The organism is Microbacterium sp. SL62 (assembly GCF_026672635.1).
In the GTDB taxonomy this organism is placed as follows: domain Bacteria; phylum Actinomycetota; class Actinomycetes; order Actinomycetales; family Microbacteriaceae; genus Microbacterium; species Microbacterium testaceum_A.
In genome coordinates this window covers 1,872,818-1,986,264 of sequence record NZ_JAPPRM010000001.1, presented here as the reverse complement: position 1 = coordinate 1,986,264, position 113,447 = coordinate 1,872,818, and the positions used below count along the sequence as shown (strand labels likewise).

Sequence of the window (113,447 nt, the reverse complement as noted above, 5' to 3'; positions counted from 1 at the left end):
ACGGCTACACCGAGACGATCTTCGGTCGGCGCCGGCCGTTCCCCGACCTCACGAGCATGAACCGCGTGCTGCGCGAGAACGCCGAGCGCGCCGCCCTCAACGCGCCGATTCAGGGTAGCGCCGCCGACATCATGAAGGTCGCGCTGTTCCACATCCAGCGCGATCTCGCCGACGCCGAGCTGCGCTCGCGCGTGCTGCTGCAGATCCACGATGAGCTCGTCGTCGAGGTCGCGGCAGGGGAGTGGGATGACGTCGAGAAGATCGTGCGCGCGCGCATGGCCGACGCCGCCGACCTTTCGGTTCCGCTCGACGTGCAGATCGGCCGCGGCGGGGACTGGGACGAGGCCGGGCACTAGCACCCGCGTCGCCGCGCCCCGACACGAAGCCCGGGGCGCGGCATCCGGAACCGCCGATGCCGCGGGTCATGGTTGCTCACAGTCGCGCTGGGGCACGGCATCCCGAACCACCCGTTGGAGGGGCGTGCGCGGGCGCCGCGCCTTCCCTAGGCTCGGAGGATGACTGACGCACAACGCACCCCCACGCCGATCGACACGATCGCGGACGCGTGGGTCGACACCCTGGCGGAGAAGGACCCGACGCTCGCGACCTACATCGGCCGCTTCGAGCACAACGGCCGCTTCGGCGACTACAGCCCTGCAGGCGCAGAAGCCCTCGTGTCGGAGGCGCGCTCGACGAAGTCCGCGCTCGAGGCGGCCGAGGCGACCGACGCGATCGACACGGTCACCAAGATGGACCTCGTGCGCGAGCTCGACCTCATGATCGAGCAGCACGAGGCCAAGACCAACCTGCGCGACCTGAACGTCATCGCCTCGCCCGCGCAGGACATCCGCTCGACCTTCGACCTCATGCCCACCGCGACGGTCGACGACTGGTCGACGATCTCCGACCGCATGAAGGCGCTGCCGGCGGCCATCGACGGCTACGTCGCGACGCTGCGCCAAGGCATCGCCGAGGGCGTCGTTCCCGCGCGCCGCCAGGTGAGCGAGGTCGTGACCCAGATCGCTCGCTACACCTCCGACACCGGCTTCTTCGCCGAGTTCGTCGGAGACGCCGCCCCCGAAGAGGGGCAGCTGCCGGCCTCGCTCGCTCGCGACCTCGCCACGAACTCGAACGCGGCGCGGGTGGCCTACGACGGCCTCGCGTCGTTCCTGTCGAAAGAGCTCGCGCCGGCCGCGGGAGAGGTCGACGCCGTCGGTCGCGAGGTGTACGCCCTGCAGTCGCGCCACTTCCTCGGCGCGGAGGTCGACCTCGACGAGACGTACGAGTGGGGCGTCGAAGAACTCGCCCGCATGGTCGCCGAGCAGGAGGCCATCGCGAACGAGATCCTGCCGGGCTCCAGCGTGGAGGAGGCCGTGGCGTTCCTCGAGAAGGACGAGTCGCGCAAGCTCCGCGGCACCAAGGCTCTGCAGGAGTGGATGCAGCGCACGAGCGACAAGGCCGTCGAAGAGCTCGGCCGCACGCACTTCGACATCGCCGAGCCGATCCGCCACCTCGAGTGCATGATCGCCCCGACCAACGAGGGCGGCATCTACTACACCGGCCCCACCGACGACTTCTCGCGCCCGGGTCGCATGTGGTGGTCGGTGCCCGAGGGCGTCGACACGTTCGACACCTGGCGCGAGCTGACGACGGTCTACCACGAGGGCGTTCCGGGCCACCACCTGCAGATCGCCCAGGCCGTGCACAACCGCGCCGAGCTCAACTCGTGGCGCCGCCTGCTGGCCGGCACGAGCGGGCACGCCGAGGGCTGGGCACTGTACGCCGAGCGCCTGATGGAGCAGCTCGGCTACCTCGACGACCCGGCCGACCGCCTGGGTATGCTCGACGGCCAGCGCATGCGCGCCGCTCGCGTGGTGCTCGACATCGGCGTGCACCTGCAGAAGCCCCGTCTCGACGGCACCGGCACGTGGGACCACGACTACGCGCTCGCGTTCATGCTGAAGAACGTCAACATGAGCGAGGAGTTCGTGCGCTTCGAGGTCAACCGCTACCTCGGCTGGCCGGGACAGGCCCCGTCGTACAAGGTGGGCCAGCGCATCTGGGAGCAGGTGCGCGACGAGGAGCAGCAGCGCCGCGGCGCCGACTTCTCGATGAAGCAGTTCCACACGCGGGCGCTCGACATCGGCGGCGTGGGTCTCGACACGCTGCGCGCGGCTCTGGCCTCCGCCTGATCTCCCCGAGGGGCGTCGCTTCGGCGGCGCCCCTCGGCGATGCGGGGGAATACTCCGCCGTCGCGTAAAGTTCATTCATCCGAATGCAAGGAGATCCCATGGACGCCCGCCCCCTCGAGCTCGGACTCGACACCTTCGGAGACATCTCGCGCGGCCCCGACGGGTCGCTACTGTCGGACGCGCAGACCATCCGCAACGTCGTCGACCAGGCGGTGCTCGCCGACCAGGTGGGCCTGTCGTTCTTCGGGGTGGGGGAGCACCACCGTAAGGACTTCGCCGTCACCAGCCCCGAGATTGTGCTGGCCGCCGCGGCCGCCCGCACGAACAACATCCACCTCGGAAGCGCGGTGACCGTCCTGTCGAGCGACGACCCGGTGCGCGTGTACGAGCGGTTCGCGACGCTGGATGCCGTCTCGAACGGCCGCGCCGAGGTCATCCTCGGGCGCGGGTCGTTCATCGAGTCGTTCCCGCTGTTCGGCTACGACCTCGCCGACTACGAGCAGCTGTTCGAGGAGAAGCTCGAGCTGTTCTCGCACCTGCTCACCGAGAAGCCCGTCACCTGGTCGGGCCGCACGCGCGCCGCGCTGCAAAATGCCGATGTGTACCCCAAGACCGAGACGGGCCTGACCGCGTGGGTCGGGGTCGGCGGTTCTCCCGAGTCGGTGGTGCGCACGGCCCGCTACGGCTACGGTCTGGTCCTCGCGATCATCGGCGGGTCCGCCGCTCGGTTCCGCCCGTACGCCGACCTCTACCGTCGGTCGCTTCAGGAAGTCGGCAAGCCGCAGATGCCCATCTCGGTGCACTCGCCCGGCCACGTCGCCGAGACCGACGAGCAGGCCTGGGACGAGGCGTTCGAGGGCGTCGCCGAGCTGAACAACACGATCGGACGCGAGCGCGGCTGGCCCGAGTACAACCGCATGCGGTTCCAGCACGATGTCGGACCCGAGGGCTCGATGTACGTCGGCTCGCCCGAGACGGTCGCCCGGAAGATCGCTGCGACCGTACGGGCGCTGGGCAACTCCCGCTTCCAGATGAAGATCGCGAGCGGGTCGATCTCGCACGATCGCCTGATGTCGAGCATCGAACTCTACGGAACGCGCGTGCGCCCCCTCGTCGAGGAGATGCTCGCCGAAACCTCCACGCCGGTCGACGCTCCCGGCATCCGGTGACCACGACCACCGACACCATCCGGGTGTCCGAACGCCTCGACGCTCTGCCGTTCACCCGCCGCCACGGGCGGATCCTCGGCGGATCGGGCCTGGGGTGGGCTCTGGATGCCATGGACGTCGGCCTCATCTCGTTCGTCATCGCCGCTCTCAGCGTGCAGTGGCAGCTGGCGCCGACCGAGGCGTCGTGGATCGCGTCGGCGGGCTTCGCCGGCATGGCGATCGGAGCAAGCGTGGGAGGGCTGCTGGCAGACCGGTTCGGGCGCCGACACGTCTTCGCGCTGACGCTGCTGGTGTACGGCGTCGCCACCGGGGCGAGCGCGCTGGTGGGTGGTCTCGCAGCCCTGCTCGTCCTGCGCTTCGTCGTGGGTCTCGGGCTCGGGGCGGAGTTGCCGGTGGCATCGACCTACGTCAGCGAGTTCGCGCCCGCCCGCATGCGGGGTCGACTCATCGTGTTCCTCGAGGCGTTCTGGGCCGTCGGATGGACGGCCGCGGCGCTCATCGGCTACCTCGTGGTGCCGTCGTCCGCCGATGGCTGGCGATGGGCCTTCGCCCTCGGCGCCATTCCTGCCGTCTACGCGCTCATCGTGCGGTGGGGTCTTCCCGAGTCGCCGCGGTGGCTGGCGTCTCGCGGCCGCAACGCCGAGGCGATCGTCATCGTGCGCGATCTCGAGGCCGCAGCCGGTCGGATCGCACTCGAAGCGTCGACGGAGGGGGGCTCGGCATCCGCTCCCGCCGGCCGTCCCCGGGTCCGCGCCCTGTGGGCACCGGCACTGCGGGCACGCACGGCGAGCCTGTGGGTGCTGTGGTTCTGCGTGAACTTCTCGTACTACGGGGCGTTCATCTGGATTCCGACCATCCTCGTCGCGCAGGGCTACGACCTCGTGCGCTCGTTCGGCTTCACGCTCATCATCACGCTCGCGCAGCTGCCGGGGTACGCCGTCGCCGCGTGGCTCATCGAGGCCTGGGGCCGGCGCGCGACCCTCGCGACCTTCCTCGCCGGTTCCGCCGTCGCCGCGGTGCTGTTCGGCACGGCGACCGGAGAGGTGGCGGTCATCGCCGCCGGCATGGCCCTGTCGTTCTTCAATCTCGGCGCGTGGGGCGCCCTGTACGCCGCGACCCCCGAGACCTACCCGACCGCGCTGCGCGCGACGGGGTCGGGCTGGGCCGCGGGCGTCGGACGCATCGCCTCGATCCTGGCGCCCCTCGCCGTGCCTCCGCTGCTCGGCGTCGGGGGAGCGCCGCTGCTGTTCGTGGTGTTCGCGGCGTTCTTCGCCGTGGCTGTGGTCGCGGCGCTGTTCCTGCGCGAGCAGCGCGGGCGATCCCTGGCCTAGCCCCTCCGCGCGCCCGCGTAGGCTCGTGCCATGGCATCCGTCCGCTACGTCGCGATCGGCGACTCGTTCACCGAAGGCGTCGGCGATGAGCTGCCCGACGGCACCGTCCGAGGGTGGGCCGACCTCGCCGCACAGGGATGGGCGGATGCCGCGGGGGAGCCCATCGAATACGCGAACCTCGCGATCCGCGGCAAGCTCATCGAGCCCATCGTCGCTCAACAACTCGAGCCGGCGCTGGCGCTCAAGCCGACGCACCTGTCGTTCAACGGCGGCGGCAACGACATGCTGCGTCCGCGCACGGGCATCGACCGCATCGTCGACCTGTTCGACCACGTCGTGCGCCGGTGCGACGAAGAGGGGGTGCGTCTGATCGTGCTCTCGGGGGCGAACCCGTCGGCGGGGCTCCCGCTCGGCAAGCTCATCGAGGCGCGCGGCGACCGCCTGTCGCACGCCGTCGAGAAGCGTCTCGAAGCGCGCCCCGCCGTGCTCACCGCCTACAACTGGTTCGACCGCGAGCTGGCGGGCGGGGAGTTCTGGTCCGTCGACCGGCTGCACATGAACGCGCGCGGCCACCACCGCGTCGCCGCCCGGGTGATCGAGTCGGTCGGGCTCACACCGCCCGCCGAGTGGTGGCATCTGCGCGAGATCCCCGAGACCGAGCGGCTGAAGGGCACCGCCTACTACCGCGAGCACGTGGCACCGTGGGTGCGTCGCCGGCTCACCGGCACCTCGTCGGGCGACAACCGTCAGGCGAAGTTCGGCGGCGGCTGGGTGGAACTCACGCCGGGAGGCTGAGGGCGGTCGGAGCGACGCGGGTCGGGGACGTACCCGGCAGCGTGGACCATGGCCGATCTCTCGGCGTTTCCTTCTGGTCTCGGATTCCCCCCGACGGACACAGCTCTGTGAGACTGCTCGTTCTGATCAGGGCGCGCGACAGTCCGCCGTCAGCGAGAAATGCATGAGCCCGTCAAGGCTCGAGCGATCGCGGGCCGACAGGCGTACCACGCCGTTGTACCGCAGGTCTTCCTGCATGGCGCGGTCCCTCGAGTAGCCCTCGGCGCTCCACGCATCGAGGATCGCCGCGTACGAAGAGGTGTTGTCATCGGTGCGGACGGTCATATCGTGGCTGGTCGTTCCGTCACACGGCAGGTCGGATGCCGCCGGCGCGGTCACCGGTACTCCCTCGGCATCCGACATCGGCGTCCCTGCCGCTTCGATGGTCAGCTGCGCCATGCGCGCAATCTCATCGCGGGAGTCGGACACCGGAGCCGGCGCGGGGCCCTCGTCGACCGTGGCGACCGGGGAAGGGGATGCGGAAGGGCGAGCGGCTACCACTCCGCCGGCAAGGCCGCACCCGGTCTCATCGACCAGCCGTGGGAGGACGAAGGCCGGTTCGGTCGAGGTGCTGAGGCGCTCCCACGCGTTGTCGAACGTGTTCCAGATTCGGAGCGTGTCGCCGCTGGTCACGGCGATGTAGGACTGCTCCTGGAACGGCTTGTGCCCGTCGTCGACGGACGTGCTGCCGACGGAGGTGCCGATCACCCCCTCCACGCGGCGCACCTCGCCCGCGGCGAGGAAGAGGAAGCTGCGCTCGGTCACGACGTAACCTGTTTCGCATCCGTTCGCCACGATGGGGGTCACCGACTCGTCCGTGAGGGTGAAGCCGAAAGCGGCCACCACTGCCGCCGCCGCGACGATCGCCCGGAGCGGACCGAGCAGCACCCACCACCACCTGCGCGCGGGGACGGCGAAGACGATCACGCTCAGCGTCACTGTGGATGCCATGAGGCACGCAGCGACCAGCACGCCGCCCGTCCACGGCCCGACGACCACCTCGCGCCCGCCCGCACTGTCCACCGAGATGGGCATGACCACGAGGATCACCCCCGCGAACACCAGGTACGCCAGGCTCGCCACGACCGCTGTCCGGCGGCGCCCCGCGCTCACACCCCGCTCGGCGACCGGGGCCCCCACGTCCACTGTCACATCGCCACTCTGGCAGCGATCCCTGGACGCCCCCCGCACACCGCGCCCATGGGTTCGAGGAGCAGACTGAGCACATGACTCTCGCACTCGTCACCGGAACCACCAGCGGCATCGGCCTGCACACCGCCATCCAACTCGCGCAGCAGGGGGTGACGGTCATCGCCACGGTCCGCGACACCGCGCGCGCCGACGCCCTGCGCTCGGCGGCATCCGAGGCGGGTGTCGAGCTCGACATCCGGGCCTTGGACGTGACGGATGCCGCGGCATCCCGTGCCCTGATCGAGGCGGCTGGTCCGATCGACATCCTCGTGAACAACGCCGGACGTGGCGCTGTGGGCACCCTCGAGCAGATGAGCGACGAGGACCTGCAGGAGCAGTTGGAGACCAACTACCTCTCGGTCGCGCGCCTGACCCGTCTCGTCCTGCCCGGCATGCGCGAGCGGGGGAGCGGACGCATCGTCACGGTCACCAGCGTCGGGGGAGCGGTGGGCCAACCGTTCTCGGACGCGTACTGCGCCGCCAAGTTCGCCGTCGAGGGGCTCATGCAGTCGCTCGCCCCGGTCGTCGCCCCCTTCGGCATCGACGTGTCGATCGTCGAGCCCGCCGCCGTCGCGTCGTCGTTCGTCGACTCCGTCCACCGCGCCGCCCCCGGGCCCTACGCCGAGCAGCAGCAGGCGTACCTCGACCGCGCGGCGACCTCGTTCGCGTCCGCGCAATCTGCGGAGGATGCCGCGAAGACGGTCGTCGAGGCCTCGACGACGTCCGCGCCGCGCTTCCGCTGGCAGACCTCCGATGCGGCGACCCAGTTCGCCGGCCTGTCTCTGGCGGACCTCGACGGATCGCGAGTGCTGGGCATGACCTCCGGCTGGGTGCGGCGCGACTGAACCACGCCCGCGCCCCGGTTACCGTGGGATCCATGACGCGCGTGTGGCTGGATGCGATGGAGTGGGCGTGTTGCGGTGATCCGTTCAGCGTCGGCGACGACGTGGACTTCGTGATCGAACACCGGACGCCCTTCGACGGTTTCATCCGTCAGCTGGGTGTCGAGCTGGCCGCGACGGTGGACGCCTTCGAGGCACGGCATCCCCAGGGCTCCACCGACGATCGAGTGCTCGGACGGGTCACGCGCGTACAGATCGTCGTGCAGGAGACGATCGAGCGCTTCGCCCTCCGTCGACCCGGACACGGTGCCCCTCCCGATGCCGAGATACCCGCCGAAGGGGAACTCTGGCCGCTTTCGGGCCGGGACCTCGGGAACGGGTTCTTCATCGGCAACCGCCCCTCGCGGTGGATGCGGGTGTCCGCGCCCGTGCCGGAGGCGGTCGAGCTCGTGCCCAGCGACAGCGTCCCGGGGGAGCGGCCGGAATCGGACGATCGGGTCACGGAAGACGATCTCAACGGACCCGAGCCCTCCGAACGTCGTCTGCGGATCCGCAGAGGGTGGCTCGTCGACATCGAAGAGACGAACCTCTAGGACGGCTTCACCGAGGGCTCCCACGAGCACACGGCATCCATCAGCTCCTTCACCGTCGACCGACTGTCGAGACGCAGGACGGGCTTGCCGATCGTCGCCAACCACCGGTCGTGTTCGGCGCGACTGCGGCCGTCGAAGGCCGGGTCGTCGTACCCCTCGGCCCAGGTCTTGAACTCGTGCCAGGCGTCGTCGTCATGCGGCAGGCCCCCGCGTCGGACGACCTCGCGGGCTTCGAGGCGGCGGAGCCTCTCCGCAGGGTCGAGCGCGACGAAGACGATCGCGTCGCACTCCGCGACGACCGACTCTCCCCACCCGAGCATCGAGCCCGAGAGCACCCACGCGGGGCGGCCGACGAAGATCTCGCGCATCAGCGCCACACGTTCCGCGTCGCCTCTCTTCCGCGTGAACGGGGGAGTGGTCGGCATCCAGAAATAGTCGTCGGCGTCGGCATGCGGCACCGCCCAGTGCGCGGCCAACGCGTGGCCCAGCGTCGTCGTTCCGCTGCCGCTGCCACCCAGGATGTGGACGCGTGATGGACGCATCGTGCCCCTTTTCGTTCGAGCCGACGTGACGATCATCCATCAGAATCGTGTGCCCACCGCGTCGTCTCGGTGCGGAGAGCCGAGCGCTTCTCCGCACAGGCGGGGGAGCGGATGCCAAGTGGTTTCGGCAGCGCGAACCAGCGACGTCGTCACTTCTCGGTGGACGACGTTCCCGACTGCCCCGACCAGACGGCGCGCGCACCGCTGTCTCCGACCTGGACGGCCGACACGGTGGTGCCGACCGACACGCCGATGGCCACCACGGCGATGGCGATCGTCGACACGCGGGCGGCCGTCGAACGCGTGTCCCCGGAGGGCTTCCGGGCCCGCATCCGGAACCACACCCATTGCCCCGCGGCCACCACGAACAAGCCGATGGCCCAGGGGAGGAGCTGATCGCCGAGTTCCGTGTGGACCTCCAGCGCCGCGAATTCGGGGACCTGCCGCTCGAGGGCTTCGCCCGCCTCTTTCGCGAGGGGAACGAAAACGAGCGCCACCGCCGCCACCAGCGGAGTGAGCACACCGAGCTTTCGGCGAGCGGCGGGCCACACGCTGCCCACGATCACCATGCGAGCCGCGAGCGGGATGAGAACGACGACAGCATGAACCAGAAGAGACACCAGCAGAAGCCGGTCAACGACCCGCCGTCCGCGTTGGTGGGACGGAGAGGGCGCGGGGAGTGACGCCGGAACTAAAACTGACATAATGTGCATTATCGGCTCCGCCGCAATCACCCGAGACCACGGCCAACCGCAGGGCACCGACACACGGCGTCACCGGTCGCCGCACCAGAAGCTGAGCCCTCAAGACGACACCGCGTCAGTAGGGCCAACGCCGCGAGCCGCGGCACCGAACACGTCAGCGCCGCGTCAGGTTACCTTCGGCCCACTCGCCGAGCTGACCCAGGATCGGAACCAGGCGGCATCCGGCATCCGTCAGCGCGTACGTCACGGCGACCGGCGGCCCGGCGTCGACGCGGCGATCGACCAGGCCGGTGTCGGCGAGTTCGGTGAGGCGGTCCGACAGCATGGCGTCACTGATGCCGCCCACGGCTCGCCGCAGCCCCGAGAACGACAACTCCCCCTGGCCGAGCACGTCGAGGATCATGCCGTTCCACCGCTTACCGAGGACCGAGAACGCGTGCGAGACAGCAGCGTCGCACTGTCGCGCGTCGTGTTCTTCGGTCATGACCCCATCCTACGTGTGCTAGCTTTCCGAAAGCCACTTTGTTTTTCATAGTCACTCTGATCGGAGAAGCGCATGACCCTGTTCCGTCTCGATGCCAGCATCCTGCCCGCCACCTCTGCCAGCCGCGAGCTCGGCGACCTCGTCGAGGCCGAATGGCTCGCCGCGCACCCGTCGTCGACGGTCGTCCGCCGTGACGTCGCCGCCGACCCGATGCCCGCCACGGCCTGGCGCGACGCCGTGACGTCGGGCTTCGCCCCCGCCGATCAGCACACCGACGGTCAGCGCGAGGCCATCGCGCTGCGCACGCGCCTCGCCGACGAGCTGATCGACGCCGACGCCCTGCTCTTCACCGTTCCGCTGTACAACTACGGCGTCTCGCAGCACGTGAAGACCTGGTTCGACCTCGCGTACACCGACCCGCGCATCGACCCGCAGGGCACGGCGCTGCGCGGCAAGCCCGCCACGCTCGTCACCGTCCTCGGCGGCAACTACGAGCCCGGAAGCCCCAGGGAGGGCTGGGACCACTCGACCGGCTGGCTCCGCCGCGTCTTCGCAGACGTGTGGGGCCTCGACCTCACCGTCGTGCACCGCCCCTTCACGCTCGTCGGTGTGAATCCCGCGCTCGACGCCTTCGCCGACGTGGCGGCAGGACTGAAGACGGATGCCGAGCAGGCCGCCGTGACCGCCGGACGCACCCTCGCCGCGTCCCGCGCCTGACGCCCGCAACACCCGACTCGCCCGCCACGGACCGCACAGGCGAACCGTGGCGGGCAAATCCGGTCACACCCGGGGTTCGAACACCTCTGCCAGGAACGCCTTCATCGCGGCCCAACTGCGCCGCTCGGCGGTCGCCTGGAACTGCGCGCCCTGCTCGGGGGCATCGGCATCCGGAAGCGTGAAGGCGTGCATCGCATTCGCGTACGACACCAGCTGCCAGTCGACCGACGGCGCCGTGCGCAGGTCGTTCTCGAACGCGAGCATCGCGTCATCCGGCGCGACGGGGTCGGCGGCGCCGTGCAGCACGAGCAGCTTGGCGGTGATCCGCTCCACCTCGCCCTCGGGCCCGGTGAGCAGCCCGCCGTGGAAGCTGACGACCGCGTCGACGTCGGCGCCCGTGCGGGCGAGCTCGAGCACCGACGAGCCGCCGAAGCAGTATCCGATCGCACCGGTCCGGTCGGCGTCGACCGACGGCTGCTCGCGCAGGTACGCGAAGGCCTCGGTCAGGCGCTTCCTCCACAGCGGGCGATCCTGGTAGAAGCCGCCGGCCACACCGGCCGCGTCCTCGGGCGCCGGGCGCACGTCGGCGCCGTAGACGTCCGCCGCGAAGGCCGTGTAGCCGAGGCGGGCGAGCATGTCGCAGCGCATGCGCACGTAGTCGGTCACGCCGAGCCAGTCGTGCACGACCATGATCCCCGGGTGACGCCCCTCCCCCGCCGGGTGCGCCAGGTATCCGCGGTAGGCGACGCCGTCGGCTTCGTAGTCGACGTCACCCGATTCGATCCCGGATGCCGGAAGGGGTTCGCGATCGAGGATCTCGGTGAGGTTCGGGGCGTAGGTGTTCATTCCCGCGACGGTAGACCTCGCGCCTAAGGACCAGCCGGGTCTTGTGGACGAGGTGCCGATGCCTGGCGGCCTACACTCGGCCCTGACGGCGACCGCCGTCGACCTCGGCCGGAGAGGAGCGCCAGGTGCGCGAACGGGTGATGGATCTCGTGTTCCTCATCGGCGTCGCCCTGAAGGGCCTCGACGGCCTGGTCGAACTCGTCGGTGCGATCGTGCTGCTCGTCACGACCCCCGGCCAGCTCCTGCACGTCGCCCAGCGGCTCACGGCTCACGAGCTGGCGCGGGAGCCGAACGACTTCCTCGCGAACGCGCTGCTGCACAGCATCAAACAGCTCGGGTCGGGCACGGTCGTCTTCCTCGCCGTGTACCTCCTGCTGCACGGCGTCGTGAAGCTCGCGATCGTCATCGCCCTGATGCTCGGCACCCGACGGGTGTACCCGTGGGCGATCGCCGCGATCGGCGCCTTCCTCGTCTACCAGGTGTACGAACTGTTCGTCTCACCGAGCATCGGTCTCGTACTGCTGACGGTGTTCGACCTGATCATCCTGCTGCTCACCTGCCGCGAGTGGCGACGCGGCCGACCCCTGCGCCAGACCTGGCATTCGACGCTGGATTGGGTCCTGCGCCGGCCGCAGCCGCAGCACTGACCTCTCCCCCAAAGCCCGCGTCAGCGGCGGCACGCGAAGAACAGTCGCGGTGCCTCGTCGTCGACGGGACGATCGCGGCCGCCGCTCACCTCGACCCGGGTGAATCCCGCGTCCGTCAGCATGCGGCGGACGTCGGTCAACGCGGCACCGTACTCGGCGATCGTCTCGTCGATCGGATCGTGGTCGCCCTCGATGCGCACGTGCCAGTCGTAGCGGTCGTCGCCCTCGTCGCTGATCGCGATCGTGACCGTCGCTCCCCCGGCGACCGTCGTCTCGGACCGCCCCGCGCCGTCGCGCAGGCGCCCGAGCGTGTTCATGTCGAAGAGGAAGATCCCGTCGGCTTCGAGATGACCGGATGCCACGGCGAACACCCGCGGCCAGTCCGAGACCGGCACGTGGTTGACGGTGTCGTAGACGCACGCGACGACATCGAACCGACGATCCAGGGCGACGTCGCGAATGTCCGCCTCGATCAGGGCGGCATCCACCCCCTTGATCCGGGCGATCTCGAGCATGTCGGGTGACACGTCGATGCCGACCTTCGCCCACGCGGCGGGTAGGAGGTCGAGCACGGCCCCGGTGCCGCACCCGAGCTCGAGGATCGACTCCACCTCGCGCCCGAGCTCGGCGGTGCGTCTCTCGAACGGTTCGGGGGTCCCGCCCTGCAGGACGTCGTAGAAGCGCGCGAATCCGGAGTACATGCGGCTCATCCCATCACGGCGTCACGGAGCGAGCCAAGCGTCCCGCTACGCTCGAACCGATGACTCCCCCGTGCGCCCCTCTCCCCCGGTCCGGCGCGTGAGCGGCGTCTTCACCGGCTTCGCGGTCGTCGGTCTCGCGGTCGTGGTGGGCTACACCATCGCCCACATCGATCTGCTCGGGCCGCACGCGCGCCCCGTGCTGAGCCGCCTGACGTTCTTCGTCCTGTCGCCGTTCCTGCTTTTCACGGTGCTCGCGAAGGCCGACGTCGCCACGCTGTTCTCGGCGCTGCTGCCCGTGTCGATGATCACGGCGGCGGTCGTCATCGGGGTCTACGCCCTGATTTCGGCGCTGATCCTGCGCCGCAGCGTGGGCGAGACGGTGATCGGCGCGCTGTCGGCCGGCCAGGTGAACAGCAACAACATCGGCATCCCGATCTCGCTCTACATGCTCGGGAACGCGGCGTACTCGGCTCCGGTGATCCTGTTCCAGTTGCTGGTCCTCATGCCGATCGCCCTCTCGATCCTGGATGCCGCCACCTCGGGCTCGCGCAACGTCGGGCGTATCCTGTTGCAGACGGCGAAGAACCCGATGCTCATTGGTTCCGCCCTGGGTGTGCTGGTCGCGCTCCTCGACATCGATCTGCCGCCGATCGTCTTCGATCCCCTGCAGTTGATCGCCGGCGCGTGCGTTCCCGTGCTGCTGATGTCGTACGGCATGTCGCTGTACGGCCAGCGCGTGCTGACCGAGCCGGGTCGCCGCGTCGACGTGGTGATCGCCTCGGCCCTGAAGCTCGTGGTGATGCCCGCGCTGGCGTGGCTCGTGGCGACGCTCTTCGCGCTGCCCGCCGACCAGGTGTTCGTCGTCGTGGTGCTCGCGGCGCTCCCGACGGCACAGAACGTCTTCAACTTCGCGCAGCGGTACGAGGTGGGTGAGATCCTGTCGCGCGACGTGGTCTTCATCTCGACGCTCGGGTGCCTGCCGGTGCTGTTCACCGTCGCGCTGTTGCTGGAGCACTCCCCCGCGTGAGGGTCCTCGCGCGCGGTGAACCGTCGGGTCTAGGGTGAGAGTCGTTCCCAGCTTTCACTCAGGAAGGCGCGCCGTGCCGACCTCCACGACCAACCCCGCCGTCGGGGCCGTGCGCACCGCGCTCGGCGTCAGCGGAGCCCTCTCCCTCGTCATCGGTCTGCTCATCCTCATCTGGCCGGGACGCACCGCCGAGGTCGCCGTCGGCATCATCTCGATCTACGTGATCATCGCCGGTCTCGTGAACATCGCCATCGGCCTGTTCTGGCGCTCGGGATGGGCGCGCCTCGGCTACCTCGTGCTCGGCGTGCTGTTCATCGTCGCGGGCATCTTCTCGTTCGCCAACCTCTCGGCCACGACCGCGTGGTTCGCGGTCTTCATCGGCACCCTGGTCGGCATCCTCTGGATCATCGAGGGGGTCGTCTCGCTCACGACGGCCGGTCACCGGTCGAAGGCGCGGGCCTGGACGATCTTCTTCGCGATCGTCAGCATCCTCGCCGGCATCGTGCTGCTCTTCTCGCCGTTGCTCGGCGCGGTGACCCTGTTCCTGCTCATCGGCATCTCGCTCGTGATCCTGGGCGTGTTCCAGATCGTGCGGGCGATCCAGTTCGGCAAAGCCGTCTGATCTCGAACGAACAGGGCCCGGATGTCATCGCATCCGGGCCCTGTTCATGTCTCACCCCACCGGCAGGTGGCGGCTCCACCACTCGAGGACGGCGTCGAAACGCTGCACCCGGTGCTGCGGGCGCCCGGCGCGCGTGAGCTCGTGATCCTCGCCCGGGAAGACGAGCATCTCGGCCTCGACGCCGTTGCGCTTGAGCGCCGCGTAGTACCGCGTCGCCTGATCGAGCGGGCAGCGGTAGTCGAGTTCGGAGTGCAGCACGAGCGTGGGTGTGGCGACCTGGTCGACGACGGCCATGGGACTCTGCGCGGCCACGAGCACCGGGTCGGTGCCGACGTACTCGTCGCCGAAGAACGAGCCGATGTCGCTCGAGCCCGGGAAGGCGGCGGGGTCGAGGAATCCGCGCTCGACGATCGCTGCGGCGAAGCGGTGCTCGTGCGCGATGATCCACGCGGTCATGTACCCGCCGTACGAGCCGCCCATGACACCCACGCGATCCGCGTCGAGCCGCGGGTCGACGCCGACGACGCCGTCGAAGAAGTCCATGACGTCGAAGAAGTCGAGGGTGCCCATGCGGCGGCGGATCGAGCGACCGTGTGAGCGGCCGTAACCGGCGCTCCCCCGCGGGTTGCTGTAGACGACCGCGTATCCGGCGTCGACGAGCACCTGCGTCTCGTCGAACAGGTGCACGCCGTACGAGGCGTAGGGGCCGCCGTGGATCTGCAGGATGACCGGGAACGGTCCCTCGCCCTCGGGCACGGCCACCCAGCCGTGCACGGGATAACCGTCTCGACCGACGATCTCGTGCTCGACCGGGACGACGACCCCCGCCGCGCGAGCGGCCTGGCCGAACGCGGTGAGCGCCCGCACCTCCGGCCCCTCGATCACGACGAGCTCGCCGGAGGACTCGGGAGAGGCGACGGATGCCACGACCCGGCCCTGCGCGACGGCATGGCCGTTCACCTCGAGGTCGCCGCCGAGCACTTGCTCCACCCGCCCGTCGCGGGTCACACGCAAAAGCCGCAGGCGACCGCGCGTGCGGTCCTGCACGAGGATCTCGTCGCCGTCGAACGAGAGGTGACTGCCGACCTCGCCGAGGTCGACCGTCTCGGGGTCGGTGAGCGGACGCGGTCCGTCGGCCTCGAGGACGAAGAGCGCGACACCGGGCGCGACGAAGTCGATCCCCTCGTCGCCCACGTCGTTCGCGAGCACGAAGACCGCGCCGTCGGGCGCGACGTCGACCGTCGCCACCGAGAGGTTCTCGGACGAGCTCAGCACCTCGCGCTGCTCGCCGCTGTCTACCGCGACCGCGACCACCCGGTCGCGCAGGTCGCGCCGTGCGGTCTCGATCACGTCGGGGACGCTCAGCAACTCCGCGCCGTCGGCGGCCCAGACGACGCCGTTCCAGCTCGTCTCCCCGTGGGTGAGCTGCGTCGCGGGCTCGGCCACGACGCGTTTCTCGGGCGTCTCGAGGGACGGCGCCGGCGCGTAGAACGGCTCCACGTCGGTCGCGGGCACGTCGATGACGAACAGCTGCGCCGGCCGGTCGAGGTAGCCGAGCCCGTTGGCGTGCCAGCGAATGCCGGTGATCCGGCGCGGCGGCTCGGCGGCGGCATCCCGCCCTCGACCGTGCCGTAGCGGCCGGGTTCGGGCACGCGCGCCGTGAAGGCGAGCCGACCGCCGTCGGGCGAGAACGCCAGGGCGGTCACTCCCCCGGGCTGGTCGGTGACCTGCACGGGCTCACCCCCGGACGAGGCAACGACGAAGACCTGCGCGTGTCCCTTGTCGTCGGCGCGGAGGAACGCGATCGTCGCGTCGTCGGGAGACAGGTGGGGCGCCCGATCGGCGACCCCCCGCGTGAGGCGCCGGGGCGAGCCGGCGGGCACCTCGACCCGCCAGAGCTGCCCGACCGCGCGGTCGGCGGCAAGATCGGGGCGAGAGGTCGCGAAGACGGCGAACGCCCCCGAAGCGGCGATCGCGGGCCGACCGACCCCGATCAGTGTCTCGATGTCGGTCGGCCGCATGCTCACTCGCCTCCGAACGAACCCGTGTCTCCGACGAGGCGGGTGTTGTCGGCGGGCACCGGGTCGACCGCGGCGCGGGCCACCTCGGCGGCGAACTCCGACACGTTGTAGAGCTTGCCGGCGTCTTCGCGACGGGCCGAGATGGCACCGGGGTTCGCGCGCTCGAGCAGGGTCGCCGTGATGGTGCCCTCGATCATGTCGCCCGAGACGACGGTGAAGCCGATGCCGCGCTCCTCGAGAGCCGGGATCTTCTCGCGCAGGGCGTCCTCGCCGGCGCGCTTCGACAGGGCGACCGGCTCGTACTCGGGCATGGTCGGGGTGGTGCGGATGAAGTGCGCCTGGTGGCTGGTCACGAAGACGACGCGCGCGTCGTCCGTGAGCAGCGGCAGGGCGGTGTCGAGCACGTTGACCTGCGCGTCGCGGTTGAGCAGCAGCGCGTAGTCCTCGGCCATGCCCGACTCCATGCCGCCCGAGGCGTTGAGCACGAGGATGTCGAGACCGCCGAAGGTGCGCTCGACCTCGTCGAACATTGCCTTCACCGATTCGGGGTCGGTGAGGTCGGCGCCGACGACGAGGGCCTCGACGCCGAGCTCGCGCAGCTGCGTGGCGAGCTTCTCGGCGCGGGGCGCCTTGTTGCGGAAGTTGATGACGACGTTCGCGCCGGCCTCGGCGAAGTAGCGGACAGTGTCGGCACCGATGCCGCGCGACGAACCGGTGACGAGGGCGGTCTTGCCGCTCAGCGAGCCGGACGGGAGGGTCTGGGACACGGGAGTTCTCCTGACGATTCTGGATCAGCCCCCAGCCTATCGAGCGGGATGCCGCGACCTCGGGGCGACGGCGCCTGTGGGGAGGATGAGAACCGGCCCCGGTGTCGGTGCCCAGTGCTACGTTCGGGCCAGGAGGCACGAAATGGACGTTCTCTCCATCGTCGAGATGTGGGCCTGGATCGGCTGGATCCTGCTCATCCTCGTCTTCCTCGTGTGCGAGATGCTCACCGGCGAGTTGACGTTCCTGATGGTCGCGGTGGGGAGCCTCGTCGGCCTCGTCTCCGACCTGCTGGGCGCACCGCTCTGGCTGCAGATCATCGTCGCGGCCGTCGCTTCGGTCGCGCTCCTGCTGTTCGTACGTCCGCCCCTGCTGCAACGACTGCACCGCGACGCAGACCCCCGACCCTCCAATGTCGAGGCGCTACTGGGTCTCGAGGGCCTGGTCCTGTCGCGGATGTCGGCGTCGGTCCCCGGGCAGGTCAAGCTCTCGAACGGCGACGTGTGGACCGCGCGCGCCGAGACCGACACCCGGATCGACCCCGCCACGCGCATCGAGGTCGTCCGTATCGACGGCGCCACCGCCGTCGTCCGCGCGCGAAGCCAGGAGGCGACATCATGAACGATCTGATCCCCGTCACGATCGGGTGGGTCCTCGCGGCCGTGGTGGTGATCTTCGTCGTCGTGGTGCTGTTCCGCGCGATCCGGATCATCCCGCAGGCCCGCGCCGGGGTGGTCGAGCGACTCGGCCGCTACCACAAGACGCTCAGCCCGGGCCTGAACCTCGTCGTTCCCCTCGTCGACCGCGTGCGACCCCTGATCGACATGCGCGAGCAGGTCGTGTCGTTCCCCCCTCAGCCGGTCATCACCGAGGACAACCTGGTCGTCTCGATCGACACGGTCGTGTACTTCCAGGTCACCGACGCCCGGGCCGCGACCTACGAGATCGCCAACTACCTCGGCGCCGTCGAGCAACTGACGACCACGACCCTGCGCAACGTCGTGGGCGGCCTCAACCTCGAGCAGGCGCTCACCAGCCGGGACAACATCAACGGCCAATTGCGCGTCGTCCTCGACGAGGCCACGGGAAAATGGGGCATTCGGGTGGGACGCGTCGAGCTCAAGGCGATCGATCCGCCCCTCTCGATCCAGGACTCGATGGAGAAGCAGATGAGAGCCGAACGCGATCGCCGCGCCGCGATCCTGACCGCCGAGGGGTCCAAGCAGTCGCAGATCCTCGAGGCCGAGGGGCGCCGTCAGGCGGCGATCCTCGAGGCTGAGGGCGACAAGCAGGCGGCAGTTCTGCGCGCGCAGGGTGAGGCCGAGGCGATCCACTCGGTGTTCACGGCGATCCACGAGGGCCGGCCCGACGACAAGCTCCTCGCGTACCAGTACCTTCAGACGCTGCCGAAGATCAGCGACAGCTCGTCGAGCAAGCTGTGGATCATCCCGAGCGAGTTCACCGAGGCGCTGAAGGGCATCTCCGGCGCGTTCGTCTCGCGCTCGGGCGACGACTCCCCCGCCGCGGCGTCCCCGCCGAGCTCGGCTCCGTGATGACGCGGCATCCCTACCTCTCCCCGGACGCCCCGCGTGTGCTCGCCCACCGCGGTCTGGTGACGGCGGATGCCGCCGCGCACGGGGTGGCCGAGAACTCCTTCGCCGCGGTGGCCGAGGCGCACGCCGCCGGAGCCGACTACGTCGAGTCGGACTGCCACCTCACCGCCGACGGTGAGGTCGTGCTGTTCCACGACGACGACCTGCGGCGGGTCGCCGATGATCCGCGGGCCATCGCCGACGTCCGCCTGCACGAGATCGAAGAGCTGATGTCGGAGCGCGGGGGGCTCATCACGCTGGTCCAGGCCCTCGAGTCCTTCCCCGACGTGCGCTTCAACCTCGATGTGAAGGCCGCGGCCGCAGCGGGCGAGGTCGGCCGCCTCGTCGCCCCGCATGCCGAGCGCGTCCTGGTCACGAGTTTCTCCGACGAGCGTCGGCGCGATGCCCTCGCCGCCGCGCGGGCCGCGGGGGCGAGAATGCGTCCGGCCACCTCGCCCGGGTCGGCGACGATCGTCCGCCTTCTCGCCGCTCGCGCGCTGCACCGGACCCGCCTGGTCCGTTCTCTCCTGAGCGAGGTCGACGCCCTGCAGATCCCCGAGCGCCAGGGGCCGATCCCCGTGATCACGCACGGGTTGCTGCGAGACGCGCACGCCGCCGGTGTCGAGGTGCACGTGTGGACCGTGAACGACGAAGACGACATGTCCCGGCTGCTCGACCTCGGCGTGGACGGCCTCGTCACCGACCGCGCCGACGCGGCCATCGCGCTGGTGAACACACGGGGAACAGCGGCTGTCTGAGCATCCACTGTGAAACTCGTCAGGACGCGCGGAGTTCGAATAAAGCGCACAGGTGCGAACGTTATACATGGGGACCGACGAGAGGACCACAAAATGGCAGACCGCAGTCTCCGCGGCATCCGACTCGGCGCCCAAAGCCTCCAGAGCGAAGACGGCGTCGTGTTCCACGACCGTGCACAACACACCTACTCCTGCAGCACCTGCGGACGCGACACCGTCCTGACCTTCGCTGCTGACGCCGAGGTTCCCGACGCTTGGGAGTGCCGCACCTGCGGTGCCGAGGCGCTTCTTCGCATCGGCGACGGCACGGCGACCGTCGACCACAGCGCCGACAAGGCCGCACGTACGCACTGGGACATGCTTCTGGAGCGTCGCACCATCCCCGAGCTCGAGGAACTCCTCGAGGAGCGCCTCGCGTTCGTCCGCGCTCGTCGCGGCGCGGGGAACGAGAAGCTCAGCGCCTGACGCTGACCCGCTGATTCAGACGCCGGCCCCCTCGGGGGTCGGCGTCTTCTTCGTGCGTCCCGCCCGGGTCCCGGCGATCAGGCCGGCGGCGAGGAGAGCCGCGATGCCGCCCCATCCGAGGACGATCTTCACGGCCGGCCCGATCACGACCGCGGGGGTGAGCCCGGTGCGCAGCGGCACGTCGGTGAGCATGTGCCCGGCGGTGTCGGGCGGCAGGGAGTCGAGCGTCGACCCGTCCGGAGCGATCACCTGACTCGTGCCGACGGTCGACAGGTTGACCACCGCGCGGCCCGTCTCGATCGCGCGCATCTGCGCGAACGCGAGTTGCTGAAGGTTCTCGTCGGTGCCCCGGAAGTCCGCATTGTTCGTCTGGAACATGTAGACCTCGGCGCCTTCGTCAGCGCCGTCCCAGACGACGTCGTCGTAGATGACGTCGAAGCAGATCGCCAGGCCCACGCCGACCCCGTTGAGGTCTATCAGCGGAGGGGCGGTTCCGGGGGTGTACTCGCGGCCGATGAGACCGATGAGGTCGGGGGCGAACGGCTCCCAGAAGGACCGGTCGGGAACGTACTCGCCGAAGGGCACGGGATGCCGCTTGTCGTACGTCGTCCCCTCTTGCCCGGCCGCCGTCCACAGCAGCGACGAGTTGAACAACTCGGAGCCGCGCTCGGTGACCGCCGAGATCAGCAGCGGGGCGTCCATCCGCCGGGAGAGTTCGCCGAGCGCCGCCGCCGTCGCGGGGTTCGAGGTGGGGTCGGAGTCGACGCCGCCCTCGGGCCAGAGCAGCACGTCCATCCTCTGGCCGAACAGCGGGGCGGATGCCGCGAGCTGCGCGTTCAATACCGCGTTGCGCGTGCGCTGGTCGAAGTACCCCGCCGGACCGTTGCCCTGCACCGCGCCCACGCGGATCGAACCCGCGTCGGTGGTGGGGAACGCGGGCAACGCCACCAGCACGACGAGCACCGCCGCCGCGGGGACCGCGCCGGTCACACGACGGATGCGACCACGGCGCACGAACTCGACGGCCATCGCGCAGAAGAGCACGACGAGGAACGATAGCCCCGACATGCCCACCCACGACGCCACCTCGGCGAAGGGGCCGTTCACCTGCGAGACGCCGATGCGTCCCCACGGGAAGCCGCCGTAGGGCCACGAGCCGACGACCTGCTCGCGCAGGGTCCACAGCGCCGCGACGAGCGCGGGGAGCAACAGGAGCCTCCCCACGCGCCCCGGCGCGACGCGCGGCATCCACCGATAGGCCAGGGCGATCGGTGCCGCCAGAACGGCTGTCAGCAACGCCTCGAGGACGAACAGGGCCGCCCACGGGATGGGTCCGAGGTATCGAGCGGTGAAGAGCAGGTTGACCGAGAAGAACGCCACCCCGAAGAGGAACCCGATCAGCACGGCCGACCAGAACCGGCGGCCGATGAGGGTCACCAGGGCGAGCGCGACGGCGGGGAACGCCATCGGCCACCAGGCGAGCGCGGGGAACGCGGTGACGAGCAGCAGCCCCGCCACCACGGCGAGGGGCGCCGCGAAAGCGAGGCGCAGCGGAGGAGTCCCCGGCCCCGGGGGCGTCGTCACCGCGCTCATGCCGATGTGTAGGCCACGATGCCGCGGCGCACCGAGTCGAGCGCCGTCCGCGCGGTCTTGGCGAGCGGCGGTTCGGCGACCAGCGAGATCTGATCGAGCAGGTCGATCGTCTGCTTCGCCCAGCGCACGAAGTCACCGGCGGCCATGTCGGCGAGGGTCAGCACGCTGTCGAGCGGCAGGCCCTTCGCCCACGCGTGCATCGCCGGCGCGAGGCCCGAGGCGGGCGACTCCGAGCCCGGCAGCCGGTGATCGCGTTCGAGGTCGTCGAGCTCCTGCCAGAGCGTCTGCGTGGCGTCGAGGGCCCCGCGGAAGGCACCGCGGGGCAGACCGCGCTCCCCCGGGCCCGCTTCGTCGCGACGCGGTTCGTACACGAGGCAGCAAGCGAGGGCCGCAAGCGAGGGGGCGTCCAACCCCTCCCACAGTCCCTGACGGAGCGACTCGGCCACGAGCAGGTCGCGTTCGCCGTAGATGCGGCGCATCGTGCGCCCGGCACGCGTCAGCACCGTGGCACCGTCGTCTTCGATCGCGACGTACTCCAGCGCCGCGAGCACCTCGACCACGCGGTCGAAGACGCGCGCGACGGTGCCGGTGCGCTGGTCGATCTGATGGCGGGTCTTGTCGGTACTGCGCTTGAGCTTCCAGTAGCGCTCCGCCCAGCGGGCGTGGGCCTCGCGATCGGGGCACGACTGGCACGGGTGGCGCTGCATGCGCTTGCGCAGCGACTGGATCTGCTGCTGCCGCTCATCGCGCAGACGGCGGGGGGCCGTGGCATCCCGACGATTGATCTTCTCGAGATCGCTCAGCTCGCGGCGGATCGTGGAGTACTCGCGGAAGTCGCCGCGGTCGCACGTCATCGCCTTCTCGTAGCCGGCGAGCGACTCCTCGGCCTCTTTCACCTGACGGGCGAGGCCCACCACCGAACGGTCGGCCTGGAACTGCGCGAACGACGACTCGAGGATCTCGCGGGCGCGCGCCCGACCGAACTGGTCGATGAGGTTCACGGCCATGTTGTACGTGGGCCGGAAGCTCGAGTTCAGCGGGTAGGTGCGGCGCGAGGCGAGGGCTGCGACCGACTGCGGGTCGAGGCCCTCGGTGAACTGTACGACCGCGTGGCCTTCGACGTCGATGCCGCGACGACCGGCGCGACCGGTCAGCTGCGTGTACTCCCCCGACGTGATCGCGACGCGGGCCTCGCCGTTGAACTTCTCGAGCTTTTCGAGCACGACGGTCCGCGCCGGCATGTTGATGCCGAGGGCGAGCGTCTCGGTCGCGAACACGACCTTGACGAGCTTGCGGCGGAACAGCTCTTCGACGACCTCTTTGAACGCCGGCAGGAGACCCGCGTGGTGCGAAGCCATTCCGCGTTCGAGGTTGTCGCGCCACTCCCAGAAGTGGAGGACGGCGAGGTCTTCGTCCTTGAGGGTGAAGGTCAGCTCGTCGACGATCTGACGGATCTCGACGCGCTCCTCGGCGGAGGTCAGCCGCACGTTCGCGCGGCGCAGCTGCTGCACCGCGGCATCGCACCCGGCCCGGCTGAAGATGAAGAAGATCGCGGGCAGCAGGTGGTTGCGCTGCAGCAGCTCGACGACCTCGGGCCGGTCGATGCGCTCGATGCGCGGGCCCTGCTGGGCGCGCAGCGGCTTGTGACCGACGCGCCGCTGGTGAGCGTGGCGGGGGCCGCCCGCGTGACGCTGGGAGCGGTACTCCTGCGCGCGCCGGTTGTTCTCGTATCCCCCGGCGTTGCCGCCGCGGATGCGCAGCAGCTCCTGATTGACCTGCGCGGTGGCGACTCCGGCCCGGTCGTCGAACAGGGGCAGCAGATCGCCGCGTACGAGCACGTGCTGTTCGAGGGGAACCGGCCGGGTCTCCGACACGATCACCTCGGTGTCACCGCGCACGGTGTCGAGCCAGTCGCCGAACTCCTCGGCGTTCGACACGGTCGCCGACAGCGAGACGAGCTTCACCGACGGCGGAAGGTGGATGATCACTTCCTCCCACACCGCGCCGCGGAAGCGGTCGGCGAGGTAGTGCACCTCGTCCATCACGACGAATCGCAGACCGCGCAGGGCCGACGAGTCGGCGTACAGCATGTTGCGCAGCACCTCGGTGGTCATCACGACGATGCGCGCCGAGGAGTTGATGTTGGTGTCGCCCGTCAGCAGGCCGACCTCGTCGTCGCCGTACACCTCTTGCAGCTCGTGGAACTTCTGATTCGACAGCGCCTTGATGGGCGTGGTGTAGAACGCCTTGTCGCCGGGCTCGAGCATGGCGAGGTGGATCGCGAACTCGCCGACGATCGTCTTTCCGGCACCGGTGGGCGCGGCCACCAGCACGCTGCGGCCGTCCTCGAGGGCGTGGCATCCCGCGATCTGGAAGTCGTCGAGCTCGAAACGCTGCATCTCGGCGAAGTCCGCCGTGTGCGGGTGCGTGGAGCGGGCGGCGGCGCGAGCGAAACGCTCGGCCGGACTCGGTGAACTCACGCCGTGGGCCCCGACGGCATCTCGGCCGCGGCGAGACGACGGGCCTTGCGCCGGTCGAACAGCATCGAGACCCCGGCCGCCGCGAAGAACAGCACGGTGAGGATGCCGGCGAGCATCAGCATGCTGATGATGTCAGCCGCGGGGGTGGCCAGAGCCGAGAACAGGGTGGCGATGAGGATTGCCACGCGCCAGCCCTTGAGGATCGCCTTGCCGCTCATGATGCCCGCCACGTTGAGCGCGACGAGGAACACCGGCAGCACGAAGGCGACGCCGACGACGATCATCAGCTTGAAGACGAAGTCGTAGTAGTCGACCGCGTTGTAGAAGTTGACGCCGCCCTCGGGCGTGAAGCCCCACATCAGCTCGATCACGTGCGGGACGATCAGCAGGCCCACCCAGCAGCCCACGAAGAAGAGCGGGACGGCGGATGCCACGAACCCGACCGTGTAACGGATCTCTTTGCGCGTGAGCCCGGGCATGATGAACGCCCAGATCTGCCACAGCCACACCGGTGCCGAGAGGAAGATGCCGATCGAGAACGCGATGCGCATGCGCAGGTCGAACGCCGAGGTCACCGAGGTGAAGTTCAGCGCCGAGAAGTCGTCTCCGCGCCGCTCCGCGATGACGCGGATGGGCTCGGTGATGAGGTGGATGATCGGGTCGGTGATGATGAACGCGATCACCATGCCCACCACGAGGGCGAGCGCCGCGATCATGAGCCGCTTGCGCAGCTCGACCAGGTGCGCCCCGATCGACATGCGCTTGTCGCGCCGCGGCCCCTCGGGCACGTCGATGCGCGGCGGTCCTGCCGTCGCCACGGGTTAGACGGTGGGGTCGGTCGACCTGCGCGGCTCGGGAGCGACGGTCGGCGTGGTGCCGATGTCGGTGGCGCGCGGGGCTTCGGATGCGGCAGCGACCTCGTCGTCGCGCTTCATCTCCTTCATCTCACTCTTGAAGACTCGAGCCGACTGTCCCATGCTCTTGGCGAGCGCGGGGAGCTTGGCGGCACCGAAAAGAAGAAGGATGACAGCGAGAACGATGAGCAGGTGCCATCCGGTCAAACCCTGGAACATGAGGACTCCTCGTCTCGTTCGTGCGGTATCTCAGTCTAACCCTGGCGCTCGTCGTGCGCTCCGACGCGCGGGAACCCGGCGGGAACGGTCAGGATTCATGCGCGTACTGCGCGAGACCCGCGGCCGCCCACGCGGCGGCGGCCCGGCGGGCTCCGGCGGGTTCGACGAGCTCGACCTCTCCCCCGCGGCGCGCCGCGAGGCGCTTGAGACTTTGCTCGTCGGCGAGCCGGAGGGATGCCACGGCCCGGCCGTCGTCGGCGTCTTCGATCTCGGCGCGCTCGAGATAGTCGGCCAGCAGGGGCGCCACCTCTCGGGGGAAGCGGAAGCGCGCGACGACCTCGTCGTCCGCCGGGGCGAACAGCTCGGGCACGGGGTCGGCACCGTGCGCGGCCGGGATGTCGGTGACACGGGCGTCGCCGACGCGGTCGAGGTGGAAGGTGCGCACGGCCTGGCGCAGGTGATCCCAGCCCTGCAGGTACCACTGCCCGTTCGCGATGTGGACCTTGATGGGGTCGACCGTCCGGCTGATCGGCTCGGCACCCGGGGCGCGGTAGGTGAACGTGACCGCGACGCGCGAGCGCAGGGCCTGGTCGACCACGTCCCGGACGCCGTCGACCGGCCCGGGGGCGACGATCACCGCGGCCGGCGCGGTCGATGCGCCCCGCGCGAGCTTCGAGAGGAGCCCGGTAACGAGCTCGCTGTCACCGAAGCCGGGGAGACTGCGGGCCAGCTGCAGCCCGGCCAGAAGAGCGGCCGCCTCCCGCGCGGTCAGGCGCGGGGAGCGCTCGAGCCCCACGGTGTTCGTGATGGCGATGACGTCGTCGCGGTCGAGAAGGTCCCAGTCGATGTCGAAGAGGTCGTGCGGCAGCTGCCAGTACCCCTGCTCGCCGGGAAGGCCGATCACCGTGAGACGCTCGACCATCGCGCGCATCTGATCGGGGGCGACCTCGAACTCCGCGGCGGCCTCGGCCACCGACACCTCGCCCTTACCGAGCAGGTACGGCACGAGTTGGAGCAGGAGCGCGGCGCGATCCAGTGCGGCGACGGGGCGATCGGTGCTCACGCGACACCTCCGTGCAGGGCGAGGGTCGCCTCGAGCCGTCGGATGACCTCGGCGCGCAGGTCGGCGGGTTCGACCACCCGCACCTCGGGGCCGTACGAGGCGAGCTCGTCGGCGAAGACGTGGAGGTCGACGTAGGGCACACGGATTCCCTGGGGCGCCTGTTCGGCGCGGCGGTCCAGACGCAGGGCCGCCTCGGTGCCGGGGTGCACCTCGAGGAGGGCGCGCTGGCGTGTGGCGACGGCGCGTAGGCCCTCGAGGGCCCGTTCCCCGGCTCCTTCCCGCAGTTCCGCGGGAAAACCCTTGCGCGTGAGCGTCACCTCGCCGACGATCCGCGAGAGCAGGAACGTGCGGTCGGCGTCGACGTTCAGGTCGTAGCCGTAGACGTGCCACCGTGCCTCGTACTCGACGAGCGCGAGGGGCTGCACGCGGCGCTCGCGCGGTCGCGCCTCGCCGGGGCGCAGGTAGGTGAAGGTCACGACGCGGCACTGCTCGATCGCCCTCTGGAGAGCGGCGAACGACGCATCGCGGACGCGGATGCGCGGGGCGTAGCCGATGATCGGCTCGTCGACGGCGATGCCGAGTGCGCGGATCTTGCGCAGACCGCTGCGTGCGTCGGCGGAGAGTGACTCGCTCCCCCACACGCCGCCCGCGATGTTCAGCAGCGCCACCTCGGCGGGGCTGAAGGTGATGTCCTCGGGCAGCGCGTACTCGGCGGTCGGCACGCGATAGCGCGCCTCGCGGAGGTCGTCGGGGTCCGCGCGATTGCCGATCGTCTCGATCGGGACACCGAGGCCGCGCAGGCTCTCTTTGTCGCGTTCGAACATCTTCTCGAGCGCGTCCTTCGACGCACCCGCCTCGAGCTGCTCCCGGTAGCCGGCCACGGACGACAGGATCGTGTCCTTCGTCAGCCCCTGCTCGGTCGCCATCAGGGCGACGACGAGGTTCACCAGACGCTCCTCGGGAGCGCTGCGGGACACGGTGGCGGGCACCCGCCCATCCTAGGCGTCGAGCGACCGGCCGGAACGGCACGGGGCGCCACGCGACCCCCGAGAGCCCGCTCCGCGCGGACCGATCGGGGGATGCCGATCAGCCGACGGTGCCGAGGACGTCGATGACGTAGACCAGTGCCGAGTTCGCGGGAGCCTTGAGCACCTGCTGGTCCTGGGCGGTCTGGTCCGCGGGGACGACGATCAGCACCTGCGATCCGACCGTCGCGCCCTCGAGGGCCGAGGCGATCGCCGGCGGGAGCTGAGACACGGTCGCCTGGCCGGGCGCGCCGTTCTTCCAGGTCGAGGCGAAAGTGGTCGTGGCACCCCACGCGACGCCCTGGACGTGGATGACGACCGAGGAGTCGGCGGTCAGCACCTCGCCGTCGCCCTTCTTGATGGTCTGCGAACGCTGCTGCGTGGGAGCGTCGCCGGCGGGCATGACCACACCGGGCGTGCCGTCCGGAGCGCGGACGACCGAGGGCATGCCCGAGTCGGCGTTGTACTGGTCGGCACCGTCGGCCGCGGGGAGGAAGACCTTGCGCACGTCGAAGACGAAGACCGCTCCGTCGCCCTCGTTCACGCCGAGCGCCTGAGCGCCCTGGGCGCCGAGGTCGGAACCGGGGATGGCGACCGCGACACGCGAGCCCTCGGCCACGCAGTGCAGCAGCGGAGCGACGGCGGGGATGGCCTGCGTCAGGCGGGGCAGCGGCGTCGCCGACTTCACGTCGGACCCGTACGTGGTCGCCACGAGCTGCGAGCCGGTGGCGGCGTCGAGCACCGTCACGTCGACGAGCGAGAGCTGGTCGTCGCTCGTGATGCGCTGCCCGTCGCCCTCGATGAGGGTCTGGGTCCCGGCCGCCTCGGGCACGAAAGGAGAACGCACCGAGACCGTGGGGGCGGTGCCGAAATCACCGCTGGCGTCGACCACCGAGGCGATCGCACTGTCGGTGGGCGTCGGGCACGACGAGGCGGCGGATGCCGAGCACCCGACGAGGCCGAATCCGGCCAGGGCGGTCACGGCAACGAGAGCGGGGAGTCTGCGCACCGGATCAGTTTAGGCGGTCGAACGGGGCTCTTCCGACGAGGCGCCCGCGACGGACTGACGGACCCCCTCGGCGGACTTCTGCGCCTCGCGCACGCGCTTGCGCAGGTTCTTGTCGGTGATCTGGCGGTCGCCGACGGCACCGGGAGTCCACAGTTCGACGTCCTCGTCGCCGTAACTCGACTTCGAGGCGCGGCGCTTGACCTCGGGCGGGACGGCCCCCGGGGCGAGGCGGCGCGCGGTGATGAGGAAGCCCGTGTGAGCGACCATGCGGTGATCGGGGCGGACCGCGAGCCCTTCGACGTGCCACCCGCGGACCATGGTCTCGCTGGCATCCGGCTCGGTGAACAGTCCGGTGGCGCGGATGTACTCGGCGACACGGCTGAGCTGGGTGGCGGTGGCGATGTAGCAGAGCACCACGCCGCCGGGGGTCAGCGCGTCGGCCGCGGCGTCGATGCACTCCCAGGGCGCGAGCATGTCGAGCACGATGCGGTCGACCGAGGCCGGGGCCACGGCATCCGGGAGGCTCTCGACCAGATCGCCGACGACGACCTCCCACGTCGCGGGCATCTCGCCGTGGAACGTCTCGACGTTGGCGCGGGCGACGTCGGCGAACTCCTCGCGGCGCTCGAACGACAGCAGGCGACCGGCCGGACCGATCGCGCGCAGCAGCCACAGCGACAGCGCTCCGGAGCCGACACCGGCCTCCACGACCGTGGCCCCCGGGAAGATGTCGGCCTGCGCGAGGATCTGCGCGGCGTCCTTGGGGTAGACGATCGCGGCGCCGCGCGGCATCGACATGACGAAGTCGCGCAGCAGCGGGCGCACGGCCAGGTAGTCGTGACCGGAGCTGTTGGTCACCACGCTGCCGTCGGGCTGGCCGACCAGCAGCTCGTGCTTCAGCACGCCGTTGTGGGTGTGCAGTTCGCCCGCCTCGCGCAGGGTGATGGTGTGCATGCGGCCCTTGGGGCCGGTCAGCTGCACCCGGTCGCCGACCCGGAAGGGGCCGCTCAGGTGGGGGGTCTCGCTCATCGGGTGACTCGTGTCTCTTCGGGGTGGATCGGGGTGTGGGCGGCGTGGAGCGCCCGCAGGTCGGAGGTCGTGCGGCCCTCGAGGCTCGGCCACAGCGCGTGCGCCCCGAGCCCCTCGAGGGGCACCATGAGGGGCACGCCCAGCGACACGGCACCGCTCGCGAGGGCGGAGCGCAGACCGTTCGGCGAGTCCTCGATCGCCACGGTGTCGCGGATGTCGACGCCGAGCGCCGCGGCCGCCTGCAGGTACGGGTCGGGGTACGGCTTCGGGCGTTCGACGTCGTCGCCGGCGACCACGAGGTCGAAGGCCGGGAAGTCGACGAGCTCCACCACCGACAGCGCCATACGGCGCATCGACATCGTGACGAGGGCGGTCTTGACGCCCGAGGCGCGCAGATCGGCGAGGAGCTCGCGGGCACCGGGGCGGAACGGCACACCCGTCACGGCGAGCTGGCGCTGCACCTCGTCGGTCAGGTACGAGATGATCTCGTCGACGCCCCAGGGCACGCCCGCGTTCTGCAGCAGCCGGGCGGAGTCCTCGAGGGCCAGGCCGACCATCCCGAGCGCCTGCTCGTGCGACCAGGTCCCCCCGAAGCGCTCCACGAGCGGGGTCTCCGCGGCCATCCAGTACGGCTCGGTGTCAACGAGCGTGCCGTCCATGTCCCAGAGGACGGCGGCGGGAGCGGGGGAAGTCATCGCTCCATCCTATTGAGGGCCCGGAGCGCACCCGTCCGGCCCCCGTGCCGTTCGCCGGGCGGGACCGGCTCGCTCTCCGCGGGTGCGCCTATCCTGGAAGCCAGCCCCGACGGGGCAGAGGAGGTTGCGTGGACGCACTGGGTCGCCGGATCATCGTCGCCGCTTTCGACGGGTGGAACGATGCCGGAGAAGCCGCATCGGCGGCGGCATCGATGCTGCGCGCCGACGTGGAGTACGAGGTCGTCCACTCGGTGGACCCCGAGCTGTACTTCGATTACCAGTACACCCGCCCCCAGGTCGGATTGGATGCCGAGGGCCGCCGCACCCTCACCTGGCCCGAGGCCACGCTCCTGCGCCCCGTGAAACGCTCCGACGACGCCGAGATCTGGCTGCTGGTCGGGGTGGAGCCCGCGCGCGCCTGGCAGGCGTTCGCCGCCGAGTTCATCGACGTCGCCCTGCGCGAGGACGTCACGGGCTTCGTCGCCCTCGGATCGATGATGTCCGACGTCCCGCACACGCGCCCCATCTCGGTCTTCGCGGGTAGCGACAACGAGGGCGTGCGCCAGAGCCTGGGCCTCGAGCGGAGCCTGTACGAGGGGCCGGTCGGCATCCTGAGCGCCATCGGCCATGTCTCGGAGACCGTGGGCATCCCGACCGCGAGCCTCTGGGCGAGCGTTCCCCACTACGTCGCCGGGCACACCCCCTCGCCCAAGGCCACGCTCGCCCTGCTCGAGAAGCTCGAGTCGATCACCGGCATCGCGGTCCCGCGCGGAGACCTCGAGAACGAGTCGCGCCTGTGGGAGGCCTCGATCGACGCGGCCGCGGCCGACGACGACGAGATGAGCGAGTACATCCGTCAGCTCGAGCAGACCCGTGACACGTGGGACTCCCCCGAAGCCTCGGGGGACGCGATCGCCCAGGAGTTCGAGCGCTACCTGCGCCGCGGCGGCGACGGCCCCACCAAACCCGGACGCGACGACCCGCCCCGACGCTGAAGACTGCCCCGCCACCGACACGACGAAGGCGCCGCCCCGAACGGGACGGCGCCTTCGCGGCATCCGGGGTCAGCCGGTGATGGCCGAGTACGCCGGCAGCACGCCGAGGGTCAACAGCACCATGATGAGCACGCCGAGAGCGACGCGGTAGATCACGAAGGGCAGGAAGCTGCCGCGCTTGAGGTACTGCATGAGGAAGGCGATGACGACGTACCCGACGACGAACGCGATGATCGTCGCGATCGCGGTCTCACCCAGGCTGTACGGGCCGGTGCCCTCGTCGAAGCTCTTGTACAGCTCGAAGAAGCCGCTGGCGAAGACCGCCGGCACCGCGAGGAGGAACGAGTACTCCGCGGCCGCCGTGCGCTTGTACCCGAGGGCGCGACCGAGGGTCGTGGTCGCCCCCGAACGGGAGACGCCGGGGACGAGCGCGAGCGCCTGAGCGACACCGAAGGCGATGCCGTGCGGGTACGTCAGGTCGTCGAGGTCGCGACGGCGCTTTCCGTAGTGGTCGGCGAGGCCGAGCAGGATGCCGAAGACGATCAGCACCACCGCGGTGATCCACAGGCTCCGGAAGTTGTCGCGGATGAGGCTCTGCAGGAGCACACCCAGCAGCGCGATCGGCAGCGTGCCGATGATGACGAGCCACCCCATGCGGGCGTCGGGGTCGGTGCGCGGCACCTTTCCGGTGAGCGAGCCGAACCAGCGCGAGATGACGCGCACGATCTTCTTGCGGAAGTAGATCAGCACGGCGAGCTCGGTGCCGATCTGCGTGATCGCGGTGAAGGTCGCACCCGGGTCGGTCTTCGACGGGAGGAACTCTCCGACGATGCGGAGGTGGGCGCTGGAGGAGATGGGGAGGAACTCGGTCAGGCCCTGGACGAGCCCGAGGATGATGACCTCGAAGATGTGCATGCGGTCCTTCAGTACGTGCGGATGAGGTCGGCGAGAACTCGCTGACCGAAGGAGAGCGCGTCGATGGGGACGCGCTCGTCGACACCGTGGAACATTCCGGTGAAGTCGAGACCGGCGGGCAGACGCAGCGGTGCGAATCCGTAACCGGCGATGCCGAGGGTCGACAGCGCCTTGTTGTCGGTGCCCCCGCCCATGAGGTACGGCAGGACGGGCACGCCCGGGTCGTGACGGCCGAGCTGAGCGACCATGGCGTCGACCAGGTCGCCCGAGAACGGCACCTCGAGCCCGATGTCCTGGTGGACGATCTCGATCTCGATGTCGGGGCCGATGATGCGGCGGATGTCGGCCAACGCCGCCTGCTCGGTGCCGGGCAGCACCCGCACGTCGATGAGCGCCTCGGCACGATCGGGGATGACGTTGTGCTTGTACCCGGCGGTGAGACCGGTCGGGTTCGTCGTGGTGCGCAGGGTCGAGCGGATGAAACTGGATGCCGCGCCGGTGCGCAGGGCGAGCGCGTCGGGGTCGCCCGCGTCGTCACCGGTGATCTCGGCCAGACCCTCGAGGAGCTGGGCGGTCGTGTCGGTCAGGCGGATCGGCCACTCGGTGCGACCGAGGGCCGCGACGGCCTCGGCGAGCTTCGTGACGGCGTTGTCGGCGTGCAGGCCGCTGCCGTGGCCCGCACGGCCGCGGGCGACGAGCTTGATCCACACGAGAGCCTTCTCGCCCACCTGGAGCAGGTACGCGCGGCGGTCGCCGACGGCGATCGAGTACCCGCCGACCTCGCTGATGGCCTCGGTCGCGCCGGCGAACCACTCGGGCCGGTCGCGGATGACGAGCGCCGAGCCCTCGACGCCGCCGTTCTCCTCGTCGGCGAAGAACGTGACGATGATGTCGCGCTCGGGCTTCTCCCCCGCGCGGAGCACGTCGGCCACTGCGGTGAGGATCATGGCATCCATGTCCTTCATGTCCACCGCCCCACGACCCCACAGCACGCCGTCGCGGATCTCGCCGGCGAACGGATCGACGCTCCAATCGGCGGCGACGGCGGGAACCACGTCGAGGTGGCCGTGGAGGATCAGGGCGGGCTTGTCGGGATTACGACCCGGGATGCGGGCGCAGACGTTGGTGCGACGGTCGACGGGCTCGTAGTACTCGACCTCGAGACCGAGGGCTTCGAGGTACGCGCCGACGTACTGGGCCGCCTCGCGCTCGCCCTCGGCACGGCCCCCGCCGTAGTTCGAGGTGTCGAACCGGATGAGGTCGCGCGCGACGCGGGCGACCTCGGGGATGTCGGATTCGAGCTCGGGCATGCGCACTACGGTACCGGGGACGAGCGTCGCGGCCCGCCGCGCGTCGCCCCGAGACGCGCCCGGGAAACGGCACCGATTCGAGGCGGGGTCGGGAGCGTGGTAATGTCGTTCTTCGTTGCGAAAGCAGCAAAACACCCAGATGCGCGGGTGGCGGAATAGGTAGACGCGCTAGCTTGAGGTGCTAGTGCCCTTTAACGGGCGTGGGGGTTCAAGTCCCCCCTCGCGCACACACGAGGAAGACCCCCCGGGTTTATCCCGGGGGGTCTTCCTCATTTCTGCGCAGGGTCGGGCGTGCAACCCGTACAGGGTCGGGCCGGCGCCGCCGGAGGGTCCGCGCACCGTTCAGCGAACCGATAGCCGCCGCTTTTTCTCGGCATAGCCTCCCTCCCTACGTTCCTTGCTGATAACGGTTCTCATTCCCCGAGAACCGATCGCGAAGGGACACCGACCTCCATGAAGACAGCGCGCACCGTCGTCGCCGCCACCGCCTCCGCCTCGCTACTGACCCTGGTCCTCGCCGGGTGTGCGACAGGCGCGTCGTCGACCTCCCCCGCCGCGACCACCGACTCGAGCCCCAAGATCACGGTCGTCGCCGGCGAGAACGAGTACGCCGACGTCGTGCAGCAGATCGGCGGGGATCGCGTCGACGTCTCGGCGATCCTGAGCGACCCCAACACCGATCCGCACACGTTCGAGGCGAGCGCGAGCGTGGCCAAGGAGATCGCCGGCGCGAAACTCATCGTGCAGAACGGTCTCGGCTACGACGACTTCATGTCCGATCTCGAAAAGGCCTCCCCCGACGACAGCCGATCGGTGATCGTGGCACAGGACGTGCTGGGCCTCCCCGACAGCACCGACAACCCCCACCTCTGGTACGACCCGAAGACCATGCCCGCGGTCGCCAAGGCCGTGGCCGACGCGCTCAGCGAGCTCGACCCGGCGAGCGCCGACGCGTTCCACGCGAACCTCGCCACCTTCACCGCGTCCCTGTCGGACTGGACCGACGCGCTCTCGGCGTTCGCGGAGGACCACCCGAAGACACCCGTCGCGGTGACCGAGCCCGTCGCGGACTTCATGCTGGACGCAGCGGATGCCGACGTCGAGACGCCGTGGAACCTGCAGGCCGCGATCATGAACGACACCGATCCCTCGGCGCAGGACACCGCGACGCAGGACGCGCTCTTCACCGGCAAGCAGGTGAAGGTGTTCCTCTACAACCAGCAGGTCACCGACGACACGACCGACAAGTACCTGCAGCTCGCCAAGGACAACGGCATCCCGGTGGTCGGCGTGTACGAGACGATGCCGGCGAACCACCACTACCAGGACTGGATGCTCGACGAGGTGAAGGCTCTCGAGACCGCCGTCACCCAGGGCACCTCCACCGAGCACCCGTGAGCGAGGCGTCCCCGCGCCGCAATCCCGACGTCGTCCTCCGGGCGCGCGGGATCGCGGTGCGTCTCGGTGGCAGGACCGTCCTCGACGACGTCGACCTCGACGTGCCGCCGGGGGCGATCGTCGGGCTGATCGGAGCGAACGGCGCGGGCAAGACCACCCTGCTCCGGGTGCTGCTCGGCATCCTGCGCCCTCAGGCGGGACGGGTGCGGCGTCCGGATCGACGCGCGGGCATCGGGTACGTGCCGCAGAAAATGAGCCTCGACCCGCAGGCGCCGCTGCGCGCCCGCGATGTCGTGATGCTCGGTCTCGACGGGGCTCGGCTCGGCATCCCTCTCGGTCGGCGTCGCCTGCGCGGGGCGGTCGACGCTGCGCTGGCGCAGGTGGGCGCGTCGGATTTCGCCGACGCGCGGGTGGGCGAGCTCTCGGGCGGACAGCAGCAGCGCGTCCTGCTCGCGCACGCGATCGTGAGCCGTCCGACGCTGCTGGTGCTGGACGAGCCGCTCGCGAGCCTCGACCCGGTCAGCGCGAGAGACGTGGTCGCCCTTCTCGACGACCTGCGGCGCCGTTCGAACGTGGCGATCGTGGTCACGGCGCACGATCTGACCCTGCTGCTGCCGGTGCTCGACCGCGTCGCCTACCTCGCGGGAGGGCGTGCCGCGGTGGGCACTGCCGCCGAGGTCGTGCGCGACGACGTGCTGAGCGCGCTGTACCGCTCGCCGATGCGGGTGATCGAGACGGCCGGGCGCACCTTCGTCGTCGCCGATGACGCCGTGACGCACGCGTGAGCGCGGTGCTCTCGGCGTTCTTCGCGAGCCCGACGGTGCAGACGGCTCTCGTGGTCGGAACCGTGGTCGCCGTGGTGTCGAGCGTCGTCGGGGTGTTCACGATCACGCGGGGTCAGTCCTTCGCCGGTCACGCGCTCGCCGACCTGGGTGCGGTCGGAGGGGCGGGGGCGTTCCTGCTCGGCGTGAGCCAACTGTGGGGGTTCGTCCTCGCGGGGGTGATCTCGGCGGTCGCGATGGAGGCGATCGGCACCCGGCGGCTGGAGGGGCGCGATGTGGCGACGGGCGTCGTCTTCGGTGCGGGCATGGGGCTGACCGCCCTGTTCCTGACCCTCGACACCCTGATCGGCGGATCCAGCAACGCCGCGATCTCGGTGCTGTTCGGCTCGCTGTTCTCCCTCGACATCGCCCTCGTGCCCGTCATCGTCGCGCTGGGCGTGGTCACCCTCGCGATCGTCGCCGCGATCTGGCGGTGGGTGACGCTGGAGACCCTCGACCGGGACCTTGCTGCTGCGCGCGGTGTCCCCCCGCGGACGGCGAGCACGCTCTTCCTCGTCGCCCTCGCCCTCGCCGTCCAGTTGTCGTCCCTGTCGATCGGGGCGATCCTGTCCACCGCACTGCTGATCGGACCCGCCGCGACCGCGCTGCTGTTCACGCGGCGTCTGAGCACGGCCGCGGCGCTCGCCGCGATCATCGCGGTGGTCGAGGTGTGGTTGGGGTGCCTGGTGGCCTTCGCGAGTTTCGACTGGTTCGGGGGCAGCAGCTGGCCCGTCAGTTTCACGATCGTCGCGGCGGTGTTCCTCGGGTACGTCGGGGCGCGTAGCGTGACGGCCCTGCGTCCCCTCGGGCACCGGACGGCGGTGGGGTGATGTTCGCGCCGTACCTGATGACCGCGTGGGCGGGAGGGACGATCGTGGCGGTGGTCGCCGGCATCGTCGGCTTCTTCGTCGTGCTGCGCGGCAACGCCTTCTTCGCCCATGCCGTGCCGCACGGGGCGTTCGCCGGGGCGGCGGGGGCCGTCCTCGTCGGGGTCAACCCGCTGGTCGGACTCGGCGTCTTCGCCGCGGGCGGGGCGGTGGGCATCGTGCTCCTCGGGCGCCGGGCGCGGCACGATGTCGTTACGGCCCTGACGCTGGTGACGATGCTCGCGCTCGGCGCCCTGTTCCTCAGCCGCTCACGCGAGTACTCGGCGCAGGTCTTCGCCCTGCTGTTCGGTCAGATCCTCGGGGTGTCGCCCGACCAGCTCGCCACGATGGGCCTGCTCGGAATCGGCTGTCTCGCGCTCGTCGCGCTCATCGCGCGGCCCCTGCTGCTGGCATCCGTCTCGCCCGCCCTCGCCGCCGCGCGCGGAGTACGCGTCACGGGAGTGGACCTCGTGTTCGCCCTCGTGATCGCTGCGGCGACGACGGTGAGCGTGCCGATGGTGGGCGCGCTGTTGATGTTCGCGCTGCTCGTCGGTCCCCCGGCGGCGGCGCAGGCTCTCGCGCGCACACCCGGGCAGGGGATGACCCTCTCGGTCGCCCTCACGCTCGGCACGGTGTGGGCGTCGATCGCTCTGGCGGTCGGCACCGACCTGCCGATCGGTTTCTTCGCCACGGCCATCGGGGCGCTGCTGTACGCGGGGGCACGCGTGGCGGCGCGTCGCCGTCGTCGTCGTCGGGAGGGACGATCCCGGATGCCGTGACCCGGCGCCGTGACCCCGTGCGATGCGACCCCGGCCGGTGCCCTCGTGGTGACGATGCGAACGACGCGCGCCGCCACGCCGCCCGTGACGGCGCGGAAACACCCGCGTGACATCGGCCGCTTAGCGTCGGGGCATGCCCGCGTTCTTCGTACCGACGATCGACATCTCCGCCTGGGTGGGACCCGGCTCCCCCGACGCGCGCGCCGCGGTGGTCGCCGCGATCGACCACGCGTGTCGCACCGTGGGCTTCATGCAGGTGGTGGGTCATGGCATCCCGGATGCCGTGATCTCGGAGCTGACGGGAGGGCTCGACGAATTCTTCGCCCTGCCCCTGGAGGCCAAGAAGGCGTACGTGCGGCCCGCGTCCGAGAATCGCGGGTACAGCCCGCCGAAGAGCGAGTCCCTGAGCTACAGCCTCGGCGTCGATCCGGTGACGCGGATGAACGACTTCTTCGAGGCGTTCAACGTGGGGACCTCGGCCGCCGAGTACCCGGGGAGCACCGCGACGTCGGCGGACTACGCCGAGAACACCTGGCCCGCCGAGACGCGCATCTTCGAACCGGCCGTCCGCGCTTACTACGGCGAGGCGCGACGTGTCGCACAGACTCTGACGCGGATCTTCGCGGCAGCCCTCCGGGTGCCCGACGACTTCTTCGACGACGTGACCGATCACTCCATCGACGTGCTGCGCATGAACAACTACGCCCTCCCGCCGGGCTCGATCGAGCTGGGGGCGGAGCTGACCGGCATGGGCGAACACACCGACTTCGGTCTCGTCACCGTCCTCTGGGCGGATCAGGTCGCGGGACTCCAGGTGCTCGGCCAGGACGGCTCGTGGAACGACGTCTCGCCCGCCCGAGGCGCTCTGCTCGTCAATCTCGGTGACGTCGCGGCACGCCTGACGAACGACCGGTGGATGTCGACCCTGCACCGGGTGAAGCCACCGGTCGTCGACGGGACGATCGAGCGTCGACGGTCGGCGGCGTTCTTCCACGACGGGAACGCGGACGCCGTGATCGCCCCGCTCCCCCACTTCGTCTCGGCCGGGGCCCCGGCGCTGTATGAGCCGGTGACGGTGCGCGAGCACATCGCCGCCAAGCTCGCCGGATCGCGGGCGGGGCGGAAGAACGTCGGCGCCGCGCGCGAGGCCGCGCGGGTCACGGCGGCGAGCCGGGGCTGAGCCGACGCGACCGCGGGGCCGCGGGCGGGAGTCGAGCGCGACGCGACCGCGGGGCGCCGGCGGCGGGGGCTGGAGGTGAGCGCCGCGCGGCGGGCGCTGCCCCGAGGCAGCGCCCCTCGCCGCGTCAGCCCGCCGACACGCCGAACAACAGACCCAGCACGTAGGTGACCGCGGCCGCGCCGAAACCGATCGCGAGCTGGCGGAGTCCGCGCTTGATCGGCGAGGCGCCGGAGAGCAGACCGACCATGGCGCCGGTCCCGATCAGCGCGATGCCGACGAGACCCAGGGCGAGGGCCACGGCCGGGAAGCCGGCCATGCCGAAGATCCACGGCAGCACCGGGATGATCGCGCCCGAGGCGAAGAACAGGAAGCTCGACAGGGCCGCACCCCAGGCGCTGCCGACGACCTCGTGCGACGACTCCCCCGGTGCGGCCGCGGCGGGTGCGGTACCGGCCTGCGCCGCGGTGACCACGTCGCGGGCCTTGTCGAGAGCGGCACCCGGGTCCATCCCGCGCGTGCGGTAGACGAGCGCGAGCTCGTTGGCATCCAGGTCGAGGTGAGGAAGAGCGGAGTCGGCGAAGTCGCTCTCCTCGGTGGCTTCGAGCAGCTCGCGCTGCGACCGCACCGAGACGAACTCCCCCGCGCCCATCGACAGGGCGCCGGCGAGCAGGCCCGCGATACCGCTGAAGAGCACGAAGCTGGGGGCCACGCCGGTCGCCCCGACGCCCATCACCAGGGCAAGGTTCGACACGAGACCGTCGTTCGCGCCGAAGACGGCGGCGCGGAAGGTTCCCGAGAGGCGTCGGCGCCCGCGTGCGGCGAGACCGCGGACGACTTCGTGGTGCACGCGTTCGTCGGCGGCCATCGCGGGAGTCGCGTAGGGCTCGTCGGCGTAGGGCGAGCGGGCCTCGGCGTTCTGGGCGAGGGCGAGCACGAAGATCGAGCCGAAGCGGCGGGCCATCCACGCGAGAAGGCGGGTGCCGATGCCCGGCGCGGGCAGGCGCTTGGGCGCCTCCCCGAGAAGATCGACCCAGTGCTGCTCGTGGCGGCCCTCGGCCTCGGCGAGGGCGAGCAGGATGTCGCGTTCCTCCCCGGTGCGGCGCGAGGCGAGCTCGCGGTAGACGCGCGCCTCGGCGCGTTCGTCGACGAGATAGCGCGCCCAGCGGCGGCGATCGCGGGCGGTGGGTGTGGCGGGGGTCGTCACGGGTGCTCCTTCGGGTCGTCCCCACCGTAGTGAGGCGGATTCACCCCCTCGGGCGCGTCGGCCCACACTGACAGCATTTCGGCCCCCCGAAGCCCGGAAAGACGCGGATGCCGAGGGCACGGTGCCAGCATTTCGGGGTCGCGAAACCGGGGGTCGCGGGGGGCGGAAGGCGGGGCGGGGCCGAGCCGTTCCGGACCCCGGTCAGGAGTGCACGCGCTTGCGCAGCACGTCGATGCGCGCCTGCAGCTGCGCGACCGTCGCGTGCGAGACGGCGGGGCCGCCGCAGATGCGGCGGAGCTCGGCGTGCACCAGGCCGTGCGGCTCGCCGCTCTGGCGGGCGTACAGACCGACCATCGTGTTGAGCAACTGGCGCTGCTCCTTGAGGGTGCGGTGCAGGGGCGCCGGGAGCCCGCCATCGTCGACGGAGGGCGGCTCGACACCGCTCTCCTTCTCGGTCGCCTCGCGGGTGGAGCGGTGGCGCGACTGCCGCGTCGCGCGCGACATGAGCACCTCGTGCACCTGTTCGGGTTCGAGAAGACCCGGGATGCCGAGGAACTCCTCCTCCTCGATGGTGCCCGGAACCGCGAGCTGGCCGAACTCCTGCCCGTCGAACAGCACGCGGTCGAAGTGCGCGAGCGAGCCGAGCGCCTGGTACTCGAATTCCTGCTCGAGCGCGTCGGAGGCTTTGTCCTCGCGCTCGGCGGCATCCATCATGTCTTCTTCGGCGTTCCACTGGTCTTCCGCGTCACTGTCGCGGTCGAGGGCGTGGTCGCGCTGCGCCTCCATCTCGCCAGCGAGGGCGAGCAGCTGCGGGACGTTCGGCAGGAACACGCTCGCGGTCTCACCGCGGCGGCGTGCACGCACGAAACGGCCGATGGCCTGGGCGAAGAACAGGGGCGTCGACGCGCTCGTGGCGTACACGCCGACGGCGAGGCGCGGGACGTCGACGCCCTCGGACACCATGCGCACGGCGACCATCCAGCGGCTCGTCCCCTTCGAGAACGTCTCGATGCGTCCCGACGCCTCAGCCTCGTCCGAGAGCACGATGGTGACCTTCTCGCCGCTGATGTCCTCGAGGATGGCGGCGTAGGCACGCGCGGCGGTCTGATCCGTCGCGATGACCAGGCCACCGGCATCCGGAACCGTCTCGCGCACCTCGGTGAGGCGGCGATCGGCGGAGCGGAGCACCGCGGGGATCCAGTCGCCGTTGGGATCGAGCGCCGTGCGCCACGCCTGCGAGGTGATGTCCTTGGTGTTGTCCTGGCCGAGCTGGGCCTCCATTTCCTCGCCCGCCTTGGTGCGCCAGCGCATCTGACCGGCATAGACGAGGAAGAAGACGGGGCGCACGACCCCGTCGTCGAGGGCACGGCGGTAGCCGTAGGCGTAGTCGGTGCGCGAGAGGCGGATGCCCTTCGCGTTCGGGTGGTACTCCACGAACGGGATGGGCGCGGTGTCGCTGCGGAACGGGGTTCCCGACAGCAGCAGGCGGCGCGTCGCGCGGTTGTAGGCCTCGCGCAGGGCGTCGCCCCAGCTGAGCGCGTCGCCACCGTGGTGCACCTCGTCGAGGATGACGAGCGTGCGGGCGTCCATCGTGAGGCGCTGGTGCACCTCGGCCTTCACCGCGACCTGCGCGTAGGTGACCGCGACGCCGTGGTACTGCCGCGAGGGCGTGGCGTGCCGGTTGGAGAAGAACGGATCGAGCCGGATGCCGACACGCGCGGCCGCCTCGGCCCACTGGGTCTTGAGGTGCTCGGTGGGGGCGACGACGACGATGCGGTCGACCACGCGACGACGCATGAGCTCGGAGGCGAGGCGGAGGGCGAAGGTCGTCTTACCGGCGCCCGGGGTGGCCGCCGCGAGGAAGTCCCGCGGCCCCTTGCCGACGCCGTCGGGCCCGTCGGAGCCGAAGTACTGATCCAGCGCCTCGGCCTGCCAGGCGCGCAGACGCTGCGCGGTTCCCCACGGCGCGCGCTGCGGGAACGACGGCGAGAGGTGCTCGGCCGCGAAGGAGCCGAAATGAGGCTCGACCCCGTCGAGAGCAGGGTCGGGAATCGCCCCGGGCGCCGGTTCGTCGGCGACGGGCGCGGTCGCGTGGGACGGGTCGACGACGGGGGCCGCGTCCGCGGGCGCGGATGCGGCGACGGCGGGCGCGGAGGAGGCGTCGGGGCTCGCGACCGGACCGGGGGTGGCGACCGGACCGGGGTTGGCGACGGGACCCGGGCTGGCAACGGGACCGGGGCTGGCAACGGGACCGGGGCTGGCGATCGGGCCGGGGCTCGCGACCGGGCCGGGAGAGGCGATGCGGGGAGTCGCCGCTTCGGCGGCCGGGCTCGTGTGCGGGAGGGCCGAGGTGCGGGCTTCTTCTTCCAGCATCGAACCTCCATCCTTCGCGAGCGCGAACATCCACGATAGGCGACAGCGGAGCCCGCCACGCCCGACCCGGAGGCGGATACGTCGCACCACCGGCCATAAACGCGATTCGTACCGAGAAACGCGTGCAGACGGCGTTTATCCGACGAAATCGCGTTTATGGATGTCCCCCAGGAGGCCGGACGCCGGTGGGTCGCGCAGGGACACGACCCGCGCACGCCTGGGTGAGGAGCACGCGCTGACGCGACGCGGATCGCGTTCACGTCGAACCCCGGAGACGGATGCCGCTGCCTCTCGCGTCCGGCTCTCTCGCGGTGTCGGAGGCCGGGGGTACCGTGGAAGCCGGAGGTTTCGATGACACTCGATCCGCACTCGCCCCGCACCCCGTCCGCATCCGACAACCCCGGCCCCCACCCCTGGCGCCGCTACGTCGCCCTCGGCGACTCGTTCACCGAGGGAATCGGCGACCCGCTGCCCGACGGCGGTCATCGCGGGTGGGCCGACCGGGTCGCCGAGGTCCTCGGCGCGCAGGTCGACGATTTCGCCTACGCCAACCTCGCGGTGCGCGGAAAGCTCATCGCGCAGATCGTCGCCGATCAGATCGAGCCGGCGCTCGCGCTCAAACCCGACCTCATCACCATCTCCGCGGGCGGAAACGACGTCATCCGCCCGGGCAGCGATCCCGATGCCGTGTCGCGGCAGTTCGAAGACGCCGTCGCGCGTCTGCGCGCCAGCGGGGCCACCATCGTCGTCTTCACGGCGATCGACACCGAGTTCACGCCGGTGTTCCGCGGCATCCGGGGCAAGGTCGCGATCTACAACGAGAACATCCGCTCGATCGCCGACCGCTACGACTGCGTGGTCGCCGACCAGTGGGGCCTCAAAGAGGTGCAGGACATGCGCTTCTTCGACGACGACCGGCTGCACTACAACTCCCTCGGTCATCACGAGGTCGCCCGCATGGTGTTGCGGGCCCTCAACGTGCCCAACGACCTCGAGCCGATGAAGGCCGAGACCAGGGCGATCACGACGTGGCGCGCCGCCCGCGAGAAGGACTTCGTGTGGGCGCGCGAGTACCTCGTGCCTTGGGTGCTGCGGCGCCTGCGGCACCAGTCGTCCGGCGACCACATCCAGCCCAAGCGCCCCGAGCCGCTTCCGGTGGTGACCCTCGCCCCGGGGCGGGATGCCGCGGGCTCCCGCGAGACGCAGGCGTGACGCCCGTGCACGCCCTTCCCGACGCGGTCCTCGCCCTGCTGAGCGTGGCCGCCGCGGACACCCTGCTGCGAGACGCCGATGCGCTCGCCGAGACGCTCGCCGACACCGGGTGGGCACCCGAGGTCGAAAGCGGTCGCTTCAGCGCCGCGGGGTGGGATGTCGTGTCGTCGGCGTGGCCGCCGAACCTGTCGGTGTTCCGCGACGGGGAGCTTTCCGACGTCCGCCGCAACGCGCTCGCGATCGCCGAGACGCTCAACGCCGAACCGCAGCGATGGGCCTTCGACACCGAGGGGCCGGACTGGTCGGGCTGGAACGCCGACGACCCGCGGTGGGACGACGAGCAGATCGACTGGCTCGAGTGGCGCGGCCGGGGTGTCGTCGTGCAACTGTTCACGGCGCCCGAGGCGCAGATCGGCTCCGACGCGCTCCCTCCGCATCTGCACCTCGCGATCGAACGAGACGATTCTCCGCTCGAGGGGCTACCGCGCGACGACGCCCGTGACCGTCGCGTCGCCACGGAAGGAAGCGTCGTCGAGCGGTGGTTCCTGGTCGGCGAGAACGATCTCCCCGACGAGGTGCTTGCCATGCTCGAAGCCGACCGCGACCAGCGTGTGAGCGCCGCTGCCGCGTCGGAGCAACGAATGCGCGAGGGGCGTTTCGACGACGCTCAAGGCTGAGCGCCGCTGCCGAAACCTCTTCACCGCCGGGAACGCCGCCGCGCGGGCCGCCACTCGCGTTCGTGCCCCGTCGAGCCGCATCGAACGGTCCTCAGGCTCGACGTCCCCGTCCGAGCTCCCACAGCGCGACCGCACTGGCCGCGGCGACGTTGAGCGAGTCCACTCCCCCGGCCATCGGGATCGTCACGACGGTGTCCGCCGCGGCGAGCGCGCCCCGGCTGAGTCCGTCGCCCTCGGATCCCATCAGCAGGGCGATGCGCTCGTGCCCCGCGGCAGAGAAGGCGTCGAGGGTCACCGCGTCGTCCGACAACGCGAGGGCCGCGAGGTGGAATCCGGCGTCGTGCAGCAGGGGCGCGGCATCCGACCACTCCGGCAGACGCGTCCACGGCACCTGGAAGACGGTGCCCATGCTCACGCGGACGCTCCGCCGGTACAGCGGGTCGGCGCAGCGCGGCGTGACGAGCACCGCGTCGGCGCCGAGGGCCGCCGCCGAACGGAACGCGGCACCGATGTTGGTGTGATCGACAATGTCTTCCAGTACGACGATGAGCCGCGCATCGCGCACGATCTCTTCGACGGAGGCCAGCGCGGGGCGGTGCATGGAGGCCAGGAGCCCCCGGTGCACGGTGTATCCGGTCACCTGTTCGGCGACCTCGGCCGGGACGACGTAGACCTCGGCGTCGTCACCGACGAGCGCGAGCGCATCGGCGAGGAACTTCTCCTGCACGAGGACGGAGCGCGGCCGATGCCCGGCGCGGAGGGCGCGGTCGAGGACCTTCGACGACTCGGCGATGTAGAGCCCGCCGGCCGGCTCCGACACCCGCCGCAGCGACACGTCGGTGAGATCGCGATAGTCGGCGAGGCGCGGGTCGGCAGCGGAGTCGAGGGGGATGACGGGCATCCCCCCATGGTGCCAGCAGCCGGCGCACCAGCTCTCACGCCACGTGAAGCGCCCGACCCCCGGCGATCACCAGGGCCCGCTCGGGCTGACGCACGAGCGCATCCATGGGGTTCTCGGCATCCACCAGCACGATGTCGGCGCGAGCGCCCTCGACGAGGTCGTGCACCTCTCGACCGACCGCCCACGCGCCGGCGCGGGTGGCGAGATCGACGACGCGGAGCAGCTCCTCATCGCGCACGAGCCCTCCCGCGCGGGCGTACTGCCAGGCGATGCCGAGCGTGTCTCCGGTGCCGAAGGGGCTCCAGAGATCCCGGATGCCGTCGGTGCCGAGCCCCAACCGGACGCCGGCCGCGTCGAGCTCGGCGAGGGGCAGTTGCGGGCGTCCGAGCGGCGCGACGGTGGTCATGCTGACTCCCGCCTCGCCCATCGCCGCAAGGAGGTCGCGCCGGCGGGCGGGGTCGAGCTGGGCGACGGCGAACCCGTGGGCGATGTTCACCCGTCCGCCGAGTCCCAGGCGCTGCGTGCGCTCGATGAGCAGCTCGATCTGGAACGCGCCGAGCTCGGCCGCGTCGTGCAGGTGGATGTCGAGGTCGACCCCGGTCTCGGCGGCGAGCGCGGTCAGGGCGTCGATCTGTCTCACCGGGTCGCGGTCGATCGACGCGGGGTCGAGACCGCCGATCCCCGTGACGCTATCGCGGCCTGCGGCCTCGCGCAGCAGTTCGAGGACACCCGGGCGTCGGAGCACCCCATCCTGCGGGAAGGCCACGATCTGCACGTCGAGGGCGCCCCCGTAGGCGGCCGCGGCTTCTTCGACCGCCTCGATCCCGCGCAGGCCCACCCCGTTGTCGACGTCGACGTGGGTGCGGATCGCGGTCGTTCCCTGGCGGACGAGCTCGCGGAGCACGAACGCGGAGCGCTCGACCGAGGGGATGCCGAGCGCCTCGCGCTGCTCCCGCTCGTGTCGGATGCGTCCCTCGGTCGACCCCTCGCCGCCGTACGACTGCCACGGCAGTCCCCACCACGACTTGTCCACGTGCGCGTGGGCGTTCACGAGCCCCGGCAGGGCGAGCAGCCCGCGTCCGTCGAATTCCCGGATGCCGATGGGGTCGTTGGCAGCAGGGGTGATCGCGGCGATCCGTCCCCCGTCGATGGCGATGTCGACGAGATCACCGCCCCACGGACGCACGCGGCGGAGTGAGGTGACGTCGAGCATGGCGGGCCGGGGGAAGGAGCTCATTCCCCCAGTCTCCCTTTCGAGCGCGCCTCCCCGCGACACGCACCCGTCGAGGGGGCATGCCGCCCGCGCGAGCCGGTGTCGGCGCCCCGCCATAGACTCGACGGGACGGAGGTGTGCATGACCGACACGACGCAGGATGCCGGGTTCTCGGCATCCATCGATCGCGCCGTCGAGGTCCTCGCCGGGCGCAAGATCGCCGTCCTCACGGGCGCGGGCGTGTCGACCGATTCGGGGATCCCCGACTATCGGGGCAAGGGGGCGCCGACGCGCACGCCCATGACGGCTCAGCAGTTCCTCTCGAGTGCCGACGCGCGCCGCCGCTACTGGGTGGGCAGCCACCTGGGGTGGAAGGTGTTCGCCGCCGCGCAGCCGAACGACGGTCATCGCGCCCTCGCCAATCTCGAGTCCGCCGGAGTCGCCAACGGCGTGATCACGCAGAACGTCGACGGTCTGCACGTGCGCGCCGGCAGCGGACGCGTCGTCGAACTGCACGGCACGATGCGCCGCGTCGGCTGTCTGCAGTGCGGGCAGGTGTTCGACCGCCGCGACCTGGCCGAACGCGTCGAGGCCGACAACCCCTGGATCTCGCTCCCCGAGAATGTCGAGCTCGGCCCCGACGGCGATGTCACCCCGGCGAGCGCCGACGGTTTCGTCGTGCCGGTGTGCTCGGTGTGCGAGGGCACGCTCAAGCCCGATGTCGTGTTCTTCGGCGAGTACATCCCGGTCGAGAAGTTCCGCGAGGCGGAGCAGCTCGTGCACACCAGCGATGCGCTCGTCGTCGCCGGCTCGTCGTTGGTCGTCAACTCGGGTATCCGGCTCGTCGAGCGGGCGCGACGCAAGCGCCTGCCCGTCGTGATCGTCAACCGCGGGGCCACTCGCGCCGACCAGCGCGCGGCCGTGAAGATCGACGGCGGCACCAGTGATGTGCTGAGAGCTTTCGCCGATCGGTTGCCCGGACAGCTCTGATGCCCCGGACGCAGACGCAATCCGCGCCCTCTCGTCCCGCGGGTCCCCTCCGACGCCGTCGGACAGTGATCCTCTCGCTTGCGGCCCTCGTGGCGGTCATCGCGATCGGGCGTCTCGTCGGCGAACCCCCGCCCGTCCTCGAGGACGAGCAGGCGGCCGGATTCGCCGACCACGGCCTTCTCACGGCGATCTCGTCCGTCGCTGTGGCCCCCGACGGCGCTGACGCCGTGACAGAAGCGCTGACGCGGGGAGTCACCGCAGGCCGGCAGAACGAGAGCCCCTACGGGTGGTCGGTCCTCTCGAGAGAGGGTGACGTGATCTCGGTCGCCGCCTACTATCACTGGGGCGACGCCAGTCCCCTGAATTTCCGCACGGGCCCCGAGCGGGGGCGTGCCTGTCGCCTCTACGACCTGCGCACGTCTCCTGTCGTCGCGCACGCGATGGCGTGTCCGGGCGACTCCCCCGACCGCCCCGGATCGTGAGCGCCGCCGCGAACCGCGGTTAGGCTCGAACCGTGACGATTCTGACTCTGGTGCGGCATGGCGAGACGGCGTGGAACTACGAGGGACGCATCCAGGGGTCGACCGACATCCCCCTGAACGACACGGGTCGTCTGCAGGCGCGCGGCATCGCCGAGACCCTCGCCGCGGAGTACGCCGGCCGTGAGGTCGTCGTCGTCTCGAGCGACCTGGGCCGTGCCGCCGAGACGGCCGACATCATCGCCGCCGCCCTCGGCACCACGGTGACCCGCCGCTACCCCGGCCTGCAGGAGCGCTCGTACGGCGAGGCCGAGGGCATGGACGCGCCCACCTTCTACGACACCTACGGCCCCTGGCACGCGGCCGATGTGCCCGGCGCCGAGACGTGGCCGGTCGTGCGCGAGCGTGCCCTGGCCGCGCTCGCGGAGGCCGTGGCATTCGCCCCCGAGGGCGTCGACGTGATCGCCGTCGCGCACGGAGCGCTCATCCGCGAGGTCATCATGTTCGCCACCGACGGGGAGTTCCCCCGCGAGGGCGAGCGCCTGCCGAACTGTTCGGCGACGACGTTCCGTCTCGACGGCGACCGCTGGGAGATGCTGGCCTACGCCGGCGTCGCGAGTTAAGAGACCTCCGCCCGCGACACAAGCGACCGGGCGTGCCGCAGGATCGGCTCGTCGATCATCCGCCCCTCGTGGCGGAACACTCCCCGCTCCCCCTCGGCCGCGGCGAGCACTCCCCGCGCCCATTCCACCTGCTCGGGGCCCGGCGCGTACGCCGCGCGAATGGTCGCGACCTGCCCGGGGTGGATGCACGCGGTGGCCGTGAATCCGGATGCCGCGGCATCCCGCGCCTCATCCGAGAGCCCGTCCAGGTCGACGATGTCGACGTGAACGGCGTCGATCGCCTGCTTGCCGAAGGCTCCGGCGGCGAGTAGCACCCGGGCGCGAGCGAGGCGTGCGACATCGCGATAGGAGCCGTCGTCGCGCCGGCTCGAGGTTCCACCGAGGCTCGCGACGAGGTCTTCGGCACCCCACATGAGCGCGATCACCTGCGGCAGGGCGGCGAGATGCTCGGCGGCGACCACCCCGCGCGCCGTCTCGCACAGGGCGATCACCTCGTACCCCTCGAGCGGGGTGAGCGCTGACGGGTCCTCGGCCTTGGCGACCATCACGCGCCGCACGCGGGTCTGCGCGAGGGCGTCGAGGTCGAGCGCGAAGTCGGGCGTCTCGGGTCCGTTGACCCGCACGATGACGCGTTCGGGGTCGGGGTCGGCGGCGATCAACTCCGCGCGGGCGTGAGCCTTGGCATCCGGGGCGACAGCGTCTTCGAGGTCGAGGATCGCGGCATCCGCCCGCTCGAGAGCCTTCGACAGCCGTTCCGGCCGGTCGCCGGGCACGAACAGAAGGGCGGGGCCGAGCGAGAACGACGCGCTCACGCCGCACACCCCCGCAGCACCGCGGAGATACCCGCGGGGCCCTCAGGGAACGCGCCGCGCGGCTCGGGGAGAGACCCGCTCACGCCGCCGCCTCCTGCGCCCACACCAGCACCGTGCGCGTCGCGGTGGCGACCACCTCGTCGTTCTGCGAGCGTCCGGTGTGCTCCATGACGACGATCCCCTGACCGGGCCTCGACGCCGAGGGGCGCACCGAGACGATCTCGGTCTCGGCGATCAGGGTGTCACCGACGAACAGCGGAGCCGGGAAGCTCACGTCGGTCAGCCCGAGCTGCGCGACGAGCGTCCCCTGCGTCAACTGCCCGACCGACAGTCCCACCAACGTTGACAGGGTCCACATCGAGTTCACCAGCGGACGCCCGAACGGCTGGGTCGCGGCGTACGCGGCATCGAGGTGCAGCGCCTGCGGATTCATCGTCAGGGTCGTGAACACCACGTTGTCGGCATCCGTCACCGTCCGCCCGGGGCGGTGCGCGTACTTCTCACCGACGACGAACTCCTCCAGATACAGGCCGCGCTGCTCGATCATGCCGCAACGGTACCCGTGAGCCCCAGCGCACGCGAGATCACCATGAGCTGCACCTCGGTCGTGCCCTCGCCGATCTCGAGGATCTTCGAGTCGCGGTAATGCCGCGCGACCGGGTACTCGTTGATGAAGCCGTTGCCGCCGAATACCTGGGTCGCGTCGCGCGCGTTCGCCATGGCGGCGTCGCTCGCGGTCATCTTCGCGACGGCGGCGTCGACCGTGAAGGGCTTGCCGGCGTCGCACAGGCGCGCGGCGTGCACCCACGCGAGGCGGGCGGTGTGCACGCGGGCGTGCATGCGCGCGAGCAGGAACTGCATGTTCTGGCGCGTCGACAGGCGCTCGCCGAAGACGGTGCGGCTGCGGGCGTAGTCGACGGCGGCTTCGAGGCAGCCCTCGGCGGCTCCGGTGGCGAGGGCGGCGATCGCGACGCGGCCCTCGTCGAGGGTGCGGAGGAAGTTCTTGAACCCGTGCCCGCGCTGGCCGAGCAGGTTCGCCTCGGGAACCCGCACGCCATCGAAGGTGAGCGGATGCGTGTCGGAGGCGTTCCAGCCGACCTTGTCGTACGCGGGGCCCACGGTGAAGCCGGCCGTGCCGTTGGGCACGATGATCGTCGAGATCTCGGGGCGGCCCGCGTCGGTGCGGCCGGTGACCGCGGTGACGGTCACGAAGCGGGTGATGTCGGTGCCGGAGTTGGTGATGAACTGCTTCGTCCCGTCGATCACCCACTCGCCGCCCTCGAGCTTCGCGGTCGTGCGGGTGGCGCCGGCGTCGCTGCCGGCCTCGGCTTCGGTGAGTCCGAATCCGGCGAGCGCGCGACCGGCGACGAGGTCGGGAAGGTACTCCGCCTTCTGCGCGTCGGTGCCGTAGCGGTAGATCGGCATGGCGCCGAGGCCGACGCCTGCTTCGAGGGTGATGGCCATCGACTGGTCGACGCGCGCGACCCCCTCGATCGCGACGCAGAGGCTCGTGTAGTCGCCGCCCTGTCCGCCGACCTCTTCGGGGAACGGCAGGCCGAACAGCCCCAGGTCGCCCATCTGCTCGACGAGGTCGAGGGGCAGCTGGTGGGAGCGGTCGGCTTCGTACGAGCGCGGCGCGATCACCTCGTCGGCGAACTCGCGCACCATCGCGCTCAGTTCGCGCTCGTCGTCGGTGAATATCTGCTGGCTGTCGATGCTCACGAGAGGGTCTCCTTGTGGGATGAAACGGGGGCGGATGCCGGGATGCCGGCGGAATCGTGGGAGTGGGGGATCTCAGGGCTCACCGTCGCCACCACCGCGTCGCGGGCCACCTGCGCGCCCGCGGCGGTGCGCAGCCGCACCGTGCCGGCATGCGGGGTCACGACCGTGTGCTCCATCTTCATGGCCTCGATCGTGACGAGACGGGCACCCGCCTCGACAGTGTCTCCGTCGGCGACGTGCACCGCGACGACTGTCCCCGGCAGGGGTGCGACCAGGTCGGGGTCGACGGCCCCGGGCGCGCGGCCGCCGGCGTCGCGGCGACGCTCGGCGGCCGCACGACGCGAGACGAGACGCAGCCGGTGCGCTCCGCCTTCGGCGTGCACCCAGTACTCGACCGGCCCACCCGTCACGAAAGCATCGCCCGCAGTCGGCGCGACCGCGTGAACCCGCCCGGCGTCGTCTTCCAGCGCCACCGTGCGGGCAGCCACCGCTCCCCCGGCACGCCAGGCGCCGACGCGGCCCCAGACCGAGCCGTCGGCCGGGGTCCCGGCATCCGCCACCGTCTTCGCTACCGCGGCGAGCGCGGCCGGCGACGGTTCGGGAGCCTGCGGAGTCCCCCGCCGATCGAGCAGTCCCGTATCCAAATCCCCCGCACGCACGGCGGGATCGGCGAGCAGGGCCCGCAGATCCGCGATGTTCGTGTCGACGCCGAGCACGACCGTGTCGGCGAGGGCCGCGTCGAGTCGGGCAAGGGCCGTCTCGCGGTCGGGTCCGTGCGCGATGACCTTGGCGATCATCGGGTCGTACAGCGAGCTGAGGACACTGCCGGTTTCGACGGCGCTGTCGACGCGGGCGAATCCCGGATGCCACCGGCTCACGGTCCCGGTCGCGGGGAGGTATCCGCGCGCGGGCGTTTCGGCGTACACGCGCGCCTCGATCGCGTGTCCGTCGAGGCGGATCTCGCCGAGCTCGAGCGCGAAGCCCGCCGCGACCCGCAGCTGCTGCTCGACGAGGTCGATGCCGGTGACCATCTCGGTCACGGGGTGCTCGACCTGCAGGCGCGTGTTCATCTCGATGAAGAACGGCTCGTGGAGCCGGTCGCCCGCGACGAGGAACTCCACGGTTCCCGCGCCGAGGTATCCGACGCTGCGGGCGGCGGCGACGGCGGCCTCGCCCAGGCGGGCGCGGGTCTCCGGGTCCACGACCGGAGAGGGAGCCTCTTCGATCACCTTCTGATGCCGTCGCTGCAGGGTGCACTCGCGCTCGCCGAGCGAGAGGGTCGTGCCGCGCGCGTCGGCGAGCACCTGCACCTCGATGTGGCGCGGGCGCTCGAGCAGCCGCTCGAGCAGCAGGGTGTCGTCGCCGAAGGCCGCGGCGGCGACCCGGCGGGCGGTCGCGAGAGCGTCGGCGAGGTCGGCGGGACCGGTGGCCACGGTCATGCCCTTGCCGCCCCCTCCGGCGGAGGGCTTCACGAGCAAGGGGTATCCGGCGCGATCGGCCTCGGCGGCGATCTCGGCGTCGGAGAGACCCATGGCCGAAAACCCCGGCACGGTCGGCACGTCGTGCGCGGCGACGTGCTGCTTGGCGCGGATCTTGTCGCCCATCACCTCGAGCGCCTCGACGCCGGGACCGACGAACACGATCCCGGCCGCGGCGCACGCGCGGGCGAAGCCGGCGTTCTCACTGAGGAATCCGTAGCCCGGGTGCACGGCATCCGCCCCCGACGACACCGCGGCGGCGACCACCGCGTCGACGTCGAGGTACGAGGGCACGCGCACCGCGTGATCGGCTTCGCGGGCGTGGGGCGCGTCGGCATCGGCGTCGGTGAAGACGGCGACCGAGCGGATGCCGAGCCGCCGGAGCGTCCGGAACACCCGGCGCGCGATCTCGCCGCGGTTGGCGACGAGCACGGAGGAGAACGGGGGAACGCTCACGATCACATCCGGAAGAGGCCGAAGCCCCGGTCGGCCAGCGGCACGCGGCTGACGACGTCGAGTGCGAGCCCGAGCATCGTGCGAGTGTCGGCGGGGTCTATCACGCCGTCGTCCCAGAGCCGGGCGGTGGCGTAGTACGGGCTGCCCTGCTCCTCGTAGCGGTCGCGGATGGGCTGCTGGAAGGCCTGCGCCTCGGCATCCGTCCACTCCTGCCCGCGCGCGGCGCGCTGGTCGCGTTGAACGGTCGAGAGCACGGATGCCGCTTGAGCACCCCCCATGACCGAGATGCGACTCGAGGGCCAGGTCCAGAGGAACCGCGGGTCGTACGCCCGGCCGCACATGGCGTAATTGCCGGCGCCGTACGAGCCGCCGACGAGAACCGTGAGCTTGGGGACGCGGGTGGTCGCGACGGCCGTGACCATCTTGGCGCCGTCTTTCGCGATGCCTCCGGCCTCGGCATCCCGTCCCACCATGAACCCGGTGATGTTCTGCAGGAAGATCAGGGGGATGCCGCGCTGATCGGCGAGTTCGATGAAGTGCGCGGCCTTCAGCGCCGACTCGCTGAAGAGCACGCCGTCGTTCGCGATGATCGCGACCGGGTGCCCGTGCAGGCGGGCGAAGGTCGTGATGACGCTCTCGCCGTACAACGCTTTGAACTCGTGCAGCGTGCCGGCGTCGACGAGGGTGTCGATGATCGCGCGCATGTCGACGGGCTGGGTGATGTCGGCGGGGACGATGTCGTAGAGCTCCTGCGGGTCTCTGGCGGGATCCGTTGCCGCCGTCACCTCCCAGACGGGCGCCGGGGTCGGCGGGAGGGTCGAGACGATGTCGCGGACGATCTCGAGCGCGTGCTCGTCGTCGTCGGCGAGGTGGTCGACGACTCCCGAGCGGCGGGCGTGCAGGTCGCCGCCGCCGAGCTGCTCGGCGGTGACGTCTTCGCCGATGGCGGCCTTCACCAGGGGCGGTCCGCCGAGGAACACCGTTCCCTGATTCCGCACGATCACGCTCTCATCGCTCATCGCCGGCACGTACGCGCCGCCCGCGGTGCACGAGCCCATGACGGCGGCGATCTGCGGAATGCCGCGGGCCGACAGCTGCGCCTGATTGCGGAAGATGCGGCCGAAGTGCTCGCGGTCGGGGAACACCTCGTCCTGCATGGGCAGGAACGCTCCGCCGGAATCCACCAGGTACACGCACGGGAGGCGGTTCTCGAGCGCGATCTCCTGCGCGCGCAGGTGCTTCTTCACCGTCAGGGGGAAGTACGCGCCGCCCTTCACGGTCGCGTCGTTGGCGACGACCATGACGTGGCGTCCGTGCACGAGGCCGATACCCGCGACGACTCCGGCGCCGGGCGCTCCGCCGTCGTAGAGGCCGTGGGCGGCGAGGGGGGCGACCTCGAGGAACGCGCTGCCCTCGTCGAGCAACCGGTCGATGCGGTCGCGGGCGAGGAGCTTGCCGCGAGCGGTGTGGCGCTCTCGCGCGGCGTCGGACCCACCGCGGGCGGCCGTGGCGAGCGCCGCGCGGAGCTCCTGCGCGAGGTCGCGCTGGGTGGGGGCGGCGGTGGGCGCGGCGTTCTGTGACGTCTCGGGCGCTGGCGCGGTGACCGGTGCTGTGCTCATGGCGGCTCCGTCTCGGTGCCGCATCGTCGACGGCACCGTCGTTCCGGTCGGGGTCGTTCCCGCCGGAGGGTTTTTCAGTTAATGTTGGCTAACTGAGATTCCCAGGCTAGCCCGAGCGGATGCCGATGACAAGAGCGAACGACGAGCCCCCCGCGGTCGCCGGCGAAGCGCGCACTGACGCGGCGACCCCCCTCGCCCCCGCCGGCACCGCTCGCGACCGTGCGAAGGCCGACCGCCGCGCCGCACTGCTGTCCGCCGCCGCACGCCTGTTCGCCGAGCGGGGCTTCGACGGCGTCACCCTCGGCGACATCGGCGAAGCCGCCGGGGTGAGCGGCCCGGCCGTCTACCGCCACGTTCCGGGCAAGCAGGCGTTGCTGGGCGCGATCCTCGTCGACGTCAGCGAGCGGTTGCTCGAGGGCGGGCGCCGAGTCGCGAAATCCGCCGCCGCGAACACAACCGCGGAGCACCCGCCCGACACGCCGCCCCCAGACACCCTCACCCCGCGTGTCACCGAATCCCCCGGCGATCCTGCACACATGGCATCCGCCCCCGACCGTCCTGCGGATCGCAGCGCCGACGCGCCGCCTGAGGCGGCCCCCGCCGACACCACGCTCCGCGCCCTCGTCGACTTCCACGTCGCGTTCGCGCTCGCCGAGGCCGACGTGATCCGCGTGCAGGACCGCGACCTCGACCGCCTCTCCCCCGACGACCGCCGCACGGTGCGCCGCCTGCAGAACGCGTACGTCGCCGTGTGGACCGAGGCGCTCGCCACAGCGCATCCCGATGCCGAAACTCCCGCCGAGCGGCGCGTGCGAGCCCTGGCGTGCTTCGGTCTGATCAACTCGACGCCGCACAGCGTGCGCGGCGTATCCGCGGCTCGCGTGCGCCCCACCCTGACCCGCATGGCACGAGCGGCGCTGACGGCCTGATCCCCCGGCATCCGACCCGCGGCCGAGACAAGAGAAAGGTGCCGAGGGCGACCACTCCCCCGGCACCCCGTCGGTGCACCGCGCGACGGGCTCGCCGTCGCGGGTCGCTCAGCGCAGCAGCATCGCCCGCCCGGGCTCGCGCAGCACGCCGGCGACGTCGGTGAGGAATCGCGCCGCCTCCGCCCCGTCGACCAACCGGTGGTCGAACGACAGGCTGAGGGTCAGCACGTCGCGCAGGGCGATCTCGCCGTGGTGCTCCCACGGCGTGCGCCGCAGGGCGCCGACCGCGAGGATTCCCGCTTCGCCGGGGTTCAGGATCGGCGTCCCCGCGTCGACGCCGAACACGCCGACGTTGGTGATCGAGAACGTCCCGCCGGTCATCGCGGCCGGAGCGGTCCGTCCGGCGCGGGCCGTGGCGGCGAGTTCGGCGATCGCATCGGCGAGGTCGACGAGGTCGAGCCGGTCGGCATCCGGGATCACCGGAACCACGAGACCGCGATCGGTCGCGGCCGCGATCCCCAGGTTGACGTAGTGGTGCTCGACGATCTCACCCGCCGCGTCATCCCACTTCGCGTTGAGCGCGGGCGTGCGCCCGAGCGCCAAGCACACGGCCTTCGCGACGATCGCGAGCACGCCGATGCGGTGTCCGTCGAGCGCGCGGTCGGTCTTGAGCGAGGCGAGCAGCTCCGTGGTCGCGGTCACGTCGAGGGTGAGGAACGTCGTCGCGTGCGGAGCCGTGAACGCGCTCTGCACCATCGCCGCGGCCGTGTGCTTGCGCACTCCGCGGATCGGCGTGCGCGTCACCCGGTTGCCGGACCGGCCGGCCGGGGGCACCGTCGACGTCGAAGTGGGGGCGGATGCCGCGAACTCCTCCACGCGGCCGGGCATGCGCCTCTCCCCGGGGTGCACGGCGGCGGATGCCGTGACCTCGGGCATCGCGGGAGTGCGCGCGGCGAACTCCTCGACGTGGCCGCGCGTCACCATCTCGCCCGGGTGGGCGGCGGCGACCAGCACGAGGTCGACCCCGAGATCCTTCGCGAGCTTGCGCACCGGCGGAGTCGAGCGCGGACGCACGAGCGGCAGGTCGATCGGACCGGTCTTGACGACGTCGTGAGGAGCAGCCTCGCGCACGGCATGGTCCGAGTCGATCACCGCGGTCGCGGTTCCTCGGGCCCGTCGCTTCGGCCGACTGCCCGAGCTCGGCGCGGCGCCGTAGCCGACGAGGTTCGGCGTCGCGCGGGCGGCGATGTCGTCGGCGGGGGCGTCGAGAGGCGCTTCCGCGACCGTCTCGACGGCGAGCCCGGCCCCGGCCTCGCGGGACGCCCCCGCGGGCGAGGCCGCCGGGGTCCCGGCATCCGCTCCCCCGAGATCGAACGACACCAGAGGTGAGCCGACCTCGACGACGTCTCCGGCCGCGGCGTGCAGACCCTGGACGGTGCCGGCGTACGGCGAGGGGATCTCGACGATCGCCTTCGCCGTCTCGACCTCGGCGATCGTCTGGTTGAGGGTGACCGTGTCGCCTTCGGCCACATGCCACTGCACGATCTCGGCCTCGGGAAGGCCCTCGCCGAGGTCGGGAAGCAAGAACTCCGCGATCATCGAACGCCTCCCTCGATCGTGCCCGCGATCCGTCCGGCATCACTGCGCTCCGCGATCATCGAACGCCTCCCTCGACGGTCGCGGCGGATGCGCCGCCGGTCGGCGAAGAGCCCGCACCGCGCTCGAGCACCAGATCCACCGCGTGCAGGATCCGATCCAGATCGGGCACGTGGTGCTTCTCGAGCTTCGACGGCGGATAGGGGATGTCGTGCCCGGTGACGCGCCGCGGCGGCGTCTCGAGGTAGTGGAAGCACTCCTCGGTGATGCTCGCGATCAGCTCCGCGCCGACTCCCGCTTCGCGCGCGGCCTCGTGCGTGACGACGACGCGTCCGGTCTTGCGGACGGATGCCGCGACGGTGTTCATGTCGATCGGCGACAGCGAGCGCAGGTCGATGACCTCGAGCGAGATGCCGTCATCTTCGGCGGCGACGGCGGCATCGAGGGCGGTGCGCACCTGGGCGCCGTAGGTGACGATCGTGGCATCCGTGCCCTCGCGGGCGACGCGCGCGAGGTGCATCGGCGGGGCGTCGGCGAGGTCGGCGTCGAGGTCGACCTCACCCTTGGAGTGGTAAAGGCGCTTGGGCTCGAAGAAGATCACCGGGTCGTCGGAGGCGATCGCCTGCTGCAGCATGACGTAGGCATCCTGCGGGTTCGAGGCGGCGATCACGCGGAGTCCGGCGGTGTGCACGAAGTACGCCTCGGGCGACTCGGAGTGGTGCTCGGCCGCGCCGACGCCCCCGGCCCACGGGATACGGATGACCAGCGGCATCCGGATGCGACCGTTGCTGCGGTAGTGGAGCTTCGCGACCTGGCAGACGATCTGGTCGAAGGCCGGGTAGACGAAGCCGTCGAACTGGATCTCGACGACGGGCCGGTAGCCGCGCAGCGCGAGTCCGACGGCCGTACCGACGATGCCGGCCTCGGCGAGCGGGGTGTCGACGACGCGCTGCGCGCCGAAGCGCTTCTGCAGGCCGTCGGTGACGCGGAAGACGCCGCCGAGCTTGCCGATGTCCTCGCCCATGAGCAGGACCTTGTCGTCGTTCTCGAGCGCCTTCGAGAGGCCCGCGTTGATGGCTGAACCGAGGGTGAGGGAGGTCATCGCGCGCCCTCCTGCTCGAACCCCGCGAGGTAGTCCATGTACTCGGCTTTCTGCCGTTCGACCGCGGCATGCGGTTCCGCGTACACGTGGTCGAACATGGTCTCGGGGGCCCGGGTGGTGGCCCCGATGCACGCGGCGCGCACCTCTGCGGCGAGAGCGTCTGCGGCACGGGCGACCTCGTCCATTCCGGAGTCGTCGAGCATCCCCTCGGCGCGCAGGTAGGCCTCGAGCCGGGCGATCGGGTCGCGCTGCGCCCACTCGTCGACCTCGGCGGCGTCGCGGTAGCGGGTGGGGTCGTCGCTCGTGGTGTGCGGACCCATGCGGTAGGTCACGGCCTCGATGAACGAGGGTCCTTCGCCACGACGGGCGCGGTCGAGGGCCCAGCGCATCGCGGCGACGCAGGCAAGGGCGTCGTTGCCGTCGATGCGAAGGCTCGGGATGCCGAACCCCGGCGCCCGGCCCGCGATCGGATACGTGGCTTGGACGGTGACGGGCTCCGAGATGGCCCACTGGTTGTTCGAGCACACGAACACCACGGGGGCGCGGAACGACGAGGCGAAGACCATCGCCTCGTTGACGTCGCCCTGGCTCGTCGCCCCGTCGCCGTAGTACGCGACGGCGACGTCGGTTGAGCCGTCGCGTTGAGCGCCCATCGCCCAGCCGGTGGCGTGCAGCGACTGCGCGCCGATGATGATCTGGGGAGGCGCGGCGTTGATGGTGGTGTGGTCGTACGCCGAGTGCTCTTCGCCGCGCCAGGCCAGCACGTAGTCGGCGGGCTTGGCACCGCGGCCCAGCAGCACTCCGTGCTCGCGGTAGCTGGGGAAGACGAAGTCGCCCGGGGCGAGGGCGTGGGCGGTGCCGACCTGGGTGGCCTCCTGTCCACGGCACGGCGCCCAGAGGGCCAGCTGTCCTTGGCGTTGCAGGGCGACGCCCTCGGCATCCAGCCGACGGGTGAGGACCATGTCGCGGTGGAGGGCGCGCAACTCGTGCGGCGAGAGATCGGCGACCCAGGGGTCGAGGGTGTCGTCGGCGATCCGGGAGCCGTCCGGCTCGAGGATGCGGAGCACGTCGTCGACGGCGTCGTGGTCGTCAGCTCGTCCTGTCGAGGAGCCTCGGGTCTGGGTGTACGTCATCGTCATCCCTCCAGTGCGGCCCGGGCTCCTCGTGAGAGCCGGGGCGTACGGATGCCGGCAGCACCGCCGACGAGGCCGACCGTACGCGCGGAATGCACCCCGCTCAAGACCTCGCCGTCATATTGAGCATCGTGCCCACCGTGACCGACCTTCACACTGCTAATGTTTCGCACCATGAGCAAGCTCGACGCGGTCGACCTCGACCTCCTCCGCGCCCTGTCCGCCGATCCGCGCGCCACCGTCGTCGCGCTCGCCGAGAAACTCGGACTCTCCCGGAACACCGTCCAGGCGCGCATGAGCCGCCTGGAACGCGGGGGAGTCTTCCTCTCGTACGAACGCACGCTGTCGGCCGAGGCGCTGGGCTTTCCCATCGAGGCGTTCCTGCAGGTGACGGTCCGGCAGGCGGAGCTGCCGGCGATCCGTGCGGAGCTCGCCAAGGTGCCCGAGGTTCTGCAGGCGCACGGACTCAGCGGTCAGGTCGACCTGCTCGTGCGCGTGGCGTGCCGCGACACTCAGCACCTGTTCGACACCGACGCCCGGATCCTGGCCATCGAGGGTGTCGAGCGCACCGAGACGTCGCTCGTGATGGGCGAGGTCATCGGCTACCGCGTCGGGCCGCTGATGCAGCTGGCACGCGAGGACGTCTAGCCGCGGCATCCCGTCGCAGCCCGCCGCTCGCGGGCGTGTACGCGCGGCCCCTCCCGGGTGAGACCGCTGATGCAGCTGGCGCGCGAGGACATCTGGCTTTCTACGGCGCCGGAACCACCGGGATGCTCGCCGTCTCGGTGCTCTGCTCGCTCGGGCTCCCGGCATCCATCCGCACGAGCACCACGCCCACGAGGATCAACGCGCCGCCCACGAACTGGACCGGCGCCGGCGTCTCGCCGAGCAGCAGCCACGCGAACCCGAGGGCGAACAGCACCTCACTGAGTCCCACGAACGATGCGAGTCGCGAGCCGATGAGCGGCACCGCGATCACCCCGAGCGCGTAGCCGACGGTGGTCGCCACGCCGCCCACCCACAGCAGCGGCAGGATGCCGGGGAGCTCGAGCCCCGCGAGCGACACGGTGATCGAGGGGGCGGCGAAGGGCAGGACCCCCGTGGCCACCAGCACGCCCATGAGCAGGGTTCCGGTGAGCAAACCGCCCGCGGCGAGGGCCAGCGGGGGGAGGTCGTCGCCCGCGCGCCCGGCGATGACGAAGTAGGCCGCGGCGCAGACCGCCGCGCACAGCGCGAAGATCGTGCCGAGCAGGTCGAAGCGCGCTCCGCTGATGTCGACGACGAGTACGAGACCGGCCATCGCGACGACGGAACCGATGAGCACCGCCTTCGACGGGGAGCGTCGGGTGCGCACCCAGACCGCGATGACGATGAGCACCGGCGCGATGTACTGGATGAGCAGGGCGACGGCGACCGGCATCCGCTGCATCGCGGCGAAGTAGAAGAGCTGGCAGCCGGCCACGGCCGTGAGCCCGAATGCGACGATGAGCAGCCCGTGTCGGCGGAGGAATCCGCGCTGACGGCGGATGGCGAGGATCAGCGCGGGCGAGAGCAGCAGGGCGGCGAGGCCCATGCGCACGAGGAGCACCGCACCGAGAGACCAGCCGCCGTCGAGCAGCGGTTTGACGAACGGGCCGCTGGAAGAGAACGCCAGGGCCGAGGCGACGGCGATCGCGAGGCCGGTAACGGCGGTGGATCCGCGGTGGGTGGGACGCGGAAGGGTCACGGGAGACGTGGTCATGCGGGCCTGCTGTCACGAGTGAAGGGGGTTTACACTCGTGACAGTACGGCCTCTACCTGTCAGGAGTCGACGTGGTCTTCATTCGTGACACCGAACTGGTGCTGCGCGCCGCTGTCGAACTCGTGAACACCCTGCCGCACACCGAGGTGAGCGGGGTCGACACCCTCGTCGACGTCGCGGAGCTCGAGGCCTTCACCGACCGTCACGGCTACACCGGTTCGCGCACGCGCGACGCCCGCGAGCTCGCCGCCGTCCGCGGCATCCGCCCCCGTCTGCTGAAGCTGTGGAGTGCGGATCGCGACGGGGCCGTCCCCCTGGTGAACGCCATGCTCGCCGATGGGCGCGCGCTGCCCCAGCTCGTGCGCCACGACGGGCTCGACTGGCACATCCACGCGAGCGACCCCGCGGATCCCCTGGCGACGCGGATCCTGGTGGAGTCGGCGTTGGCCTTCGTCGACGTCATCCGCGCCGACGAGTACGCCCGCGTGCGCGTCTGCGAGGCGGACGACTGCGAGGGCGTGTACGTCGACTTCTCGAAGAACGGATCGAAGCGCTACTGCGACGCGGGCAACTGCGGCAACCGGATGAACGTGAACGCGTACCGCAAGCGCCGAGCCGAGGCCTAGCCGAGGAACTCCGCGATCGCCCGCGCCGCGGCATGCGGCGTCTCGTAGTGGATCAGGTGCCCGACCTCGGCGATCTCGACGAGCCGGGCGTCGGGGAACAGCGTCGCGAGGTGCCGCTCGGCCTCGATCGGGGTGATGTCGTCCTTTTCGGCCGCGACGAGCAGCGTCGGCTGCGCGATGCGCGGGGCGAACTCGCGCACGTCGTGCGAGACGCTCGTGACGAAGGCCTCGTGCAGCACGTCGCGGTCGGCGAAGCGCGAGAAGTACTCGTCGTGCTGTTCGTGCACGAAGCGCCGCAGGCCGGGGTCGCGGGTCTTGGCCATGGCGTTGCTCATGACGCGCACGATGAGCCCGTTGCGCAGGAGTCCCTCGCCGAGAGCGCGCGGCAGCTTCGCGCCGGCGAGGTAGTAGAACACCGCGAGACGGGTCAGAATCCCGCGAGGACCCTCGAGCGCGGGTGCCCCGATCGGGTTGACGAGGATGAGTCGGGGCGTCGACAACCCGCCCGCCACCGCCGCGGACGACACGATCGAACCGAACGAGTGGCCGAGCACGACGGCATCCGGAGCGACGGTCTCGACGAACGCGCGCAGCCAGGCGGCGTAGGTGTCGAGGTCGTGCGGGCGTCCGTCGAGGGGCGCGGTCTCGCCGAACCCGGGAAGGTCGGGAGAGATCACCCGGATGCCGGGAAGATGCGCGACCACCGGATCGAGCCCGTGGTGCTCGCCGCGGAAGCCGTGCACCGCGACGATCGTCGTCTCGGCGGCGTCGTCACCGTAGACCCAGTACGCCGTGGTGCCCCCGAGGACACTCGCCTCGCGCCGCACGACGGGGATCTGAGCGAGGCGGTCGGCGTAGGGGTTTGGCATGGGTCGAGTCTACGAGGGAGGTCTGACATCCCTTTTCCGGACCGCCGCCGGTGGCACGCTTCGGACCTCTCCACCTCGCGGAGGCGTCCGTGAAATGCCCCTCACCGCGGGGTCTGCGCCGCGCCCTCACCCCGCCCACGCCGACTCCGGCCGCGCGGGGCTTGCGTCGCGCCCGAGCCCATGGCATCCACCCCCGTTCCTGCGCGCCTCGACGGCGATGTCGGAGGCCCGCTTTAGCGTGAGCCCATGACCACGTGGCAGGCCGGGCCGCTCCCCCTCTTCCAGACGCCCGAGTGGGCGCGACTCGTGGGCGTGTTCGACCTCGAGACGACCGGGATCGACGTCGAGAACGATCGCATCGTGACCGCGCACGTGGGTGTCCTCGACGCCGACGGCCGCGTCGTCGACGCCCGCGACTGGCTCGCCGACCCGGGCGTCGAGATCCCCGCGGGGGCCGCGGCGATCCACGGGATCTCGACCGAACGCGCTCGTGCCGAGGGCGCCCCCGCACCGCGGGTGGTGGCCGAGGTCGTCGAGGCTTTGGGGGCGCTCTTCGCCGTCGGCATTCCGGTCGTCGCTTACAACGCGCCCTTCGATTTCTCGATGCTCAAGAACGAGGCCGTGCGCCACGGCGTGGCGCCGATCGCCGCCCCCTCCCCCGTCATCGACCCCCTCGTCGTCGACAAGACCTTCGACCGCTACCGCCGCGGCAAGCGCACGCTCTCCGTCGTCGCCGAGCACTACGCGGTTCCCCTCGAGTCCGCACACGAGGCCTGCGCCGACGCCGTCGCGGCCGGCCGGCTCGCCCTCGCGCTCGCCGAGAAGTTCGGCCCGTGGCTGCCCCCGACCCTCGACGAGCTCCACACCCGCCAGATCGCCTGGGCGCGCGCGCAAGCCGAGAGCCTCACGGAGTACTTCGTGAAGATCGGTCGGCTGGATGCCACGGCTCCGGCGATCGACGGGGCGTGGCCGATTCGCTGAGCGCGGTGGGCGCGCTCCCGCCGCATCGCGCGGCGTCTTCGTCGGCCGTGACGTCTCCGCCTCGTCCGCCCACGCCGCCGAGCTGATCCGAGGCGGCCCGATGCGGCATCGCCTATGCGTCGCCTGTGACGGATCCTGTCCTCGTTCGACACGCCGCCGAAACGTGCCGCCCCTACGGTGGCGACAACCCTCTCGGCGGCGCTCTTTCGGACGACGCTGCCGCATCTTCTGAACGGACGACAGAACCCATGCGCCAGGCTCCGCCAGCTCCGCCCTCGCACCCTGCCCTCCTCCGCCGGTCCGTCCGGTCGCTCGGAACCGCCGCGCTCGCTGCGGGGCTCGTCGTGTCATCCGTCGCCGCGGTCACCCCGGCGCTCGCTGCCGACCCCGTGGACGGCGCGCGCACCTCGGGCGACGCCATGTTCCCGAACGTGGGCAACGGCGGCTACGACGCCCTCGACTACGACATCGACCTCGCGTGGACCCCCGACGCGGTTCAGACCGGCTCCGTCGTGGCCGGCTCCATCGTCGCGACCTCGACCATGACCGCCCGCGCCGCCGAACCGCTGCGCAGCTTCTCGCTCGACTTCGAAGGACTCGTGGTCGACTCCGTGACGGTGGACGGCACGCCCGCTGCGTGGCTGCGTGAGACCGACGCCGGTGCGATCACACACAAGCTCGTCGTGACCCCCGCCACCCCGGTTTCCGGTGAGTTCCGCGTCACGGTCGCCTATCACGGAGTCCCGCAGGCCCACATCGACGCCGACGGCTCGTACGAAGGGTGGAACGCCACGACCGACGGGGCGACGATGCTCGGTCAACCGGTCGGCAACATGACCGGGTTCCCGCACAACAACACTCCGGGCGACAAGGCGACCTACTCGATCTCGCTCGATGTCCCGACCACCCTCTCCGACGCGACCGGCGCGGGAGCGGCCCCGGCCGCCGCCGTCAGCAACGGCGAGCTGCTCTCGAAGACGCCGTCGACCGACGGCACCCGCACGACCTGGGCGTGGCAGCAGACGAAGCAGATGGCATCCGAGCTGCTCATCATTTCGATCGGCCGTTACGACGTCATCGAATCATCGGTGACGCTCACCGACGGCAGCAGCATTCCCGCGTGGTCCTTCGTCGACTCGACGTCGACGACCGCCAACAAGGCGACCGTGACCACGGCGGTGAGCCAGCTCGGCCCGATCATCCGCAACCTCGAGTCCGTGTACGGGCCCTACCCGGGCCGCAGCGCCGGCGTCGTCGTGGACCGCGTGCCGCGCGGCATCAACTACGCGCTCGAGACGCAGGACCGCTCCTTCTTCCCGACGCGGATCGGCTTCAGCACCCTCGTGCACGAGCTCGCCCACCAGTGGTACGGCAACAATGTGTCCCCCACGACGTGGACCGACATCTGGATCGCCGAGGGCATGGCGACCTGGTCCGAAAGCTATTACGCCGGCAGCGACGGGTTCGGTGCGGGTACTCCGTCGCGCGAGGCGCAGTTCGACGCGTGGAACCGAACCCCCGCGGGCGACGACAGGTGGACCATCGCGCCGGGTGCGCAGACCGACTCGGCTTCGCTGTACGACTACCAGACCTATGATCGCTCGGCGCAGTTCTGGGCGGCGCTGCGCGTCGCGATCGGCGACGACGCGTTCTTCCCGGTCGTCACGCAGTGGCAGCTGCGCAACGCTGGCACGAGCAGGACCGGCGCCGACCTCCTCGCCCTCGCCGAAGAGCTCTCCGGCCGTGACCTGCAGGCGTTCTACCGGGACTGGATCCTGGATGCCGACAAGCCCGCGTGGCCCGACCAGTTCACGCTCGCGCTGTCCACGACCGCGACCACCCCACTCGAGCGCGGCGGCTCGGTGAGCTACACCCTCACAGCGGAGAACACCGGACTCGTCCCGCTCGCCTCGTCGACCGCGAGGCTCGATGTCCGCGGCATCCTGGATCGGGCCTCCATCGACCAGACGGCTCTGCCCGCCGGCGTGACCCTGACCGGCGATGTTTTCGTCTGGACCATTCCGGCGACGGATCCGGGACGGACGGCCACGACGACGTTCGCGGCGACAGTGGCCGACGACGCCTCGGGCGGAGCGCTGACCACCGAGGCCGCCGCCAGCCTCGGCGGAACGTGCGCATCGTGCTCGAGCACCCTCGCCGTGCAGGAGTACCCGGTTGACGCGCAGGCGCCGATCATCACGGGTGACACGGCGGCCGGTGCGACGCTCACGGCGACCACCCCCGGGTGGACCGACGGCACGTCGTTCGCGTATTTCTGGGCGGTCGACGGAACCCCGACCCCGGATGCCACGACCCCGACCTTTACGATCCCCGCCGCCGCCGTAGGACGGACGGTGACGGTGACCGTCACGGGCAGCCTCGCCGGGTATGTCGCCCAGTCGCGCACGAGCGCCCCCTTCGGCCCGGTCGTCGCAGCGATCGTGCCCTCGCCTTCGCCCTCGGCCTCGGGAGCGGCCGTCGTCTCGCCCCCTCGCGGGCAGCTCGGGGCAACCGGCTCCGAGGCACCGATCGCGGCGATCATGTGGGCTCTCGCGGCTCTCGTCGGCGGCTCTGTGCTGTCGATGGCGGCGATGCGACGCCGGCGTGGCGCTCGTCGGGTCGAATCGGTCTGAGCATGTCGCGAGGATCGCCCCCGCCCCGGGTTGCCGGGTGCGGGGGCGATCCGTCGTGAGTCGGCCGGCTGTAGCCGCCTCCGTCACCCGTCTCACCCCGGAGGCGGGTGAGGCGGTGGCGATCGAGGGAACGGTCGCGCTCTGGTTCGCGGCGCGCCGCTCGCCGCTCGGCGAGCGGGACAGGGTTGTGCCCTTTACGGAAAGGTCGGTGCTTCTCGATCGGCGCGGCGGAAGGTCCCCTCGCGGCGCGGTCCCGATGCGCGACGCGCAAGGCTGGGGCCTTTGCGACGGGCGCCCGCGTCAGGGACCGACGGAGCGACCCGAGGTGCTCGATGGGACGCCCTCCCCGCGGCCGTGGCTCCCCCGAAGCGACCCTCGACTCGATGTCGGACGTCACCGATAGCGTTCTGCCATGACCCGCACCGCACCCTCCGAAGGCCGGCCGAAGCCGGTGTTCCGGGAGTGCGACGGTGCCCCGTGGCCGAGCGACGACGAACTCGAACTCGAGGCACAATGGGCGGCTTTCCGTGAGAGCGGAGATGTCGAGTGGTGGACGGGCGAAGAGCCCGCTCAGTCTGGCAGTGCGTCTTCCGCATCCGTCCCGGCCGCCACTCCGGGCGGAGCGACGTCGTCCGGCACCAGCGACAGTGACGACGTCTGGTCGGTAGACGACCTGCTCTCGCCGCTCGACGGCGGCGCCGCCGCGGTCTCTGACATCGATGCGCGGCTGGGCCACCTCGAGTGCGTCGTGAACGAGAGGCAGCGGGCAACTGCCGACGAGTACCGCTTGATTCTTTCGATCCTCGACGATGCCGCGTTCGACCCCACTCCGTGGGTCGGTCCCGACCCCACTCTCGACCGCGCGTGGAACGATCCCCGCGGACGTACCCCCGGCGCCGTGCGTCGCGATCGCGTCGACCTCGCTGAGCGCGCCGCCGTCGCCGAGGTCGCCGTCCGCCTGCGTCTGTCCGAGCAGACCGTTCGGACGAGGGCCGCCCACGCGCGGACGCTGGCCGTCGGTTGCCCGCAGCTGTGGGCCGCCTTCAGCGAAGGCCGCCTCTCCGAGAAGCACGCGGTCGACGCAGCTCGACTGGCGTCGACGCTCCCCGCGGGCGATGACGCCGCCTTCCAGCGCTTCGACGACGAAGCGTGTCCGCAAGCGCTCGTCCTCCCCCCGGCGAAATTCGCGGTTGCTGCTCGCGCGATCCGCGAGCGCGTCCATGCCGAATCACTCGATGCTCGTCATCGCCGGGCGGCCGAGGGTCGCGGTGTGTGGATGAGGGCCGAGCTCGACGGCATGGCATCCCTGCACGCCCTTCTCCCCGCGGATCGCGCCCGCGCGGTGATGTCGCGGCTGGATCGCGCGGCCCGGCACCTTCGCGCGGCACCCGATGAAGAACGCACGCTCGCGCAGTTGCGGGCCGACGCCTTCGCCGACCTCGTCACCATGACGGAGGATCCGGGCCAGAACGCGACGGCTCCGTCCTCGAACACCGTGCCCGAGAATCCCCCGCCTGGTGCGGCCGTGCCCATGCCCCCGGTGGCCGGCACTGCGAAGCGAAGTCCCGTCGCGGCCGACGCGAAAGAGCCCGCCCGACATGCGCTCGCGGGCCCCGCATCACGAGCGCCAGATGCCGAGCAGGCCGCATCGCACCCGGACACCGAACACCTCGCACCGCACCCACCGGGCCCCGAATGCCCCGCGCCGCGCGCACGCGATGCCGAACGCCCCGCGCCACACACACCCGCTGCCGAAAACCCCACACCGCATGAACCCGCGGCGGGGCGCACCTTCCGGTCTGCTCCCCCGGCAACCGTCGTCGTGACGATTCCTGCGCTTACTCTCCTGGGGCACGACACCGAGCCGGCGACGCTCGAGGGCTACGGACCGATCGACCTCGAGACCGCACGGCGGCTCGCCGGAAACGCCACCTCGTGGATACGGCTTCTCACCCATCCTGTGACCGGCGCTCCGCTCGTGCTCGACCGGAAGACGTACCGCGTTCCCGTGGCGCTCCGACGGTGGCTCGGCGTCACCTCGCCCACGTGCGTGTTCCCCGGTTGCGGCCGCGCCGCGCGAGAGTGCGACATCGACCATCTCACCGCGTGGACCGACGGCGGCACCACCGACGACGACAACCTCGACCCCAAATGTCGCCATCACCACCGCCTCCGTCACGAGACCCGGTGGGACCTCGATCGCACAGCCGGAGGCGACACCGCGTGGATCTCGCCCCTCGGCGACAGGTACGGCACAGATCCGCCACCGTTCTAGAGGCGGCGGTCCTGACGCGTGCCCCTCGAGAGGGCTCCCGGTGCCCGCCGCCCTCGAAGGGCGAGCGACGGGACGGAACGCCCCACGCCGTCTCTCGCCCGCGCCGAGCACCCGCGCCGTGCCGCGCCCGAGCCCCCGCGCCGTGCCACGCCCACTCCCCGCTCCCACGCCCACGCCCACCCCCACGCCCACGCCCACGCCCGCCCCCACGCCCACGCCCGCCCCACGCCCACGCCCAGCCCCCACACCGTCTTACACCCGAGCCCCCACGCCGTCTCTCGCCCGCGCCGAGCACCCGCGCCGTGCCGCGCCCGAGCCCCCGCGCCGCGCCACGCCCGCTCCCCGTTCCCGCGCCCCCGTCCCGCCCCCGCACACAACGCGAAAGCCCCCCGTCCCGAAGGACGAGGGGCTTTCGCTGCGAGAACCGCTGGGCTCAACGACCGCCGAAGTTCTTGAAGCGCTGGTTGAACTTCTCGACGCGACCGGCCGAGTCCATGATGCGCTGCTTGCCCGTGTAGAAGGGGTGCGAAGCGGACGAGATTTCCACGTCGATGACGGGGTACTCCACGCCGTCGAGCTCGATCGTCTTGTCGCTGGACACGGTCGAACGGGTGAGGAACGTGTCGCCCGAACCGAGGTCGCGGAACACGACGGCCTTGTACGTGGGGTGGATGTCAGTCTTCATGGGAGGTCCTTTGAGAAGTGGTGTCCTGGATTCTGCCAGGACGTCAAAGTCTGCGGCGCCGATGGCACCAACGAGAGAGTCTACCAGGCCCGAGCGCTACCCCGACACGAAGGCGCCGCCTCGAGGCGAAGCGTCTCAGACGGCGCGCGCCGCGTACCGCCCGGCTTCGTGCGTGAGTGCGATCTCGAGCCCGAACGTCTTCGTGAGGTTCTCGGCCGTGAGGGCTTCCTGGAGGGGCCCGGATGCCACGACCTCGCCGTCACTCAACAGCAGAACGTGCGTGAAGCCGACGGGAATCTCTTCGACGTGGTGCGTGACCATCACCATCGCGGGCGTCGTCGGCGCCTGCGCGTAGCCCGACAGCAGAGCGAGCAGCTCTTCGCGCGCGCCGAGATCGAGGCTCGCGGTGGGCTCGTCGAGCAGCAGCAGCTCGGGGTCGGTCATGACCGCGCGGGCGATCTGGACGCGCTTCTGCTCGCCGTCGCTCAGGGTTCCGAACGTGCGGTCGGCGAGGTGATCGAGCTTCCACTCGGCGAGCACGCGCAGCGCGCGACGCTCGTCGATGTCGTCGTAGTCCTCGCGCCAGCGACCCACGACCGAGAACGCGGCCGTCAGCACGACGTCGAGCACGGTCTCTTCCGGCGGCACGCGACGTGCCATCGCCGACGAGGCGAAGCCGATGCGCGGACGCAGCTCGAACACGTCGGTGCGGCCGAGACGTTCACCGAGGATCGTCACCGAACCCGAGGTCGGGTGAAGCAGGGTGTCGGCGAGCTGGAGCACCGTCGTCTTGCCCGCGCCGTTCGGCCCGAGCACGACCCACCGCTGGTCGTCCGACACCTCCCAGTCGAGGTGGGACACGATGTCCCGCGCGTTCCGGCGGACGACGACGTCGGAGAACTCGAGCACCTGGGGCATGGCTCTAGCCTACTGTCCGAGACAGCGGCATCCGGATGCCACGCGGCCCCTGTGGACAGTGCCGGACACGCCCGCGCGCGTCGCGCACGACCGCCCCGGCGATCCGCCACTGCGCCACCGAGCCGGACGTTCTACTTTCCCGCGACCTCCGCGTACAGCGCCGCCGTGGTCTCCGCGATCGCGGCCCAGCTGAAGTCCTCGACGGCTCGCGTGCGACCGGCTTCTCCGTAGGCCCGGGCGGTGTCGGCATCCATCACGACCTCCGTCAGCACGCGGGCGAGGTCGTCGACGAACCGCTCGGGATCGACGGGCGTTCCCGTTCCGTCCTGCACCTGCTCGATCGGCACCAGGCGCCCGGTCACACCGTCGACGACAACCTCGGGAATACCCCCGGTCGCCGTTCCGACGACCGCAGCCCCGCACGCCATGGCCTCGAGGTTCACGATGCCGAGCGGCTCGTACACCGACGGGCAGACGAACGTGGTCGCCGCGGTGAGGATCGCGCTGAGCTCGTTGCGCGGCAGGAGCTTCTCGATCCACACGACCCCATCGCGGGTCGCCTGGAGCCCGCGCACCAGCTCCTGCACCTCGGCCATGATCTGCGGGGTGTCGGGAGCACCGGCGCACAGGATCAGCTGCACCTCGGGCGGCAGTTGCTCCGCCGCGCGCAGGAGGTACGGCAGCCCCTTCTGACGGGTGATGCGACCCACGAAGACGACCGAGGGGCGCGATGGATCGATGCCCTGCGACGCCAGGAACGCGTCATCCGACACCGGATGCCACGACTCGGTGTCGATGCCGTTGTAGATGACCCGCACCTTGTCGGGATCCAGCGAGGGGTAGCTGCGCAGGATGTCGTCGCGCATGCCGGAGCTCACCGCGACGACGGCGGCCGCCCCCTCGTACGCGGTCTTCTCGATGTAGCTCGACACGGCGTATCCGCCGCCGAGCTGCTCGGCCTTCCACGGGCGCAGCGGTTCGAGGCTGTGCGCGGTGACCACGTGCGGAATGCCGTGGAGGAGGGATGCCAGGTGCCCGGCGAAGTTCGCGTACCAGGTGTGCGAGTGCACGACGTCGGCGCCCGCGATGTCCGAGACGATCGCGAGGTCGGTGCCGAGGGTCTGGATCGCACCGTTCGCCGACGCCAATTCGGCGGGCACGCCGTAGGAGGTCGTGTCGGCCTCGTCGCGCGACGCGCCGAACGCGCGGACCTGCACCTCGGTGCCCTCGGCGCGCAGCGCCTTGACGAGTTCGGTGGCGTGGACCCCGGCTCCCCCGTAGATCTCCGGCGGGTACTCCTTGGTCACGATGTCGACGCGCATGAGACGAACCGTAGTACAGCGCAAGGCGCGCCGCAGACGTGTTTCCGCTCGCCCGCCGGAGCCCTAGGGTGGTGCCATGCCTGCAGCGCCGAAGGTCTTCGGAATCATCCTCGCCGGCGGCGAGGGAAAGCGACTCATGCCCCTGACGGCTGACCGCGCCAAACCCGCCGTGCCCTTCGGCGGTCAATACCGCCTGATCGACTTCGCGATCTCGAATCTCATCAATTCGGGGCTGCGTCAGCTCGTCGTGCTGACGCAGTACAAGTCGCACAGCCTCGACCGACACATCTCGCAGACGTGGCGCATGTCGCCGATGCTCGGCTCGTACGTCGCCTCGGTCCCCGCCCAGCAGCGTCTCGGCAAGCGGTGGTTCTCGGGTTCGGCCGACGCGATCCTGCAGTCGATGAATCTCATCCGCGACGAGAAGCCCGACATCGTCGTCGTCATCGGTGCCGACCACGTCTACCGCATGGACTTCAAGCAGATGCTCGACGCCCACATCGCCTCCGATGCACGCGCTACGGTCGCCGGCATCCGTCAGCCGATCTCGCTCGCGAACCAGTTCGGCGTCATCGACACCGACCCGAGCGACCCGACGAAGATCCGCGCGTTCCTCGAGAAGCCGCAGAGCCCTGCGGGCCTCGCCGACTCGCCTCACGAGGTGCTCGCCTCGATGGGCAACTACATCTTCGACGCCGACGCCCTCGTCGACGCCGTCACGCACGACGGCGAGCTGCCGACCTCGGCGCACGACATGGGCGGCGACATCGTCCCCTACTTCGTCGACCGCGGTGAGGCGGCCGTCTACGACTTCCAGCGCAACGACGTGCCCGGGTCCACGCCGCGTGACCGGTCGTACTGGCGCGACGTCGGCACGATCGAGTCGTTCTACGACGCGCACATGGATCTGATCTCGACCCTGCCGATCTTCAACCTCTACAACAACGACTGGCCGATCTTCTCGCAGACCTTCAACGCCCCTCCGGCGAAGTTCGTGCGCGACTCGGTCGGCCGCATCGGCAACGCGATCGACTCGATCGTGTCGCTGGGCTCGGTGCTGTCGGGAACCCACCTTGAGCGCAGCGTCGTCGGCCCATGGGCCCTCGCCGGCGGTGGCTCGACTATCACCGACTCGGTGCTGTTCGACAGCGTCCAGGTGGGAGCCGGGGCGCGCATCCACCGCGCGATCCTCGACAAGAACGTGGTCCTCGAGCCCGGGGCGACCATCGGCGTCGATCGCGAGCGCGACCTGGCCCGCGGTTTCACCGTCACCGAGACGGGCATCACCGTCGTCGGCAAGGACGTCCACGTCCACGCGTGATTCCCACTGCCGGGCATTCCGGATGCCAGAAGGGGCGGTGACCGGGATGGTCACCGCCCCTTCGGCATCCGGAACCGAGGTTCTACACTCCGACGCGCTCGAACGCGTCGCGAGAGATGCCCTTGGCGAGGACCTCCTTGGACCACTCCTTGGCGGTGTGCAGGCTGTGGTCGCGGTAGTTGCCGCAGCTGAACGCGTCGGTTCCGGGGACGTCGTCCCACTGCACGTCGTCGACGATCGCGCGGAGCGAGCCGGTGATCGCGTCGACGAGGTCGCCCACCGAGGGCTCTCCCCACATGATCACGTGGAAGCCCGTGCGGCAGCCGAACGGCGAGATGTCGATGAGGCCGTCGATCCGGTCGCGCACGAGGCTCGCGAGCAGGTGCTCGATCGTGTGGAGACCGGCCGTGGGGATCTCCTGCTCGTTCGGCTGCACGAGGCGCAGGTCGAAATTCGAGATGACGTCACCTCGCGGGCCCGACTCGGTGCCGATGAGGCGCACGTAGGGCGCCAGGACGGCGGTGTGATCGAGGGTGAAGCTTTCGACATCGGCCATGCGAGGTCCCTTCTGGAAAAGCGGGGTTACCGCAGAAGCCTACGGTGGGTGCGGTGCGAGATGACCCCGCGTGACGCCGCCCGGGGTGCGCGCAGCGGAGTTCTCGAGAACCCGCGCGCCGACCCGCTGGCGTCGGGCAGGTGCCTGCGACCGCAGGTCACTCGCACGACGGACCACCGTGCCGACCCGCTCGCGTCGAACACGTGCCCGCGACCGCAGGTGACCCTCACGACACGCGACCGCACCGACCCGCTAGCGTTGAGCGCGTGCCTGCGACCGCCCGATTCCTCGTCGTCCTCGACGCCGATTCCACGCTGATCCGCAACGAAGTCATCGAACTCCTCGCCGACGAAGCCGGCCGAGGATCCGAGGTGGCCGCCGCCACCGAGGCCGCCATGCGCGGCGAGGTCGACTTCGCGACGAGCCTCCGCTCCCGCGTGCAGGCGCTCACCGGCGTGCCCACCGAGGCCTTCGCGCGTGCCATCGCCCGTATCGAGCCCACGCCCGGCGTCCGCGATCTGATCGCCGCCGTTCACGAGCGCGGCGGAATCGTCGGCGTCGTCTCGGGCGGCTTCCACGAAGTCCTCGACACGGTCGCCCCCGAGCTCGGCGTCGACCTCTGGCGCGCGAACAGGCTCAGCGCCGTCGACGGCACCCTCACGGGAGAGGTCGAGGGAGAGATCGTGGATGCCACGGCCAAGGCCGACACGCTCCGTCGCTGGGCAGGAGAACTCGGCGTCCCCCTCCCCCTCACGCTCGCGATCGGCGACGGGGCGAACGACCTCGAGATGATGGCGACCGCGGGGCTCGGACTCGCGTTCAACGCCAAGCCGGCCGTGCGCGAGCGGGCGGACCTGGTGATCGGCCCCGTCGACCTCGCCCAGGTCGTCGCACTGCTCCCCCGCTGAGCGGATCGGGCTCGGGTCCTCCCGGCGCGCGCGGAGTCGCCTGCTTCCGTTCGGTGCCCTTCCCGATGTCGGAGGCCCGTTCTACGCTCGCCGCATGGACGTCATTCTGGTTCCCGGTCTCTGGCTCGACGCGTCGTCGTGGGACGACATCACCCCTGCCCTCGAGGCGGCAGGTCATCGTCCGCACCCCGTGACCCTGCCCGGGCCCGCGGTGGGCGACCTCGTGATCGACGACTGGGTCGACGCCGTCGTCAGCGAGATCGACCGTCTCGGCGAGAACGTGGTGCTCGTCGGGCACTCGGGCGGCGGCAACGTCGTGTGGGGCGCGGCGGATCGGCGGCCCGCGCAGGTCGCGCGCGTCATCCTCGTCGACACGATCGTCCCGCACCCGGGCGCGATGATCTCGGACTTCCCCGTCGAGGACGGAGTCGTGCCCTTCCCCGGGTGGGATTTCTTCGACGATGACGACGTCGCTGACATCGACGACGAGACACGTCGGCGGACCGCACAGCAGGTCGTCGACGTTCCGGGCCGTGTTCCGACGTCGCCGATCACGTTGACCGACGAGCGGCGGTTCGCGATCCCCGTCACGATCCTGTCAGGGCAGCTCGATGCCGAGTCGCTCCGCCGCGTCCTGGCCGACTGGGGGGCCTACGCTGAAGAGGTCGACCGCATCGAGAGCGTCGAAGTCGTCACGCTCGACTCCGGCCATTGGCCGCAGTTCTCGCAGCCGCAGAAGTTCGCAGAGACGCTCGCCGCGGCCGTGCGGTAAGACGGGCGCGACGCCGCACGAGAGCTCTCTCGGCGGCGAGGCGCGACGCGAGCCCCGACGCGAACCCCAGGACGCCGGAGAGCACCCCGGCGCGTCTCGCGATCAGTGACCCATGCCCGGCTGGCGCACCCGGGAGTCGTCGCGGTCACGAACCAGGAGCGTTCAAATCAGCGCCCTCTGCCCGGGCCCGGCCGCCAACGGGAATCACGAAGCCCGACACGCCGGCGAGTCTCGCGCTCAGTGGCCCATGCCCAGGCCACCGTCGACGGGGATCACGGCGCCCGAGATGTAGGCGGCGTCATCGCCGGCGAGCCAGGTCACGACGCCGGCCACCTCGTCGGCCGACGCGAAGCGCCCGGCGGGGATGTTCTTCTTGTACTCGGCCTGCGTGTCAGCGGGGAGCTCGGCGGTCATGTCGGTCTCGATGAATCCCGGGGCCACCACGTTCGCGGTGATCCCGCGACCTCCGAGTTCACGGGTCAGCGACCTCGCGAAGCCGACGAGAGCGCTCTTCGAGGCGGCGTAGTTGATCTGACCGGCCGAGCCGTACAGACCGACGACGCTCGAGATGAGGATGACGCGACCCCAGCGAGCCTTGAGCATGCCCTTCGAGGCGCGCTTGACCACGCGGAACGCACCCCCGAGGTTCGTGTTCACGACGCTGTCGAAGTCGTCTTCGCTCATGCGCAGCAGCAGGGTGTCCTTCGTGACCCCGGCGTTGGCCACGACCACGGCGATCGGGCCGAGCTCGGCCTCGACCTGCGTGAAAGCGGCGTCGACGGTGGCGGCGTCGGTCACGTCGGCACGCACGGTCAGCGTCCCCTCGGGGCCCTCACCCGAGCGGGCGGTCACGGCGACCTTCCACCCCTCGGCGACGAAACGCTCGGCGATGGCTCGACCGATGCCCCGGTTTCCTCCGGTGACGACGACGACGCGGTCCTGGGACATGGTGAGACTCCTGCGCTTGCGATGACGGAACCGGCCCAGCCTACCGAGGCCGCCCCGATCGCCTCGCGCAGCGAGGTTTGACACGGGGTCAGCGGCGCTGGAACGCTGAGAGGACGCGCGACGAAAGGGGCTCCCGTGAGCGACGACCGCACCACCGACCCGCAGCATCCCGACGACACCGGGTCCGACAGCACCTCGGGAGGCGACACCTCGTCGTCCCCGTACGCTCCGCAGAGCGACGGCGTCCCCGGGTACGACTCCCCCGCGGCACCGGCGACTCCGCCCTCCGAGGCGGCCGGGTCATCGGCATCCGCTCCGCCCTATGGCTCCTCGACGGAGGGCGCCGCGACCGGCGGCGCTGCCCCCTACGGCACCCCGGCCCCGGACGCCCCGGCGTACGGCACCCCCGCCGCCCCGGCACACGGCACGCCCGCGCCCCTGGCCTACGGCACCCCGGCACCGGACGCCCCGGCATACGGCACCCCCGCTGCCCCGGCATACGGCACGGCGTACGGCACGCCCGCACCCGAGGCACCCGCCTACGGAGCCCCGGCGTACGGTCAGCCCACGACCTCGACCTACGGGCAGCCCGCGTACGGCACCCCGAACGCGGGATACGGCTACGGCGGCGGCTACACCGCCCCCGCGCGCACCAACGTGCTCGCGATCATCTCGCTCGTGGCATCCCTCGTCGGTTTCGTCCTCATCCTCCCGGTGGTCGGATCGATCGCCGGTGTGATCATGGGCCACATCTCGCTCAAGCAGATCAAGGATCGGGGCGAGCGCGGCCGCGGCATGGCGCTCGCCGGCGTCATCATCGGGTACGTCACGCTGCTGTTCGTCATCCTGTTCGTGATCGGGATCTCGATCCTCATCGCGAGCGCAGGGACCAGCGGCTCGCGCTACGGCGCCTGACCTTCGGCGGCGGGTTCGCCGGGTGCCTCGCGCGCCCGGCGAACCCGCGCTCGACGGCTTGTCACGACGTCGAACAGTCCGCGCAAGGCCGCGCCCTGCCCCACCGCCGCGGGCGTACCCTGATACCACTGTGAAGACATCGCACACCGCCCAGTCCGCGACGTCGCTCCCCAAGGCACCGAGGGAGGACGCCGACTCCCGCTTCGCCAAATACATGGTGATGATGGGTATCCGTGTCGCGTGCTTCATAGCGATGGCCGTGATCACGCCCTACGGCTGGTACACCTTCGTGTTCGCCGCCGGGGCGATCTTCCTCCCGTACCTCGCGGTCATCGTCGCCAATGTCGGCGCCGATCAGGGGTCCGCCGAGGCGATCAACCCCGAACGGGCGATCGAGGCTCCCGCGGCGACTCCCGCCCCCGCGGCGGCGGCCGATGGCCCCATCGTCATCCGCATCGCAGAGACCCCGCGCCTCGAGTCACCGCGCGACCCGTCGTGACCGACGAGCCCGCGGAGTGCTCGCGGGCCGGATGCCGAGACGCCGCCGCCTGGGCGATCCGCTGGCGCAACCCGCGCATCCACCCCGCCGACCGCCGCAAGACCTGGGTCGCGTGCGATGAACACGTGTCCTACCTCCGGGAGTTCCTCAGCGCCCGAGACTTCCCCGTCGAGGTGTCAGCCCTTTCGAGAGGTCGCGTGTGAGCGCCGCGCCGACCGACGTACCCTGGAAGACGTGGTCAGGTCTGTCGAAGTGCACGCGCGCGGGCGCCTCACGCCCGTGAGCTCCGCGGCGGAGAACGGAGACGCCTCGTGAGCGCGCGCGAGATGCCGGCCGCCGGGCGCTGGGCCCTCTACGTCGGAATCGCGATCCTGTTTGCGATCGCCTGCGGGTTCCTGTCGAACTGGCAGTTCTCACGCAACGCCGAACGCAGCGAGCAGTTGCAGCTTGTGGCCGACAACTACGACGCCGCCCCCGTCCCGCTCGGTGAGCTCCTCGCCCCGGGGGCCGAGATGAACCCCGGCGACGAGTGGCGCCCCGTGCGCATGGAGGGGCAATATCTCGCCGACGAGCAGCTCCTCGTCCGCAACCGCGCGCACGGCGGTTCGGCAGCCTACGAGCAGCTCGTCCCCTTCCGCCTCGACGACGGCCGGACGTTCCTGGTCGATCGCGGGTGGCTGCCTCCGGGCAACCGGCAAGCGGAACCCGACGAGATCCCCGCGCCGCCCCAGGGCCAGGTGAGCGTCGAGGTGCGCCTCCGCCCCGAAGAGGCCGCGCCGACCTCGGGGCGGACCGCTGAGGCCGGTCAGGTCCCGACCATCAACCTCGGTCTCGTCGCGGAACAGACCGGACCCCTCGAGCAGGGTGCATACGGTCTGCTCATGTCCGAGACGCCGGCGCCGGCGACCACGCCCAACACGGTCGACCCGCCGAGCAACGACCCCGGGCCGTACCTGTCCTACGCCGTGCAGTGGATCCTGTTCGCCGTGATGGGGTTCGGCTTCATCACCTACGTCATCGTGAGCGAGCGCAAGCTCCGCCGCGAGGAAGCGGATGACGAGGACGACGATGTTCTGCCCGAACCGATCCCCGCGCCCCAGAGACTCGCGGGCGAGAAGCGCCGCGTCGATCCGGTCGCCCTTCACCGGGCGCGGAAGCGGCCGAAGGATCGCGACGCCGACGACGAGGATGCCCTGCTCGACGCGCGGTGAGCGCGGGAGGGGATGCCGAGGAATCGGCAGACCCGCACAGCGATCGGTCTCGAGCGCCGCACCGAGGGCCCTCACGCGTGCGACGCCGGAGCGTCTGCGCCCGCGTGATCAGATCCGCGTGATCGCGGCCCCAGACGTCCTCGACGGCACCGACCCGAGGACGACCCCGGTTACGCCAGCGTGATCAGGTCCGCGTAGTCGCGACCCCAGATATCCTCGACAGCACCCACCGCGAGGACGACCCCGGCTACGCCAGCGTGATCAGGTCGGCGTAATCGCGACCCCAGATGTCCTCCACACCGTCTGGGAGGATCAGCACGCGCTCGGGGTTGAGCGCCTCGACGGCACCCTCGTCGTGCGAGACGAGCACGACGGCTCCCTCGTAGTGCGACAGGGCGCCGAGGATCTCCTCGCGCGACGCGGGGTCGAGGTTGTTCGTGGGCTCGTCGAGCAGCAGCATGTTCGCCGACGACACCACGAGCGTCGCGAGCGACAGGCGCGTCTTCTCACCACCCGACAGCACCCCGGCGGGCTTCAGCACGTCGTCGCCGACGAAGAGGAACGAGCCGAGCACCTTGCGGGCCTCGGTCGCGGTGATGTGCGGCGCCGACGACATCATGTTCTCGAGCACCGAGCGGTTCACGTCGAGGTTCTCGTGCTCCTGCGCGTAGTACCCGATCTTGAGTCCGTGGCCCGGCTCGAGCTGTCCGGTGTCGGGCTGATCGACGCCGGCGAGGATGCGCAGCAGCGTCGTCTTTCCCGCACCGTTCAGGCCCAGGATGACCACGCGCGAGCCGCGGTCGATCGCGAGGTCGACGTCGGTGAAGATCTCGAGCGAGCCGTACGACTTCGACAGACCGGATGCCATGAGCGGCGTCTTGCCGCAGGGCGCGGGCTTCGGGAAGCGCAGCTTGGCGACGCGCTCGTCCTGACGCACGTCGTCGAGGCCCGAGAGCATCTTCTCGGCGCGGGCGACCATCTGGTGCGCGGCCGCGGCCTTCGAGGCCTTCGCGCCGAAGCGCGCGGCCTGCAGCTGCAGCGCCGTGGCCTTCTTCTCGACGTTGACGCGCTCCTTCTTGCGGCGCTCCTCGTCGGCCACGCGCTGGCGCAGGTAGTTCTTCCAGTTCATGTTGTAGACGTCGATGACCTGGCGATTGGCATCCAGGTAGAAGACCCGGTTGACGGTCTCGCCGACGAGCTCGACGTCGTGCGAGATCACGATGAGCCCGCCCTTGTAGCCCTTCAGGAACTCGCGCAGCCACACGACGCTGTCGGCGTCGAGGTGGTTGGTCGGCTCGTCGAGGATCATCGTCTGCGCGTCCGAGAAGAGGATGCGCGCGAGCTCGATGCGGCGGCGCTGACCACCCGAGAGGGTCTTCAACGGCTGGTCGAGGATGCGGTCGGGAAGAGAGAGGTTGTGGGCGATGGATGCCGCTTCGGCCTCGGCCGCGTATCCGCCGGCCGACTCGAACTCCTCGGTGAGGCGGCCGTACTTCTTCATCGCCTTCGCAGCGACCGCGGGGTCGTCGTCGCCCATCGCCATCGACGCCTCGTGCATGCCGAGGGCGAGCGAGCCGAGCCCGCGCGCGTCGAGGATGCGCGTGCGCGCGAGCATCTCGGGGTCGCCCGAGCGGGGGTCCTGCGGCAGGTAGCCGAGCTCGCCGACGCGGTCGACGCCGCCGTTCGAGGGGAGCAGATCGCCGGCGAGCACCTTGGTCAAGGTAGTCTTTCCGGCTCCGTTGCGCCCGACGAGGCCGATCTTGTCGCCGTCGGAGACGCGGAACGCCACGTCTGACATGAGCACGCGGGCACCCACGCGGATCTCGAGGTCGTGCACGGCGAGCACAGCGAACGTCCGTTCTTCGGGGATGGGGAAGCAGGCCGACATGGCCAGCCACCCAGTATAAGACGCGCCCCTGCATGCCCGCCGACAGCGTGGTTTTCCTGCGGGCCCGAGGACAAGCCGCGGCCGGGCGTGCCGAAAGGCCGATCCCGGATGCCGTTACCTCGACGCCGAGACGATCGCCTGGATTCGCGGCATCCCGGTTTGCGTTCCCACCCGAGCACTGAACTAAACTAAGCCTATCCTTACCTAACACGCAGGAGGCTCTTCGTGTCCCGATTCCGCGCGCTGGCGGCACTCGCCGTCGGTACCGCCCTCGTCCTCACCGGCTGCGCCGGTACCTCAGCCGCCCCCGGCGCGCAGGAAGGGTCGTCGACGTCGGCAACGGGGTCCTTCCCCGTCACGATCGACCACGCCTTCGGCGAGACCACGATCGAGGCGCAGCCGAAGCGCGTCGTCACGGTCAGCTGGGGCAATCAGGAGGCCGCGCTCGCGCTCGGCGTCGTGCCCGTCGCCATGCCGAAGGTCACCTGGGGCGACGAAGACGGCGACGGCATGCTCCCCTGGGTCAAAGACAAGCTCGACGAGCTCGGCGCGCAGACGCCCACGCTGATGGACGAGACCAACGGTTTCGACTATGAGGCGATCGCCGACGCGAAGCCCGACGTCATCCTGGGCGCCTACTCGGGTATGACGCAGGAGCAGTACGACACGCTCAGCAAGATCGCCCCCGTCGTGGCCTTCCCCGAGATCGCCTGGGGTACTACGTGGCAGCAGATGACGCTGACGGATGCCAAGGCCCTCGGCCTCGAAGATCAGGCGCAGCAGCTGGTCTCCGACCTCGAGAAGCACGTGACCGACGAGTCCGCCACCTACCCGGCTCTGGCGGGAAAGAAGGCGCTGTTCACCTACATCGACCCGACGGATCTCAGCACCGTCGGCTACTACTCGACCAAGGACCCGCGCGCGACGTACCTCGACGAGCTCGGCCTGGTGCCCTCGTCGGCCGTCGAGGCCTCCAGCGCCACCGGTGACACCTTCTGGTTCACCGAGAGCACAGAGAAGATCGAGAACTTCTCGGACGTCCAGGTCCTCACCGGCTACGGCACCGACGCGACTCTCGCGCAGCTGCAGGCCGACCCGCTGTGGTCGCGCATCCCCGCGATCGCGAACGGCGCCGTGGCGTTCCTGCCCGACAACACCACCCTGGCCGCGGCCGGCAACCCCAGCCCGCTGTCTATCGGCACGTCCTACGGCGATGACTACATCGCGCTGGTCGGCAAGGCCGCCGAGAAGGCCGCGTCCTGATGCGGGCGCGTCCGGCGCGGGCCGTCCCGACGCCGCAGGTCTCGGTGCGGTCCGTCCGGACGCCGCTCGTCACGATGCACGCCCCTCGCCCGTCGGCGCGATGACCGCTCTCGCACCGGCTCCGACCGCCCCCGGCGACGCCCGCCCGCGTCGCTGGGGGCGGCGACGCGTCGTCGGCGTCACGGCCTTCGTCGCCGTGCTCGTCGTCGCCGTGGTGCTGTCCGTGACCTTCGGCGCCCGCGACGTCACCGCCGCGGACGTGTGGGCGGGGCTCACCGGCTCCACCGACACGACGTCGGCTGCCGCCGTCGCCAAGCGCATCCCCCGAACGATCCTTGCGGTCCTCGTGGGCGCGGCCCTGGCCGTGTCGGGCGCCGTGCTGCAGGGGGCGACGCGGAACCCGCTCGCCGACCCGCAGATCCTCGGGATCAACGGCGGAGCGGGACTTGCGATCGTCACGGGGATCGCCTTCTTCGGCCTGAGCTCGCCGTCGATGTACATCTGGACGGGCATGCTGGGCGCTGCAGCCGCGGCCGTCCTCGTCTACACGATCGGCTCACTCGGCCGCGGCGGGGCGACACCCCTGCGCCTGGCCCTCGCCGGCGCGGTGACCGCTGTCGCGTTCAGCTCGCTGACGAGCGCGATCCTGCTCCCCCGGACCGACGTGATGAACGTCTTCCGGTTCTGGCAGATCGGCGGCGTCGGCGGAGCCACGGTCGAGACCATCGGCCAGGTGCTCCCCTTCCTCCTCGCCGGCCTGATCATCTGCCTCGCGAGCGCACCGGCGCTGAACACTCTCGCGCTCGGCGACGAGCTCGCCGCGGGACTGGGCGCCCGCGTGCGCACCGCGCGTCTGGTCGCGACCCTCGGAGCGGTCGTGCTCTGCGGAGCCGCGACCGCCGTCGCCGGACCCATCGGCTTCGTGGGCCTCATCGTGCCCCACATGCTCCGCCTGGTCGTCGGCGTCGACCACCGGTGGCTCCTCCCCGTCTCGGCCCTCGGCGGTGCGACCCTGCTGACCCTCGCCGACGTCGTCGGTCGCGTCGTGGCCCGTCCCGAAGAGATCGAGGTCGGCATCGTCACCGCTCTCATCGGCGCCCCGTTCTTCATCGCCCTCGTCCGCCGTCAGAAGATGAGGGCCCTGTGACCACGCACCTCTCCCCCCGGGTCGCCGCGCCCGGCCCGGCCCCGGACGCCCTGGCATCCGTCATCGCCGGACGCCGCCGTCGTCGCCGTCGCTGGACCCTCGTCACCGCGACCCTGGCAGCGGCCGTCGTCGCCGCGTTCACCCTCTCGCTCATGCTGGGCCAGACGTTCTACTCGCCCGCCGAAGTGTGGGGCGTCCTCACCGGGCAGCGCGTCGCCGGAGCCTCGTTCACCGTCGGCGAGCTGCGCCTGCCCCGCGCGATGACGGCCCTGCTGACGGGGCTCTGCTTCGGCATGGGCGGTGTCGTCTTCCAGACCATGCTGCGCAACGCCCTCGCCAGCCCCGACGTGATCGGCATCAACACCGGCGCGAGCGCGGCGGCCGTCATCGGCATCGTCGTGCTCGGCTGGGGCGAGACCGCGGTGTCGTTCCTCGCGATGGCGGCGGCTCTGGCCGCGGCGCTCGCGATCTACCTGCTCTCGTATCGCAACGGCAGCTCGGGCGCGCGACTCATCCTCGTTGGCATCGGTGTCGCCGCGATGTGTCAGGCGGTCGTCTCGTACGTCGTCGCGCGCGCCGCGCAGTACGACCTTCCCGCCGCGATGCGCTGGATCACCGGCAACCTGAACGACGCCACGTGGGACCGAGCGATGCCGGTCCTCTTCGCGGTCGTCGTGCTGGGTCCGGTGCTGCTGGTCCTGGCCGGGCGCCTCGAGATCCTCCGCATGGGAGACGACACCGCAGCCGCCATCGGTCTGCCCGTCGAACGCAGCCGCCTGCTGCTGATCGTGGCGGCCGTCGGCCTCCTCGCCTTCGGGACGGCGGCCGCCGGGCCCATCGCGTTCGTCTCGTTCCTCGCCGGCCCCATCGCGGTGCGCCTGCTCGGCCCGGTCGGTTCGCCGATCCTGCCGGCCGGCCTCGTCGGAGCCCTGCTCGTGCTGGTCGCCGACTTCGCCGCGCAGTACGCCTTCGGCACCCGCCTGCCGGTCGGCGTCATCACCGGCGTGCTGGGCGCGCCGTACCTCATCTTCCTGCTCGTCCGCAGCAGCCGATCCGAAGGGACATCGCTATGAGCGCCGACCGCACCCCGGCCCACCCCGTCCCCCACCACCGAGGAGCCACCCGATGACCATCGAGCGCACCCTGACCGCCGAGAGCGTCACGCTCGGCTACGGCGATCGGACGATCGTCGACTCCCTGGACCTCGCCCTGCCGCCGGGGCGTGTGACCGCCATCGTCGGCGCGAACGCCTGCGGCAAGTCGACGCTGCTGAAGGCGATGGCCCGTCTGCTGACACCCTCGGCGGGGCAGGTCCTGCTCGACGGCAAGTCGATCCATCGCCTGCCGACCAAGCAGGTCGCCCGCGTTCTCGGGCTGCTTCCGCAGTCGCCGATCGCCCCCGACGGCATCGCCGTCAGCGACCTCGTCAGCCGGGGCCGCCACCCGCACCAGGGCGCCCTCTCGCGCTGGACGAGCACCGATGACGCAGCGGTCGCCCGCGCGCTCGAGGCCACGGACGTCACGCACCTCGCCGACCGCCCCGTCGACGAGCTCAGCGGGGGCCAACGCCAGCGCGTCTGGATCGCGATGGCCCTCGCTCAAGAGACCGACGTGCTCCTGCTTGACGAGCCGACGACCTTCCTCGACATCAGCCATCAGATCGACGTCCTCGACCTGCTCACCGACCTCAATCGCGACCGCGGTACCACCGTGGCCATGGTCCTCCACGACCTCAACCTCGCCGCCCGCTACGCCGACCACCTCGTGGCCATGGCCCAGGGCGAGGTGATCGCGGCCGGCGACCCCTCCGACGTCCTCACCGAAGAGACCGTGCGCCGCGTGTTCGGCCTCGACAGTCGCGTCGTGCCCGATCCCCTGACCGGGCGGCCGATGGTAATCCCGATCGGCCGCCACCACACCGTGGCCGAGCCCGAACAGGCCCAGGCGCAGACGGCCTGAGAGGTCACCAGAATCACGGAAGCCCCGGCCTCGGCCGGGGCTTCCGTCGTCGTCATGCCGGGCGTCTACGCCGTGCGCTCGACTTGCCCGGCGCGCCAGTAACCCATGAACGCGACACGACCGCGGTCGACACCGCACCCCGAGACGAGCATGCGCCGCAGGAGCTTCACGGTCGACGACTCCCCCGCGATCCACGCGTAGAACTCGCCCTCGGCGTCGGCGGGGCTGTCCCACAGCAGGTCGACATCGAGGTCGATCTCTTCGAGAACCTGCGGACGGGGCGCGGCCGCGCGCTCCAGAACGTCACCGGATGCCGCGGCCCAGGCCTCCATCGCTTCGATCAGCGCCTCGCCGTGCGGGCGTTCGCCCCGCGGGAGCCAGTGGACGCGCGCGTCTGCGCCGCGCACGGGGAGGGCGTCGTCGACGTCGGGCACTTCGATGAACGCATCGACGTCGAGACCGGGCTCGAGCCCCTCGAGCACGGCGCAGATCGCAGGAGCGGCGGTCTCGTCACCAGCGAGCAGAATGCGCCGCGCCGTGCCGGGGTGAAAGTCGATCCCCTGCGCCGAGTCGGCGCTGCGCGCGTCGGGGCCGACGACCACCAGGTGGTCTCCCGCCGTCGCCGCTTCGGCCCAGGACCCGGCCGGACCGGCGTCGTGGTGCACGACGAAGTCGATGTCGAGTTCGAGGGCCTCGGGGTCGATGCGGCGCACGGTGTACGTGCGGAAGGGCATGCGCTCCTCGTCGGGCAGGTCGCGCCAGCGCGTGTACCACTCGCCGTTGGCGATGGCCTCGGGGTCGTCCTGTCCGATGTCGCAGACGGTGCCGTCGCGGCCGGGCAGCACCAGCTTGACGCGCTGGTCACGGCGGTCGGTGCCGAACACGTCGAAGTCGGGTGAGGTGAGCGTCACGCGCACGAAGTGCGGCGTGAGACGTCGCGCGGTCTTCACCACGGCGACGTACGGGCGGTAGGCGGGACGCGTGGCAGTGATCACGAGATAAGGATATCCTTACCTTGCTTCCGGATGCCACGCCGCTGCCTCGACGGCGAGCTACCCGAGCCGGCTACGCGCGATCGACGAGCTTCCCGATCCTCGCGATCGCCTCGCGCAGCACCTCGGGAGCGCAGCCCACGTTGATGCGCACGTGGCCGATCCCCTCGACCCCGAACAGCGGGCCGTGGTGCAGGGCGACCTGCGCCTCGCGACGGATGTACGGGGCGGGGTTGTCGCCCCACCCGTACGACGAGACGTCGACCCACGCGAGGAACCCCGCCTCGGGGATCCGATACCGCGCGAGCGGCAGATGCTCGGCGAGCAGATCGGCGAGCAGACGACGGTTGTCGTCCAGGGCCACGAGCAGAGAGGCCAGCCATTCGTCGCTCTCGGCCGAGAACGCAGCCCGGTTCGCGATGACGCCGAACAACCCGGCCCGCCACTCGACCTCCCACGGCAGGGCGCGCACCACCGCCGCGGTCTCCTCCGAGCCGGTCACGATGACGGCGCACTTCAATCCGGCGAGGTTGTAGGTCTTGCTCGCGCTCGTCACGATGTACCCGACCGCGGCCGCCTCGTCACCGGCATCCAGGAAGGGAGTGAAGACCGCGGGGGCGTGCGTGAGCGGCGCGTGGATCTCGTCGCTGACCACGCTGGCGCCGTACCGCTTCGCGAGACGCGCGAGAGAGGCGAGGGAGTCCCGGGAGTGAACGGTCCCGGTGGGGTTGTGCGGGTTGCACAGCAGCACGGCGCGCGCTCCGCCCGCCAGGGCCGCCTCGATGCCCTCGAGGTCGAGGTGCCAGCGCTCCCCGTCGTCGATCAGAGGGACGCGCTCCACGACCGCCCCCGCCTCTTCGACCGTGTCGTAGAACGGCGGGTACACCGGGGGCGTCACGATCACCCGATCGCCGGGCGAGGTCACCCCCCGCAAGACCTCGACGACGCCCATCATCACGTCGCCCGTCCAGCGGATGCGCGCCGGGTCCGGTCGCCACCCCCACTGCCGCTCGGCGAAGTCGGCGAAATCCAGGTCGATGCCGGGACGCGGAGGTGTGTAGCCCGTGTCGCCGATCTCGACCGCCCGATGCAGCGCCGAGGTGATCGCCGGCGCCAGCGGGAAGTCGGTCTCGGCCACGAACATCGGGATGACGTCGTCGTCGTAGGAGCGCCACTTCGTGCTACTGCGCTGACGCAGGAGCTCGAGCGGCAGGGCCTGCAACGGAGGAACGCTCATGCGAAAAGCCTAACGAGGACCCCGGATGCCGGCACCCGGCGCGTCAGAGGAGGACACACGGGCGCGAGAAGGGTGCGAGAAGGGCATCGTTCGCCTCGCCGGAACGCCGAACGCCCACCCCCGGAGGGATGGGCGTTCAGGAAGGATTCTGCGGTCAGATCGCGAAGCCGAGGGCGCGCATCATGTCGCGGCCATCGTCGGTGATCCGCTCGGGACCCCACGGCGGCATCCACACCCAGTTGATGCGGAAGCGTTCCACGACGTTGTCGAGGGCCTGGGCGGTCTGCTCTTCGAGCACGTCGGTCAGCGGGCAGCCGGCCGAGGTGAGGGTCATGTGGATGACGAGCGCGTCGTTCTCGTCGTCCCACGCGAGATCGTAGATGAGGCCGAGGTCGACGACGTTGATCCCCAGTTCGGGGTCCATGACGTCTTTTAGAGCCTCGGTGACCTCGTCGTACTTCTCGGGAGCGAGGGTTGCGGTCATGTAACGATCCTACGCGTCGATCGGCGTACCGGCCTCGAGGAAGCGGTCGTAACCCTCTTCTTCGAGTCGGTCGGCGAGCTCGGGCCCGCCCTCTTCGACGATCCGCCCCTTAACGACCACGTGCACGAAGTCGGGGCGGATGTAGCGCAGGATGCGCGTGTAGTGCGTGATGAGCAGCACGCCGAGGTCGGTCTGCTCCTTGGCGCGGTTCACGCCCTCGGACACGATCTTCAGCGCGTCGACGTCGAGGCCGGAGTCGGTCTCGTCGAGCACGGCGATCTTCGGCTTGAGCAGCTCGAGCTGGAGGATCTCGTGACGCTTCTTCTCGCCGCCCGAGAAGCCCTCGTTGACGTTGCGCGAGGCGAACTTCGGGTCCATGCGGAGGTTCTCCATGGCGCCCTTGACGTCCTTCGTCCACGAGCGGATGGCCGGAGCCTCGCCGTCGATGGCCGTCTTGGCCGTGCGGAGGAAGTTCGTCACCGTGACGCCGGGGATCTCGACCGGGTACTGCATCGCGAGGAAGAGGCCCGCGCGAGCGCGCTCGTCGACGCTCATCTCGAGCACGTCTTCACCGTCGAGGGTGATCGAGCCGCTCGTGACGGTGTACTTGGGGTGACCGGCGATCGTGTACGCCAGGGTCGACTTGCCGGAGCCGTTGGGGCCCATGATGGCGTGGGTCTCACCGGTGCGCATGGTCAGCGTCACTCCGTTGAGGATCGGGGTCGTACCGTTCTCCGTCTCGACCGTCACGTGGAGGTCGCGGATCTCGAGGACAGACATGGTGTTCCTTACTCGTAAGTCTTCAGGTCGTGGGCGTTGTCGTGAGCGGCGCTCAGGCCGTCGCCTTGGTGACGGAGGGATCGATGAGCACGTCGTCTCCGTCGATCACGACCTCGTACACGGGGACCGGCTCGTAGGCCGGGAGGTTCAGGGGGCGGCCGGTCTTCAGCGAGAACGCCGAGCCGTGGGCCCAGCACTCCAGCGTCTCGCCCTCGACGAAGCCGTCCGACAGCGAGATGTCGCCGTGCGTGCAGACGTCGCCGATCGCGTGGACCTCGCCGTTGCCGTCGAGCACGACCGCCATGGCGACGCCGTCGATCTCGACGCGACGGGCCTCGTCCTGCACGAGCTCACTCAGGGCGCAGACGCGCGAAGCGCTCACGCGGCAGCTCCTTCGGCCAGCTCGTGCTCGATGGCCTCGATGAGCTCGGTCTCGAGCTCGGGGATGCCGATGCGCTGCACGATCTCGCTGAGGAAGCCGAGCACGACAAGGCGACGCGCCTCGTCTTCGGCGATGCCGCGAGCCTGCAGGTAGAACAGCTGCTCGTCGTCGAAACGACCTGTGGCGCTGGCGTGGCCGGCGCCCTGGATGTCACCGGTCTCGATCTCGAGGTTCGGGATCGAGTCGGCGCGGGCGCCGTCGGTGAGCACGAGGTTGCGGTTCGCCTCGTACGAGTCGGTGCCCGTGGCATCCGGTCCGATGAGCACGTCGCCGATCCAGACGCTGCGCGCGCTCTCGCCCTGCAGCGCGCCCTTGTAGAGCACGTCGCCGACGGTGTGCGGACCCTTGTGGTGCAGGTAGACCTGCGACTCGAGGTGCTGACCGGCGTCCGAGAACGACAGGCCGTACAGGCGCCCCTCGGCGCCGGGGCCCGAGAGCTCCACCGAGGGGTTCACGCGCACGACACCGCCGCCGAAGCTCACCACGACGTGCGTGAGCTTGGCGTCGCGGTCGACACGGGCCTGGTGGGATGCCGCGTGCACGGCGTCGTCGTTCCAGCGCTGCACCGACACGACGGTGAGGTCGGCGCCGTCGCGCACGATGATCTCGACGTTCTGCGCGTGGTTCGCCGTGCCCTCGTGACGCAGCACCACGGTGCCGCGCGAGTTGGGCTGAGCCTCGATCACGACGTGGGCGTGCGCGAGGCCGCCCGTGCCGGTCAAGCGCACCACGACGGGCTCGTCGAGCTCGACTTTCGCGGGGATCCGCAGCAGTGGAGCCTCGGTCTCGTGCGTCCAGGCGAGGGCCGCGGGCAGGTCTTCGGGCCGGAAGTGCTCACCGCGCGGCGCGGCGCCGGCGGCCAGGCGCAGCTGCTCCACGGCATCGGGCGCCTGCACGTCGACGGAGATGACACCGGACGGACCGGCCTCGTCGACGAACAGCGGAGCCAGGCGCGCGATCGGGCTGAGCTTCCAGTTGACCTCGCGCCCCGTGGGGGTGCCGAAGTCGGCCGGGTCGAACGAGGTCAGACGCTCCGAGCGCGTCTGAACCGGAACGACGGATGCCACGAGGGCTGCTGGGTCGATGTGACCCGTACCGGCGCCAGTCGACTGTGCCGTGGGTGATTCGGTCGCAGTCGTCATTTAGCCTACGGATCCTTCCATGCCCATTTCGATGAGCTTGTTGAGTTCGAGCGCGTACTCCATGGGGAGCTCCCGCGCGATGGGCTCGATGAACCCGCGGACGATCATGGCCATGGCCTCGTCTTCGGGCATGCCGCGCGACTGCAGGTAGAACAGCTGCTCTTCGCTGACCTTCGAGACCGTGGCCTCGTGGCCGAGCTGCACGTCGTCGACGCGGATGTCGATCGCGGGGTAGGTGTCGCTGCGCGAGATCGTGTCGACGAGCAGGGCGTCGCAGCGCACGGTGTTGGCGGAGTGGTGCGCGTTGACGTCCACCCGCACCTCGCCGCGGTATCCGGCACGACCGCCGCCACGGGCGATCGACTTCGAGACGATCGACGACTGCGTGTACGGCGCCATGTGGATCATCTTCGCGCCGGCGTCCTGGTGCTGACCGGGACCGGCGAAGGCGACCGACAGGGTCTCGCCCTTGGCGTGCTCGCCCATCAGGTAGATGGAGGGGTACTTCATCGTCACCTTGGAGCCGATGTTGCCGTCGACCCACTCCATGGTCGCGCCCTCGTGGGCGATCGCACGCTTGGTGACGAGGTTGTAGACGTTGTTCGACCAGTTCTGGATCGTCGTGTAGCGCACGCGGGCGTTCTTCTTCACGATGATCTCGACCACGGCCGAGTGGAGCGAGTCGCTCTTATAGATCGGAGCGGTGCAGCCCTCGATGTAGTGGACGTAGCTGTCCTCGTCGGCGATGATCAGCGTCCGCTCGAACTGACCCATGTTCTCGGTGTTGATGCGGAAGTACGCCTGCAGCGGGATCTCGACGTGGACACCCTTGGGGACGTAGACGAACGAGCCGCCCGACCAGACGGCCGTGTTCAACGCCGCGAACTTGTTGTCACCGGCGGGGATGACGGTGCCGAAGTACTCCTCGAAGAACTCGGGGTGTTCGCGCAGGGCGGTGTCGGTGTCCATGAAGATGACACCCTGCTGCTCGAGGTCCTCGCGGATCTGGTGGTAGACCACCTCGGACTCGTACTGGGCGGCGACGCCGGCGACCAGGCGCTGACGCTCGGCCTCGGGGATGCCCAGCTTCTCGTAGGTGTTGCGGATCTCTTCCGGAAGGTCTTCCCAGGTCTGGGCCTGCTTCTCGGTCGAGCGCACGAAGTACTTGATGTTGTCGAAGTCGATCTCCGACAGGTCGGCGCCCCACGTGGGCATCGGCTTCTTGCCGAAGAGCTGGTAGCCCTTCAGGCGCGTCTTGAGCATCCACTCGGGCTCGGACTTCAGGGCCGAGATGCCGCGGACGACGTCTTCGTTGATGCCGCGCTGCGCGATCGCGCCCGCCGCGTCGGTGTCGTGCCAGCCGAACTCGTATTGCCCCAGGCTTTCGAGCTCTGGTCGGTCGATGAGGACATCGGACATGGTGATCACTCTCCTTCTCGGGCCACAACGGTGTCATCCGCCCCGACATTCCGGACTCCGGTCGAAGTCCCAGGAAGGTCGCTGGTGGGCCCGCTCGAAGGCGCTGGCTGCGCGCCTAGACTGTCGTGGGTGCGGTTCGCGCGAGCGCTGCACCCGGACCCTCTGATTCTACAGGCAACACCCGCTCCCGGCATGGCAGGCCCGCTCTCCCGACAGCCCGGAGCACCTCGACGCCAGGAAGCCGTACGCATGCCCTCCGCCTCGTCCCCCACCGCCTCGACACGCGTCCCCGCACCCCTGCGACGGATCGTCGAGTGGCTCCCGACCGACGTCGACCGACGCGTGCGCGTCTTCGCGTGGCTGTCGTTCATCGCCGAAGTGCTGATCATCGGCACCGGCGGGGCCGTCCGACTGACGGGTTCGGGCCTGGGCTGCCCCACCTGGCCGCGCTGCACCCCCGACTCCCTCGTGAACACCCCCGAGATGGGCATCCACGGCATCATCGAGTTTGGCAACCGCACGCTGACCGGGCTCGTCGGCATCCTGGCCCTCGCCGTGGTCGTGCTGGTGTGGCGCATGCGTCACGAGCGCCGCGTGCTGTTCGTGCTCTCGCTCGTCGTGCTCGTCGGCATCGTCGCGCAGGCGGTCGTGGGCGGCATCACGGTGCTCACCGGCCTGAACCCCTTCATCGTCGGGTTCCACTACGTCGCGTCGGTGTCGATCGTGGCGGTGTGCGCGGCGTTCCTCGTGCGCATGAATCAGCCGGTCGGGCCGCGCCTGCTCGCCGCCCCGCGCTGGTTCGCCGGGCTCGTCCACGCGACGACCGGCGTCCTCGCCCTCACCATCGTCTTCGGCGTTCTCACCACCGGCGCCGGCCCGCACTCGGGCGACGCCTCGGCCGGACGCAACGGCTTCGATGCCGAGGTGCTCGAGCACGTGCACTCCTGGCCGGGATACGCCCTGTTCGCCCTGACGCTCGTCGTGGTCATCGCGTCCTGGCGCCTGCGCCTGCCGGTGCGCCGCTGGGCCGTCGCCCTGCTGGCCGTCGAGCTGGTGCAGATCGCCGTGGGGCTCTACCAGGCCCGCAACGGCCTGCCCGAGTGGGCCGTGGGCACCCACATGGTCCTGGCCGCTCTGGCCGCCGCGACCATGACGGTCGTCGTTCTGCGCCTCAAGGCGTCCGCGATCGCGGAGCGTCAGGGTGCCGAGCGCGAGACGGCGGCTGCTCACGGCTGAGGCGCCGACGACTCGCGACCGAGTTGCCCCGAACAGACCGCGTTCCCCCGCGTCAGGCCCACGAGACCCCCTTATACGCTCATAGGCGATTCATCGGCGACCCCTACACGGAGCACTGGCTCGTAGGTCATCGTTGATCGTGGCACTTCCGTGCCCACCGTCCCGTCGTCCCCCGCTTCGGGACCCGCCGCCCGACAACCCCCTGTCGGAACGACAAGGAGTACTCCCCATGAAGACTCGTCCCCGCCTGGTGACCAGCATCCCGTTCTGGGTGCTCGTCGTCGCATCCCTGGCCGCCATCGCCGGCGGACTCGCGATCGTCCTGAACGGGATCGACGCGATGGAGCAGGTGCTCAACGACCCGAACGCCACCGTCGTGCAGGTCTACGTCGGCCAATCGTGGGTCGTCGTCGGCGCCGCCGTCCTCGGTGCCGGCGCCATCGGCATCGTCGCGGTCCTGGCGCTCGCCGCCGCGGCCACGCTGACCCGTCGCCCCGACGTCGCGATCGAGACCATCGACTGGAACAGCGACGATGAGACTGCCGCCGAGAGCACCGTCCCCGCCGCTCCGTTTGCTCCGGCCACGACCGCAACCCCCCTCGCGGTCGAGGACGCCGACGTCGAGGTGCCCTCGACGACCCCCGCTCCGCCGCAGGTCGCCGCCGCGACTCACGACGCGCCCAAGCTCGACGCGGGCGACGGTTCGACCGGCCGCTGACTCGCGACGCGAAAGCGCCCGCTCCCTTCGGGGGGCGGGCGCTTTCGCGTGCAGGAGTCTTCCACCCGCGGGCGCGGGAACGCTCTCGAACGGCATCGCCCGCACCGCCGCCGGCTCGGAGGCACCGATGGAGCCGCGAACCACCGCGGCACCATCGCCTCGCACCACCGCGGGGGCTGACCGGACGAGTCGGGTCCGCCCCGCCACGCCGATCGCGCGCGCACTTCGCTGGTGGCGGAACTGCGCGCGCACACCGTGTCGCGGCGCGAGATCAGCGGAGACCCGCGCCGTCACCGCGCTGCCCCGGGGCCCGTCGACCGCCGGCTGCACCGGTCGACCGACCCGACGCACGCGCGGGGAGCCGGCATCCCGGAACGACGAAGCGCCCGCCCCGCAGACGGGACGGGCGCTGTCGAATCCGATCAGAACGGAAGCAGCGGGTCGACGGCGATCGCGACGAACAGCAGGGTCAGGTAGGTGATGGAGGCATGGAACACGCGCATCGGCCGGGGCTCGCCCCCGCGCACGGCGCGCGCGTAGAGGCGGTGCGATTCGTAAATGAACCAGCCGCCGAAGACGAGGGCCGACACGGTGTAGACGAGACCCATCGGCGCGACCGGGATCAGCAGGAGCGAGCACGCGACGGTCGCCCACGCGTACAGGATGACCTGCAGTCCGACCTGGGAACCGCTGCGGGTGGCGCCCAGCATGGGCACGTCCACCTCGTCGTACTGCGCCGCGTACTTCATCGACAGTGGCCAGTAGTGCGGCGGCGTCCACAGGAACACCAGAGCGAAGAGGATGAACGGCGCCCACGACAGCGAACCCGTCACCGCCGACCAGCCGATGAGGACCGGGAAGCACCCGGCGATCCCGCCCCAGACGATGTTCTGCTCGGTGCGGCGCTTGAGGATGATCGTGTAGATCACCACGTAGAAGAAGATCGCCGCGGCCGACAGACCCGCCGCGAGGACGTTGGTGAAGGCCCACAGCCACACCGTCGACACGACGGCCAGCGTCCACGCGAAGACCAGCGCGCCGCGGGGCGAGACCTCGCCCGTCACGAGCGGCCGGTTGACCGTGCGCTGCATGTGCGCGTCGATGTCGCGATCGAGGTACATGTTGAACGCTGCGGCCGAGCCCGCGCTCAGCGAGCCGCCGATCACGGTGGCCAGGATCAGCCACAGATTCGGCAGAGCACCCTGCGCGAGGATCATCACCGGCACGGTGGTCACGAGCAGCAGCTCGAGGACGCGGGGCTTCGTCAGAGCGACGTAGGCCCGGAGGGTGCGTCCGACGGAGCGGCGATCGGTCGTCGCAATGACGTGCGACGTCGTCGAGATGTCCATCGTCCCCCGGGGTAAGCGCGTATAGAACCTCCACGATTCTATGCCATCTCCACCACACGACCGGCCGTCTGTCGAGCCCCGTCACGCACCGCAACCTGCACCGGCGTTCTCGCTATGCTGGCGATGAACGCGCGCCCCGCGCCGACACCCCACCCCTCTCCCACTCCTACGGTGGTGAGTGCGGCGTCGGAAGTGAACCCGGGCGCTCAGTATCGAGAAAGGCGACCCAGTTGTCGGACTTCGAATGGGATGACATCGATCGGCGCGCGGTGGACACCGCCCGCATCCTCGCGGCGGATGCCGTCGAGAAGGTGGGCAACGGCCACCCCGGAACCGCGATGTCGCTCGCACCCGCGGCCTACCTGCTCTACCAGCGCGTCATGCGCCACGATCCCGCCGACACGCACTGGCCGGGCCGCGACCGCTTCATCCTGTCGGTCGGTCACTCCTCGCTGACGCAGTACGTCCAGCTCTACCTCGGCGGCTTCGGCCTCGAGAAGAAGGACCTCGAGGCGCTGCGCACCTGGGGCTCGCTGACCCCCGGTCACCCCGAGTACGGCCACACCGACGGTGTCGAGATCACCACCGGCCCCCTCGGCCAGGGCCTCGCCTCGTCCGTCGGCTTCGCCTACGCCGCCCGCTACGAGCGCGGCCTGTTCGACCCGGAGTCGCCGGCCGGCGAGAGCCCCTTCGACCACTACGTCTACGTGATCGCCGGCGACGGCGACCTGCAGGAGGGCGTGACCAGCGAGGCCTCCTCGCTGGCCGGCCACCAGGAGCTCGGCAACCTCATCGCCATCTACGACTCCAACCAGATCTCGATCGAGGACGACACCAACGTCGCCTTCACCGAGGACGTCCAGAAGCGTTACGAGGCCTACGGCTGGCACGTGCAGACGGTCGACTGGAAGAAGACCGGCGAGTACGTCGAAGACGTCGCCGAACTCCACGCCGCGATCGAGCGCGCGAAGGGCGAGACGAGCAAGCCCTCGCTCATCGTCCTCAAGACGATCATCGGCTGGCCCTCCCCCGGCAAGCAGAACTCCGGCAAGATCCACGGCTCGGCCCTCGGCGCCGACGAGCTGAAGGCCACGAAGGAGGTGCTCGGCTTCGACCCCGAGCAGCACTTCGCCGTCGCCGACGACGTCATCGCCCACACGCGCAAGCTCGTCGAGCGCGGCGAGGCCGAGAAGGCCGCCTGGCAGCAGAAGTTCGACGCGTGGGCCGAAGCCCACCCCGAGCGCAAGCAGCTGTGGGACCGCCTGCAGGCGCGCGAGCTCCCCGAGGGCATCGCCGACGCGCTCCCCGCCTTCGAAGCGGGCAAGGACGTCTCGACCCGCGCCGCCAGCGGCACGGTCATCAACGCCCTGGCCGCCGAGCTCCCCGAGCTCTGGGGCGGTTCGGCCGACCTCGCCGAGTCCAACCTGACGACGATCAAGGATGCCAAGTCCTTCATCCCCGCCAGCTGGTCGACGCACGAGTGGTCGGGCGACCCCTACGGTCGTGTGCTCCACTTCGGCATCCGCGAGCACGCCATGGGTGCGATCCTCAACGGCATCGTGCTGCACGGCCCCACGCGCCCCTTCGGCGGTACGTTCCTCATCTTCAGCGACTACATGCGCCCGCCCGTGCGTCTGGCCGCCCTGATGAACATTCCCACGATCTTCGTCTGGACGCACGACTCCGTCGCCCTCGGCGAGGACGGCCCCACGCACCAGCCGATCGAGCAGATCGCCACGCTCCGCGCCATCCCCAACTTCGCCCTCGTGCGCCCGGCGGATGCCAACGAGACCAGCGTCGTCTGGCTCGAGATGCTGCGCCGCACCGCCGGTCCCGCCGGCATCGCCCTGACCCGCCAGAACATTCCCGTCTTCGCCCGCGGCGAGGGGGCGGCATCCGGAGACGAGTTCGCCTCCGCCGAAGGCGCGGTCAAGGGAGCGTACGTGCTGGCCGAGGCCAAGAACGGCGAGCCCGACGTGATTCTGATCGCCACCGGCTCCGAGGTGCAGCTGGCCGTCGAGGCGCGCGAGAAGCTCGCCGCCGAAGGCGTGCACGCCCGCGTCGTGTCGGCCCCCTCGCTCGAGTGGTTCGCCGAGCAGGACGAGGCGTACCGCGAGTCGGTGCTGCCGTCGTCGGTCAAGGCCCGCGTGTCGGTCGAAGCCGGTTCCGCGCTCAGCTGGGCGGGCATCGTCGGCGACGCCGGCCGCTCCGTCGCGATCGACCACTTCGGAGCGTCGGCCGACTACAAGACCCTTTTCCAGAAGTTCGGCATCACCACCGAGCACGTCGTCGAGGCCGCGCACGAGTCGCTGGCCGCCGCGAAGAAGTAATCAGAGGAGAACCAGAACCATGAGCACTCCCACCGCAGACCTCTCGGCCGCCGGCGTCAGCATCTGGCTGGACGACCTGTCGCGTCAGCGCATCCAGTCCGGCAACCTCGCCGAGCTCATCGAGTCGCGCAACGTCTCGGGTGTCACCACGAACCCGACCATCTTCGCCGGCGCCCTGTCGAAGGGCGAGGCATACGAGGGTCAGGTCAAGGAGCTGGCGGCCGCCGACGCCAGCATCGACGAGGCGATCTTCTCGATCACGACCGACGACGTGCGCGACGCGTGCGACATCTTCCTGCCGGTCTTCGAGGCCACGAATGGCGTCGACGGTCGCGTGTCGATCGAGGTCTCGCCCGATCTCGCCCACGACACCGAGGGCACCATCGCCCAGGCGAAGGGCCTCTCGGCCCGTGTCAACCGCAAGAACGTGCTGATCAAGATCCCCGCCACCAAGGCGGGCCTGCCTGCCATCACCGAGGTCATAGGCGCCGGCATCTCGGTCAACGTCACGCTCATCTTCAGCCTCGAGCGCTACGAAGAGGTCATCGACGCCTACCTCGCCGGTGTCGAGAAGGCGCAGGCCGCCGGTCACGACATCTCGACCCTGCAGTCGGTGGCGTCGTTCTTCGTGTCGCGCGTCGACACCGAGATCGACAAGCGTCTCGCCGCGATCGGCACCGACGAGGCCGCAGCCCTCAAGGGCAAGGCGGGCATCGCCAACGCCCGCCTGGCGTACGAGCTGTTCGAGAAGAAGTTCGCGGAGGACCGCGCCAAGAAGCTGCTGGATGCCGGCGCCACCGTGCAGCGTCCGCTCTGGGCCTCGACCGGTGTGAAAGACCCGGCGCTGCCCGACACGCTCTACGTCACCGAGCTCGTCGCCCCCGGCACCGTGAACACCATGCCGGAGAAGACGCTCGAGGCCACCTTCGATCACGGTGTGATCGAGGGCGACACGGTCACCGGTGCCTACGCCGAGGCGCACGAGGTGTTCGACCGCCTGGCCGCGGCCGGCGTCGACGTCGCCGACGCGACGCAGGTGCTCGAAGACGAGGGAGTCGAGAAGTTCATCGCCTCGTGGCACGAGCTGCAGGACACCGTGAAGACCGCGCTGCAGGCCGGAAGCGCCCAGGCCGCGCAGTGACTCTCGCCGTCAAGGTCACCGGCCACGTCAAGTCGGTCGTCGACGCGGAGCTGCCGGGCCTGACCGGCTCGCTCATCGCGTCGGGGATCACGGCGGCCGACCCCACCCTGTGGGGCGCGGCGGCCGAGGACGAGGCGTCGCGTCGACTCGGGTGGGTGCGGGCGGTCACCGTCTCGCGCCCGCTCGTGGCCGAGATCACGGCCCTGCGCGACGAACTCGTCGCGCAGGGCGTGACCCGCGTCGTCCTCGCCGGAATGGGCGGATCCTCGCTCGCTCCCGAGGTCATCGCGCAGTCGGCGGGCGTGCCGCTCGTCATCCTCGACTCGACCGCTCCGGGCCAGGTGCTCGCCGCGATCGACGGCGACGCCGAGTCCGGCGGTCTCGAGCAGACCGTGCTGGTGGTCTCGAGCAAGTCGGGCTCGACCATCGAGACCGACTCCGCCAAGCGGGCCTTCGAGGCCGCCTTCCGCGACCTCGGCATCGACCCCGCCGGTCGCATCGTGGTGGTCACCGACCCCGGCTCGCCGCTCGAGCAGTCGGCTCGCGCCGACGGCTACCGGGTGTTCACCGCCGATCCGACCGTGGGCGGACGCTACTCGGCGCTCACGGCGTTCGGGCTCGTCCCCACGGGCCTTGCCGGCGTCGACATCGAGGACCTCCTCGACGAGGCGGATGCCACTCTGCTCGAGGTCGCGATCGACTCCCCCGAGAACCCGGCCCTCGTGCTCGCCGCGGCGATCGCGGGCGGCGGGGCACACCGCCGCGACAAGCTCGGTCTGGTCACCGACGGCACCCACATCATCGGCCTACCCGACTGGATCGAGCAGCTCGTCGCCGAATCGACCGGGAAGGAGGGCAACGGCATCCTGCCCGTCGTCCTGCTCCCCGTGTCGCCCGAGCTCGAGACGAAGCCCGACGACCTGCAGGTCGTGCGGTTCGTCGATGACGCCGAGGCATTCCACCTGTTCGAGCGGCACACCGGCGAGGTGCTCATGAGCGGTTCGCTCGGCGCGCAGTTCGTCGTGTGGGAGTACGCCACCGCGATCGCCGGCCGACTGCTCGGGATCGATCCCTTCGATCAGCCCGACGTCGAGTCGGCGAAAGAGGCGACGCGCGGCCTGCTCGACGCGCAGCCCGCTCACACCGCCCCGGTCTTCGTCGACCGCGGCGTCGAGGTGCGCGTGTCCGACCCCGCCCTCGCGGGGAGCGGCACGGTCGCGGGCGTCCTGGAAGCGCTGTGGCGGACGGTCCCGGCCGATGGCTACGTCAGCGTCCAGGCGTACGTGAACCGTCTCGAGCTGGCGCAGCTCGCGGGACTCCGCGAACTCGTGGCGGCCGACTCGGGTCGCCCCACCACGTTCGGCTGGGGACCGCGGTTCCTGCACTCCACCGGACAGTTCCACGAGGGAGGACCCGCCAGCGGCGTGTTCCTCCAGATCATCGAACGCACCGATGTCGACCTCGAGATCCCCGGTCGACCGTTCACGTTCGGACAACTCATCCAGGCACAGGCCGCGGGCGACGCGAGCGTGCTGGCGGAGGGCCACGGCCGTCCCGTCGTCACGCTGACGCTGACCGACCCGCAGGTCGACGTGCTCTCACTCTTCGAGGCGGCGCAGTAAAGCATGGTCGTAGAGATCACTCCGGGTCACAATCCGTTGCGCGATCCCGAGGATCGCCGTCTGAGCCGGATCGCGGGGCCCAGCGCCCTCGTGATCTTCGGCGTCACCGGCGACCTCTCGCGCAAGAAACTCATGCCGGCGGTCTACGACCTCGCCAACCGCGGCCTGCTGCCCCCGGGCTTCGCGCTCGTGGGCTTCGCGCGCCGCGACTGGGAGGACCAGGACTTCGCCGAGGTCGTGTACGAGTCGGTGAAGAAGTACGCCCGTACGGAGTTCCGCGAGGAGACGTGGAAGGAGCTCCTCGAGGGCATCCGCTTCGTCCAGGGCGAGTTCGACGACCCCGAGGCGTTCGGTCGTCTGCGCGAGACCGTCGACAAGCTCGACACCGAGCGCGGCACGATGGGCAACCACGCCTACTACCTCTCGATCCCGCCGAAGGCCTTCCCGCTGGTCACCACCCAGCTGAAGGCGTCGGGTCTCGTGGGCGACGACGAGACGAAGACCTCGGGCTGGCGCCGCGTCGTCATCGAGAAGCCGTTCGGTCACGACCTCGCCTCGGCGCGCGAGCTGAACGAGGTCGTCGAGAGCGCATTCCCCGCCGACGCGATCTTCCGCATCGACCACTACCTCGGTAAAGAGACGGTGCAGAACATCCTCGCGCTCCGCTTCGCGAACGAGCTGTACGAGCCGATCTGGAACCGCAACTACGTCGATCACGTGCAGATCACCATGGCCGAGGACATCGGCGTCGGTGGTCGCGCCGGGTACTACGACGGCATCGGCGCGGCGCGCGACGTGATCCAGAACCACCTGCTGCAGCTGCTCGCGCTCACGGCGATGGAAGAGCCCATCAGCTTCAACGCCGCCGACCTGCGCGCCGAGAAAGAGAAGGTCCTGGCCGCGGTCCGCGTGCCCGAGAACCTCGCCGAGGCGACCGCTCGCGGTCAGTACGCCGGCGGCTGGCAGGGCGGCGAGCAGGTGCTCGGCTTCCTCGAGGAAGACGGCATGAACCCCGAGTCGGTCACCGAGACGTACGCGGCGATCAAGCTCGAGATCAACACCCGCCGCTGGTCGGGGGTCCCCTTCTACGTCCGCAGCGGAAAGCGTCTGGGTCGCCGCGTGACCGAGGTCGCCGTGGTGTTCAAGCGCGCGCCGCAGCAGCTGTTCTCGCAGAGTCAGACGCAGGAGCTGGGGCAGAACGCCCTCGTCATCCGCGTCCAGCCCGACGAGGGCGTGACGATCCGCTTCGGATCGAAGGTCCCCGGCGACGGCACCCAGGTGCGCGACGTCACGATGGACTTCGGCTACGGGCACGCCTTCACCGAGGCGAGCCCCGAGGCCTACGAGCGCCTCATCCTCGACGTCCTGCTGGGCGATCCGCCGCTGTTCCCCCGGCACGAAGAGGTGGAGCTCAGCTGGAAGATCCTCGACCCGATCGAGGAGTTCTGGTCCGCCCAGGGCGGTCCGCTCGAACAGTATTCGCCCGGTTCGTGGGGTCCGGCATCCGCCGACGAACTCCTCGCCCGCGACGGTCGCACCTGGAGACGCCCGTGATCATCGATCTGCCCGACACCACCGTCAGCGCCATCTCGAAGAAGCTCGTCAGCGTGCGCGAAGAGGGCGGCGCCGTCGCCCTCGGCCGCGTGCTGACGCTCATCATCGTCACGCACCACGGCGCCGAAGAAGAGGTCATCGAAGCGGCCAATGACGCCTCCCGCGAGCACCCGATGCGCGTCATCGCCGTGCTGTTCGGCGACGACGACGACGAGCCCCGCCTCGACGCCCAGATCCGCGTGGGCGGCGACGCCGGCGCGAGCGAGGTCGTGGTGCTGCGCGCCCACGGCGCCGCGGGCTCGAACGCCGAGAGCCTCGTGACCGGCCTGCTGCTCCCCGACGCCCCGGTCGTGGCCTGGTGGCCGGCCGACGCGCCCGAGGACCCCTCGCACTCCGCGATCGGTCGGATCGCGCAGCGTCGCATCACCGATGCGTCGTCGCAGGCCGACCCGGCCGCCTGGGTCGCCCGACTCGGCGAGCACTACTCCCCCGGTGACACGGACTTCGCGTGGACCCGTGTGACGCGTTGGCGCGAGCAGCTCGCGGCCGTGCTCGATCAGCCCCCGTACGAGCCCGTCACCGCGATCGAGGTCCGCGGTGCCGCCGACTCCCCCTCCACCGCCCTGCTGGCGGCCTGGTTGGGGATGAAGCTCGAGGCTCCCGTCGACTACGCCTACCTGCCGGCCGAGGAGTGGGCGAGCGGCATCAAGTCGGTGCGTCTCACCCGTCCGAGCGGCGACACGCTGCTCGAACGGCCCGAGGCGGGGGTCGCGGTGCTCACGCAGCCCGGTCAGCCCACCCACGACCTGGCGTTCCCGCGCCGTACGTTGCGCGAGTGCCTCGCCGAGGAGCTGCGCCGCCTCGACCCCGACCTCCTCTACGGTCGCGTGATCACCGAGGGGCACGACCTGCTGCTCGCCGCGAGCGAGCGGGACGACGCATGACCGACAACGGCTCGGTCAAACAGGTCATCATCAAGCCGGATGCCGAGACCCTCGCCTCGTACGTCGCCACGCGCTTCGTGAACCGCATCGTCAAGCGGGTCGCCGAGGGCAAGCGCATGCACGTGTGCCTCACCGGGGGCACGATGGGCGGAGCGGTGCTGCGCACCGCGGCGAAGGACGCGCGGGTCCACGAGGTCGACTGGTCGCTCGTGCACTTCTGGTTCGGCGACGAGCGGTTCGTTCCGCGCGACTCGGACGACCGCAACGAGAAGCAGGCCCGCGAGGCGTTCCTCGACCACCTCGACATCCCGGCCGAGAACATCCACACCGTCGCCTCGAGCGAGGACGGTCTCGACCTCGATGCCGCGGCAATCGCGTACGCCGACGAGCTGGCGCAGTTCGCTCCCTCGGACCGCAGCGAGACGGGACCCTGGCCCGCTTTCGACATCTGCTTCCTCGGGGTCGGACCCGACGCGCACATCGCCTCGCTGTTTCCCGATCGTCCCGAGATCTCGGTGACCGATCGGGCCACCGTCCCGGTACGCAACTCCCCCAAGCCCCCGAGCGACCGCGTCTCGCTGACGCGGCCGGTCATCAACTCGTCGAAGCGCGTGTGGATGGTCGTCGCGGGCGCCGACAAGGCCGCCGCCCTGGGTCTCGCCCTCGCCGGTGCGAGCTATCAGAGCGTTCCCGCGGCCGGGGCGAAGGGCCGCCGTCGCACGGCGTTCTTCGTCGACGAGGTCGCGGCCGATCAGGTTCCGCCGCAGCTCATCGACCGCGAGTACTGAGGAGCGGGAGCTCGCCCGACGGGGACTGTCCCCTGCACGCGCCTCGAGTTCACACGTTCGAGCCGGAGGACCGGATGCCACACGGCATCCGGTCCTCTGCGTTGTCCGCGCACGTCTGTAGGGGACTTCCACCCATTGTCTTCCGCGTGGCGCCGATTTACTCTCTTCGTGGGGGGCATCCTGGTCCGTTCGGCGAGGCTCGATCCGTGAGGGTCGATCCGCGACGAACGGCCGACGCAGTAGGGAGCGTTCGGATGCCATTTGTCGGTCGAGATCGAGAGTTGCACGTCGCCGCGAACCTGATCGGTTCGGGCAGCGGCTCCGCGGGTTTGTTCGTCGGTGAAAGCGGGTCGGGCAAGTCCGCCCTGGCACGCGAGGTCGCCGCGCGCCACGACGCCGTGGTGGTCACGGCCAGTCCGAGCGAGCGCATGTGGCCGCTCTCGGGCGTGACCGCGGTGGTGGCGGCGCTCGACGACGGGCGACGAGATGCGGTCGACAGCGTCCTGTCCCGCGGCGGTGACTGGCCGGAGCACCTCCTCGCCGAGGAGATCAGTCGCACCCTGCACCTGCTGCGAGCCGATCCGTGCGTCGTCGTCGTCGACGACCTCGATGAGATGGACAGCGCGAGCATCACCGTGCTGTCGTACGTCTTCGGACGCCTCCGCGGCACCGGTGTCAGCGTCATCGCCACGAGCGGCTCGTTCGAGGGACGCCACGACTTCGCCGGAATGCTGCAGACCCGTATCCAGCGGCTGTCGTTCGACGAGTCCGTCGATCTCGCGCGGACCGTCCTCGGGGCGGGTGCCGACCGCGCCGTGCTGCGGATCGTGGCCGACCTCGCCGCCGGCGATCCCGGCGTGCTGGTGGGGTTGCGCCTCACCCCCGCCGAGGCCAACGGCGACGAGCCGCTCAGCGTTCCGCTACGCGTGCGCGAGCAGCGACCCCACCGGCGGCAGCAGCGGGAGTGCCGCGTCATCGACCCGCGCTGGGCGCACGTGCTCGATCTGCTCGCCGTGGGTCCCGTGTACGGCCTCGACCGGCTGCGCGCCACCGCCGGCGAGCACGACGTCGACATCGACGATCTGCTCGACCACGGCATCGTCTCCGTCCACGGCGGTCTCGCCCGCATCGCCGACCCGGCTCGCCGACTGCGCCTGCACGCCGGACTGACCCCGGAGGAGCGTCGCGCCCTGCACGCACGGGGAGCGGCCGACCACGCCGGCACGTACCCGGCGACGCGACGCTGGCACGAGAGCTTCCTCGACCCGGCCGCCGATCGCGGCGCACTCCTCGAGGGTGCCATCCGGCTGGCCCGCGACGCCGAGACCACGGCCGCCGTCGAGTTCGCCGAGCGGGCCTTGGCCGGCGAGATCGACGAATCGCGTCGCTGCGAGCTCCTCGTCGACCTCGGCGAGGCGCTCGTGCTCGGCGGGCACGACCTCCTCGGTCAGCACTACCTCCGACGGGCCGGGGTGAGCGCCGATCCCGCGACCCGCACGCGCGCCGCGATCGCCCGCCTCCGCGCGGTCGCGGCGGTGGATCACACGGTCGACGACAGCGTGCTCGATCAGGTCGATCCGCTCGTGGGCGCCGAGGCCGCGGCATCCGAGAGGCTTCTCTGCGAGAGCGCCTGCCTGCACCTGCACCGCGGCGAGGTCGACCTGGCCGTCGAAAGGATCGCCCTCGCCGTGAAGCTCGGCGTCGCGTCCACCCAGACGGCGCTGCTCGCCGGTATCGCCGAAGAAATGGGCGGGCGCTCCCACGCCGCGGCGGCCATCCGTCTCGAAGACGACGGCGACGACGTCCAGATCCACCACGCCCTGCTGTACGCGGGGCTCACCCTGCTGCGCGAGGACTACAGCACGGCCCGACGGATCATCCGCGCCGAGCTCGACCGTTCCCCGCGACACGCGCCGATGTGGCGAGAGCACCTTCTGCGTCAGCTCGTCACGGTCGAGGTCCGTGCCGGAGACCCGATCGCCGCGCGCGACGCCGTCGTCGCGTGGCAGCGCGAGTGGATCCCGGGACGCAGCACCGACGCCGCCAGCACGCTCATCCTGGCCGCCGAGGCGGCGATGCACGAACCGCCCACCGGTGCCGCCGATCTCATGGAGCAGGGGCGGGAACGAGCCCGTCGCGAAGGCGCGAGTACCCTGACGCCGTGGTTCGCGGCGATCGAGGGGGCCCTCGCCCTCGGCGAGGGGCTGTACACCGAGGCCATCCTGCACCTGCGCGAAGCCCGCGCCCTCCACGCCGACGACGACCCCGCCGTGATGCGTCTCGACGCCGACCTCATCGAAGCCCTCTGGCTCGACGCTCGACACGACGAGGCCCGCGAAGAACTGCAACGCCTCGAGCGCGCGGCCGCCGATTCAAAGAGAAGATGGACCCACCTCGCCCTCGCGCGCTCGCGGGCCGTCTGCCGGTCCGCCCGCGAGGGCGCGGCGGCCTTCCGTGACGCGGAAACGCTCTTCCGCGGCGACGACTCCCCTCTCGAGCGGGAACGCCTCCGCCGGGCGGAGGAACGGTGCCTGCCGGACGTCCGCGTGTCGGCCGTCCGCGCGATCGGTGGCGACGTCGTCCCGAGCCCCCGACCGGGTCGGAACGCGCGAGAACTCACCGGCCACGAACGGGAGGTCGTCGCCCTCGTCGAGCGCGGGCTGCGCAACCGCGAAATCGCGGCGGCCCTGTTCATCTCGCTCCGCACGGTCGAGCTGCGCCTGACCGGCATCTACCGCAAACTCGGCATCACCTCACGGGTACAGCTCGTGGCCCACCTTCGCGGAGCGGCGAGCTGAGCGGAGCGGTCGCCGGTTCGGGCGACGGCTGCGACATCCGGCGATCGGGGCTGCGCCAGCGCCCGTCGGACGGGCGCCCGAGCGCGGCGACGAGGGCGCGCAGGCACAGGGTCGCATCCCACACCCGCAGGAGAGGGAACACGAGCATCCGGGGATGCGGGCGCGTGCGCGACACCGCACAGGTGAACGCGCTCATGACGAGGTCGACGATCAGGAACCCCGCGGCCAGGGGAAGCACCGGAAGGGCCGCGGCCACCCCGGCCGCCGTCGCCGCTGCGGCACCGTCGGTGGTCGCCGCGACCACCGCCGCCACAGCTCCGACGACCAGGAGCGGAAGCATCGCCACCAGGACCAGGCTCGACACCACCGTCTCGATCGCGAAGACGCCGACCGCTGACCAGAAGAGACCCGGATGGGGTCCGTGGCGGCGCACCGTCTGCCAGAACCCCAGGCTCCAGCGCCGGACTTGCGCCGAGTAGTCGCGCAGCACCGCGGGATCCTGTGTCTCGGCGACGGCGCACTCCGGGTGGAAGGCGATCCGCCCGAGCCTCTTGGCGTGGACCTCGAAGGTCATGTTGAAGTCCTCGATCGACAGCCCGGGGGCGTCGATGTCGATGCGATCCAGCACCTCGGTGCGGTACAGGCTGGCGAACCCGGGCACGATCGCCACGGCATCCGCTCCCCGCGCCGCCTGCCCGAACTTGTGCAGGTACTGCGTGCACACGTAGGTGCGCTCGCGATACGAGGTGAGTAGGCGCCCCACGCCCGTGGGCGGAGAATCCGCCGACGTGGTCGCCCGACCGGCCACAGCGACGACACCGTCGTCCGTGAACTGCGGAAGCGCGGTACGCAGGTAGTCGGGGCGGGGCCGGGAGTCCGCGTCGAGCAGGAGGAGCAGGGGGAACCGCTCCGGGATCCGGAAGTGGTCGAGACCCGCCCGGATGGCGCCCGCCTTCCCCCGATTCGGTGTGAGGTCCCACGCCTCGGCACCGGCGGCCCGCGCCCGTTCGACGGTGTCGTCGCGGGAGCCGTCCGACACGACGAACACGTTGCCCGCGGGCACGAGCCGGCGCGCCGCACGCACGGCGTCGGCGATCACGAGCTCCTCGTCGTGCGCCGCGATGAGGATCGCCACCTCGGCGCTGCGGAAGTACATCGACGGGTTCAGCAGCGCGGCGGACGGTCGACGCTCGGCGACGAGACGGCACACCGCCGCCGTGCCCCACACGAGCGTCGAGACGCCGATCGTGCACACCGCGACGAGCACGACGAGTGCAGGGGTCATGGCATCCCACCTCTTCGGGTCGAGGGTTCGGGTCGCGCCTCCGGATCGGGCGACCGGATGACGCATCGAAGGCGACCGTACGTGACCCGGCGCTCGTCGAGGCCGCCTCGACCCGCAGTTGCGGTTGCGGTTTCCCGCAGATCGCGATGCGGGGAGCGGGACCCCGCAGGATCGTCCGCGATTGCTTGACCCGACCCGCGCCGACGACGCACTGTGATTCCCGGATCAGCGTCGATACCCGATCGGACGCCGTCCCACCACCCGAAATCGTCCGAGGGGGCGCTGCATTTCCCCCGCCGCCCCCTCGGACCCTGCCTTGGAGGATGAAGATGTCCACTCTCGATGTCTGGGCCGACGTGATGACCACGCCGCGGCCCCCGGCTCCCGCCCCGACGCGGACGTTCGACTTCGACGTCGCCATCGTCGGACTCGGGTACGTGGGCCTGCCGACCGCCCTGGCCTATCACGCCAGCGGGTCGCGCGTTCTCGCCCTCGACGTCTCGCCGCGCCGCCTGCGCGACATCGCCGCGCGCAGCGCCGACCTCATCGACTCCGACCGGGAGCGCCTCGAGACCGCCCTGCACGCACCGGCGGGCTTCCGGCTCACCAGCGACACCTCCGAGCTCGGCCGCGCGGCCGCGATCGTCGTGTGCGTCCCCACGCCCGTCGACCACCAGCAGGTCCCGGACCTCACCGCGCTCCGGGCGGCGTGCGCCACCGTCGTCGCCGCCGTCCGGCCCGGGCAGCTCGTCATGCTCACCTCGACCACGTACGTCGGCTGCACCCACGACCTCGTCGAGAAGCCGCTCCGCAAGCGCGGGATGCAGATCGGACGCGACGTCTTCGTCACCTTCAGCGCCGAACGCATCGACCCCGGCAACGTGGGCTTCGCCCAGGAGATCGTCCCCCGCGTGGTCGGCGGAGCCACCGCGCAGTGCGAAGAAGAGGGCGCGCGCCTGCTCGCCCGCTACGCGGCGCGCGTGCACCGGGTGTCGAGTCTCGCCACCGCCGAGATGACGAAGCTGCTCGAGAACACCTTCCGCGCCGTCAACATCGCCCTCGCCAACGAGTTCGCCGACATCTGCGGTGCCCTCGACGTCCCCGTCACCGAGGTGATCGAGGCCGCAAGCACCAAGCCCTACGGCTTCATGGCGTTCTACCCCGGCCCCGGCGTCGGCGGACACTGCATCCCGTGCGACCCGCACTACCTGCTCTGGCAGCTCAAGGCGCTGCACGTCGACGCGGGCGTCATCACCGAGGCCATGACGCGCATCGCCGCCCGCCCTCGCCGTGTCGTCGACCGCATCCGCGATGTCCTCGGACGCGCCGGCAAGGGCACTCTCGGAGCCCGCGTGCTCGTCGTCGGCGTCACCTACAAGCCCGACGTCGCCGACCTGCGCGAATCCCCCGCCCTCGAGATCATCGACCACCTGATCGACGTGGGCGCCGAGGTGCAGTACGTCGACACCCACGCCCCGCACATCCGCCTCGATTCCGGGCGGGAACGCGATTCGCTGCCCGACCCGGCGGCCTTCCATCCCGACATCGTGCTCGTGCACACCCGCCACCACGACGCCGACCTGGGCTGGCTCGACGGCGACGCGGTCGTCGTCGACGGCACCTACCGCAGCGCCGACATCGCGGGGCGGGTGCTCCTGTGAGCGGCGTGACGGTCTACCCGGGCTCCGCCTCGCCTCGGACTCGCACGCTGGTCACCGGGGGCGCAGGGTTCGTCGGCAGCCACCTCGTCGAGCACCTGCTGACCCTGGGTGACGAGGTCGTCGTCCTCGACGACCTCTCGACCGGCTCGGCACGCAACCTCGCGGGCGTCGCCGACAACCCCCGCCTCGAGATGATCCACGGATCGATCCTCAACACCAAGACGGTGGGCGCGGCGATGCAGGGATGCGACCGCGTGTTCCACCTGGCCGCGGCCGTGGGGGTGAAGCTCATCGTGGAGCAGCCCCTGCGGGGTCTGCGCATCAACATCCACGGCACCGAGAACGTGCTGACGGCGGCCATCGAGCACCAGGCCTCGGTGCTCATGGTGTCCACGAGCGAGGTGTACGGCAAGAACACCGCCGATCGCCTGCGCGAAGACTCCGACCGCGTCCTCGGCGACCCGCTGCTCTCCCGTTGGACCTATGCGGGGGCGAAGGGCATCGACGAGGCCTTCGCCAAGGCCTACTGCGATCAGGAGGGCCTCGACGTCTCGATCGTCCGCCTGTTCAACACCGTCGGGCCCCGCCAGACCGGTCGCTACGGCATGGTGCTGCCCAACCTCGTGGGGCAGGCCCTGCGTGGCGCTCCCCTCACCGTGTTCGGCGACGGCCAGCAGACGCGCTGCTTCTCCGCGGTCGAGGACGTCGTGCCCGCGATGGTGCTCATCGAGAGGGACCCGCGCGCACGGGGTCAGGCTTACAACCTGGGCGGCGCGCGCGAGATCTCGATCTTCGAGCTCGCGACCGAGATCATCCGCACCCTCGACAGTCGGAGCACGATCGAGCTCGTCCCCTACGAGCAGGCGTACGCCCCCGGCTTCGAGGACATGCGGCGCCGCGTCCCCGACAACACCAAGGCGCACGACCTCGTGGGCTACGAGCCGCACACCTCGCTGACCTCGACGATCATGCGAGTCGCCGCCGACCTGCTCTCGCGCGAACGCCTCGGCTCCGACGCCATGCCGCTGGCCGGCGCGGGCGCTTTCCGCGGGGTCCTCTGATGTGCGGCATCACCGCGTACCGCGGTCCGACGTCCGCCGCCTCGCGCGCCCGCAGCGCCCTCGAGCGTCTGGAGTACCGGGGCTACGACTCCGCGGGCATCGCCGCGCGGTACGTCGACGGCACGGCCCTGCACGTGCGCACCCTGAACGGCGTGGCATCCCTCACCGACGCAGTGCGTTCGGGCGAATCGGGGACGGATGCCACGACCTCAGCGATCGGTCACACCCGCTGGGCCACCCACGGCGGGGTCAGCGAGCGCAACGCCCACCCGATCGAGGACTGCAGCGGTCGGTTGTTCCTGGTGCACAACGGGATCATCGAGAACGCCGATCTGCTGCGGGCGCAGCTCGTCGCCGACGGGCACCGGTTCGCCACCGACGTCGACAGCGAGGTGATCGTCCACCTGCTCGAGCAGGCGTTACGCCCCGGGGTGGGGCTCGGCGACGCCCTCGCCGACATCGTCACGCGCCTCGAGGGGTCGTGGGCGATCGTCGCCCTCGACAGCCGGTCGGGATCGCTCGCGGGAACGGCGCACGGTTCCCCCCTCATCTTCGCTGAGGGCGAAGAGGGGGTCTACTTCGCGAGCGACGTGGGTGCGATCACTCCGGTGGTCGAGACGTTCCGCGTGCTGGAGGACGACGACGTGGTCGAGGTGGACGCGGGAGGCATGCGGTGGCACCGCGCGGGCGGCAGTTGTCGCCCGCGCGGACTGTGGCCCGTCCCGCAGACGGCGTACCTGTCCAGCAAGGGACGCCACCGCGACCACATGGGCAATGAGATCGACGAGCAGCCCGCCGTGGCGCGCCGCGTGCTCGAGGTCCTCACCCCCGGGATCGCCGACGGCATCCTGTGGCGAGGGGCGGGCCTTCCCCCGCTCGACGAGGTCGATCGGGTGACGGTCATCGGGTGCGGGACGTCGCTGCACGCGGGCCGTGCGGTGGCCGGGGTGTTCTCCCGCCTCGGCGGCCTCCCCACCCGCACGCTCGTCGCGAGCGAGGCGGCGCACGAGGTCTGGGAGCCGCGCACGCTGGTGATCGCGCTGAGCCAGTCGGGTGAGACGGCCGACGTCCTACGGGCGCTCGACGGCCTCCCGGCCCGCGGGCGCACCGTGTTGGCCCTGACGAACAACCCGTCGTCGACGCTGGCCCGTCGCGCGGATGCGACGCTCGATTGCCTCGCCGGTCCCGAGATCGGGGTTGCCGCCACGAAGACGTTCGTCGCCCAGGTCCTGACGGGTGCCTGCCTCGCCCTCTCGGGGTTGTCGGTCTCGTCGCGGGCCGACGCGATGGCCCTCGACGGCGACCTGCGCGCGCTCGCCGCGACCCCGGAGGCCCTGTCGGCCGCTCTCGACACCTGGCGCGGCCCCGCGGCGAAGATGGCCGCCGAGTTCGTCAACGCCCCCGGCTTCCTCATCCTCGGCCGCGGCTCCGGTCTGGTCTATGCCGCCGAGGGGGCGCTCAAGCTGAAAGAGCTGTCGTACCGGTGGACCGAGCACCAGCCCGCGGGCGAGCTGAAGCACGGCCCTCTCGCCCTGGTGGACGCCGGCACTCCGGTGTTCGTCGTCGACAACGGCGATCCACGGCTCGACGTCGACGTCGCCGAGATCCTGGCCCGCGGCGGCCGCGTGCTTCGCGTGGGAGAACGCGTGCTGAATGTCGGCGGCATCCCCCTGCACCTGCCGCGGACGGGCCCCTCGTGGGGACCGCTCGAGACGGTGGTGCCCCTGCAGATGTTCGCTCGCGAGCTCGCCCTGCGCCTGCGCCGCGACGTGGACAAGCCCCGCAATCTCGCGAAGTCGGTGACGGTCTCGTGACCGGCCACGCCTCCCAGGTCCTCGGCCCCGACGACTCAGGGATCCGCCGACGGACCCGCCCCACCCGAAAGGACGCCCCCATGATCCACCGACACATCGCCCCCGGGCGTCGGCGACTCCGCGCACTCGCGGTCCTCGCCGCCGTCGCCGTCGGAGCGGGCGGGCTGATCGCCGCGGCACCGCCCGCCGCGGCACCGGCCCAGGCCGCGACCCGCACCATCGTCAGCCTCACGTTCGACGACGCCAACTCCGACCAGCTCAACGCCCTCCCCGCCCTTCAGGCCAACGGCATGAAGGGGACGTTCTACATCAACTCCGGATTCATCGGCGCGGCGGGGCACATGACCCGCACCGACCTGACGAACCTGAAGAACGCGGGTCACGAGATCGGCGGGCACACCGTCAACCACCCCGACCTCGCGCAGGTCAGTGTCGACGAGGCCACGCGCCAGATCTGCACCGACCGCAAGAACCTCACCTCGTGGGGCTTCACGGTGCGCAGTTTCGCCTACCCCTTCGCGTCGTCGACCCCCGCCGTCGAGAAGGCCGTGGCGAACTGCGGGTACAGCAGCGGGCGCCTCCTCGGCGACATCCGCAGTCGCTTCGGCTGCCCCGACTGCGCCTACGCGGAGTCCACCCGCCCGGCCGACAAGTACGCGCTCAAGGCCCTCGACCAGGTTGACGCCACCTGGACGCTCGACGACCTCAAGGCGGGGGTCACGAACGCCGAGAAGAACGGCGGCGGGTGGGTGCAGTACACCTTCCACGACGTCTGCGACGACGCGTGCAGCGACCTGGCGGTCACCACGTCGTTGTTCAGTCAGTTCACCTCGTGGCTGAAGACGCGACAGGCGGCGGGGACGGTGGTCAAGACGATCGGCGACGTCATCGGCGGCACGGCCAAGCCCGTCGTCGACGGCCCCTCGGTGCTCGCCGTGACGGGGTCGACCAACGGCATCGTCAACCCGAGCATGGAGACCGGTGCTCCCGACTGCTGGATGAGGGGCGGTTACGGCAACAACTCCCCCGCGTTCAGCACCGGCTCTCCGGCGCACACGGGGAACGTCTCCAGCGGAATCGTCATGTCCGCGTACGTCGACGGCGATGCCAAACTCCTCCCGCAGTTCGACCTCGGCCAGTGCTCCCCCACGGTGACACCGGGCAAAACCTATACGCTGCGCGAGTGGTACCAGTCGAGTGGGGTGACGCAGTTCGCGGTCTACCTCCGGTCGACGAGCGGTTCGTGGTCGTACTGGACCTCGAGCCCGTGGTTCTCCTCGGCCGCCGACTGGACGCAGGCCGACTGGACGACGGCCGCGATACCCGCCGGCTACAACGGCATCAGTTTCGCGCTGACGATCTTCGGCAACGGCGCCCTCCGCACCGACGATCTGCAGCTCTACGACAGCACCGGTGCCCCGTCCCTGGCCCCCGCCACCGTGACCGCCCCGTCGTCCGCCCCGATGACCGCGACGCCTCCCCAGGGCCCGGTGGAGAAGGTCCACCCCACCGAGAGCGACGTCACCGGATGACGCGGACGCTGCGGCCGGCGGCGGCGATCACCCTCGTGGTGGTCGCCGCCGTCGGCCTGTCGGCGTGCGCCCCACCCGCCGTGCCGCGCCCCGACACCGGGTACCCGTGGCACACCGACGTCGTGGCGACGACCTTCTGGGTGGGCGAGGTGTTCGACCCGAACGCCTCCGACGGGAGCCAGCGCCTCTCGACGTACGACTCGGACTGGCTCGGGTCCTACGGCGGGTGCGATGGGATCGTCGACGGCACCGACTGCCGCACCGAGGCCCGTACCGCCGACGCCGGGTATTTCCCCACCGCCATGACCCCGCGCGAGAACCCGTTCTACCTCGACCTGCCGTTCGACGACGTCAACGACGACCAGGGCTTCGCCACGCGCGGCTCGGTCATCCCGTGGGCGAAGGAGCCGGCCTACTCCTCGGCCGTCGACGACCCCGCGCAGAGCCTCATGAAGAACCGGTGGGTGGTCCTGCGCACGGACGGACACGTCTGCTACGGCCAGATCGAGGACGCGGGGCCCGGCGAGTACCGCGACGCTGCCTACGTGTTCGGCTCCGACGACCGTCGTCCCGCGAACACGCGGTACAACGGCGCGGGCCTCGACGTCTCGCCCGCCCTGAACGGTTGCCTGGGCTTCTCGGATCTCAACGGGGAGGACGACCGCGTCGACTGGGCCTTCGTCGACGACGCCGACGTCCCCGCGGGCCCCTGGACGAGGATCGTCACCGACTCCCCGGTCCGCTGAGCAGACTCCGACCGCCGACGCGCGCGCCAGCGCCCGTCCCCTTCCCCGGGCGTGCCCGCACCCTCTCACCTGGGCGTGGAACGGAAGAAGGGCCGGATGCCATGGCATCCGGCCCTTCTCTCTCTCGCGCGGTGAGGACTTA

At 70.7% G+C, this 113,447-nt stretch carries 105 protein-coding genes, 1 tRNA gene and 1 pseudogene (2 of these 107 running past the window's edge); 58 read left to right on the top strand and 49 right to left on the bottom strand.

What is annotated here, in order from left to right; genetic code table 11:
• The 5 genes from polA to OVA26_RS09435 all read left to right on the top strand — a co-directional run.
• On the top strand, nt 1–356 hold the 3' end of the coding sequence (gene polA / locus OVA26_RS09455; protein WP_268103947.1) for a DNA polymerase I. It extends 2,281 nt beyond the left edge of the window; the window shows 356 of its 2,637 coding nt (coding positions 2,282–2,637); the start codon falls outside the window, past its left edge; its stop codon occupies nt 354–356.
• A 159-nt stretch (nt 357–515) separates the two neighbouring features.
• Nucleotides 516–2,192 (top strand): DUF885 domain-containing protein, encoded by a 1,677-nt coding sequence (locus OVA26_RS09450; RefSeq protein WP_268103946.1) that lies wholly within the window; start codon nt 516–518, stop codon nt 2,190–2,192.
• A 98-nt stretch (nt 2,193–2,290) separates the two neighbouring features.
• Entirely contained in the window at nt 2,291–3,361 is a 1,071-nt protein-coding gene (locus tag OVA26_RS09445; protein ID WP_268103945.1) for an LLM class flavin-dependent oxidoreductase, read from the top strand.
• Nucleotides 3,358–4,692: an MFS transporter gene (locus OVA26_RS09440; RefSeq protein WP_268103944.1), complete on the top strand. Its 1,335-nt coding sequence runs from the start codon at nt 3,358–3,360 to the stop codon at nt 4,690–4,692. Before OVA26_RS09445 ends, OVA26_RS09440 begins: the two co-directional genes overlap by 4 nt.
• Nucleotides 4,693–4,722: 30 nt before the next feature.
• Entirely contained in the window at nt 4,723–5,487 is a 765-nt protein-coding gene (locus OVA26_RS09435; RefSeq protein WP_268103943.1) for an SGNH/GDSL hydrolase family protein, read from the top strand.
• Nucleotides 5,488–5,613: 126 nt separating this feature from the next.
• On the opposite strand, the gene OVA26_RS09430 is transcribed toward OVA26_RS09435, so the two are convergent.
• Nucleotides 5,614–6,678, bottom strand: coding sequence for a hypothetical protein (locus OVA26_RS09430; protein WP_268103942.1), 1,065 nt, complete (start codon nt 6,676–6,678; stop codon nt 5,614–5,616).
• A 74-nt stretch (nt 6,679–6,752) separates the two neighbouring features.
• Between OVA26_RS09430 and OVA26_RS09425 the strand changes: the two genes are divergently transcribed.
• Both OVA26_RS09425 and OVA26_RS09420 read left to right on the top strand, forming a co-directional pair.
• The gene (locus OVA26_RS09425) at nt 6,753–7,562 is read left to right on the top strand and encodes an SDR family oxidoreductase (protein WP_056231870.1); all 810 of its coding nucleotides are present in this window, start codon (nt 6,753–6,755) and stop codon (nt 7,560–7,562) included.
• Between the two features lie 32 nt (nt 7,563–7,594).
• Complete coding sequence (locus OVA26_RS09420) at nt 7,595–8,152, top strand: DUF6578 domain-containing protein (protein WP_268103941.1); 558 nt, start codon at nt 7,595–7,597, stop codon at nt 8,150–8,152.
• Here OVA26_RS09420 and OVA26_RS09415 read toward each other — a convergent pair.
• The 3 genes from OVA26_RS09415 to OVA26_RS09405 form a co-directional block, all read right to left on the bottom strand.
• The gene (locus tag OVA26_RS09415; protein ID WP_268103940.1) at nt 8,149–8,694 is read right to left on the bottom strand and encodes a hypothetical protein; all 546 of its coding nucleotides are present in this window, start codon (nt 8,692–8,694) and stop codon (nt 8,149–8,151) included. The two genes, OVA26_RS09420 and OVA26_RS09415, sit on opposite strands and share 4 nt — an antisense overlap.
• Before the next feature lie 149 nt (nt 8,695–8,843).
• A complete protein-coding gene (locus tag OVA26_RS09410; protein ID WP_268103939.1) occupies nt 8,844–9,314 on the bottom strand; it encodes a DUF2231 domain-containing protein in 471 nt (156 codons plus the stop codon).
• Nucleotides 9,315–9,552: 238 nt separating this feature from the next.
• Nucleotides 9,553–9,882: a winged helix-turn-helix transcriptional regulator gene (locus OVA26_RS09405; RefSeq protein ID WP_268103938.1), complete on the bottom strand. Its 330-nt coding sequence runs from the start codon at nt 9,880–9,882 to the stop codon at nt 9,553–9,555.
• A gap of 72 nt (nt 9,883–9,954) precedes the next feature.
• Here OVA26_RS09405 and OVA26_RS09400 point away from each other — a divergent pair, with 72 nt between their 5' ends.
• Nucleotides 9,955–10,599, top strand: a complete 645-nt coding sequence (locus OVA26_RS09400) for an FMN-dependent NADH-azoreductase (RefSeq protein ID WP_268103937.1) — start codon at nt 9,955–9,957, stop codon at nt 10,597–10,599.
• Between the two features lie 63 nt (nt 10,600–10,662).
• Here the strand turns inward: OVA26_RS09400 and OVA26_RS09395 are convergent, their stop codons facing one another.
• Nucleotides 10,663–11,445, bottom strand: coding sequence for a dienelactone hydrolase family protein (locus OVA26_RS09395; RefSeq protein ID WP_268103936.1), 783 nt, complete (start codon nt 11,443–11,445; stop codon nt 10,663–10,665).
• A gap of 125 nt (nt 11,446–11,570) precedes the next feature.
• Between OVA26_RS09395 and OVA26_RS09390 the strand changes: the two genes are divergently transcribed.
• Nucleotides 11,571–12,092, top strand: coding sequence for a DUF2127 domain-containing protein (locus OVA26_RS09390; RefSeq protein ID WP_268103935.1), 522 nt, complete (start codon nt 11,571–11,573; stop codon nt 12,090–12,092).
• Between the two features lie 20 nt (nt 12,093–12,112).
• On the opposite strand, the gene OVA26_RS09385 is transcribed toward OVA26_RS09390, so the two are convergent.
• Nucleotides 12,113–12,802 (bottom strand): class I SAM-dependent DNA methyltransferase, encoded by a 690-nt coding sequence (locus OVA26_RS09385; protein ID WP_268103934.1) that lies wholly within the window; start codon nt 12,800–12,802, stop codon nt 12,113–12,115.
• 88 nt (nt 12,803–12,890) lie between these two features.
• Between OVA26_RS09385 and OVA26_RS09380 the strand changes: the two genes are divergently transcribed.
• Nucleotides 12,891–13,820 (top strand): AEC family transporter, encoded by a 930-nt coding sequence (locus OVA26_RS09380; protein WP_268103933.1) that lies wholly within the window; start codon nt 12,891–12,893, stop codon nt 13,818–13,820.
• Nucleotides 13,821–13,893: 73 nt separating this feature from the next.
• Nucleotides 13,894–14,442, top strand: a complete 549-nt coding sequence (locus OVA26_RS09375; RefSeq protein WP_268103932.1) for an HdeD family acid-resistance protein — start codon at nt 13,894–13,896, stop codon at nt 14,440–14,442.
• A gap of 51 nt (nt 14,443–14,493) precedes the next feature.
• On the opposite strand, the pseudogene OVA26_RS09370 reads toward OVA26_RS09375, so the two are convergent.
• Both OVA26_RS09370 and OVA26_RS09365 read right to left on the bottom strand, forming a co-directional pair.
• A pseudogene (locus OVA26_RS09370) lies at nt 14,494–16,463 on the bottom strand (S9 family peptidase).
• Between the two features lie 2 nt (nt 16,464–16,465).
• Complete coding sequence (locus tag OVA26_RS09365; protein WP_268103931.1) at nt 16,466–17,230, bottom strand: SDR family oxidoreductase; 765 nt, start codon at nt 17,228–17,230, stop codon at nt 16,466–16,468.
• 142 nt (nt 17,231–17,372) lie between these two features.
• Between OVA26_RS09365 and OVA26_RS09360 the strand changes: the two genes are divergently transcribed.
• From OVA26_RS09360 to OVA26_RS09345, 4 genes are all read left to right on the top strand, one after another.
• A complete protein-coding gene (locus OVA26_RS09360) occupies nt 17,373–17,849 on the top strand; it encodes an NfeD family protein (protein ID WP_144784888.1) in 477 nt (158 codons plus the stop codon).
• The gene (locus OVA26_RS09355; RefSeq protein WP_056231919.1) at nt 17,846–18,781 is read left to right on the top strand and encodes an SPFH domain-containing protein; all 936 of its coding nucleotides are present in this window, start codon (nt 17,846–17,848) and stop codon (nt 18,779–18,781) included. The genes OVA26_RS09360 and OVA26_RS09355 overlap by 4 nt, the downstream gene beginning before the upstream one ends.
• A complete protein-coding gene (locus tag OVA26_RS09350; RefSeq protein WP_268103930.1) occupies nt 18,781–19,578 on the top strand; it encodes a glycerophosphodiester phosphodiesterase family protein in 798 nt (265 codons plus the stop codon). The genes OVA26_RS09355 and OVA26_RS09350 overlap by 1 nt, the downstream gene beginning before the upstream one ends.
• A 93-nt stretch (nt 19,579–19,671) precedes the next feature.
• Nucleotides 19,672–20,043 carry an RNA polymerase-binding protein RbpA gene (locus tag OVA26_RS09345; protein WP_056231926.1) on the top strand — a complete coding sequence of 124 codons (372 nt, stop codon included), beginning with the start codon at nt 19,672–19,674 and terminating at the stop codon, nt 20,041–20,043.
• A gap of 15 nt (nt 20,044–20,058) precedes the next feature.
• On the opposite strand, the gene lnt is transcribed toward OVA26_RS09345, so the two are convergent.
• From lnt to OVA26_RS09300, 9 genes are all read right to left on the bottom strand, one after another.
• Nucleotides 20,059–21,636, bottom strand: coding sequence for an apolipoprotein N-acyltransferase (lnt, locus tag OVA26_RS09340; protein WP_268103929.1), 1,578 nt, complete (start codon nt 21,634–21,636; stop codon nt 20,059–20,061).
• Entirely contained in the window at nt 21,633–24,116 is a 2,484-nt protein-coding gene (locus OVA26_RS09335; protein WP_268103928.1) for a DEAD/DEAH box helicase, read from the bottom strand. Before OVA26_RS09335 ends, lnt begins: the two co-directional genes overlap by 4 nt.
• Nucleotides 24,113–24,874: a twin-arginine translocase subunit TatC gene (gene tatC / locus OVA26_RS09330; RefSeq protein WP_056231938.1), complete on the bottom strand. Its 762-nt coding sequence runs from the start codon at nt 24,872–24,874 to the stop codon at nt 24,113–24,115. Before tatC ends, OVA26_RS09335 begins: the two co-directional genes overlap by 4 nt.
• A 63-nt stretch (nt 24,875–24,937) precedes the next feature.
• Nucleotides 24,938–25,189 (bottom strand): Sec-independent protein translocase subunit TatA, encoded by a 252-nt coding sequence (tatA, locus tag OVA26_RS09325; protein WP_056231943.1) that lies wholly within the window; start codon nt 25,187–25,189, stop codon nt 24,938–24,940.
• An 88-nt stretch (nt 25,190–25,277) separates the two neighbouring features.
• The gene (locus tag OVA26_RS09320) at nt 25,278–26,252 is read right to left on the bottom strand and encodes a WYL domain-containing protein (RefSeq protein WP_268103927.1); all 975 of its coding nucleotides are present in this window, start codon (nt 26,250–26,252) and stop codon (nt 25,278–25,280) included.
• A complete protein-coding gene (locus tag OVA26_RS09315; RefSeq protein WP_268103926.1) occupies nt 26,249–27,241 on the bottom strand; it encodes a helix-turn-helix transcriptional regulator in 993 nt (330 codons plus the stop codon). The genes OVA26_RS09320 and OVA26_RS09315 overlap by 4 nt, the downstream gene beginning before the upstream one ends.
• Before the next feature lie 97 nt (nt 27,242–27,338).
• Nucleotides 27,339–28,286, bottom strand: a complete 948-nt coding sequence (locus OVA26_RS09310) for an FKBP-type peptidyl-prolyl cis-trans isomerase (protein WP_268103925.1) — start codon at nt 28,284–28,286, stop codon at nt 27,339–27,341.
• A gap of 9 nt (nt 28,287–28,295) precedes the next feature.
• Complete coding sequence (locus tag OVA26_RS09305) at nt 28,296–29,315, bottom strand: tRNA (adenine-N1)-methyltransferase (RefSeq protein WP_268103924.1); 1,020 nt, start codon at nt 29,313–29,315, stop codon at nt 28,296–28,298.
• A complete protein-coding gene (locus OVA26_RS09300; RefSeq protein WP_056231959.1) occupies nt 29,312–30,010 on the bottom strand; it encodes an HAD family hydrolase in 699 nt (232 codons plus the stop codon). Before OVA26_RS09300 ends, OVA26_RS09305 begins: the two co-directional genes overlap by 4 nt.
• Nucleotides 30,011–30,138: 128 nt before the next feature.
• On the opposite strand from OVA26_RS09300, the gene OVA26_RS09295 reads away from it, so the two are divergent.
• Entirely contained in the window at nt 30,139–31,005 is an 867-nt protein-coding gene (locus OVA26_RS09295; protein ID WP_056231963.1) for a PAC2 family protein, read from the top strand.
• Between the two features lie 69 nt (nt 31,006–31,074).
• On the opposite strand, the gene OVA26_RS09290 is transcribed toward OVA26_RS09295, so the two are convergent.
• Complete coding sequence (locus OVA26_RS09290) at nt 31,075–31,920, bottom strand: undecaprenyl-diphosphate phosphatase (protein WP_268103923.1); 846 nt, start codon at nt 31,918–31,920, stop codon at nt 31,075–31,077.
• 8 nt (nt 31,921–31,928) lie between these two features.
• Nucleotides 31,929–33,230, bottom strand: coding sequence for a M20/M25/M40 family metallo-hydrolase (locus tag OVA26_RS09285; protein WP_268103922.1), 1,302 nt, complete (start codon nt 33,228–33,230; stop codon nt 31,929–31,931).
• 141 nt (nt 33,231–33,371) lie between these two features.
• Here OVA26_RS09285 and OVA26_RS09280 point away from each other — a divergent pair.
• The 6 genes from OVA26_RS09280 (at nt 33,372) to OVA26_RS09255 (ending at nt 38,274) form a co-directional block, all read left to right on the top strand.
• Nucleotides 33,372–33,457: transfer RNA gene (locus tag OVA26_RS09280), tRNA-Leu, on the top strand.
• A gap of 226 nt (nt 33,458–33,683) precedes the next feature.
• Nucleotides 33,684–34,628 carry a metal ABC transporter solute-binding protein, Zn/Mn family gene (locus OVA26_RS09275; protein WP_268103921.1) on the top strand — a complete coding sequence of 315 codons (945 nt, stop codon included), beginning with the start codon at nt 33,684–33,686 and terminating at the stop codon, nt 34,626–34,628.
• Entirely contained in the window at nt 34,625–35,413 is a 789-nt protein-coding gene (locus OVA26_RS09270; RefSeq protein ID WP_268103920.1) for a metal ABC transporter ATP-binding protein, read from the top strand. Before OVA26_RS09275 ends, OVA26_RS09270 begins: the two co-directional genes overlap by 4 nt.
• Entirely contained in the window at nt 35,410–36,279 is an 870-nt protein-coding gene (locus OVA26_RS09265) for a metal ABC transporter permease (protein ID WP_268103919.1), read from the top strand. Before OVA26_RS09270 ends, OVA26_RS09265 begins: the two co-directional genes overlap by 4 nt.
• On the top strand, nt 36,279–37,094 hold the full coding sequence (locus tag OVA26_RS09260) for a metal ABC transporter permease (RefSeq protein ID WP_268103918.1): 816 nt from the start codon (nt 36,279–36,281) through the stop codon (nt 37,092–37,094). The genes OVA26_RS09265 and OVA26_RS09260 overlap by 1 nt, the downstream gene beginning before the upstream one ends.
• A 133-nt stretch (nt 37,095–37,227) precedes the next feature.
• The gene (locus OVA26_RS09255) at nt 37,228–38,274 is read left to right on the top strand and encodes an isopenicillin N synthase family dioxygenase (protein WP_268103917.1); all 1,047 of its coding nucleotides are present in this window, start codon (nt 37,228–37,230) and stop codon (nt 38,272–38,274) included.
• A 124-nt stretch (nt 38,275–38,398) separates the two neighbouring features.
• Here the strand turns inward: OVA26_RS09255 and OVA26_RS09250 are convergent, their stop codons facing one another.
• A complete protein-coding gene (locus tag OVA26_RS09250; RefSeq protein ID WP_268103916.1) occupies nt 38,399–39,478 on the bottom strand; it encodes a VIT1/CCC1 transporter family protein in 1,080 nt (359 codons plus the stop codon).
• Nucleotides 39,479–39,679: 201 nt separating this feature from the next.
• The gene (locus tag OVA26_RS09245; protein ID WP_268103915.1) at nt 39,680–41,851 is read right to left on the bottom strand and encodes a DEAD/DEAH box helicase family protein; all 2,172 of its coding nucleotides are present in this window, start codon (nt 41,849–41,851) and stop codon (nt 39,680–39,682) included.
• Nucleotides 41,852–42,202: 351 nt separating this feature from the next.
• Here OVA26_RS09245 and OVA26_RS09240 point away from each other — a divergent pair, with 351 nt between their 5' ends.
• The gene (locus OVA26_RS09240; RefSeq protein WP_074694881.1) at nt 42,203–43,063 is read left to right on the top strand and encodes an SGNH/GDSL hydrolase family protein; all 861 of its coding nucleotides are present in this window, start codon (nt 42,203–42,205) and stop codon (nt 43,061–43,063) included.
• The gene (locus OVA26_RS09235; protein WP_268103914.1) at nt 43,060–43,740 is read left to right on the top strand and encodes a hypothetical protein; all 681 of its coding nucleotides are present in this window, start codon (nt 43,060–43,062) and stop codon (nt 43,738–43,740) included. The genes OVA26_RS09240 and OVA26_RS09235 overlap by 4 nt, the downstream gene beginning before the upstream one ends.
• Before the next feature lie 91 nt (nt 43,741–43,831).
• Here the strand turns inward: OVA26_RS09235 and OVA26_RS09230 are convergent, their stop codons facing one another.
• Both OVA26_RS09230 and OVA26_RS09225 read right to left on the bottom strand, forming a co-directional pair.
• Nucleotides 43,832–44,641, bottom strand: a complete 810-nt coding sequence (locus OVA26_RS09230; RefSeq protein WP_268103913.1) for a TrmH family RNA methyltransferase — start codon at nt 44,639–44,641, stop codon at nt 43,832–43,834.
• Nucleotides 44,642–44,675: 34 nt separating this feature from the next.
• Entirely contained in the window at nt 44,676–45,878 is a 1,203-nt protein-coding gene (locus OVA26_RS09225; protein WP_268103912.1) for an amidohydrolase family protein, read from the bottom strand.
• Between the two features lie 117 nt (nt 45,879–45,995).
• Here OVA26_RS09225 and OVA26_RS09220 point away from each other — a divergent pair, with 117 nt between their 5' ends.
• The 3 genes from OVA26_RS09220 (at nt 45,996) to OVA26_RS09210 (ending at nt 47,946) form a co-directional block, all read left to right on the top strand.
• Complete coding sequence (locus OVA26_RS09220; protein ID WP_268103911.1) at nt 45,996–46,844, top strand: Sir2 family NAD-dependent protein deacetylase; 849 nt, start codon at nt 45,996–45,998, stop codon at nt 46,842–46,844.
• Between the two features lie 65 nt (nt 46,845–46,909).
• Complete coding sequence (locus OVA26_RS09215) at nt 46,910–47,326, top strand: hypothetical protein (protein WP_268103910.1); 417 nt, start codon at nt 46,910–46,912, stop codon at nt 47,324–47,326.
• 32 nt (nt 47,327–47,358) lie between these two features.
• Entirely contained in the window at nt 47,359–47,946 is a 588-nt protein-coding gene (locus OVA26_RS09210; RefSeq protein ID WP_268103909.1) for a histidine phosphatase family protein, read from the top strand.
• Here the strand turns inward: OVA26_RS09210 and OVA26_RS09205 are convergent.
• The 5 genes from OVA26_RS09205 to OVA26_RS09185 all read right to left on the bottom strand — a co-directional run bounded on the left by OVA26_RS09205 (nt 47,943) and on the right by OVA26_RS09185 (nt 54,033).
• Nucleotides 47,943–48,758: an HpcH/HpaI aldolase/citrate lyase family protein gene (locus OVA26_RS09205; protein ID WP_268103908.1), complete on the bottom strand. Its 816-nt coding sequence runs from the start codon at nt 48,756–48,758 to the stop codon at nt 47,943–47,945. The genes OVA26_RS09210 and OVA26_RS09205 overlap by 4 nt on opposite strands.
• A gap of 79 nt (nt 48,759–48,837) precedes the next feature.
• Nucleotides 48,838–49,305, bottom strand: a complete 468-nt coding sequence (locus OVA26_RS09200) for a MaoC family dehydratase (RefSeq protein WP_056232031.1) — start codon at nt 49,303–49,305, stop codon at nt 48,838–48,840.
• The gene (locus tag OVA26_RS09195) at nt 49,302–50,480 is read right to left on the bottom strand and encodes an acyl-CoA dehydrogenase family protein (RefSeq protein WP_268103907.1); all 1,179 of its coding nucleotides are present in this window, start codon (nt 50,478–50,480) and stop codon (nt 49,302–49,304) included. Before OVA26_RS09195 ends, OVA26_RS09200 begins: the two co-directional genes overlap by 4 nt.
• The gene (locus OVA26_RS09190; RefSeq protein ID WP_268103906.1) at nt 50,477–52,414 is read right to left on the bottom strand and encodes an ATP-binding protein; all 1,938 of its coding nucleotides are present in this window, start codon (nt 52,412–52,414) and stop codon (nt 50,477–50,479) included. Before OVA26_RS09190 ends, OVA26_RS09195 begins: the two co-directional genes overlap by 4 nt.
• 2 nt (nt 52,415–52,416) lie before the next feature.
• Nucleotides 52,417–54,033: a carboxyl transferase domain-containing protein gene (locus OVA26_RS09185; RefSeq protein ID WP_268103905.1), complete on the bottom strand. Its 1,617-nt coding sequence runs from the start codon at nt 54,031–54,033 to the stop codon at nt 52,417–52,419.
• A 125-nt stretch (nt 54,034–54,158) separates the two neighbouring features.
• Here OVA26_RS09185 and OVA26_RS09180 point away from each other — a divergent pair, with 125 nt between their 5' ends.
• On the top strand, nt 54,159–54,962 hold the full coding sequence (locus tag OVA26_RS09180; RefSeq protein ID WP_442786072.1) for a TetR/AcrR family transcriptional regulator: 804 nt from the start codon (nt 54,159–54,161) through the stop codon (nt 54,960–54,962).
• Nucleotides 54,963–55,070: 108 nt separating this feature from the next.
• Here OVA26_RS09180 and OVA26_RS09175 read toward each other — a convergent pair whose 3' ends face one another.
• The 3 genes from OVA26_RS09175 to pdhA are packed head-to-tail and all read right to left on the bottom strand — an operon-like array spanning nt 55,071 to nt 58,793.
• Entirely contained in the window at nt 55,071–56,561 is a 1,491-nt protein-coding gene (locus OVA26_RS09175) for a dihydrolipoamide acetyltransferase family protein (protein WP_268103903.1), read from the bottom strand.
• Between the two features lie 55 nt (nt 56,562–56,616).
• Nucleotides 56,617–57,660, bottom strand: a complete 1,044-nt coding sequence (locus OVA26_RS09170; protein WP_144833285.1) for an alpha-ketoacid dehydrogenase subunit beta — start codon at nt 57,658–57,660, stop codon at nt 56,617–56,619.
• Nucleotides 57,657–58,793 carry a pyruvate dehydrogenase (acetyl-transferring) E1 component subunit alpha gene (gene pdhA / locus OVA26_RS09165; RefSeq protein WP_268103902.1) on the bottom strand — a complete coding sequence of 379 codons (1,137 nt, stop codon included), beginning with the start codon at nt 58,791–58,793 and terminating at the stop codon, nt 57,657–57,659. Before pdhA ends, OVA26_RS09170 begins: the two co-directional genes overlap by 4 nt.
• A gap of 174 nt (nt 58,794–58,967) precedes the next feature.
• On the opposite strand from pdhA, the gene OVA26_RS09160 reads away from it, so the two are divergent.
• Nucleotides 58,968–59,441: an Lrp/AsnC family transcriptional regulator gene (locus OVA26_RS09160; protein ID WP_268103901.1), complete on the top strand. Its 474-nt coding sequence runs from the start codon at nt 58,968–58,970 to the stop codon at nt 59,439–59,441.
• Between the two features lie 100 nt (nt 59,442–59,541).
• On the opposite strand, the gene OVA26_RS09155 is transcribed toward OVA26_RS09160, so the two are convergent.
• Nucleotides 59,542–60,534 carry an EamA family transporter gene (locus OVA26_RS09155; protein WP_074694872.1) on the bottom strand — a complete coding sequence of 331 codons (993 nt, stop codon included), beginning with the start codon at nt 60,532–60,534 and terminating at the stop codon, nt 59,542–59,544.
• Nucleotides 60,535–60,605: 71 nt separating this feature from the next.
• Between OVA26_RS09155 and OVA26_RS09150 the strand changes: the two genes are divergently transcribed.
• A complete protein-coding gene (locus tag OVA26_RS09150) occupies nt 60,606–61,160 on the top strand; it encodes a CGNR zinc finger domain-containing protein (RefSeq protein WP_268103900.1) in 555 nt (184 codons plus the stop codon).
• On the opposite strand, the gene OVA26_RS09145 is transcribed toward OVA26_RS09150, so the two are convergent.
• On the bottom strand, nt 61,157–62,029 hold the full coding sequence (locus OVA26_RS09145; protein WP_268103899.1) for an alpha/beta fold hydrolase: 873 nt from the start codon (nt 62,027–62,029) through the stop codon (nt 61,157–61,159). The two genes, OVA26_RS09150 and OVA26_RS09145, sit on opposite strands and share 4 nt — an antisense overlap.
• A 246-nt stretch (nt 62,030–62,275) precedes the next feature.
• Here OVA26_RS09145 and OVA26_RS09140 point away from each other — a divergent pair, with 246 nt between their 5' ends.
• The 3 genes from OVA26_RS09140 (at nt 62,276) to OVA26_RS09130 (ending at nt 67,918) form a co-directional block, all read left to right on the top strand.
• A complete protein-coding gene (locus OVA26_RS09140) occupies nt 62,276–63,010 on the top strand; it encodes an exonuclease domain-containing protein (protein ID WP_268103898.1) in 735 nt (244 codons plus the stop codon).
• 344 nt (nt 63,011–63,354) lie between these two features.
• A complete protein-coding gene (locus tag OVA26_RS09135) occupies nt 63,355–65,643 on the top strand; it encodes a M1 family metallopeptidase (protein WP_268103897.1) in 2,289 nt (762 codons plus the stop codon).
• A 412-nt stretch (nt 65,644–66,055) separates the two neighbouring features.
• The gene (locus tag OVA26_RS09130; protein ID WP_268103896.1) at nt 66,056–67,918 is read left to right on the top strand and encodes a DUF222 domain-containing protein; all 1,863 of its coding nucleotides are present in this window, start codon (nt 66,056–66,058) and stop codon (nt 67,916–67,918) included.
• A 433-nt stretch (nt 67,919–68,351) separates the two neighbouring features.
• Here OVA26_RS09130 and OVA26_RS09125 read toward each other — a convergent pair whose 3' ends face one another.
• From OVA26_RS09125 to glgA, 3 genes are all read right to left on the bottom strand, one after another.
• Complete coding sequence (locus OVA26_RS09125) at nt 68,352–68,603, bottom strand: type B 50S ribosomal protein L31 (protein ID WP_013586710.1); 252 nt, start codon at nt 68,601–68,603, stop codon at nt 68,352–68,354.
• 135 nt (nt 68,604–68,738) lie between these two features.
• Nucleotides 68,739–69,521 carry an ABC transporter ATP-binding protein gene (locus tag OVA26_RS09120; protein WP_268103895.1) on the bottom strand — a complete coding sequence of 261 codons (783 nt, stop codon included), beginning with the start codon at nt 69,519–69,521 and terminating at the stop codon, nt 68,739–68,741.
• Between the two features lie 131 nt (nt 69,522–69,652).
• Nucleotides 69,653–70,843 (bottom strand): glycogen synthase, encoded by a 1,191-nt coding sequence (glgA, locus tag OVA26_RS09115; RefSeq protein WP_268103894.1) that lies wholly within the window; start codon nt 70,841–70,843, stop codon nt 69,653–69,655.
• Nucleotides 70,844–70,919: 76 nt separating this feature from the next.
• Here glgA and glgC point away from each other — a divergent pair, with 76 nt between their 5' ends.
• Nucleotides 70,920–72,164, top strand: a complete 1,245-nt coding sequence (gene glgC, locus OVA26_RS09110) for a glucose-1-phosphate adenylyltransferase (protein ID WP_056232086.1) — start codon at nt 70,920–70,922, stop codon at nt 72,162–72,164.
• 82 nt (nt 72,165–72,246) lie between these two features.
• Here glgC and OVA26_RS09105 read toward each other — a convergent pair whose 3' ends face one another.
• On the bottom strand, nt 72,247–72,720 hold the full coding sequence (locus OVA26_RS09105; RefSeq protein WP_056232089.1) for an S-ribosylhomocysteine lyase: 474 nt from the start codon (nt 72,718–72,720) through the stop codon (nt 72,247–72,249).
• Between the two features lie 266 nt (nt 72,721–72,986).
• On the opposite strand from OVA26_RS09105, the gene serB reads away from it, so the two are divergent.
• A complete protein-coding gene (gene serB / locus OVA26_RS09100; protein ID WP_268103893.1) occupies nt 72,987–73,628 on the top strand; it encodes a phosphoserine phosphatase SerB in 642 nt (213 codons plus the stop codon).
• Between the two features lie 94 nt (nt 73,629–73,722).
• Nucleotides 73,723–74,400 (top strand): alpha/beta fold hydrolase, encoded by a 678-nt coding sequence (locus OVA26_RS09095; protein WP_268103892.1) that lies wholly within the window; start codon nt 73,723–73,725, stop codon nt 74,398–74,400.
• A gap of 237 nt (nt 74,401–74,637) precedes the next feature.
• Here the strand turns inward: OVA26_RS09095 and fabG are convergent, their stop codons facing one another.
• Complete coding sequence (gene fabG / locus OVA26_RS09090) at nt 74,638–75,348, bottom strand: 3-oxoacyl-ACP reductase FabG (RefSeq protein WP_056232098.1); 711 nt, start codon at nt 75,346–75,348, stop codon at nt 74,638–74,640.
• A gap of 135 nt (nt 75,349–75,483) precedes the next feature.
• Between fabG and OVA26_RS09085 the strand changes: the two genes are divergently transcribed.
• The 4 genes from OVA26_RS09085 to OVA26_RS09070 all read left to right on the top strand — a co-directional run bounded on the left by OVA26_RS09085 (nt 75,484) and on the right by OVA26_RS09070 (nt 77,973).
• Complete coding sequence (locus tag OVA26_RS09085) at nt 75,484–76,263, top strand: DUF4190 domain-containing protein (protein ID WP_268103891.1); 780 nt, start codon at nt 75,484–75,486, stop codon at nt 76,261–76,263.
• A 130-nt stretch (nt 76,264–76,393) separates the two neighbouring features.
• Nucleotides 76,394–76,762, top strand: coding sequence for a DUF3099 domain-containing protein (locus tag OVA26_RS09080; RefSeq protein ID WP_268103890.1), 369 nt, complete (start codon nt 76,394–76,396; stop codon nt 76,760–76,762).
• Entirely contained in the window at nt 76,759–76,965 is a 207-nt protein-coding gene (locus tag OVA26_RS09075) for a hypothetical protein (RefSeq protein WP_268103889.1), read from the top strand. Before OVA26_RS09080 ends, OVA26_RS09075 begins: the two co-directional genes overlap by 4 nt.
• 123 nt (nt 76,966–77,088) lie before the next feature.
• The gene (locus OVA26_RS09070) at nt 77,089–77,973 is read left to right on the top strand and encodes an SURF1 family cytochrome oxidase biogenesis protein (RefSeq protein ID WP_268104909.1); all 885 of its coding nucleotides are present in this window, start codon (nt 77,089–77,091) and stop codon (nt 77,971–77,973) included.
• 247 nt (nt 77,974–78,220) lie between these two features.
• On the opposite strand, the gene OVA26_RS09065 is transcribed toward OVA26_RS09070, so the two are convergent.
• On the bottom strand, nt 78,221–79,819 hold the full coding sequence (locus OVA26_RS09065) for an ABC-F family ATP-binding cassette domain-containing protein (protein WP_056232437.1): 1,599 nt from the start codon (nt 79,817–79,819) through the stop codon (nt 78,221–78,223).
• A gap of 267 nt (nt 79,820–80,086) precedes the next feature.
• On the opposite strand from OVA26_RS09065, the gene OVA26_RS09060 reads away from it, so the two are divergent.
• From OVA26_RS09060 to OVA26_RS09045, 4 genes are all read left to right on the top strand, one after another.
• The gene (locus OVA26_RS09060; RefSeq protein ID WP_268103888.1) at nt 80,087–81,124 is read left to right on the top strand and encodes an iron-siderophore ABC transporter substrate-binding protein; all 1,038 of its coding nucleotides are present in this window, start codon (nt 80,087–80,089) and stop codon (nt 81,122–81,124) included.
• 100 nt (nt 81,125–81,224) lie between these two features.
• Nucleotides 81,225–82,271, top strand: a complete 1,047-nt coding sequence (locus OVA26_RS09055) for a FecCD family ABC transporter permease (protein ID WP_268103887.1) — start codon at nt 81,225–81,227, stop codon at nt 82,269–82,271.
• Entirely contained in the window at nt 82,268–83,344 is a 1,077-nt protein-coding gene (locus tag OVA26_RS09050; RefSeq protein ID WP_268103886.1) for a FecCD family ABC transporter permease, read from the top strand. Before OVA26_RS09055 ends, OVA26_RS09050 begins: the two co-directional genes overlap by 4 nt.
• Nucleotides 83,345–83,396: 52 nt before the next feature.
• A complete protein-coding gene (locus tag OVA26_RS09045) occupies nt 83,397–84,230 on the top strand; it encodes an ABC transporter ATP-binding protein (protein ID WP_268103885.1) in 834 nt (277 codons plus the stop codon).
• A 65-nt stretch (nt 84,231–84,295) separates the two neighbouring features.
• On the opposite strand, the gene OVA26_RS09040 is transcribed toward OVA26_RS09045, so the two are convergent.
• The 7 genes from OVA26_RS09040 to sufB all read right to left on the bottom strand — a co-directional run bounded on the left by OVA26_RS09040 (nt 84,296) and on the right by sufB (nt 90,726).
• Entirely contained in the window at nt 84,296–85,225 is a 930-nt protein-coding gene (locus OVA26_RS09040; protein ID WP_268103884.1) for a siderophore-interacting protein, read from the bottom strand.
• A gap of 70 nt (nt 85,226–85,295) precedes the next feature.
• The gene (locus OVA26_RS09035; protein ID WP_268103883.1) at nt 85,296–86,459 is read right to left on the bottom strand and encodes a MalY/PatB family protein; all 1,164 of its coding nucleotides are present in this window, start codon (nt 86,457–86,459) and stop codon (nt 85,296–85,298) included.
• 154 nt (nt 86,460–86,613) lie between these two features.
• Complete coding sequence (locus OVA26_RS09030; protein ID WP_056232125.1) at nt 86,614–86,943, bottom strand: metal-sulfur cluster assembly factor; 330 nt, start codon at nt 86,941–86,943, stop codon at nt 86,614–86,616.
• 9 nt (nt 86,944–86,952) lie between these two features.
• On the bottom strand, nt 86,953–87,723 hold the full coding sequence (gene sufC / locus OVA26_RS09025) for a Fe-S cluster assembly ATPase SufC (protein ID WP_056232130.1): 771 nt from the start codon (nt 87,721–87,723) through the stop codon (nt 86,953–86,955).
• Nucleotides 87,724–87,775: 52 nt separating this feature from the next.
• A complete protein-coding gene (locus OVA26_RS09020; protein ID WP_268103882.1) occupies nt 87,776–88,105 on the bottom strand; it encodes a non-heme iron oxygenase ferredoxin subunit in 330 nt (109 codons plus the stop codon).
• The gene (gene sufD / locus OVA26_RS09015) at nt 88,102–89,307 is read right to left on the bottom strand and encodes a Fe-S cluster assembly protein SufD (protein ID WP_268103881.1); all 1,206 of its coding nucleotides are present in this window, start codon (nt 89,305–89,307) and stop codon (nt 88,102–88,104) included. Before sufD ends, OVA26_RS09020 begins: the two co-directional genes overlap by 4 nt.
• Nucleotides 89,308–90,726 (bottom strand): Fe-S cluster assembly protein SufB, encoded by a 1,419-nt coding sequence (gene sufB / locus OVA26_RS09010; protein WP_268103880.1) that lies wholly within the window; start codon nt 90,724–90,726, stop codon nt 89,308–89,310. It abuts the gene before it with no gap.
• A gap of 249 nt (nt 90,727–90,975) precedes the next feature.
• Between sufB and OVA26_RS09005 the strand changes: the two genes are divergently transcribed.
• Nucleotides 90,976–91,962 carry a COX15/CtaA family protein gene (locus OVA26_RS09005; RefSeq protein ID WP_268103879.1) on the top strand — a complete coding sequence of 329 codons (987 nt, stop codon included), beginning with the start codon at nt 90,976–90,978 and terminating at the stop codon, nt 91,960–91,962.
• A gap of 229 nt (nt 91,963–92,191) precedes the next feature.
• A complete protein-coding gene (locus OVA26_RS09000; protein ID WP_268103878.1) occupies nt 92,192–92,680 on the top strand; it encodes a dinucleotide-utilizing enzyme in 489 nt (162 codons plus the stop codon).
• A 422-nt stretch (nt 92,681–93,102) separates the two neighbouring features.
• On the opposite strand, the gene OVA26_RS08995 is transcribed toward OVA26_RS09000, so the two are convergent.
• Complete coding sequence (locus OVA26_RS08995) at nt 93,103–94,029, bottom strand: heme o synthase (protein WP_268103877.1); 927 nt, start codon at nt 94,027–94,029, stop codon at nt 93,103–93,105.
• Nucleotides 94,030–94,259: 230 nt separating this feature from the next.
• Between OVA26_RS08995 and tkt the strand changes: the two genes are divergently transcribed.
• From tkt to OVA26_RS08960, 7 genes are all read left to right on the top strand, one after another.
• Entirely contained in the window at nt 94,260–96,359 is a 2,100-nt protein-coding gene (gene tkt, locus OVA26_RS08990; RefSeq protein ID WP_074694858.1) for a transketolase, read from the top strand.
• A 19-nt stretch (nt 96,360–96,378) separates the two neighbouring features.
• On the top strand, nt 96,379–97,500 hold the full coding sequence (tal, locus tag OVA26_RS08985) for a transaldolase (RefSeq protein WP_268103876.1): 1,122 nt from the start codon (nt 96,379–96,381) through the stop codon (nt 97,498–97,500).
• Complete coding sequence (locus OVA26_RS08980) at nt 97,497–99,122, top strand: glucose-6-phosphate isomerase (RefSeq protein WP_268103875.1); 1,626 nt, start codon at nt 97,497–97,499, stop codon at nt 99,120–99,122. Before tal ends, OVA26_RS08980 begins: the two co-directional genes overlap by 4 nt.
• Nucleotides 99,123–99,125: 3 nt before the next feature.
• Complete coding sequence (zwf, locus tag OVA26_RS08975) at nt 99,126–100,676, top strand: glucose-6-phosphate dehydrogenase (RefSeq protein WP_056232160.1); 1,551 nt, start codon at nt 99,126–99,128, stop codon at nt 100,674–100,676.
• The gene (locus OVA26_RS08970; RefSeq protein ID WP_056232163.1) at nt 100,673–101,620 is read left to right on the top strand and encodes a glucose-6-phosphate dehydrogenase assembly protein OpcA; all 948 of its coding nucleotides are present in this window, start codon (nt 100,673–100,675) and stop codon (nt 101,618–101,620) included. The genes zwf and OVA26_RS08970 overlap by 4 nt, the downstream gene beginning before the upstream one ends.
• Entirely contained in the window at nt 101,617–102,408 is a 792-nt protein-coding gene (pgl, locus tag OVA26_RS08965) for a 6-phosphogluconolactonase (protein WP_268103874.1), read from the top strand. The genes OVA26_RS08970 and pgl overlap by 4 nt, the downstream gene beginning before the upstream one ends.
• 254 nt (nt 102,409–102,662) lie before the next feature.
• Entirely contained in the window at nt 102,663–105,206 is a 2,544-nt protein-coding gene (locus OVA26_RS08960) for a helix-turn-helix transcriptional regulator (protein ID WP_268103873.1), read from the top strand.
• On the opposite strand, the gene OVA26_RS08955 is transcribed toward OVA26_RS08960, so the two are convergent.
• The gene (locus OVA26_RS08955; RefSeq protein ID WP_268103872.1) at nt 105,157–106,491 is read right to left on the bottom strand and encodes a glycosyltransferase family 2 protein; all 1,335 of its coding nucleotides are present in this window, start codon (nt 106,489–106,491) and stop codon (nt 105,157–105,159) included. The genes OVA26_RS08960 and OVA26_RS08955 overlap by 50 nt on opposite strands.
• Before the next feature lie 329 nt (nt 106,492–106,820).
• Here OVA26_RS08955 and OVA26_RS08950 point away from each other — a divergent pair, with 329 nt between their 5' ends.
• The 5 genes from OVA26_RS08950 to OVA26_RS08930 all read left to right on the top strand — a co-directional run bounded on the left by OVA26_RS08950 (nt 106,821) and on the right by OVA26_RS08930 (nt 113,305).
• Entirely contained in the window at nt 106,821–108,152 is a 1,332-nt protein-coding gene (locus OVA26_RS08950) for a nucleotide sugar dehydrogenase (RefSeq protein WP_268103871.1), read from the top strand.
• A complete protein-coding gene (locus OVA26_RS08945; RefSeq protein WP_268103870.1) occupies nt 108,149–109,213 on the top strand; it encodes an NAD-dependent epimerase/dehydratase family protein in 1,065 nt (354 codons plus the stop codon). The genes OVA26_RS08950 and OVA26_RS08945 overlap by 4 nt, the downstream gene beginning before the upstream one ends.
• On the top strand, nt 109,213–111,027 hold the full coding sequence (gene glmS / locus OVA26_RS08940) for a glutamine--fructose-6-phosphate transaminase (isomerizing) (RefSeq protein ID WP_268103869.1): 1,815 nt from the start codon (nt 109,213–109,215) through the stop codon (nt 111,025–111,027). Before OVA26_RS08945 ends, glmS begins: the two co-directional genes overlap by 1 nt.
• Nucleotides 111,028–111,107: 80 nt before the next feature.
• Nucleotides 111,108–112,559 (top strand): polysaccharide deacetylase family protein, encoded by a 1,452-nt coding sequence (locus OVA26_RS08935; protein WP_268103868.1) that lies wholly within the window; start codon nt 111,108–111,110, stop codon nt 112,557–112,559.
• Nucleotides 112,556–113,305 carry a hypothetical protein gene (locus OVA26_RS08930; RefSeq protein WP_268103867.1) on the top strand — a complete coding sequence of 250 codons (750 nt, stop codon included), beginning with the start codon at nt 112,556–112,558 and terminating at the stop codon, nt 113,303–113,305. Before OVA26_RS08935 ends, OVA26_RS08930 begins: the two co-directional genes overlap by 4 nt.
• Before the next feature lie 139 nt (nt 113,306–113,444).
• Here the strand turns inward: OVA26_RS08930 and OVA26_RS08925 are convergent, their stop codons facing one another.
• A protein-coding gene (locus tag OVA26_RS08925; protein WP_055955187.1) for an RNA polymerase-binding protein RbpA crosses the window boundary here: on the bottom strand, nt 113,445–113,447 show its end. The gene runs 351 nt beyond the window's last position; the window shows 3 of its 354 coding nt (coding positions 352–354); its start codon lies off the right edge, out of view; its stop codon occupies nt 113,445–113,447.

Excerpts from the sequence above, each read along its gene's own strand:
- OVA26_RS09450 (WP_268103946.1), top strand. The coding sequence starts at position 516 with ATGACTGACGCACAACGCACCCCCACGCCGATCGACACGATCGCGGAC.
- OVA26_RS09445 (WP_268103945.1), top strand. The coding sequence starts at position 2,291 with ATGGACGCCCGCCCCCTCGAGCTCGGACTCGACACCTTCGGAGACATC.
- OVA26_RS09435 (WP_268103943.1), top strand. The coding sequence starts at position 4,723 with ATGGCATCCGTCCGCTACGTCGCGATCGGCGACTCGTTCACCGAAGGC.
- OVA26_RS09425 (WP_056231870.1), top strand. The coding sequence starts at position 6,753 with ATGACTCTCGCACTCGTCACCGGAACCACCAGCGGCATCGGCCTGCAC.
- OVA26_RS09420 (WP_268103941.1), top strand. The coding sequence starts at position 7,595 with ATGACGCGCGTGTGGCTGGATGCGATGGAGTGGGCGTGTTGCGGTGAT.
- OVA26_RS09415 (WP_268103940.1), bottom strand. The coding sequence starts at position 8,694 with ATGCGTCCATCACGCGTCCACATCCTGGGTGGCAGCGGCAGCGGAACG.
- OVA26_RS09405 (WP_268103938.1), bottom strand. The coding sequence starts at position 9,882 with ATGACCGAAGAACACGACGCGCGACAGTGCGACGCTGCTGTCTCGCAC.
- OVA26_RS09400 (WP_268103937.1), top strand. The coding sequence starts at position 9,955 with ATGACCCTGTTCCGTCTCGATGCCAGCATCCTGCCCGCCACCTCTGCC.
- OVA26_RS09395 (WP_268103936.1), bottom strand. The coding sequence starts at position 11,445 with ATGAACACCTACGCCCCGAACCTCACCGAGATCCTCGATCGCGAACCC.
- OVA26_RS09385 (WP_268103934.1), bottom strand. The coding sequence starts at position 12,802 with ATGAGCCGCATGTACTCCGGATTCGCGCGCTTCTACGACGTCCTGCAG.
- OVA26_RS09360 (WP_144784888.1), top strand. The coding sequence starts at position 17,373 with ATGGACGTTCTCTCCATCGTCGAGATGTGGGCCTGGATCGGCTGGATC.
- OVA26_RS09355 (WP_056231919.1), top strand. The coding sequence starts at position 17,846 with ATGAACGATCTGATCCCCGTCACGATCGGGTGGGTCCTCGCGGCCGTG.
- OVA26_RS09350 (WP_268103930.1), top strand. The coding sequence starts at position 18,781 with ATGACGCGGCATCCCTACCTCTCCCCGGACGCCCCGCGTGTGCTCGCC.
- OVA26_RS09345 (WP_056231926.1), top strand. The coding sequence starts at position 19,672 with ATGGCAGACCGCAGTCTCCGCGGCATCCGACTCGGCGCCCAAAGCCTC.
- lnt (WP_268103929.1), bottom strand. The coding sequence starts at position 21,636 with ATGAGCGCGGTGACGACGCCCCCGGGGCCGGGGACTCCTCCGCTGCGC.
- tatC (WP_056231938.1), bottom strand. The coding sequence starts at position 24,874 with ATGTCGATCGGGGCGCACCTGGTCGAGCTGCGCAAGCGGCTCATGATC.
- tatA (WP_056231943.1), bottom strand. The coding sequence starts at position 25,189 with ATGTTCCAGGGTTTGACCGGATGGCACCTGCTCATCGTTCTCGCTGTC.
- OVA26_RS09305 (WP_268103924.1), bottom strand. The coding sequence starts at position 29,315 with ATGAGCGAGACCCCCCACCTGAGCGGCCCCTTCCGGGTCGGCGACCGG.
- OVA26_RS09300 (WP_056231959.1), bottom strand. The coding sequence starts at position 30,010 with ATGACTTCCCCCGCTCCCGCCGCCGTCCTCTGGGACATGGACGGCACG.
- OVA26_RS09290 (WP_268103923.1), bottom strand. The coding sequence starts at position 31,920 with ATGCACATCTTCGAGGTCATCATCCTCGGGCTCGTCCAGGGCCTGACC.
- OVA26_RS09285 (WP_268103922.1), bottom strand. The coding sequence starts at position 33,230 with ATGCCCGAGCTCGAATCCGACATCCCCGAGGTCGCCCGCGTCGCGCGC.
- OVA26_RS09275 (WP_268103921.1), top strand. The coding sequence starts at position 33,684 with ATGAAGACAGCGCGCACCGTCGTCGCCGCCACCGCCTCCGCCTCGCTA.
- OVA26_RS09260 (WP_268103918.1), top strand. The coding sequence starts at position 36,279 with ATGTTCGCGCCGTACCTGATGACCGCGTGGGCGGGAGGGACGATCGTG.
- OVA26_RS09255 (WP_268103917.1), top strand. The coding sequence starts at position 37,228 with ATGCCCGCGTTCTTCGTACCGACGATCGACATCTCCGCCTGGGTGGGA.
- OVA26_RS09245 (WP_268103915.1), bottom strand. The coding sequence starts at position 41,851 with ATGCTGGAAGAAGAAGCCCGCACCTCGGCCCTCCCGCACACGAGCCCG.
- OVA26_RS09240 (WP_074694881.1), top strand. The coding sequence starts at position 42,203 with ATGACACTCGATCCGCACTCGCCCCGCACCCCGTCCGCATCCGACAAC.
- OVA26_RS09230 (WP_268103913.1), bottom strand. The coding sequence starts at position 44,641 with ATGCCCGTCATCCCCCTCGACTCCGCTGCCGACCCGCGCCTCGCCGAC.
- OVA26_RS09225 (WP_268103912.1), bottom strand. The coding sequence starts at position 45,878 with ATGAGCTCCTTCCCCCGGCCCGCCATGCTCGACGTCACCTCACTCCGC.
- OVA26_RS09220 (WP_268103911.1), top strand. The coding sequence starts at position 45,996 with ATGACCGACACGACGCAGGATGCCGGGTTCTCGGCATCCATCGATCGC.
- OVA26_RS09200 (WP_056232031.1), bottom strand. The coding sequence starts at position 49,305 with ATGATCGAGCAGCGCGGCCTGTATCTGGAGGAGTTCGTCGTCGGTGAG.
- OVA26_RS09185 (WP_268103905.1), bottom strand. The coding sequence starts at position 54,033 with ATGAGCACAGCACCGGTCACCGCGCCAGCGCCCGAGACGTCACAGAAC.
- OVA26_RS09180 (WP_442786072.1), top strand. The coding sequence starts at position 54,159 with ATGACAAGAGCGAACGACGAGCCCCCCGCGGTCGCCGGCGAAGCGCGC.
- OVA26_RS09175 (WP_268103903.1), bottom strand. The coding sequence starts at position 56,561 with ATGATCGCGGAGTTCTTGCTTCCCGACCTCGGCGAGGGCCTTCCCGAG.
- OVA26_RS09170 (WP_144833285.1), bottom strand. The coding sequence starts at position 57,660 with ATGACCTCCCTCACCCTCGGTTCAGCCATCAACGCGGGCCTCTCGAAG.
- pdhA (WP_268103902.1), bottom strand. The coding sequence starts at position 58,793 with ATGACGTACACCCAGACCCGAGGCTCCTCGACAGGACGAGCTGACGAC.
- OVA26_RS09160 (WP_268103901.1), top strand. The coding sequence starts at position 58,968 with ATGAGCAAGCTCGACGCGGTCGACCTCGACCTCCTCCGCGCCCTGTCC.
- OVA26_RS09155 (WP_074694872.1), bottom strand. The coding sequence starts at position 60,534 with ATGACCACGTCTCCCGTGACCCTTCCGCGTCCCACCCACCGCGGATCC.
- OVA26_RS09145 (WP_268103899.1), bottom strand. The coding sequence starts at position 62,029 with ATGCCAAACCCCTACGCCGACCGCCTCGCTCAGATCCCCGTCGTGCGG.
- OVA26_RS09140 (WP_268103898.1), top strand. The coding sequence starts at position 62,276 with ATGACCACGTGGCAGGCCGGGCCGCTCCCCCTCTTCCAGACGCCCGAG.
- OVA26_RS09130 (WP_268103896.1), top strand. The coding sequence starts at position 66,056 with ATGACCCGCACCGCACCCTCCGAAGGCCGGCCGAAGCCGGTGTTCCGG.
- OVA26_RS09125 (WP_013586710.1), bottom strand. The coding sequence starts at position 68,603 with ATGAAGACTGACATCCACCCCACGTACAAGGCCGTCGTGTTCCGCGAC.
- OVA26_RS09120 (WP_268103895.1), bottom strand. The coding sequence starts at position 69,521 with ATGCCCCAGGTGCTCGAGTTCTCCGACGTCGTCGTCCGCCGGAACGCG.
- glgA (WP_268103894.1), bottom strand. The coding sequence starts at position 70,843 with ATGCGCGTCGACATCGTGACCAAGGAGTACCCGCCGGAGATCTACGGG.
- glgC (WP_056232086.1), top strand. The coding sequence starts at position 70,920 with ATGCCTGCAGCGCCGAAGGTCTTCGGAATCATCCTCGCCGGCGGCGAG.
- OVA26_RS09105 (WP_056232089.1), bottom strand. The coding sequence starts at position 72,720 with ATGGCCGATGTCGAAAGCTTCACCCTCGATCACACCGCCGTCCTGGCG.
- OVA26_RS09095 (WP_268103892.1), top strand. The coding sequence starts at position 73,723 with ATGGACGTCATTCTGGTTCCCGGTCTCTGGCTCGACGCGTCGTCGTGG.
- fabG (WP_056232098.1), bottom strand. The coding sequence starts at position 75,348 with ATGTCCCAGGACCGCGTCGTCGTCGTCACCGGAGGAAACCGGGGCATC.
- OVA26_RS09070 (WP_268104909.1), top strand. The coding sequence starts at position 77,089 with ATGCCGGCCGCCGGGCGCTGGGCCCTCTACGTCGGAATCGCGATCCTG.
- OVA26_RS09055 (WP_268103887.1), top strand. The coding sequence starts at position 81,225 with ATGACCGCTCTCGCACCGGCTCCGACCGCCCCCGGCGACGCCCGCCCG.
- OVA26_RS09045 (WP_268103885.1), top strand. The coding sequence starts at position 83,397 with ATGACCATCGAGCGCACCCTGACCGCCGAGAGCGTCACGCTCGGCTAC.
- OVA26_RS09035 (WP_268103883.1), bottom strand. The coding sequence starts at position 86,459 with ATGAGCGTTCCTCCGTTGCAGGCCCTGCCGCTCGAGCTCCTGCGTCAG.
- OVA26_RS09030 (WP_056232125.1), bottom strand. The coding sequence starts at position 86,943 with ATGACCGCAACCCTCGCTCCCGAGAAGTACGACGAGGTCACCGAGGCT.
- sufC (WP_056232130.1), bottom strand. The coding sequence starts at position 87,723 with ATGTCTGTCCTCGAGATCCGCGACCTCCACGTGACGGTCGAGACGGAG.
- sufD (WP_268103881.1), bottom strand. The coding sequence starts at position 89,307 with ATGACGACTGCGACCGAATCACCCACGGCACAGTCGACTGGCGCCGGT.
- sufB (WP_268103880.1), bottom strand. The coding sequence starts at position 90,726 with ATGTCCGATGTCCTCATCGACCGACCAGAGCTCGAAAGCCTGGGGCAA.
- OVA26_RS09005 (WP_268103879.1), top strand. The coding sequence starts at position 90,976 with ATGCCCTCCGCCTCGTCCCCCACCGCCTCGACACGCGTCCCCGCACCC.
- OVA26_RS09000 (WP_268103878.1), top strand. The coding sequence starts at position 92,192 with ATGAAGACTCGTCCCCGCCTGGTGACCAGCATCCCGTTCTGGGTGCTC.
- OVA26_RS08995 (WP_268103877.1), bottom strand. The coding sequence starts at position 94,029 with ATGGACATCTCGACGACGTCGCACGTCATTGCGACGACCGATCGCCGC.
- tal (WP_268103876.1), top strand. The coding sequence starts at position 96,379 with ATGAGCACTCCCACCGCAGACCTCTCGGCCGCCGGCGTCAGCATCTGG.
- zwf (WP_056232160.1), top strand. The coding sequence starts at position 99,126 with ATGGTCGTAGAGATCACTCCGGGTCACAATCCGTTGCGCGATCCCGAG.
- pgl (WP_268103874.1), top strand. The coding sequence starts at position 101,617 with ATGACCGACAACGGCTCGGTCAAACAGGTCATCATCAAGCCGGATGCC.
- OVA26_RS08960 (WP_268103873.1), top strand. The coding sequence starts at position 102,663 with ATGCCATTTGTCGGTCGAGATCGAGAGTTGCACGTCGCCGCGAACCTG.
- OVA26_RS08955 (WP_268103872.1), bottom strand. The coding sequence starts at position 106,491 with ATGACCCCTGCACTCGTCGTGCTCGTCGCGGTGTGCACGATCGGCGTC.
- OVA26_RS08950 (WP_268103871.1), top strand. The coding sequence starts at position 106,821 with ATGTCCACTCTCGATGTCTGGGCCGACGTGATGACCACGCCGCGGCCC.
- glmS (WP_268103869.1), top strand. The coding sequence starts at position 109,213 with ATGTGCGGCATCACCGCGTACCGCGGTCCGACGTCCGCCGCCTCGCGC.
- OVA26_RS08935 (WP_268103868.1), top strand. The coding sequence starts at position 111,108 with ATGATCCACCGACACATCGCCCCCGGGCGTCGGCGACTCCGCGCACTC.
- OVA26_RS08930 (WP_268103867.1), top strand. The coding sequence starts at position 112,556 with ATGACGCGGACGCTGCGGCCGGCGGCGGCGATCACCCTCGTGGTGGTC.